Annotated in this window: 95 protein-coding genes, 5 tRNA genes and 1 other RNA gene (1 of these 101 running past the window's edge); 58 read left to right on the top strand and 43 right to left on the bottom strand. The window is 39.5% G+C overall.

The window, feature by feature from the left end:
• From H5116_RS11890 to map, 4 genes are all read right to left on the bottom strand, one after another.
• Positions 1-704: the 5' portion of a DUF2971 domain-containing protein gene (locus H5116_RS11890; RefSeq protein WP_182696047.1), read on the bottom strand. 148 nt of this gene lie to the left of the window's left edge; the window shows 704 of its 852 coding nt (coding positions 1-704); the start codon lies at positions 702-704; the stop codon falls past the left edge of the window.
• Between the two features lie 157 nt (positions 705-861).
• Positions 862-1,689, bottom strand: a complete 828-nt coding sequence (dapD, locus tag H5116_RS11885; protein WP_002958324.1) for a 2,3,4,5-tetrahydropyridine-2,6-dicarboxylate N-succinyltransferase — start codon at positions 1,687-1,689, stop codon at positions 862-864.
• 9 nt (positions 1,690-1,698) lie between these two features.
• The gene (gene glnD / locus H5116_RS11880; RefSeq protein WP_002958323.1) at positions 1,699-4,317 is read right to left on the bottom strand and encodes a [protein-PII] uridylyltransferase; all 2,619 of its coding nucleotides are present in this window, start codon (positions 4,315-4,317) and stop codon (positions 1,699-1,701) included.
• 30 nt (positions 4,318-4,347) lie between these two features.
• Positions 4,348-5,133 carry a type I methionyl aminopeptidase gene (gene map / locus H5116_RS11875; RefSeq protein WP_002958322.1) on the bottom strand — a complete coding sequence of 262 codons (786 nt, stop codon included), beginning with the start codon at positions 5,131-5,133 and terminating at the stop codon, positions 4,348-4,350.
• A 271-nt stretch (positions 5,134-5,404) separates the two neighbouring features.
• Between map and rpsB the strand changes: the two genes are divergently transcribed.
• The 14 genes from rpsB to H5116_RS11805 all read left to right on the top strand — a co-directional run bounded on the left by rpsB (position 5,405) and on the right by H5116_RS11805 (position 18,958).
• Positions 5,405-6,133, top strand: a complete 729-nt coding sequence (gene rpsB / locus H5116_RS11870) for a 30S ribosomal protein S2 (protein ID WP_024596499.1) — start codon at positions 5,405-5,407, stop codon at positions 6,131-6,133.
• Between the two features lie 104 nt (positions 6,134-6,237).
• Complete coding sequence (tsf, locus tag H5116_RS11865; protein WP_002958320.1) at positions 6,238-7,089, top strand: translation elongation factor Ts; 852 nt, start codon at positions 6,238-6,240, stop codon at positions 7,087-7,089.
• A gap of 158 nt (positions 7,090-7,247) precedes the next feature.
• On the top strand, positions 7,248-7,997 hold the full coding sequence (pyrH, locus tag H5116_RS11860; protein WP_024596498.1) for a UMP kinase: 750 nt from the start codon (positions 7,248-7,250) through the stop codon (positions 7,995-7,997).
• 49 nt (positions 7,998-8,046) lie between these two features.
• Positions 8,047-8,568: a ribosome recycling factor gene (gene frr / locus H5116_RS11855; protein WP_206013162.1), complete on the top strand. Its 522-nt coding sequence runs from the start codon at positions 8,047-8,049 to the stop codon at positions 8,566-8,568.
• Positions 8,569-8,812: 244 nt separating this feature from the next.
• On the top strand, positions 8,813-9,592 hold the full coding sequence (locus H5116_RS11850) for an isoprenyl transferase (RefSeq protein WP_024596497.1): 780 nt from the start codon (positions 8,813-8,815) through the stop codon (positions 9,590-9,592).
• Positions 9,593-9,611: 19 nt separating this feature from the next.
• Complete coding sequence (locus tag H5116_RS11845) at positions 9,612-10,478, top strand: phosphatidate cytidylyltransferase (RefSeq protein ID WP_024596496.1); 867 nt, start codon at positions 9,612-9,614, stop codon at positions 10,476-10,478.
• Positions 10,475-11,680 (top strand): 1-deoxy-D-xylulose-5-phosphate reductoisomerase, encoded by a 1,206-nt coding sequence (gene ispC / locus H5116_RS11840; protein ID WP_182716210.1) that lies wholly within the window; start codon positions 10,475-10,477, stop codon positions 11,678-11,680. Before H5116_RS11845 ends, ispC begins: the two co-directional genes overlap by 4 nt.
• Before the next feature lies 1 nt (position 11,681).
• Positions 11,682-13,034, top strand: a complete 1,353-nt coding sequence (gene rseP, locus H5116_RS11835) for a sigma E protease regulator RseP (protein ID WP_182716209.1) — start codon at positions 11,682-11,684, stop codon at positions 13,032-13,034.
• Positions 13,035-13,134: 100 nt separating this feature from the next.
• On the top strand, positions 13,135-15,606 hold the full coding sequence (gene bamA, locus H5116_RS11830; RefSeq protein ID WP_024596248.1) for an outer membrane protein assembly factor BamA: 2,472 nt from the start codon (positions 13,135-13,137) through the stop codon (positions 15,604-15,606).
• 11 nt (positions 15,607-15,617) lie between these two features.
• Entirely contained in the window at positions 15,618-16,136 is a 519-nt protein-coding gene (locus tag H5116_RS11825; RefSeq protein WP_002958312.1) for an OmpH family outer membrane protein, read from the top strand.
• A 7-nt stretch (positions 16,137-16,143) separates the two neighbouring features.
• Positions 16,144-17,166: a UDP-3-O-(3-hydroxymyristoyl)glucosamine N-acyltransferase gene (gene lpxD / locus H5116_RS11820; RefSeq protein ID WP_024596249.1), complete on the top strand. Its 1,023-nt coding sequence runs from the start codon at positions 16,144-16,146 to the stop codon at positions 17,164-17,166.
• Between the two features lie 26 nt (positions 17,167-17,192).
• Positions 17,193-17,645, top strand: coding sequence for a 3-hydroxyacyl-ACP dehydratase FabZ (gene fabZ, locus H5116_RS11815; RefSeq protein WP_002958310.1), 453 nt, complete (start codon positions 17,193-17,195; stop codon positions 17,643-17,645).
• A gap of 2 nt (positions 17,646-17,647) precedes the next feature.
• Complete coding sequence (gene lpxA, locus H5116_RS11810; RefSeq protein ID WP_024596250.1) at positions 17,648-18,418, top strand: acyl-ACP--UDP-N-acetylglucosamine O-acyltransferase; 771 nt, start codon at positions 17,648-17,650, stop codon at positions 18,416-18,418.
• 147 nt (positions 18,419-18,565) lie between these two features.
• Positions 18,566-18,958 carry a septal ring lytic transglycosylase RlpA family protein gene (locus H5116_RS11805; protein ID WP_182716208.1) on the top strand — a complete coding sequence of 131 codons (393 nt, stop codon included), beginning with the start codon at positions 18,566-18,568 and terminating at the stop codon, positions 18,956-18,958.
• Here the strand turns inward: H5116_RS11805 and cydC are convergent.
• Genes cydC through H5116_RS11780 form a run of 5 tightly spaced genes read right to left on the bottom strand, consistent with a single transcriptional unit; the run spans position 18,941 to position 25,358 of the window.
• A complete protein-coding gene (gene cydC, locus H5116_RS11800; RefSeq protein WP_182716207.1) occupies positions 18,941-20,686 on the bottom strand; it encodes a thiol reductant ABC exporter subunit CydC in 1,746 nt (581 codons plus the stop codon). The two genes, H5116_RS11805 and cydC, sit on opposite strands and share 18 nt — an antisense overlap.
• On the bottom strand, positions 20,679-22,472 hold the full coding sequence (gene cydD / locus H5116_RS11795; protein WP_182716220.1) for a thiol reductant ABC exporter subunit CydD: 1,794 nt from the start codon (positions 22,470-22,472) through the stop codon (positions 20,679-20,681). Before cydD ends, cydC begins: the two co-directional genes overlap by 8 nt.
• Positions 22,462-22,626, bottom strand: a complete 165-nt coding sequence (gene cydX, locus H5116_RS11790) for a cytochrome bd-I oxidase subunit CydX (RefSeq protein ID WP_002958303.1) — start codon at positions 22,624-22,626, stop codon at positions 22,462-22,464. Before cydX ends, cydD begins: the two co-directional genes overlap by 11 nt.
• A gap of 12 nt (positions 22,627-22,638) precedes the next feature.
• Positions 22,639-23,778: a cytochrome d ubiquinol oxidase subunit II gene (gene cydB / locus H5116_RS11785; protein WP_182716206.1), complete on the bottom strand. Its 1,140-nt coding sequence runs from the start codon at positions 23,776-23,778 to the stop codon at positions 22,639-22,641.
• Positions 23,775-25,358 carry a cytochrome ubiquinol oxidase subunit I gene (locus H5116_RS11780; RefSeq protein WP_002958301.1) on the bottom strand — a complete coding sequence of 528 codons (1,584 nt, stop codon included), beginning with the start codon at positions 25,356-25,358 and terminating at the stop codon, positions 23,775-23,777. The genes cydB and H5116_RS11780 overlap by 4 nt, the downstream gene beginning before the upstream one ends.
• Before the next feature lie 301 nt (positions 25,359-25,659).
• On the opposite strand from H5116_RS11780, the gene lpxB reads away from it, so the two are divergent.
• From lpxB to H5116_RS11750, 6 genes are all read left to right on the top strand, one after another.
• Complete coding sequence (lpxB, locus tag H5116_RS11775; protein ID WP_182716205.1) at positions 25,660-26,817, top strand: lipid-A-disaccharide synthase; 1,158 nt, start codon at positions 25,660-25,662, stop codon at positions 26,815-26,817.
• Positions 26,807-27,409 (top strand): ribonuclease HII, encoded by a 603-nt coding sequence (rnhB, locus tag H5116_RS11770; RefSeq protein WP_165723758.1) that lies wholly within the window; start codon positions 26,807-26,809, stop codon positions 27,407-27,409. Before lpxB ends, rnhB begins: the two co-directional genes overlap by 11 nt.
• A 2-nt stretch (positions 27,410-27,411) precedes the next feature.
• Positions 27,412-30,903 (top strand): DNA polymerase III subunit alpha, encoded by a 3,492-nt coding sequence (dnaE, locus tag H5116_RS11765; protein ID WP_138488763.1) that lies wholly within the window; start codon positions 27,412-27,414, stop codon positions 30,901-30,903.
• A gap of 16 nt (positions 30,904-30,919) precedes the next feature.
• Positions 30,920-31,876 (top strand): acetyl-CoA carboxylase carboxyl transferase subunit alpha, encoded by a 957-nt coding sequence (gene accA / locus H5116_RS11760; protein WP_002958297.1) that lies wholly within the window; start codon positions 30,920-30,922, stop codon positions 31,874-31,876.
• 82 nt (positions 31,877-31,958) lie between these two features.
• Positions 31,959-33,263: a tRNA lysidine(34) synthetase TilS gene (tilS, locus tag H5116_RS11755; RefSeq protein ID WP_182716204.1), complete on the top strand. Its 1,305-nt coding sequence runs from the start codon at positions 31,959-31,961 to the stop codon at positions 33,261-33,263.
• On the top strand, positions 33,264-33,617 hold the full coding sequence (locus tag H5116_RS11750) for a hypothetical protein (protein ID WP_182716203.1): 354 nt from the start codon (positions 33,264-33,266) through the stop codon (positions 33,615-33,617).
• Between the two features lie 30 nt (positions 33,618-33,647).
• Here the strand turns inward: H5116_RS11750 and H5116_RS11745 are convergent, their stop codons facing one another.
• Positions 33,648-34,544: a GGDEF domain-containing protein gene (locus tag H5116_RS11745; protein WP_182716202.1), complete on the bottom strand. Its 897-nt coding sequence runs from the start codon at positions 34,542-34,544 to the stop codon at positions 33,648-33,650.
• Between the two features lie 133 nt (positions 34,545-34,677).
• Between H5116_RS11745 and H5116_RS11740 the strand changes: the two genes are divergently transcribed.
• A complete protein-coding gene (locus H5116_RS11740; RefSeq protein WP_024596261.1) occupies positions 34,678-36,651 on the top strand; it encodes a monovalent cation:proton antiporter-2 (CPA2) family protein in 1,974 nt (657 codons plus the stop codon).
• Positions 36,652-36,666: 15 nt separating this feature from the next.
• Here the strand turns inward: H5116_RS11740 and H5116_RS11735 are convergent, their stop codons facing one another.
• Positions 36,667-37,812: a patatin-like phospholipase family protein gene (locus H5116_RS11735; protein WP_002958292.1), complete on the bottom strand. Its 1,146-nt coding sequence runs from the start codon at positions 37,810-37,812 to the stop codon at positions 36,667-36,669.
• Between the two features lie 239 nt (positions 37,813-38,051).
• Here H5116_RS11735 and H5116_RS11730 point away from each other — a divergent pair, with 239 nt between their 5' ends.
• The 3 genes from H5116_RS11730 to H5116_RS11720 all read left to right on the top strand — a co-directional run bounded on the left by H5116_RS11730 (position 38,052) and on the right by H5116_RS11720 (position 42,654).
• On the top strand, positions 38,052-38,927 hold the full coding sequence (locus H5116_RS11730) for a DUF3014 domain-containing protein (protein WP_182716201.1): 876 nt from the start codon (positions 38,052-38,054) through the stop codon (positions 38,925-38,927).
• 139 nt (positions 38,928-39,066) lie between these two features.
• Positions 39,067-39,163: signal recognition particle sRNA small type (gene ffs, locus H5116_RS11725), an RNA gene on the top strand.
• 731 nt (positions 39,164-39,894) lie between these two features.
• Positions 39,895-42,654, top strand: a complete 2,760-nt coding sequence (locus tag H5116_RS11720) for a response regulator (protein WP_182716200.1) — start codon at positions 39,895-39,897, stop codon at positions 42,652-42,654.
• A gap of 26 nt (positions 42,655-42,680) precedes the next feature.
• Here the strand turns inward: H5116_RS11720 and H5116_RS11715 are convergent, their stop codons facing one another.
• On the bottom strand, positions 42,681-43,370 hold the full coding sequence (locus tag H5116_RS11715) for a DUF1826 domain-containing protein (RefSeq protein ID WP_182716199.1): 690 nt from the start codon (positions 43,368-43,370) through the stop codon (positions 42,681-42,683).
• Positions 43,370-44,569 (bottom strand): zinc metallochaperone GTPase ZigA, encoded by a 1,200-nt coding sequence (gene zigA, locus H5116_RS11710; protein ID WP_182716198.1) that lies wholly within the window; start codon positions 44,567-44,569, stop codon positions 43,370-43,372. The genes H5116_RS11715 and zigA overlap by 1 nt, the downstream gene beginning before the upstream one ends.
• 222 nt (positions 44,570-44,791) lie before the next feature.
• On the opposite strand from zigA, the gene H5116_RS11705 reads away from it, so the two are divergent.
• Positions 44,792-46,927: a TonB-dependent siderophore receptor gene (locus H5116_RS11705; RefSeq protein WP_182716197.1), complete on the top strand. Its 2,136-nt coding sequence runs from the start codon at positions 44,792-44,794 to the stop codon at positions 46,925-46,927.
• Positions 46,928-46,960: 33 nt separating this feature from the next.
• Here H5116_RS11705 and H5116_RS11700 read toward each other — a convergent pair whose 3' ends face one another.
• The 7 genes from H5116_RS11700 to H5116_RS11670 form a co-directional block, all read right to left on the bottom strand.
• Complete coding sequence (locus H5116_RS11700) at positions 46,961-48,055, bottom strand: mechanosensitive ion channel family protein (protein ID WP_182672030.1); 1,095 nt, start codon at positions 48,053-48,055, stop codon at positions 46,961-46,963.
• Positions 48,056-48,152: 97 nt separating this feature from the next.
• Positions 48,153-48,554 (bottom strand): DUF6691 family protein, encoded by a 402-nt coding sequence (locus tag H5116_RS11695; RefSeq protein ID WP_002958285.1) that lies wholly within the window; start codon positions 48,552-48,554, stop codon positions 48,153-48,155.
• A 3-nt stretch (positions 48,555-48,557) separates the two neighbouring features.
• The gene (locus H5116_RS11690; RefSeq protein ID WP_021032090.1) at positions 48,558-48,971 is read right to left on the bottom strand and encodes a YeeE/YedE family protein; all 414 of its coding nucleotides are present in this window, start codon (positions 48,969-48,971) and stop codon (positions 48,558-48,560) included.
• A gap of 2 nt (positions 48,972-48,973) precedes the next feature.
• Positions 48,974-50,233 (bottom strand): OmpP1/FadL family transporter, encoded by a 1,260-nt coding sequence (locus tag H5116_RS11685; protein ID WP_138488771.1) that lies wholly within the window; start codon positions 50,231-50,233, stop codon positions 48,974-48,976.
• A 379-nt stretch (positions 50,234-50,612) separates the two neighbouring features.
• A complete protein-coding gene (locus H5116_RS11680; RefSeq protein ID WP_182716196.1) occupies positions 50,613-52,043 on the bottom strand; it encodes a sugar porter family MFS transporter in 1,431 nt (476 codons plus the stop codon).
• A 36-nt stretch (positions 52,044-52,079) separates the two neighbouring features.
• Positions 52,080-53,183, bottom strand: a complete 1,104-nt coding sequence (locus H5116_RS11675; RefSeq protein ID WP_182716195.1) for a FecR family protein — start codon at positions 53,181-53,183, stop codon at positions 52,080-52,082.
• On the bottom strand, positions 53,176-53,748 hold the full coding sequence (locus tag H5116_RS11670; protein ID WP_002958279.1) for an RNA polymerase sigma factor: 573 nt from the start codon (positions 53,746-53,748) through the stop codon (positions 53,176-53,178). The genes H5116_RS11675 and H5116_RS11670 overlap by 8 nt, the downstream gene beginning before the upstream one ends.
• 346 nt (positions 53,749-54,094) lie before the next feature.
• Between H5116_RS11670 and H5116_RS11665 the strand changes: the two genes are divergently transcribed.
• The 4 genes from H5116_RS11665 to H5116_RS11650 all read left to right on the top strand — a co-directional run bounded on the left by H5116_RS11665 (position 54,095) and on the right by H5116_RS11650 (position 60,507).
• Positions 54,095-57,388 (top strand): TonB-dependent receptor, encoded by a 3,294-nt coding sequence (locus H5116_RS11665; protein ID WP_182716194.1) that lies wholly within the window; start codon positions 54,095-54,097, stop codon positions 57,386-57,388.
• A 71-nt stretch (positions 57,389-57,459) separates the two neighbouring features.
• Entirely contained in the window at positions 57,460-59,016 is a 1,557-nt protein-coding gene (locus H5116_RS11660) for a tryptophan halogenase family protein (RefSeq protein WP_182716193.1), read from the top strand.
• A gap of 38 nt (positions 59,017-59,054) precedes the next feature.
• Positions 59,055-59,795, top strand: coding sequence for a SapC family protein (locus tag H5116_RS11655; RefSeq protein WP_182716192.1), 741 nt, complete (start codon positions 59,055-59,057; stop codon positions 59,793-59,795).
• Positions 59,796-59,814: 19 nt separating this feature from the next.
• Positions 59,815-60,507 (top strand): DUF6445 family protein, encoded by a 693-nt coding sequence (locus tag H5116_RS11650; RefSeq protein ID WP_259398813.1) that lies wholly within the window; start codon positions 59,815-59,817, stop codon positions 60,505-60,507.
• A gap of 8 nt (positions 60,508-60,515) precedes the next feature.
• On the opposite strand, the gene H5116_RS11645 is transcribed toward H5116_RS11650, so the two are convergent.
• Positions 60,516-61,010, bottom strand: coding sequence for a dual specificity protein phosphatase family protein (locus H5116_RS11645; protein WP_182716190.1), 495 nt, complete (start codon positions 61,008-61,010; stop codon positions 60,516-60,518).
• A gap of 89 nt (positions 61,011-61,099) precedes the next feature.
• Between H5116_RS11645 and H5116_RS11640 the strand changes: the two genes are divergently transcribed.
• The 3 genes from H5116_RS11640 (at position 61,100) to H5116_RS11630 (ending at position 65,334) form a co-directional block, all read left to right on the top strand.
• On the top strand, positions 61,100-63,301 hold the full coding sequence (locus H5116_RS11640; protein ID WP_182716189.1) for an exonuclease domain-containing protein: 2,202 nt from the start codon (positions 61,100-61,102) through the stop codon (positions 63,299-63,301).
• A gap of 135 nt (positions 63,302-63,436) precedes the next feature.
• Positions 63,437-64,318 (top strand): hypothetical protein, encoded by an 882-nt coding sequence (locus H5116_RS11635; RefSeq protein WP_182716188.1) that lies wholly within the window; start codon positions 63,437-63,439, stop codon positions 64,316-64,318.
• Between the two features lie 62 nt (positions 64,319-64,380).
• On the top strand, positions 64,381-65,334 hold the full coding sequence (locus tag H5116_RS11630; RefSeq protein ID WP_182716187.1) for a hypothetical protein: 954 nt from the start codon (positions 64,381-64,383) through the stop codon (positions 65,332-65,334).
• On the opposite strand, the gene H5116_RS11625 is transcribed toward H5116_RS11630, so the two are convergent.
• Positions 65,318-66,664, bottom strand: a complete 1,347-nt coding sequence (locus H5116_RS11625) for a S8 family serine peptidase (RefSeq protein ID WP_182716186.1) — start codon at positions 66,662-66,664, stop codon at positions 65,318-65,320. The genes H5116_RS11630 and H5116_RS11625 overlap by 17 nt on opposite strands.
• 131 nt (positions 66,665-66,795) lie before the next feature.
• Between H5116_RS11625 and H5116_RS11620 the strand changes: the two genes are divergently transcribed.
• From H5116_RS11620 to H5116_RS11610, 3 genes are read left to right on the top strand one after another with little or no spacing between them, the layout of a single operon-like run.
• Positions 66,796-67,287, top strand: coding sequence for an RNA polymerase sigma factor (locus H5116_RS11620; protein ID WP_182716185.1), 492 nt, complete (start codon positions 66,796-66,798; stop codon positions 67,285-67,287).
• Positions 67,284-68,024: an anti-sigma factor gene (locus tag H5116_RS11615; protein WP_182716184.1), complete on the top strand. Its 741-nt coding sequence runs from the start codon at positions 67,284-67,286 to the stop codon at positions 68,022-68,024. The genes H5116_RS11620 and H5116_RS11615 overlap by 4 nt, the downstream gene beginning before the upstream one ends.
• A gap of 25 nt (positions 68,025-68,049) precedes the next feature.
• A complete protein-coding gene (locus H5116_RS11610) occupies positions 68,050-68,562 on the top strand; it encodes a CC0125/CC1285 family lipoprotein (RefSeq protein WP_039038089.1) in 513 nt (170 codons plus the stop codon).
• Positions 68,563-68,579: 17 nt separating this feature from the next.
• Here H5116_RS11610 and H5116_RS11605 read toward each other — a convergent pair whose 3' ends face one another.
• Positions 68,580-69,464, bottom strand: coding sequence for a DMT family transporter (locus H5116_RS11605; protein WP_182716183.1), 885 nt, complete (start codon positions 69,462-69,464; stop codon positions 68,580-68,582).
• A 103-nt stretch (positions 69,465-69,567) separates the two neighbouring features.
• On the opposite strand from H5116_RS11605, the gene H5116_RS11600 reads away from it, so the two are divergent.
• Positions 69,568-70,092 (top strand): sel1 repeat family protein, encoded by a 525-nt coding sequence (locus H5116_RS11600; RefSeq protein WP_182716182.1) that lies wholly within the window; start codon positions 69,568-69,570, stop codon positions 70,090-70,092.
• A 2-nt stretch (positions 70,093-70,094) separates the two neighbouring features.
• Here the strand turns inward: H5116_RS11600 and H5116_RS11595 are convergent, their stop codons facing one another.
• The 7 genes from H5116_RS11595 to H5116_RS11565 form a co-directional block, all read right to left on the bottom strand.
• Positions 70,095-70,247, bottom strand: coding sequence for a DUF2496 domain-containing protein (locus H5116_RS11595; protein WP_076914928.1), 153 nt, complete (start codon positions 70,245-70,247; stop codon positions 70,095-70,097).
• Positions 70,231-70,512, bottom strand: a complete 282-nt coding sequence (locus H5116_RS11590; protein WP_002958257.1) for a late competence development ComFB family protein — start codon at positions 70,510-70,512, stop codon at positions 70,231-70,233. The genes H5116_RS11595 and H5116_RS11590 overlap by 17 nt, the downstream gene beginning before the upstream one ends.
• Positions 70,513-70,563: 51 nt before the next feature.
• The gene (locus tag H5116_RS11585) at positions 70,564-71,457 is read right to left on the bottom strand and encodes a histone deacetylase (RefSeq protein WP_182716181.1); all 894 of its coding nucleotides are present in this window, start codon (positions 71,455-71,457) and stop codon (positions 70,564-70,566) included.
• A 13-nt stretch (positions 71,458-71,470) separates the two neighbouring features.
• The gene (locus tag H5116_RS11580; protein WP_002958255.1) at positions 71,471-72,079 is read right to left on the bottom strand and encodes a primosomal replication protein; all 609 of its coding nucleotides are present in this window, start codon (positions 72,077-72,079) and stop codon (positions 71,471-71,473) included.
• 1 nt (position 72,080) lies between these two features.
• Positions 72,081-72,857, bottom strand: coding sequence for a TSUP family transporter (locus H5116_RS11575; protein ID WP_002958254.1), 777 nt, complete (start codon positions 72,855-72,857; stop codon positions 72,081-72,083).
• Positions 72,857-74,932: an ATP-dependent DNA helicase DinG gene (dinG, locus tag H5116_RS11570; RefSeq protein WP_182716180.1), complete on the bottom strand. Its 2,076-nt coding sequence runs from the start codon at positions 74,930-74,932 to the stop codon at positions 72,857-72,859. Before dinG ends, H5116_RS11575 begins: the two co-directional genes overlap by 1 nt.
• An 84-nt stretch (positions 74,933-75,016) precedes the next feature.
• Positions 75,017-76,750: a tetratricopeptide repeat-containing sulfotransferase family protein gene (locus H5116_RS11565; RefSeq protein WP_182716179.1), complete on the bottom strand. Its 1,734-nt coding sequence runs from the start codon at positions 76,748-76,750 to the stop codon at positions 75,017-75,019.
• Between the two features lie 108 nt (positions 76,751-76,858).
• On the opposite strand from H5116_RS11565, the gene H5116_RS11560 reads away from it, so the two are divergent.
• From H5116_RS11560 to H5116_RS11550, 3 genes are all read left to right on the top strand, one after another.
• Positions 76,859-79,198, top strand: a complete 2,340-nt coding sequence (locus H5116_RS11560) for a DNA polymerase II (protein ID WP_182716178.1) — start codon at positions 76,859-76,861, stop codon at positions 79,196-79,198.
• A gap of 278 nt (positions 79,199-79,476) precedes the next feature.
• Complete coding sequence (locus tag H5116_RS11555) at positions 79,477-82,341, top strand: TonB-dependent receptor domain-containing protein (protein WP_182716177.1); 2,865 nt, start codon at positions 79,477-79,479, stop codon at positions 82,339-82,341.
• 58 nt (positions 82,342-82,399) lie between these two features.
• Positions 82,400-84,052, top strand: a complete 1,653-nt coding sequence (locus tag H5116_RS11550) for a tetratricopeptide repeat-containing sulfotransferase family protein (RefSeq protein ID WP_182716176.1) — start codon at positions 82,400-82,402, stop codon at positions 84,050-84,052.
• A 46-nt stretch (positions 84,053-84,098) separates the two neighbouring features.
• Here the strand turns inward: H5116_RS11550 and H5116_RS11545 are convergent, their stop codons facing one another.
• From H5116_RS11545 to H5116_RS11535, 3 genes are all read right to left on the bottom strand, one after another.
• The gene (locus H5116_RS11545; protein ID WP_182716175.1) at positions 84,099-85,292 is read right to left on the bottom strand and encodes a DUF547 domain-containing protein; all 1,194 of its coding nucleotides are present in this window, start codon (positions 85,290-85,292) and stop codon (positions 84,099-84,101) included.
• 5 nt (positions 85,293-85,297) lie between these two features.
• Positions 85,298-87,094, bottom strand: coding sequence for a putative 2OG-Fe(II) oxygenase (locus H5116_RS11540; RefSeq protein ID WP_182716174.1), 1,797 nt, complete (start codon positions 87,092-87,094; stop codon positions 85,298-85,300).
• Positions 87,095-87,157: 63 nt separating this feature from the next.
• Positions 87,158-88,321, bottom strand: coding sequence for a DUF547 domain-containing protein (locus tag H5116_RS11535; RefSeq protein ID WP_182716173.1), 1,164 nt, complete (start codon positions 88,319-88,321; stop codon positions 87,158-87,160).
• A 314-nt stretch (positions 88,322-88,635) separates the two neighbouring features.
• Between H5116_RS11535 and H5116_RS11530 the strand changes: the two genes are divergently transcribed.
• The 3 genes from H5116_RS11530 (at position 88,636) to H5116_RS11520 (ending at position 93,811) form a co-directional block, all read left to right on the top strand.
• Positions 88,636-91,452, top strand: a complete 2,817-nt coding sequence (locus H5116_RS11530; protein ID WP_024597662.1) for a TonB-dependent siderophore receptor — start codon at positions 88,636-88,638, stop codon at positions 91,450-91,452.
• Positions 91,453-91,632: 180 nt separating this feature from the next.
• Entirely contained in the window at positions 91,633-91,935 is a 303-nt protein-coding gene (locus H5116_RS11525) for an H-NS family nucleoid-associated regulatory protein (RefSeq protein ID WP_007586043.1), read from the top strand.
• 124 nt (positions 91,936-92,059) lie between these two features.
• Positions 92,060-93,811, top strand: coding sequence for a DEAD/DEAH box helicase (locus tag H5116_RS11520; RefSeq protein ID WP_182716172.1), 1,752 nt, complete (start codon positions 92,060-92,062; stop codon positions 93,809-93,811).
• A 44-nt stretch (positions 93,812-93,855) separates the two neighbouring features.
• Here H5116_RS11520 and H5116_RS11515 read toward each other — a convergent pair whose 3' ends face one another.
• Complete coding sequence (locus H5116_RS11515; RefSeq protein WP_007378192.1) at positions 93,856-94,191, bottom strand: ribonuclease E inhibitor RraB; 336 nt, start codon at positions 94,189-94,191, stop codon at positions 93,856-93,858.
• Between the two features lie 214 nt (positions 94,192-94,405).
• On the opposite strand from H5116_RS11515, the gene H5116_RS11510 reads away from it, so the two are divergent.
• The 3 genes from H5116_RS11510 to H5116_RS11500 are packed head-to-tail and all read left to right on the top strand — an operon-like array spanning position 94,406 to position 100,760.
• Positions 94,406-96,133 (top strand): autotransporter assembly complex family protein, encoded by a 1,728-nt coding sequence (locus tag H5116_RS11510; RefSeq protein WP_182716171.1) that lies wholly within the window; start codon positions 94,406-94,408, stop codon positions 96,131-96,133.
• Positions 96,133-99,822, top strand: a complete 3,690-nt coding sequence (locus H5116_RS11505) for a translocation/assembly module TamB domain-containing protein (protein ID WP_182716170.1) — start codon at positions 96,133-96,135, stop codon at positions 99,820-99,822. The genes H5116_RS11510 and H5116_RS11505 overlap by 1 nt, the downstream gene beginning before the upstream one ends.
• Positions 99,823-99,854: 32 nt before the next feature.
• Complete coding sequence (locus H5116_RS11500; protein WP_182716169.1) at positions 99,855-100,760, top strand: peptidylprolyl isomerase; 906 nt, start codon at positions 99,855-99,857, stop codon at positions 100,758-100,760.
• Positions 100,761-100,964: 204 nt separating this feature from the next.
• On the opposite strand, the gene queF is transcribed toward H5116_RS11500, so the two are convergent.
• Complete coding sequence (queF, locus tag H5116_RS11495) at positions 100,965-101,810, bottom strand: NADPH-dependent 7-cyano-7-deazaguanine reductase QueF (RefSeq protein WP_182716168.1); 846 nt, start codon at positions 101,808-101,810, stop codon at positions 100,965-100,967.
• Positions 101,811-101,869: 59 nt separating this feature from the next.
• Between queF and syd the strand changes: the two genes are divergently transcribed.
• On the top strand, positions 101,870-102,409 hold the full coding sequence (gene syd / locus H5116_RS11490; protein WP_182716167.1) for a SecY-interacting protein: 540 nt from the start codon (positions 101,870-101,872) through the stop codon (positions 102,407-102,409).
• 66 nt (positions 102,410-102,475) lie between these two features.
• Here syd and H5116_RS11485 read toward each other — a convergent pair whose 3' ends face one another.
• From H5116_RS11485 to H5116_RS11475, 3 genes are all read right to left on the bottom strand, one after another.
• Positions 102,476-103,249 carry a Zn-ribbon-containing protein gene (locus H5116_RS11485; protein WP_002958242.1) on the bottom strand — a complete coding sequence of 258 codons (774 nt, stop codon included), beginning with the start codon at positions 103,247-103,249 and terminating at the stop codon, positions 102,476-102,478.
• Positions 103,250-103,262: 13 nt separating this feature from the next.
• Positions 103,263-103,529, bottom strand: a complete 267-nt coding sequence (locus H5116_RS11480) for a hypothetical protein (RefSeq protein ID WP_007378199.1) — start codon at positions 103,527-103,529, stop codon at positions 103,263-103,265.
• Positions 103,530-103,625: 96 nt separating this feature from the next.
• Complete coding sequence (locus tag H5116_RS11475) at positions 103,626-103,862, bottom strand: DUF2789 domain-containing protein (protein ID WP_002958240.1); 237 nt, start codon at positions 103,860-103,862, stop codon at positions 103,626-103,628.
• A gap of 153 nt (positions 103,863-104,015) precedes the next feature.
• On the opposite strand from H5116_RS11475, the gene H5116_RS11470 reads away from it, so the two are divergent.
• Positions 104,016-104,669, top strand: a complete 654-nt coding sequence (locus H5116_RS11470; RefSeq protein ID WP_154903551.1) for a GNAT family N-acetyltransferase — start codon at positions 104,016-104,018, stop codon at positions 104,667-104,669.
• Between the two features lie 817 nt (positions 104,670-105,486).
• Here the strand turns inward: H5116_RS11470 and H5116_RS11465 are convergent.
• Both H5116_RS11465 and H5116_RS11460 read right to left on the bottom strand, forming a co-directional pair.
• Positions 105,487-105,786, bottom strand: coding sequence for a DUF3301 domain-containing protein (locus H5116_RS11465; RefSeq protein ID WP_002963032.1), 300 nt, complete (start codon positions 105,784-105,786; stop codon positions 105,487-105,489).
• Entirely contained in the window at positions 105,787-106,815 is a 1,029-nt protein-coding gene (locus H5116_RS11460; RefSeq protein WP_182693624.1) for a DUF3549 family protein, read from the bottom strand. It lies immediately after the preceding gene.
• Positions 106,816-106,919: 104 nt separating this feature from the next.
• Between H5116_RS11460 and H5116_RS11455 the strand changes: the two genes are divergently transcribed.
• From H5116_RS11455 to H5116_RS11445, 3 genes are read left to right on the top strand one after another with little or no spacing between them, the layout of a single operon-like run.
• Positions 106,920-107,240, top strand: a complete 321-nt coding sequence (locus tag H5116_RS11455; RefSeq protein ID WP_182693623.1) for a YqcC family protein — start codon at positions 106,920-106,922, stop codon at positions 107,238-107,240.
• A complete protein-coding gene (gene truC, locus H5116_RS11450; RefSeq protein WP_024597672.1) occupies positions 107,233-107,997 on the top strand; it encodes a tRNA pseudouridine(65) synthase TruC in 765 nt (254 codons plus the stop codon). Before H5116_RS11455 ends, truC begins: the two co-directional genes overlap by 8 nt.
• On the top strand, positions 107,997-108,446 hold the full coding sequence (locus tag H5116_RS11445; RefSeq protein ID WP_182716166.1) for a flavodoxin: 450 nt from the start codon (positions 107,997-107,999) through the stop codon (positions 108,444-108,446). The genes truC and H5116_RS11445 overlap by 1 nt, the downstream gene beginning before the upstream one ends.
• A gap of 69 nt (positions 108,447-108,515) precedes the next feature.
• Here the strand turns inward: H5116_RS11445 and H5116_RS11440 are convergent, their stop codons facing one another.
• Complete coding sequence (locus tag H5116_RS11440) at positions 108,516-110,096, bottom strand: LysM peptidoglycan-binding domain-containing protein (RefSeq protein WP_149602939.1); 1,581 nt, start codon at positions 110,094-110,096, stop codon at positions 108,516-108,518.
• Positions 110,097-110,251: 155 nt separating this feature from the next.
• Positions 110,252-111,025, bottom strand: a complete 774-nt coding sequence (gene gloB, locus H5116_RS11435) for a hydroxyacylglutathione hydrolase (RefSeq protein WP_182716165.1) — start codon at positions 111,023-111,025, stop codon at positions 110,252-110,254.
• A 53-nt stretch (positions 111,026-111,078) separates the two neighbouring features.
• Here gloB and H5116_RS11430 point away from each other — a divergent pair, with 53 nt between their 5' ends.
• The gene (locus H5116_RS11430) at positions 111,079-111,864 is read left to right on the top strand and encodes a class I SAM-dependent methyltransferase (RefSeq protein WP_002963022.1); all 786 of its coding nucleotides are present in this window, start codon (positions 111,079-111,081) and stop codon (positions 111,862-111,864) included.
• 163 nt (positions 111,865-112,027) lie between these two features.
• Here H5116_RS11430 and rnhA read toward each other — a convergent pair whose 3' ends face one another.
• Entirely contained in the window at positions 112,028-112,492 is a 465-nt protein-coding gene (gene rnhA, locus H5116_RS11425; protein WP_002963021.1) for a ribonuclease HI, read from the bottom strand.
• Positions 112,493-112,560: 68 nt separating this feature from the next.
• Here rnhA and dnaQ point away from each other — a divergent pair, with 68 nt between their 5' ends.
• The 7 genes from dnaQ (at position 112,561) to H5116_RS11390 (ending at position 115,273) form a co-directional block, all read left to right on the top strand.
• The gene (gene dnaQ, locus H5116_RS11420) at positions 112,561-113,274 is read left to right on the top strand and encodes a DNA polymerase III subunit epsilon (protein WP_182694170.1); all 714 of its coding nucleotides are present in this window, start codon (positions 112,561-112,563) and stop codon (positions 113,272-113,274) included.
• A gap of 9 nt (positions 113,275-113,283) precedes the next feature.
• On the top strand, positions 113,284-114,654 hold the full coding sequence (locus H5116_RS11415) for a TIGR03503 family protein (RefSeq protein ID WP_182716164.1): 1,371 nt from the start codon (positions 113,284-113,286) through the stop codon (positions 114,652-114,654).
• Between the two features lie 97 nt (positions 114,655-114,751).
• Positions 114,752-114,828 (top strand) — tRNA-Asp (locus H5116_RS11410).
• A gap of 27 nt (positions 114,829-114,855) precedes the next feature.
• Positions 114,856-114,932: transfer RNA gene (locus tag H5116_RS11405), tRNA-Asp, on the top strand.
• 41 nt (positions 114,933-114,973) lie between these two features.
• Positions 114,974-115,050 (top strand) — tRNA-Asp (locus H5116_RS11400).
• A 31-nt stretch (positions 115,051-115,081) separates the two neighbouring features.
• Positions 115,082-115,158: transfer RNA gene (locus H5116_RS11395), tRNA-Asp, on the top strand.
• Between the two features lie 38 nt (positions 115,159-115,196).
• Positions 115,197-115,273: transfer RNA gene (locus H5116_RS11390), tRNA-Asp, on the top strand.
• Positions 115,274-115,343 lie beyond the last annotated feature (70 nt).

Genomic DNA, 115,343 nt, shown 5'->3' with positions numbered 1-115,343 from the left:
AGTATAATTGTGTCAATTATATTTATTCGAAAACTTACTTCAAGATAGCTTTTAATAAAGCCATTAGAGTTTATGAATTTCACATCTTGAGGTGGTGGCAGTTTTTCAATGAAAGAAACTAACCTTACTTCACCTTCGTCTATAAAAGCCTCATTTTTACCTGTTGTTATAAATGCGATAAAGTTATCAAGAAAGTTACTTCTAGCCTCAAATTCAAATTGATCACTATCAAAAGTTGAGGCTAATTTTAATAAGTTTTGTGCTTCTGTGTTTAATTCTCCTTGTTTGTAAACGCAATTCCCAGCAATGCGGTAAGTATTATTTAGACAGTGTCGTAATGCTGATAAATTGATACTAAAACATATTCCTGTACCGTTATCTGCATATCCCCGCCACTGGCTTAAAGAATCTGGGTTTTTACTAAAGCTCATTATATGTATATAGTGATTTTCAATATGCTTTTTGAAAAACTTAATATTTTTAATGCCTTTATTAAACCCTTCATTTGAAATATTTAATTTTTTCATTAACTCAGGTTTTTGTTTTTCTAAATTTAAAAGAAGATTAATATTATGATCTATCTCTGTATAGTCATTCATTGCTCTTGCATCGCCAAACCGAAAGGTTCTGCTATTCACAATAGAGATAAAAGCATCCAAAGATGTGTAGTGATAGACTAGCTCGTTACTTTCTTCAGTATCCATATGATCAACTCTCCATTTAATAATAGAAAACGTTCAGATAACAAAAAAAGCTCTAGACCCAAAGGGCTTAGAGCTTTTCTATATACAATTAAAGTTTAGCTAAAACACTTAACTTAAAAGTATCGTTGGGTTTCGTTTCCCTCAACCCAACCGACTGTTACTCATCAATTGAGCGTAGTAGGGCGTTGATGCCTACTTTTTCACGTGTTTGTTTGTCTACTTTTTTAACGATGATTGCAGCGTAAAGGCTGTGGGTGCCATCTTTTGACGGTAGTGCGCCTGGAACAACTACTGCCCCTGCTGGTACGCGGCCGTAGTGAATTTCGCCGGTTTCGCGGTCATAAATACGAGTGCTTTGGCTGATGTAAACGCCCATTGAAATTACTGCGCCTTCTTCAACAATTACGCCTTCAACAATTTCAGAACGTGCGCCAATAAAGCAGTTGTCTTCAATGATAGTTGGATTAGCTTGTAGAGGCTCTAAAACGCCGCCTATGCCTACGCCACCTGATAAATGTACGTTCTTACCAATTTGTGCACATGAGCCTACAGTCGCCCATGTATCAACCATGGTGCCGTCGTCAACGTATGCGCCAATATTTACGTACGATGGCATAAGTACGACGTTTTTACCTACAAAGCTGCCTTTACGTGCTACTGCGTTTGGTACTACGCGCATACCACCTTGCTGAAATTGCTCTGGCGTGTAGTCGCTAAATTTAAGTGGTACTTTGTCGTAAAACTGGTTTACGCCGTCGTTCATTGGTTGGTTGTCGCGAATACGAAACGACAGTAAAACGGCTTTTTTAAGCCACTGGTGTACAACCCATTCACCTGATATTTTTTCAGCAACGCGTGCTGCGCCGCTATCAAGCAAATCAAGTGCGTCGATAATAGCTTGTTTTACGTCGCTTGATACTGTGCTTGGGCTAATGCTATCGCGGTTGTCCCATGCGTTTTCGATCATCGTTTTTAAATCTGACATGTGTGTCCTCTATTCTGTTTCGGCGTTGAATTTTTTACGTAATGCCTGATGAATTTTTGCTTGCTCTTCATCAGTCAGCGCTTGGTATTCGTTATTAGATACAACAAAGAAATCCTCTGCACGTTCACCTACCGTTGTAATACGGGCAGCGTGAATGTGTAGTAAATGCGCTTGGAAAACTTCGGCTATTTTGGTTAGTAAACCTTGTATATCGACGGCTTGAATTTCTATTAAGCTACGGTCTTTGCGTGCATGTGGGCGCAACACAATTTTAGGTTTAATATTAAAATCTTTAAAGCGTTGAGAGCGGCTCTTTTTAAAGCGAATTTTTTTACGCGGATCGCTAAGTGCTTGCTCAAGCCCGCGTTTAATTGATTGCGCTCGACCACTTGCAATAGGGTCGCCACTTACTTCAAGTATTACAAAGCTAAACAGGACGTAACCATCTTTTGTGGTCAGTACTTGCGCGTGCTGTATTTGTGCTTTTTTAGAGCCAATTACACTCACTAATCTCGCAAAAAGCGCACCAGAGTAGGGGCTGTATACAAATACTTGTGTACCCCCATGCATTGCTTTGTTAGATACAATGACACTGGGTTGGCTTAAATCGGTGCTAGTTAATAAATGCTCACTTTGCCACGATATTTGCTGTTCGCTAAAGGCGGTAAAGTAGTTGGCTTTAAAGCGACTCCAAATTAAATCAATTTTATTCTCAGGGTAACCTAAGTTGAGTAGACGTTGTTTAGCTTGGTGCTTTTTATCGCGAATTTGGTCGCGCTGATCCATTGGGTTTTCAAGCCCTAAGCGTAATGCGCGCTGCGTGTGCAAGTACAATTCACGCAGTAGGGTGTTTTTCCAATCGTTCCATAAGTTGTCGTTGGTTGCACGGATGTCGGCAACGGTTAAACAATATAAATAGTCGAGTTGGCGCTCTGTTTTAATACGTGTTGCAAAGTCTTTTATTACAGCAGGGTCGTTAATATCTTTACGCTGCGCGGTAACCGACATAAGTAAATGGTTACTTACAAGCCATGCTACTAATTTTGCATCAGAGGATGAAAAACCATGTAGTTTAGCAAAGGCTATAGCATCAACAGCGCCAAGTTCAGAGTGATCTCCCCCTCGTCCCTTAGCAATGTCGTGAAATATACCGGCTAAATAAAGTAGCTCTGGTTTGTCCATTCGAGTGACTATTTCACTACAAATAGGAAACTCGCTAATGCCAGTTTTATCAAAGTATTCGTAAATATTTTTGATTAATTTGTGAGTATGCTCATCTACGGTGTAGGCGTGAAACAAATCGAACTGCATTTGTCCAAATATATTACGCCACTGCGGTAAGTAGGCGGCAAGCATGCCGTGTTTGTGCATTAACGTAAATGCGCGGCCCATACCATTAGGGTGTTTAACTAAGCGTAAAAAAGCTTCACGACAGGCTGCATAATCTTGTAAATCCCCCAATAAACGGCGGCGTACTTGGCGGATTGTACGAATAGTGCTTGGGTAAATATGCGTTATTGCAGGGTTGTCTGCTATGTGCTCAAACAATACAAAAAGTTGGTCACGTCTAAAAAATACAGATGGATCTTTTACGCGTATTTGATGGCCCACTTGCTCAAAGTTTCTGTCGAGTACTATCACCGTTTTTTCACTACTTTCGGGCATGATACTTTGCTCAAAGTATGAAAGTAGCATTTGGTTAAGTTCGCGCACGCGGCTCATTATTCTAAATAAGCGCTTCATCATACGCTCAACAGAGGCTTTACCGTCGCTACCAAAACCTAAAATTTCGGCGGCTTGTGGTTGATGATCAAACAATAAGCGGTTTTCAGCCCGACCTGCGGCTAGATGCAGTGCAAAGCGAATATTCCATAGGTTCTCTAGGCACTCTGAAAGCTCTTGAAACTCTTCATGGGTTAAGTAGCCGTGACTTATTAACTCTTGCAGGGTTTCGGTTCTAAAGTGCTTTTTTGCGACCCAAATAATGGTTTGCAAGTCGCGCAGGCCACCGGGGTTTTCTTTAATGTTTGGCTCAAGATTATACGCGGTGCCATGGCACTTTTTGTGACGTAAGTTTTGTTCTTGAACTTTGGCAGTAAAAAACTCACCGGAGCGCCATACGGGGGTTTCTAGAATATGCGTTTTGAGTTTTTCAAACTCAATATGATTACCAAAAATAAGGCGGCTTTCGAGTAAACTGGTGGCAAAAGTAACGTCTTCACGTTTTTGCTCAATGGCTTGTTCTATCGTGCGCACGCTGTGGCCAATCTCTAAGTTGAGATCCCATAGCATGGTGACAAACTGGCCTATTTTTTCGCATATTTCTTCGCTTGGTGGTTTAGTTACAAGCAATAAAAAATCGATGTCGGAGTAGGGATGTAGCTCGCCACGTCCGTATCCGCCTACTGCTATTAGTGCTAAATCAGGTTCGCGCGCTAAGTCGTAAACATGAAAAAGCTTAATTAGTAGGCGGTCAATAAACTCAGCCCGGGCATTAATTAAATTCCCAACCGGTTGTTTAGAAAATTCGTTATGTAACCATTTATAAAAATAGCTAGAACAATCGCGATAATCACTAAGTTGCTCTGCATCGCTGAGCAACTTTTTTACTTTGTTGGGTAATGCCACGTGGGCTGGCTCCTAATTTCTTATTTATTATTAGTGTTCTATGATCCTGTCGATAGTATCATCTGATCGTAGCGTTAAAATTTCAACACCATTTTCAGTCACTAATAAAGTATGTTCCCACTGTGCAGACAAGCTGCGGTCGCGAGTTACTACAGTCCAATCATCTTTAAGTAGCTTACATTGGCGTTTACCCGCATTAACCATTGGTTCAATTGTTAAGCACATGCCCGCTTTTAAAGTTTCGCCAGTACCCGCTTTACCGTAGTGCATTACTTGTGGTTCTTCATGAAATCCTGCGCCAATACCGTGGCCGCAATATTCACGAACAATAGAGTAATTAAAACTTTCTGCATATTTTTGAATAGCAGAGCCAATATCACCTAAGCGCACACCTGGTTTTACCATTTTAATAGCAAGGTATAAGCTTTCTTGTGTTACTTCTGCAAGACGCTTAGCTTGGATGTTTGGTGTACCAACGTGGAACATTTTAGAAGTATCGCCGTGGTAGCCATCTTTAATGACAGTGACGTCAATATTTACGCTGTCGCCTTCTTTTAATGCTTTGTCATTTGGAATTCCGTGACAAATAACATGATTAACTGACGTACAAACTGATTTTGGAAAGCCATGATAATTTAACGGAGCAGGGATTGCTTGTTGCACATTAACAATATAATCATGACAAAGTGTATTTAGCTCATCGGTGGTAACACCCGGCACTACATGAGGGCCGATCATTTCAAGTACATCGGCCGCTAAGCGCCCAGCTACGCGCATTTTCTCTATTTCTTCAGGGGTCTTGATAATAGCGCTCATTGAGGCTCCAAAGTTGAGTTTCTAACATTTATCGCCGAACAAATTTTGCACGCGACGTTGAGTATTTAATTTTAATATGGTATAAAGCGCGCCGTCTTTTTACAAATAAATTCTTAAATGATTTTTTGTATTTAAGGCAAACACAATTTTATTTTAACACACACACGTATCGTCACATACACTTGGGTGCATTTGAAGTTTAATTACTTCGGTGTTGGTGCTATGGGATATGTGGAGGCCTAACCCTAAACAACTATAGAGGATCTATAAAATGGCAAACGTTTCAATGCGCGATATGCTTCAAGCTGGTGTTCACTTTGGTCACCAAGCACGTTACTGGAACCCTAAGATGAAGCCTTTCATCTTCGGCACACGTAACCGTGTACATATCATCAACCTTGAGCAAACTGTACCAATGTTCAACGACGCACTTAAGTTTTTATCAAGTGCTGCAGCTAACAAAGGTAAAGTTCTTTTCGTTGGTACTAAGCGCGCAGCAAGCGACGCAGTTAAAGCAGCTGCTTTAGAAAGCGATCAGTTCTTCGTAAATCACCGTTGGTTAGGTGGTATGTTGACTAACTGGAAAACTGTACGTCAATCAATCAAGCGTCTTAAAGACCTTGAAGTACAAAGCCAAGACGGTACTTTCGAGAAATTAACTAAGAAAGAAACGTTAATGCTTAACCGCGAAATGGAAAAGCTTGAAAAGAGCCTTGGTGGTATCAAAAACATGGGCGGTCTTCCAGACGCGCTTTTCGTTATCGATGCTGACCACGAGCACATTGCTATCCGTGAAGCAAACAACCTAGGTATCCCTGTTGTTGCAATCGTTGATACTAACTCTAACCCAGACGGCGTTGATTACATCGTTCCTGGTAACGATGACGCTATCCGTGCTGTAAGCCTTTACACTAGCGCTGTTGCAGCTGCTATCACTGAAGGTCGCGAGAATAACATCGTTGCTCAAGCTGAGAAAGACGATTTCGTTGAAGCTGAGTAATTAGCTATCATCAAGTCTTCATCTTTTTAAGGTGAAGACTTGTTATTCTTGTAGAGCGGGTAACCCGCTTATCTAAACCAGATTTCAGATTTGAGGATTTACTAATGGCTGTAACTACTGCCCTAGTTAAAGAATTACGCGAGCGCACAGGCGCTGGCATGATGGATTGTAAAAAAGCGTTAACTGAGACTGATGGCGACATCGAGTTAGCGATTGAAAACATGCGTAAAAGTGGCGCTGCTAAAGCTGCTAAAAAAGCAGGTAACATTGCTGCTGAAGGTACTATCATCATCAAGCAAAACGCTGGTGTTGCAGTACTAGTAGAAGTTAACTGTCAAACAGACTTCGTTGCAAAAGACGTAAGCTTTTTAGCATTTGCTGATAAAGTTGCTGAAGCTGCAATTGCTGACACTCTTACTATCGAAGACTTACAAGCTAAGTTTGAAGAAGACCGTGTTGAGCTAGTAACTAAAATTGGCGAAAACATCAACGTACGTCGTCTGCAGTACATCGCTGGTGAAAACCTAGTTGAGTACCGTCATGGCGACCGTATCGGTGTTGTTGTTGCAGGTGTTGCTGATGAAGAAACACTTAAGCACGTTGCAATGCACGTTGCTGCTTCACGTCCAGAGTACTTAACTCCTTCTGACGTACCAGCTGACGTTGTAGAAAAAGAAAAGCAAGTACAAATCGAAATCGCGATGAATGAAGGCAAGCCTGCTGAAATCGCTGAGAAGATGGTTGTTGGTCGCATGAAAAAATTCACTGGTGAGGTTTCTCTTACTGGTCAAGCTTTCATCATGGAACCTAAAAAATCTGTTGGCGATATTCTTAAAGAGAAAAACGCAACAGTTACTGGCTTTGTACGTGTAGAAGTTGGTGAAGGTATCGAGAAGAAAGAAGAAGATTTTGCTGCTGAAGTTGCTGCTCAAATTGCAGCTGCTAAAGGTCAGTAAGATTAACTATTTGTGATGCAAAAGGAAATTAGATGCAATTAAAGTACTATTTGGTTTTGCTTCACAGCTAGAAATTCTTTAAAATAACCGCGCTTTTATGTTTAACATAAGCGCGGTTATTTTTTATCCATAATTCAATAAAAGTTGGCCCCTATACTATGACTATCAATCGCAAACCTATTTTTAGACGTGTTCTTCTCAAATTAAGTGGTGAAGCTTTAATGGGAGACGAAGGCTTCGGCATCGACCCTAAAGTTTTAGACCGTATGGCACAAGAAATTAAAGAGCTAGTAGAGCTTGACGTAGAAGTGGGTTTAGTTATTGGTGGAGGTAACTTTTTACGCGGTGGTTCACTTGCAGAAGCAGGTATGAACCGCGTAGTAGGCGACCACATGGGTATGCTTGCAACGGTTATGAATGGCCTTGCAATGCGTGATGCGCTACACCGTGCATTTGTAAACTGTCGTTTAATGTCGGCTATTCCGCTAAATGGTGTATGTGACGCTTATAACTGGGCTGAAGCAATTAGTTTATTGAAAACTGGCCGCGTTGTTATTTTTGCAGCGGGCACCGGTAACCCATTTTTTACTACCGATTCTGCAGCGTGTTTACGCGGTATCGAAATTGAAGCGGATACAGTAATTAAAGCGACTAAAGTGGATGGTGTGTACAGTGATGATCCTGTTAAAAACCCAGAAGCGACGCTTTACAGCCACTTAAGCTACAATGAAATCATTGAAAAAGAATTAAAAGTTATGGATTTAGCGGCATTTACTCTAGCCCGCGATCACAATATGCCATTGAGCGTATTTAATATGAATAAATCAGGCGCGCTAAAACGCGTAATTATGGGTGAAGAAGAAGGAACACTAATTTCTTCACAAGCCTCAGATGAAATAATCAAATAATTAGGATTAAACCGTGATTAACGATATTCAAAAAGACGCGCAAGCGCGCATGCAAAAAAGTGTAACTGCACTAGGTAGCCAATTATCTAAAATTCGTACTGGCCGTGCACATCCTGCAATCCTAGATGGCATTATGGTGTCGTACTACGGTGCACCAACGCCTTTAAACCAAGTTGCTAACGTAACAATTGAAGATTCTCGTACACTTGCTATTGGTGTATTTGATAAGTCTTTAGCGCAAGCTGTTGAAAAAGCAATTATGGCGTCTGACTTAGGTTTAAACCCTATGTCGGCAGGTACTGTTATTCGTGTACCACTTCCTCCACTTACAGAAGAGCGTCGTAAAGACCTAATCAAAATTGTACGTGGCGAAGTTGAAGGCGGTCGTGTTGCTATTCGTAACATTCGTCGTGATGCTAATGGCGATGTAAAAGGTTTATTAAAAGATAAAGAAATATCTGAAGATGAAGCGCGTCAATCAGATGATGCGATTCAAAAACTTACAGATAAGTTTATCAAAGAAATGGATACTCTATTAGCTGCTAAAGAAGCAGAGTTAATGGAAATCTAAGTAAGTCCCTGTTTATCTTTTGAGGTTAAATTTGCAGTAGTGTGTTTGGCTTTAAGGCAAGGCAGAGCCTACGTAGTGTGGTTATTTCCCATTGTTAGGTGATAGCAATGCATAAAATCTAAAAACGCGCTTCCCAAAGGGTTCTGCCTAGATTGAATAAATTACAATCCTGAAAGGTCGACAGGACCTATTAAAATTATTAGTTTTGAAACGCCGTCTAGGGTATACTAGGCGGCGTTTTTTTATGGAATACTCGATATTTATGGTTCTAGATGCTGACACAATTTCACAGCAATGTTTACCCAAACATGTTGCTATCATCATGGATGGGAACGGACGTTGGGCGCAAGCTAGAAATAGACCTCGTGTGTATGGGCATAAAAAAGGCGTAGACGCAGTTCGTCAATCTGTTCAGTTTTGTACTAAATTAGGGATACAATCGTTAACCTTATTTGCTTTTAGTAGTGAAAACTGGCGCCGCCCTGAAGACGAAGTAAACACTTTAATGGAGCTTTTCTTATTTGTTTTAACAAAGGAAGTTAAAAAGCTTCATAAAAACAATGTAAAACTGACCATTATTGGAGACTTATCACGATTTTCTGAAGGATTACGTAGCAAGGTAGACGCTGCGCATAAGCTGACTGAAAATAATACCGGATTGCGCTTAAATGTTGCAGCTAATTACGGTGGTCGTTGGGATATGGCTAACGCGGCTAAACAACTTGCTTTGCAAGTTGCGCAAGGCACACTCAACGCAGAAGATATTACAGAAGAGCGCTTAGCACAGCATATGAGCATGGCAGATCAGGCAGAACCTGATTTACTTATTCGCACTGGTGGCGATGTTCGTATTAGTAATTTTTTACTATGGCAAGTTGCTTATGCAGAACTTTACTTTACCGAAACACTTTGGCCTGATTTTAATGAAGCAGCATTTGCTGAGGCTATAGCGTGTTACGTTGCCAGAGAGCGACGTTTTGGTTGTACGGGCGAACAAATAAAACAATTACTCGCTCAAACCTAAATAGAATAAGGGTCACATTTTGTTAAAACAACGAATTTTAACCTCACTTGTGCTTGCACCATCGGCATTAGCTTTGGTTTTTTATACACCGCTTACGTTATTTAGTTACTTTGCCGGTGCAATAGTATTATTAGGCGCATGGGAATGGTCTGCGTTTATGGGTTTATGCGATAAGCTCAAACGTGGTGCTTTTGTTGTATTGATTGCAGCCTTACTAGGCCTGCTTAATTTACATTGGCCTATTGAATCACTATGGGAAAGTGGCAAGCTAGTAGGTGATGCGAATTACTTATTTACGCTTTCGTTTGCTTGGTGGATTGTTGCTAGTTATTTAATTTGGCGCTATCCAGAAATGGCTAAAGCGTGGAATGAAGGTCTAGTAATGCGTGGCATTGCAGGTTTATTAACACTTGTGCCGTTATGGCTTGCACTAAATACGCTGCGCAGTGCGCAATATGCTGAATCAACACATTTTGGCTCTGTACTTATTTTAGTCGTATTGGGTATTGTGTGGAGTGCAGACGTTGGTGCTTATTTTTCAGGTAAGAGCTTTGGTAAGCATAAACTTATGCCAAAAGTGAGCCCTAATAAAACAATTGAAGGCTTAGCAGGCGGTGTAGTCGCTTCTATCATTTTTGTTTTAGCATTTTGTCACTTTACCGATGTTGATTTAGGTGTTTGGCCTATCTACGCGATAATGACTGCATTTATTGCATTGTTCTCTGCGGTAGGTGATTTACTTGAAAGCATGTTTAAACGTGAAGCTGGTTTAAAAGATAGCGGCCGTTGTTTACCTGGGCACGGCGGTATTTTAGATCGCATTGACAGCTTAACGGCTGCAGCTCCAATGTTTGTAATGTGCTATGCGTGGACTCTTAGTTTATGAGCCAAAAGCAATTGCTGGTTATTTTAGGCGCAACAGGTTCAATTGGTTTAAGTACACTAGATGTTGTATCGCGCAATAAAGAGTTATTTGATGTTTTTGTTTTAGCTGCAGGGCAAAACGCAAAAAAAATGGCTGAGCTGTGTATTGAACACGAACCACTTTATGCGATTATGGCTACCCAGCAAGCCGCTGAGCAGTTATCTGCTTATTTAGCTAATACACCATGCCAAACGCTTGTTATGCACGGCGAGCAAGCAATGTGCGACTTATGTGCTCACCCAGATGTTGATGTCGTGATGTCGGCAATTGTAGGTGCAGCTGGTTTACTGCCAACATTAAGTGCAGTAGAAGCAGGTAAAAAAGTACTCCTTGCTAATAAAGAATCGTTAGTTATGTCAGGTCAGTTGTTTATTGATAAAGTTAAACAACATAAAGCGACCTTGCTGCCAATTGATAGCGAACATAATGCTATTTTTCAATGTCTACCTTCTTCGTTACAAAGTGCCAAAGGCGATCAAAATTTACAGCAACATGGCGTAAGTAAAATTTTGCTTACCGGTTCTGGTGGCCCGTTTTTAACGCGCGATATAAACACACTAAAAGATGTAACTGTAAGTGAAGCCGTGGCGCATCCTAACTGGTCGATGGGTCAAAAAATATCAGTAGACTCGGCCACTATGATGAATAAAGGCTTAGAGTTTATTGAAGCTAAGTGGTTATTCAATTGCGACACCAGTGATATAGACGTAGTGATTCATCCACAAAGTATTATTCACTCAATGGTGCAATATCATGACGGTTCTATTTTAGCGCAAATGGGTAACCCTGATATGCGCACGCCAATTGCCCATGCACTTGCATACCCTGAGCGAATTAATGCAGGCGTTAAACCGTTAAACTTCTCTGATATATGTGATTTCTCATTCACCAAGCCTGACTTTTCTCGCTATCCAAATTTACAATTAGCGATTGATGCGTGTAGTGCAGGGCAGGGCGCGACTACAACGGTTAATGCTGCAAATGAGATAGCAGTAAGTGCATTCTTAAACGGTAAAATTGGTTTTACTGATATATACAAAATAAATGCACAAACGCTTGAATCTGCAACGTATACCAATGTACAAAGCTTAGATGAAATTTTAGAGTGCGATAAATTAGCGCGTATTAGCGCTTCAGAATTTATAACAAAAGTGACGCATTAATATGTTTGATTTTTTTTGGAATCTTGGCTCATTTATTTTAGCGCTTGGTATTTTAGTGGCCATACATGAATATGGCCATTTTTGGGTTGCACGAAAAATGGGCGTTAAAGTGCTGCGTTTTTCAATTGGCTTTGGTAAGCCACTATTAAAATGGCACGATAAATATAATACCGAATATGTGATTGCGGCTATTCCATTAGGCGGTTATGTAAAAATGCTTGATGAGCGTGTTGATGACGTGCCGGCAAACCAACGTCATTTATCGTTTAACGCTAAATCTGTACAAGCACGTATTGCCATAGTTGCAGCGGGTCCAATGGCCAACTTTTTGTTTGCCATTTTTGCTCTTGCTGTAATGTATATGGTGGGTGTGCAGTCGGTAAAGCCTGTGGTAGGTAGTATTACCGAGGGTAGCCGGGCAGAGCAAGCGGGCATTATGCCTTCTCAACATATTATAAAAATTGGTGATGATGATATAACGACCTGGCAAGATGCCACGTTTGCACTTATGTCTAATTTAGGTGAAGAAAGCGTTGAAGTGATAGTGCGCGATAAAAACCTTCAACCACGTGTTAAAACGCTTAATTTAGAGGGGTGGAAACTAGATCAGCAAGACGTGCCACCATTAAGCTCGTTAGGTATTGTACCGTTTAGACCTCAAGCAACTTTAACAATTGCCGCCGTAACTAAAGACTCAGCTGCAGAACACGCTAATTTACAAGTTAATGACAAAATTTCGGCTGTAAACGGTGAAACAATAAGCAATTGGCAGCAATTAGTTAATCTTATTACGCAATCAGCTAACAAATCTTTACAATTTAGTGTAAAAAGACAAGATACTATAAAAGCCATTACAGTAACCCCTAAAGGGCGCATTGATAATAACGGTATTGAGCAAGGCTTTTTAGGCGTTGCTCCTGTTGTACAGCAATGGCCTGATGGTTATGTAGAGACTAGACATTACGGCCCGCTCGATAGTATCGTGCGAGGCACAAAAGAAACGTGGCGCTTAATTACACTCAGTTTTGATATGATTGGTAATTTAATTACAGGCCAGGTTTCGGTTAAGAATTTAAGTGGCCCTGTGGGCATTGCAGTAGGCGCTGGAACTAGCGTAAGCTATGGGTTAGTGGCCTTTTTAAGCTTTTTAGCCTTAATAAGCGTTAACTTGGGTGTATTTAATTTATTACCCTTACCAGTGCTTGATGGTGGACACTTAATGTATTACATAATTGAACTTTTTCGTAAAAAGCCGGTCTCTGAAAAGACACAAGAGTTTGGTTTTAAAGTGGGCGCCTTGTTGCTCATTTTTCTAACATGTTTCGCTTTGTTCAATGATGTATCGCGTTTGTAGTTTTACAGCGTGGCAAATTACTAATTAGAACACGATTGTAAAGCACCACTTTAGTAGGGTGTTATGCGGTAATACAGTTGTAAAGGATAAAGATAATAAAATGGCTATAAAAAAACATTTGGCAGTAACAAGTTTATTGGGTGCAAGTTTTGCAGCCCTAGGCCAAAACTCCTTTATTGTTGAAGACCTGAAAGTTGAAGGTTTGCAGCGTGTAGCACTTGGTGCAGCGCTAACACATATTCCTATTAACGTAGGCGATAATGTTGATGACTATACGATTTCAAAAACAATAAAGTCACTTTATCGTTCTGGGCACTTTGATAACATAAAAGCCCTTCGTGATGGCAACAACGTTATTTTTAAAGTAACGGAACGTCCAACCATCAGCTTCATTGAGTTTGAAGGCAATAAAGACATTAAAGACGAGCAGCTTAATGAGTCTCTTGATCAGCAAGATATTCGCCAAGGTGAACCACTTGATAAAACCGTTATCGATAGTATCGAAAAGGGCTTAGTTGAGTTTTTCCACAGTATTGGTAAATACAACGCTAAAGTAGATATCAGCATTACTAAATTGCCTCGTAACCGCGTTAAACTTAAATTAGAGTTTGATGAAGGTGATGCTGCTTCTATCCGACAAATTAACTTAGTGGGTAATGAACTTTTTTCTAATGAAGAGCTTCTTAAACTTGCTGAATCGCAGCAAGATTTACCTTGGTGGCAGTTTATGGGTAGCGATCGCTACCAAAAGCAAACCATTGAAGGCGACTTAGAAAAAATTCGTAGTTATTATTTAGACCGTGGTTACCTACGTTTTAATATCGATTCAACGCAAGTATCAGTGAGCCCTGAACGTGAATCAGTTTACGTTACAGCTAACTTAACTGAAGGCGTAAAATATACCGTTAAAGGCTTTGACTTTATTGGTGACTTGCTTGGCCGTGAAGACTTAATTAAAAGTGTTATCCCACTTAGAGCGGGTGAGCTTTACAATGGCTCAGTCGTTACTTCGTCAGAAGAATTTATTAAAAGCTATTTAGCACGTTTTGGTTACGCTAACGCTGAAGTACGTACAATTCCAGAAATTGACGACGAAAAGCAAGAAGTACAACTAACACTATCGGTTAATCCAGGTAAGCGTGTATACGTTCGTCGTATTATTGTTGGTGGTAACCAAAATACAGCTGATGAAGTACTTCGCCGTGAAATGACACAACTTGAAGGCGCCTGGTTATCTAATCAAAACCTTGAGCGTTCAAAACTACAAATTCAACGTTTGCCTTATATGGAAACTGTTGATTTTAACGTAGTGCCTGTACCAGGTGTGGATGACCAAGTAGATGTAGACTTTACTGTAAAAGAGCAATCAGCGGGTAGCTTTAATGCTGGTCTTGCTTATGGTTCTTACTTAGGTCTGCAGTTTAATATTGGTGTAACAGAATCTAACTTTTTAGGCACAGGTAACCAAATTGGTTTAAACCTTAACACGTCTACAGGTTCTGAAAGCTTAAGCTTATCGTACACAGACCCATACTTTACGCCAGATGGTGTATCGCAAGGCAGTAGCATTTTTTACAGAAACTACGATGCAAGTAAATTTAGCCTTGTTGAGTACAAATCAAAAAGTTATGGTTTAGGCACAAATATTGGTTTTCCAATTGATGCTGTAAATCGTGTTAACTTTGGCGCCCGTTGGATTAAAGAAGAGCTTTCGGATATTGCAGAGTACGAGCAAACGCGTGTACTTCGTGAAACATTCTTAGATCCAGACAACCCAGATGCAGGCTTTGACTTTACTAAGTATGAGCTGAGTGTTGGTTGGTCGCGTATTACAGTTAACCGTGGTTTATTCCCAACAGCGGGTTCGCGTCAAACTCTAAACTTAACAGCAACAACGCCTAACTCAGATCTTCAGTACTTTAAACTGAATTACGATTCGCGTTTTTACTGGCCTATATCAAATGACCACCGTTGGGTATTCTCAACGCGTGCAGCGCTTGGTTATGGTAATGGTTATGGTTCTACAAACGGGTATGAGCAAACACTTCCATTCCAAGAGTACTTCCGTATAACGGAAATGGAACTTCGTGGCTTTGACCGTAATACAATATTACCACGTGCTGTATCGCGTATACCGCAGTCTATTCCAGGTACGCCAGGTGCAGACGGTACTACAACCGGTAGCATTGGTGGCGCATCAGAATTTGATATTCTAGTGCCGCAAGGCCGTATTGGTGGTAATGCTAAAGCAGTGGCAGGTATGGAGCTAATTGTTCCTACGCCATTCTTAGATGAAGAAAATACCAGCTCTGTACGTACTAGCTTCTTTGTTGATGCTGCAAACGTATGGGATACTGAGTTTAACGTAGACCGCTATCAAAACTTAGGCGTTGATGAACGTGCTAAATTAGATGACTATTCAGACCCAATGCGCTTTAGGGTTTCAACCGGTCTTTCATTACAATGGATCTCTCCAATGGGTCCAATGCTGATCAGTTTTGCGTATCCATTGCAAAAAGAAGAAGATGACGATACGAAAACCATCAGCTTTAACATTAGTAACACTTTCTAAAGGAGTTTTTTGTGAAAAAATTATTTAAATCAACAGCTGTAGCAGTTTTAGCAACTTTAATGATGGGTACTTCTGTGAATGCATTTGCACACAAAGTAGGTATTGTTGATATGCAGGAAATCTACAAGCAAATTCCTCAAATGGCTAAAATTGAACAGTCTTTACAAACTGAGTTTGCTGAACGTCGTCAAGAGCTTGAAAAGTTACAAGGCGATATTCGTTTTGAAGCTGAAAAATTTAAACGCGAAAGTACAACTATGAGCCAAGCTCAAAAAGATGCACTACGTGATAAAATCCAAGGCATGCAAAAAAATCTTGCTGAACAAGGTCGTCCTTTAGAGCAAGAAATCAAAGCGCGCCAAAACCAAGAACTTGCTAAAGTTCAAGGTGTAATAATCAAAACAATTGAAGAAATTGCTAAAGACGGCGACTTCGACGAAGTTAAAGTAAAAGACACAACAATTTACTTTAATCCTAAAGAAGTAACTGATCTTTCGTCTAAAGTTGTAGCTGCAGTTAGTAAGAAATAATCACTCTATGCAAAATTATACGCTTTCGCAAATTGCGGAACTTCTAGGCGCCGAACTTCAGGGTGATGGCGCTTTAGAAATAAAAAAAATAGCGACACTTGCAAATGCCCATTCTGGGCATATTGCATTTTTAGCGAACTCAAAATATCGCTCGCAACTTGAGACTACTCAAGCTAGCGCTGTAATAGTAAGCCAAGCCGATGCTCAGTACTTTAGTGGTAGCAAAGTTATTGTTGCGAATCCGTATGTAAGTTACGCAAAATTAGCGCAATTTATGGATACAACACCACGCTCAGCCTCGACGGGTATTCATCCAAGTGCCACGGTTCATTCAACAGCGATTGTTAGTGACAGCGCCGCTATAGGGGCTAATGCAGTCATTGAAGCTGATGCGGTGATAGGTGACAATGCGCAAATTGGTCCGAACAGTTTTATCGGAGAACGTGTTAAAATAGGCTCTGGCACTAAGCTTTGGTCTAGTGTGACTATTTATCACGATGTTGAAATTGGTTCAGATTGTTTGTTTCAAGCAAATAGTGTTGTAGGTAGTGATGGGTTTGGCTATGCGAACGAACGCGGGCAATGGGTAAAAATACCTCAGCTTGGTTCAGTGATCATAGGTAACAAAGTTGAAATTGGTGCAAGCACGACAATTGATCGTGGCGCACTGGACAATACCATTATCCATAGCAATGTTATTATCGATAATCAGTGTCAAATAGCGCACAACGTTGAAGTTAATTCAGGCACCGCAATCGCGGGCTGCACCGTACTTGCAGGAAGCGTTACCATTGGCAAAAACTGTCAAATTGGTGGCATGGTTGCAATTAATGGTCACATGTCTGTATGTGATGGTGTTATAATTACCGGCATGAGTATGGTGACAAAATCAATCACCGAACCAGGTATTTACTCATCTGGTATGCCCCATACAACAAACAAAGAATGGCGTAAATCAATAGCTCACTTGCGTAACCTTTCAGACATGAAATCTCGTCTTAAAGCGCTGGAAGCATTGGCTAAGTCATAACGTTGAACACTAATAAGGATGCTATTTTGGCAAACGAATTAAATAGCCTTGATATTCAAGAAATTTTAAGTTTATTACCGCACCGTTACCCGATGCTATTAATTGATCGTGTTATTGATTTTACACCTGGCAAATCTTTACATGCTATTAAAAATGTTTCTATAAACGAACCTATATTTACTGGCCATTTCCCAAATCAGCCAATTTTTCCTGGTGTGCTAATATTAGAATCAATGGCGCAAGCCACGGGTTTATTAGGTTTTAAAACAGTAGAAAATCGTAGTGAAAACGAATTATATTTATTTGCTGCTGTTGATAACGCACGTTTTAAACAGCCAGTGATCCCAGGTGATACAATGCACCTTCATGTTGAGTTTTTAAAAGAACGTCGCAACATTTGGAAGTTTGCAGCAGAAGCTAGAGTCGACGGCAAAGTAGTGTGTAGTGCCGAAATTATGTGTGCGAGAAGAGAGTTTTAATAGTGATCCATTCTACAGCAATAATCGAACCTGGCGCTAAACTAGGTAACAATGTCTCAGTTGGTCCGTATAGTTATATTGGCAATGATGTTGTTATCGGTGATAACTGTATTATTGAGTCTCATGTTGTTGTTAAAGGGCCATCAACTATTGGCTCTGGCAATCATATTTTTCAGTTTGCGTCTGTGGGCGAAGCCTGCCAAGACAAAAAATACAACAACGAGCCAACCACATTAGTCATGGGTGATAACAATGTTATCCGTGAATGTGCCACTATTCACCGTGGTACAATTCAAGACCAAGGCGTTACTAAAATTGGTAGTAATAACTTATTTATGGCTTATACACACGTTGCACATGACGCGGTAATTGGCGATAACGTAATTTTTGCTAACAATGCAAGTGTGGCCGGCCATGTACATGTAGGCGACTGGGTTATCTTAGGTGGTAATTCGGGAGTTCATCAGTTTTGTAAAATTGGTGCACATGCCTTTATTGGTATGTATTCAGGTGTTAACAAAGATGTACCACCTTTTGTTACTACCATTGGTATGCCAGCAGGCCCTGCCGCTATCAATAAAGAAGGCATGAAACGTCGTGGTTTCGAAAGTGATGAAATTATGGCTGTACGACGTGCATACAAAGCGTTTTACCGTAAAAGCTTAGGTGCAGACGAAGCGATTGAATCGCTTAGTGAAGATGCTGAAAAGTACCCTGCTGTGAAATTGATGGTCGACTTTGTTAAAAGCTCAGAGCGCGGCATTGTAAGATAATTCGCGCGTTTTGCTCTAAGCATAAAAAACCACCCTAGATGATAAATCGAAGGTGGTTTTTTATTGCCCACGGTTTAGACCTAATTCAGTTAATACTCAGCGAGATCAAGTTAGGATGCATCTAATTTGTATAATAAAAGTCATCCTATGCGTTTACCTAAGTTAGTTGTCACTCTTTTTATTACTTCAGCGTTAGCCGCTTGTAGTAGCCAACCTATTGTTAAATCATCTACTGGAGAGGTTACTCAAGTTGGTAAAGCATCTTTTTATGCTGACAAATATCACGGGAGAACAACTGCCAACGGAGAGCGCTTTAGCCAACAAGCCGCCACAGCAGCCAATTTAGAGTTCGACTTTGGCACTAAGGTCGTTGTTACCAACCTCGCTAATAATAAATCAGTCACGGTAAGAATTAACGATAGAGGCCCGTATGTGCGAGGTCGTATTATTGATTTATCAAAGAGTATGTTTGAAAAGATAGCCGACCCTAAAGTCGGCGTTATTGATGTATCAGTAACGGTTTTAAAACCGGGTAGTTAGCGCAATATAGTCGGGATAAGTGCTACTGAGCTCTTTATGAGAGCCTTGTGCGACTACTTTACCGCCTTCTAACCATACAACATTATCCATTTGAGCAAGTAGAGCGGGATCGTGCGTAATTGTCAGCACGCTGGCGTTATTCATAACATGTATTATTGCTTGCATTACCCCTTGCTTAGATTGATTATCAAGACCTTCTGTTGGTTCATCAAGAACTAAAATAGTAGGGTTTTTAAGTAATGCTTGGGCAATGGCTATACGCCTAGATTGACCTTGCGACACGTTACGCCCGCCAGTGCCTAATCGTGTTTTTAAACCTTCTTTTAGCTCATTAAACCATGGGCTCAATTGAGCTAATGCGAGCGCTTCAATCATTTGCTCTTTAGTTGCATTTGGCGCGGCATAACGTAAGTTTTCACTTAATGTGCCATCAAAAATATGGTGCTGCTGGGCGAGTATATTTATAACATTTGCGCGTATATCATTATTTAACGAATGTAAGTCAACAACGCTATTTTGATTGTTTAGCGTTATGCTGCCTTGTTGCAAAGGCCATAAACCAGTAAGTAAATTTACAAGCGTCGTTTTACCGCTGCCGCTTCTACCTACAATCGCTACTTTTTGCTGAGGCATTAGTTCAAAACTGATATTAGTTAGCGCTGTTTGTTCACCATATTGGTAGCTAATATTGTTAAGTACTAACGTGTGATTTTGCGCGCTAAAGTTTTCATCAATGTCTACATGTTTACTTTTAATTTGCGTACTAGCTGCTTTATCTTCAAGTGTAAACAATCGCTCTGCTGCTTTTAAAACATTTGGAAGCTCTATAAACGCGTTGGGTAGTAGTAATACGCTTTCAAAGCTTGCCAGTACAAATAAACTTAACATAGCAAGTTCTACATTTACCATACTGCTTGCGTAAACCAGCGGCACAATGGTTACTATGCTAGCAAGCATGGCTAATTGAACAACCAACAAGCTTAATCCATCTGAGTTTGCCAGTGCTTTGTGGCGAATAAATAATTGCTGATTGTACTGCTCGCTTAATTCGTCGCACTTATTAAGTTGCTGCGAACGGGCTTGATAAATACTAAGCTCTCTAAGGCCTGTAAGTGTATCTGAAAGCTCAGAGCGAAGTTGTGCACTAAGTTGTGTTTCTTTATGGCTGTTTTTAGTGAGCTTTATGCTGAGTAGGGCAGGTATAACCACACCAATAAGTATAATGCCAGTAAAGCAAATAAGGGCGACGTTGCCATTATAGGCCGACATAAACAGCATGATGATTGGCACACTTAAAAGAGCGACCAGCATAGGAAGTAAAACGTTTAAATAAAATTTGTCGAGTGCGTCTACATCGTTTTGTAATCGGTTAACTAGATCAGCGCTGCGGCTCATTGCTAAATCAACATTGTTAAGCTTGCTTAACGTTGCAAATACATTGGTACGTATTTCACTTAGTAATAGAAACGTGGCGTTATGAGTAACTAGGCGTTCGCCATAGCGCGATGCTGTTCGCACAATAGCTAAAAAACGAATCGTGCCGGCAGGAGTAAAATAATTCATTTGTACGCCCGCAATACCAGCAGCGGCCATTGATGCTAAAAACCAGCCAGATATAGCCAACAGGCCCACATTAGCTAATACCGTAATCGTCGCTAAAAATGTACCCAATAGCATAGCTTTATAATGAGGAGCACAAAGCTTTAGTAAGCGAATAAAATTACGCATGCGCCACCCCTTGTTCAGCCGTTTTTAGTAAGTCAGCAAATGCACCATTTTGCGCTGCAAGTGTTTCAAAGTGACCTTGCTCAGCTATTTTTCCATCGTGCATCACAATGATATTGCTGGCATGTTTAACGGTATTTAATCTATGGGCAATAACTAATACTAAGTTGTTTTTAGCATATTCATTAATAGCATCTTGAATAAGCAGCTCTGTTTGACTATCAAGGTGCGCAGTGGGCTCATCAAGCACTAAGACTGGTGCTTGTTTTATAAATGCGCGAGCCAGTGCAATACGTTGTTTTTGACCGCCAGAAAGCCCTTCACCTTGCTCACCTATCTGGGTGTTAAAACCATCGGGTAGGGTATTAATAAATTCAAGCACACCAGCTTGTTTTGTCGCATGTTCAAGCTCTTGCTGTGTGGCAGTGGGTTTGGCCAATTTAATGTTGGCAGCAATGGTGTCGTAAAATAGCGTCGCTTGTTGTGGTATCCATGCAATATTATTTTGCAAGTAAGTAATATCGGTTGTACTTAAACTCTGATCATTAATAGATAGGTTGTTAATCACCTCAGGGTGAAACCCTAATAGACAATCAAACAACGTACTTTTACCTGAGCCACTACTGCCCACAACTGCAATTAAGCCTTTATTTGGCAATGTTAAATTTATATTTTTAATCCCTTCGTTACTACCAGAGTATATAAAATTAAGGTCGGTAATACTTATTGAATTAATTGTATTTAAAGTTAAATTGTTTTCAGGTGCGCTTGTAGTTACTGACGCATTTTCGTCACTTGGCAGTGGGGCATTTAAAATCGCAACCATATCGGCCGCCGCACTAATACCTTGTAAACGTGCATGGTAATGACTACCTAGTTGGCGCAGTGGTAAATAAAATTCAGGCGCTAAAAGTAGCACCACAAAGCCAGTGGCAAAATCAAGAGTGCCAAAAAATAGTCTAAAACCAATAATTACGGCAACGAGTGCCACGCTAATAGTGGCTAAAAACTCAAGTGCAAATGATGATAAAAACGCGATTTTTAAAACATCGAGTGTCGCGTGTCTAAAATCATCTGAAATTTTAGCTATTTGTTTAAGCTCGGTACATGTTGCATTAAATAGTTTTAGCTGAGTTAAACCTTGCACGCGGTCAAAAAAGTAATTGCCCAGTACAGCAAGTTGCTTCCAGCGTTTTTGGTTTAAAGCTTCGGCTTTAGAGCCTACTAAAATCATGAAAAAAGGAATAAGTGGGGCGGTTAATAAAAATATCAGCCCAGCTTTATAATCTGTCGGAAAAATAACTACCAATATTGCCAGCGGAATAAGCGCGCTGTAAGCAACACCTGGCAAGTATTTAGCATAATAGTCGTGAAGTGCTTCAACGCCATTATGCAGGGTATTTAATGTAGCGCCTTGGCCGTGTTGTTCTATATAACTAGGCCCAAGTAAGCTGAGCTTATGGAGAAGTGTTTGGCGCATAGCCGATTTTACTTTAAGCGCAGCAAATGCACTTAAGCGCTCACTTAACGCTAAAAACACCGCGCGTAATAAAATAATGCCTGCTAAGGGCCATAATAAATGAGTGACTTGGGCTAAATTATTACCTTCAAACATTACATTATGAATAGCTTGAGCCAGTAAATAAGCACCTGCAATCATCAGTAATGCGTTAAAAGTACCCAGTGCAATGCTTAACTTTAACCACACTGCAGCGGGTTTACTTTGACGCTTTAAAAAAGCGCGCAGTGATTGCTGCTGCGCGCGATCTGGTCGGGGGTTAGTCGTCATCTTTTGTGTTGTTAGCATCATTTAATAAATCGTGCATGGCTTGTTCATCATCAGCAATGCTGTTTTTATTTTGATGAAATTCGTACCACATTACATTTATTACACCTAAGGTACAGGCCAAAAGTACACCTAAAATCCAAGCGAAATACCACATTGTTTAGTCTCCTTAGTAGCTACCATGAGTGTTGTTTTCAATTTCTTCTACCGTTACTCTGCGCCACATTTTTACGTAACACCAAGTGGTGTAGGACAATATTAGTGGTACAAAAATACACACTGCAACAAACATTATATTGAGCGTTTTATGGCTCGATACCGCATCCCAAATTGTTAAGCTAATATTAGGGTTATTACTTGATGGCATAACAAATGGGAACAGAGAAACACCGGCCGTCATAATTACGCCAATTAACATTAAGCTTGTTGAAATAAGTCCAAGTGCAGGTTTATTTAATTTTGAAAACACAAGTGCACTTAATGCCATTGCAAAGGCTAAAATAGGGAAGGTCATTGTCCACGGACGGGTGCTGTAATTACTTAACCAAGCACCTTGCGCTGTAATGACTACTTTAGCTAGAGGGTCTGCATGACTTTGTGTATCAGCCATCGATACAACTTGGTAACCCGTTAAGTTAGCCACCCAAAAACCAGCTGCAGCAAATAACACGATAAACATAATAAGAGAATAGCGACCATATTGACCCGAACGCTCTGCGACCACACTTGCTGTTCTAAGTTGTAACCACATACCTGCATGCGCAACTAACATGGTAATACTTACTAAACCTGCAAGTAATCCAAATGGGTTAAGCAAGCCAAAAAATGATCCTTGGTAGCTAACACGCATAAGGTTATCAATATTAAACGGTACGCCTAAAAATAAATTACCAAACGCAACACCAAATACTAATGCTGGAATTGCGCTGCCTGCAAGCAAGCCCCAATCCCAGTTATTGCGCCAGCGTTTTGAGTCTACTTTACTGCGGTAATCAAATCCAAGTGGTCTAAAAAACAAAGCAAAGAGTACTAGCATCATGGCAAAGTAAAAGCCCGAAAATGCAGCTGCATAAACCATAGGCCACGCCGCAAATAACGCGCCGCCTGCAGTTATAAACCATACTTGGTTACCATCCCAATGCGGGCCAATTGTGTTTATTACTGTGCGGCGCTCTGAATCTGTTTTACCAACGAGGCGAAGCAACATAGCAACGCCCATATCCATACCATCGGTAATAGCAAAACCAATAAGCAGCACACCAATGATCAACCACCAAAGCATTTTTAATGTTTCATAATCAAAAATCATGATTGCTCTCCTTCAGTTTTATCAGCTTTGTTTGGTAATTCAAAATGATACTTACCAGTATGTAGCGAGCTTGGCCCTTGCTTAACAAAGCGGATCATCAGCCAGCCTTCCACAATGGCTAAACCAGTATAGAAAACAATAAACCCAGTTAAGCTAATTAAAATATCGTTTACTGTTAGTGACGACGTGGCTAAAAAGGTCGGCAGTATTTCAGATATAGCCCAAGGTTGACGGCCATACTCGGCAACAATCCAGCCAAATTCAATCGCTATCCAAGGTAGTGGAATACTCAATACGGCAGCCCATAACAACCAGCGTTTTTGCTCAATAACACGGTGAGCGTTGTAGTAAAATGCCAATATAAATACACCTAGCATGGCCACACCACAGGCAACCATAATCCTAAATGACCAAAACATAGGGCCTACTTTAGGAAAAGAGTCTTTAACAGCTTTTTGAATTTGTTCTTCAGTAGCATCTACAACATCTGGTGTGTAGCGCTTAAGTAGCAAGCCATAACCTAAATCATCTTTTAGAGTATTAAATTTGGCAATATTATCTGGCGTATCTTCACCGTTTCTGAGTTTTGTAAGGTATTCATAAGCAATCATACCGTTGCGAATACGTACTTCATGTTGTTTTTCTAGGTCGTTAATACCCGTTACTTGCTCATCAAGTGAGCGCGTAGCAATTAACCCAAGTGCGTAAGGTATTTTAACCGCCGCATGTGTTACTTGCTCTTCTGAATCAGGAAAACCAAATGCGGTAAACGCAGCCGGAGCTTCTTCTGTGTGCCATTCGGCTTCAATTGTGGCAAGTTTTACTTTTTGGACTTCGCCTACTTCGTAGCCTGATTCGTCACCGAGTAAAATTACACACAAAATTGACGCTAAACCAAAGCCTGATGCGACTGAAAAAGAGCGTTTAGCAAATGCTAAATCACGACCCTTCAATATGTACCAGCTACTAATACCAAGCACAAACATAGACGCTGCTACATAACCTGCCGATACAGTATGAATAAACTTAACTTGGGCTACAGGGTTAAACACAAGCTCTGCAAAACTGGTCATTTCCATGCGCATGGTTTGATAGTTAAATTCAGCGCCTACTGGGTTTTGCATCCAACCGTTGGCAATTAAAATCCACAGCGCCGACATGTTAGTACCAATGGCCATTAAAAAGGTCGCGCCTAAATGTTGGCGTTTAGAAAGCCTGTCCCAGCCTAAAAAGAACATACCCACAAAGGTCGATTCTAAAAAGAATGCCATTAAACCTTCAATAGCCAGGGGAGCCCCAAAAACATCACCTACGTAATGGGAATAATAAGACCAGTTAGTACCAAACTCAAATTCCATGGTAAGGCCTGTTGCCACACCAATTGCAAAGTTAATACCAAACAATTTTCCCCAAAACTTAGTCATATCACGATAAATTTCGCGACCGGTCATAACATAAACCGATTCCATAATAACTAAAATCCAGGTCATACCTATCGTTAACGGTACGAATAAGAAATGAAAGAGAGCGGTAACAGCAAACTGTAATCGCGATAGATCCACAAAGGTTTCATCTATCATTATTGGCTCCTTGAGAGTGACGGATTAACAGGGCAACATTTTATTGGCAAAGTTAAAATTTAATGAACTTTCAGTAATTACTGAAAGTTTGTAATAGTATTTACGTTTGTGCAATCTTTGTCAACATACATATTAGTAAAGCGTAATATATATTTCCTATGCTACATCAGTATTAAAAACAAACAACATAAAGCCTTAACTTAGGTAATAAAAAACCAGTTATTTAAAGCGTTTAACCAAACAGTAAAACACGGTAAACTAACAAGCATGAACGCCTGGTTTACTTGTGAAATAAAATCAAATGAATAAAGATAAAAAACAACTACGTATTGGTATTGTGGCAGGTGAACTGTCGGGCGATATTTTAGGTGAAGGCTTAATTAAAGCCCTTAAAAAACACTTTCCGGACGCTATTTTTGAAGGAATAGCAGGACCTAAAATGCAAGCGCAGGGCTGTAAAACACTTTACGACATGGATGAGCTTTCGGTTATGGGGCTTGTTGAGGTGCTAGGGCGTTTACCACGTTTGCTTAAAATACGTAAACAACTCGTGCAGCATTTTGTAGATAACCCACCTGATGTATTTATAGGTATTGATGCACCGGATTTTAACTTACGTGTAGAAAAGCCACTTAAAGATGCGGGTATTAAAACCGTACAGTATGTAAGTCCGTCTGTTTGGGCGTGGCGCGAAAAGCGCATTCATACAATAAGTGCAGCCACTAACTTAGTGTTAGCATTATTACCATTTGAAAAAGAGTTCTACGATAAGCACCAAGTGCCATGTACATTTGTGGGGCATACCTTGGCAGACGACATTGCACTTGAGCACGACGATACTAAAGCACGAGAAGAACTCGGCTTAAGCCTTGATGACAAAGTACTGGCGCTGCTACCTGGTAGTCGAGGCTCTGAAGTTGGTTTGCTAAGCGAGACTTACATTAAAACAGCCGCGCAGTTGCAAGCTAAAAACCCCAATCTTAAAATTGTGGTGCCGTTGGTTAACGAAAAACGCAAAGCGCAGTTTAGTGATATATTAAACGCTACCGCACCAAACCTTAATGTTAACCTGCTTGATGGGCAATCAAAATTAGCGATGCAAGCTGCTGATGCTATTTTATTAGCCTCGGGCACAGCAACACTTGAAGGTATGCTTTATAAAAAACCAATGGTTGTGGGCTATAAAATAAAGCCTTTGAGCTATTGGATTTTTAAAACTTTATTTACGTTTAATATTAAGTACTTTTCGCTGCCTAATTTATTAGCCGACGAAGAGCTTGTGCCTGAGTTTTTACAAACCGAGTGTAATGTGACTAACTTAACAAACGCACTTACCCCTATGCTCAACACAGATAACAAAGAGCTAAAAGCACGCTTTTTAGCTATTCACGAAAAAATTAGATTAAATGCCAGTGAACAAGCAGCCAATGCTGTGGCGGAGTTAATAAATGCAAATTGATAGACCCAATGTATCCTTAATTGCTGGTGTAGATGAAGTAGGGCGCGGCCCGCTTGTTGGTGATGTAGTCACTGCCGCCGTCATTTTAGATCCCACTAAACCAATTGCAGGTTTAGCAGATTCTAAAAAATTAACGGATAAAAAACGCCAAGCACTTGCAGTTGAAATAAAAGAAAAAGCATTGTGCTACGCGTATGGACGCTGCAGTCCAACAGAAATTGATGAGTTAAATATTCTACACGCAACGATGCTTGCCATGACTCGCGCAGTAGAGGCATTAAGCACACAACCTGAATTTGTATTTATAGATGGTAATCGATTGCCAAAACTCACTATGCCAGCACAAGCTGTTGTTAAAGGTGATAGCTTAGTGGCCGAAATTTCAGCAGCGTCTATTTTAGCTAAAGTAGCGCGCGATGACGAAATGCTTGAACTTGATGCACGCCACCCAGAATATGGTTTTGCAGGGCACAAAGGGTATCCCACTAAAGCGCACTTTGCAGCGCTTGAACAGTACGGTGCAATTGACGAGCATCGTAAAAGCTTTAAACCTGTGCAGCGCGTTTTGGCGCAAGCCAATGGTGAGGGCTAAGCATGGCTGCTCCTGATTTTGTTCATTTAAGAGTTCATTCAGACTTTTCGATGGTTGATGGCCTTGCTAAAACAAAGCCAATCGTCGCAAAAGCGCAAGAGCTGCAAATGCCAGCCATTGCAATTACCGATCAAATGAACTTTTGTGGTTTAGTGCGTTTTTATGGCGCCACGCATAATGCAGGTATTAAACCTATAGTGGGTGCTGACTTTTGGGTTCGTAGCCCAGAGTTTCCTGATGAGCCAAGCCGCTTAACTATATTAGCCAAAGACAACGACGGCTATAAAAATATTACCTTGCTGATATCTAAAGCTTATCAGCGTGGGCATGTATTTCATCGCCCTGTGATTGACCGCGAGTGGTTAGTTGAGCTAAAAGCAGGCTTAATTATTCTCTCAGGCGCTAAAGACGGTGACTTAGGTAAAGCATTATTAAAAAATAATCCGACTGTAATTGAATCGGTTGTTAGTTTTTATAAGCAGCATTTTAGCGATAACTACTACCTAGAGCTTGTTCGCACCAATCGACCGCTTGAAGAAGATTACTTGCACATGGCGGTAGAGCTTGCTGCTAAAGAGCAACTACCGGTTGTAGCGACCAACGAAGTGGTGTTTTTAAAGCCCGAAAACTTTGAAGCGCACGAAATTCGTGTTGCTATTTTTGACGGTTACACGCTCGATGATAAGCGCCGCCCTAAACGGTTCTCTGAAGAACAATATCTAAAAACACCTGAGCAAATGGCTGAGTTGTTTAGCGATATTCCAGAAGCCCTACAAAATACCGTAGAAATCGCTAAGCGTTGTAATGTAACTGTGCAATTAGGTACTTACTTTTTACCTGATTACCCAACCGGCTCGCTTAAAATTGAAGACTTTTTAGTTAAAGTGTCACAAGACGGCCTTGAAGAACGACTACAGTTTTTATTCCCCGACGAAGAAGATAGAAAAGTAAAACGTGTTGAATACGATGAGCGTCTTGCAATTGAGCTCGGTGTAATCAACCAAATGGGATTCCCAGGTTACTTCTTAATCGTAATGGAGTTTATTCAGTGGAGTAAAGATAATAATATTCCAGTTGGACCTGGTCGTGGTTCAGGTGCGGGTTCGTTAGTTGCGTACGCGCTTAAAATTACCGACCTTGATCCACTTGAGTTTGACTTACTCTTTGAGCGATTCTTAAACCCTGAACGTGTATCAATGCCCGATTTCGACGTCGATTTTTGTATGGATAGACGAGACGAAGTAATTGATCACGTGTCGGCTTTGTATGGTCGGGATGCGGTTTCGCAAATTATTACCTTTGGTACCATGGCTGCAAAAGCGGTAATACGTGATGTAGGGCGAGTGCTTGGCCATCCTTACGGGTTTGTTGATCGAATTTCAAAATTGATTCCGGGTGACCCCGGTATGACACTTGCCAAAGCGTTTGATGTAGAACCGCGCTTGCAAGAAGCCTACGATGGCGACAATGAGGTAAAAGACTTAATCGACATGTGTCGCATCCTTGAAGGGTGTACACGTAATGCCGGTAAACATGCGGGTGGCGTAGTAATATCGCCAACCACTATTACCGACTTCGCTGCGCTTTATTGCGATGACGAAGGTAAGTTTCCAGTAACACAGTTTGATAAAAACGATGTAGAAACAGCCGGCTTAGTTAAGTTCGATTTCTTGGGTTTACGTACACTGACTATATTGCAGTGGGCGGTCGATATGACCAATGTGCGCATGAAACGCCAAGGTAAAGACCCCGTTGATATAAACACCATTCCACTGGATGATAAAAAAAGTATTGAGTTGTTACTTCGCGCCGAAACGACCGCTGTATTCCAGCTAGAGTCGCGTGGTATGAAAGACTTAGTACGCCGCCTTAAGCCCGACTGCTTTGAAGATATGATTGCACTTGTGGCCTTGTTCCGACCAGGTCCACTGCAATCAGGCATGGTAGATAACTTTATCGACCGAAAACTGGGCCGAGAAGAAATCTCATACCCAGATGCGCAGTATCAGCACGAAAGCTTAAAACCAATACTTGATCCAACTTACGGCATTATTTTGTATCAAGAACAAGTAATGCAAATTGCGCAAGTACTAGCAGGTTACACGCTAGGTGGCGCCGACATGCTGCGTCGTGCAATGGGTAAGAAAAAACCCGAAGAAATGGCAAAGCAGCGTTCAACATTTGAAGATGGCGCAAGAAATAACGGCATTGACGGCGAGCTTGCGATAAAAATCTTCGACTTGGTAGAAAAGTTCGCAGGTTACGGTTTTAACAAATCTCACTCAGCAGCTTACGCACTCGTATCGTATCAAACATTGTGGATGAAAACGCATCATCCTGCAGAGTTTATGGCTGCTGTAATGTCGGCCGATATGGATAACACCGACAAAATAGTTATTTTGGTGGATGAATGTGAAAACATGAAGCTCACCTTATTACCACCAGACGTAAATGCAGGTGAGTTTAAGTTTACAGTAAACCTTGAAGGTGAAATTGTTTACGGCATTGGCGCGATAAAAGGCGTAGGTGAGGCTCCGGTTGAAGCAATTTTAGAAGCGCGTGCAAAAGGCGGCCCATTTAAAGATTTATTTGATTTTTGTGCCCGTGTTGATTTAAAACGCTTAAATAAACGTGTTACTGAAAAATTAATTTACGCAGGTGCTTTGGATCAATTAGGACCAGAGAAAACCCAATCTGGGCGTGCTACATTACTAGCCAGTTTAAAAGATGCTATGCGTGCGGCCGATCAACACAACAAAGCTGAGCAATTAGGACAAAGTGACTTATTTGGTTTATTAGCCACTGAGCCTGATGAAGTTGAACAAGCTTTTATTAAAGCCACAGGGCTTACTGATAACGAGTGGTTAGATGGCGAAAAAGAGACGCTAGGCCTTTATTTAACTGGGCATCCAATAAATCAGTACCGCCGTGAGCTTAGGCATTACACTAGCGGAAAAATAGTTGATTTACAGCCAACTAATCGTGATGTGTTTGCAACGGCAGCTGGTTTAGTTATTGCTTCTAGAGTATTAATTAATAAAAAAGGAAATCGTTGGGCCTTAGTAACTTTAGATGACAAGAGTGCACGGATTGATGTACGCTTGTATTCAGACGAGTTTGAAAAGTACCAAGATATGCTCCAAGTTAACAATATCTTGGTAATATCTGGACAGGTCAGCTTTGATAACTTCTCCGGTGGTATTACAATGACCGCCAGAGAAATAAACACCATTGCTCAAGCGCGTGAAAAGCGTATTAAAGCGATTAAAATGACGCTGAACATGGTGCAAATCGAGGCAGGTTTCTTCGATAAATTACAAAAAGTACTCGAACCCTATAAAATGGGAACGTGTCCGATCAAGGTTTATTACCAACGTCCAGATGCGTTGGCGCAATTAACTCTTGGGATCGAATGGTGTGTTACGCCAAGTGACGACTTAATCCATAAGTTATCACTAATGGCTGCGCAAGATGTAGAACTAGAATTTAACTAATTAGGTAGTTTAGAGCATGAGCCTCAATTATCTTGATTTTGAGCTTCCAATTGCAGAATTAGAAGCAAAAATTGAAGAATTACAAAGTATCAGCCGCGCTGGCGAATTAGACCTTGAGTTAGAAGAGGAAGTCAGCAAATTAAAAGAAAAAAGTGCCAAACAAAAACAGGAGATTTTTTCTAATTTAGGCGCTTGGCAAGTATCACAGTTAGCACGTCATCCGTTGCGTCCTTACACTCGAGATTATATCGAGCGCATTTTCACGGAATTTGACGAGTTTGCTGGCGATCGTACTTTTGCTAACGATCCAGCTATTTTAGGTGGCATTGCGCGTTTAGATGGCGAACCGGTAATGGTTATTGGCCAACAAAAAGGTCGTGATACTGCTGAAAAAATTAAACGCAACTTTGGTATGCCAAAGCCAGAAGGTTACCGTAAAGCATTACGCTTAATGGAAATGGCTGAGCGTTTTAAAATGCCAATCATGACCTTTATTGACACACCAGGTGCATACCCAGGTGTTGGCGCTGAAGAACGTGGTCAATCTGAAGCAATCGCACGTAACTTAAAAGTAATGGCGTCACTTAAAGTGCCGACAATATGTACAGTTATTGGTGAAGGCGGTTCAGGTGGTGCATTAGCGATTGGTGTTGGCGACAGAGTTAACATGTTGCAGTACAGCACTTATTCTGTAATTTCGCCTGAAGGTTGTGCGTCTATTCTTTGGAAAAGCGCTGACAAAGCACCGCTTGCAGCAGAAGCAATGGGTGTAACTGCAGAGCGCGTTAAAGAGCTAGACTTAATCAACAACTTAGTTGATGAGCCACTAGGTGGTGCACATCGTAATTACGATGCTATGGCACGTAACTTAAAAGTACGCCTTAAGCGTGACCTAGCAGACTTACAAGCACTTACGCTTGAAGAAATGCTTGATCAACGTTACAAACGTTTAATGTCGTTTGGTTATTGCTAAACACATTAATTGTTAAAAAAAGCCGCTTATGCGGCTTTTTTGCTTTAAAATGTTCAGAGTTTTTATATAAAAGTGCGGCCATATGCATACAACAGCAATTTATCAGCAATTAAAAAAATCACTAAATAGCTATATTGAGCAAGGTAACACTGTTTTTACTGTGGCGCTTTCTGGTGGTGTTGATTCTGTGGTGTTGCTGCATTTAATGCGTGCTTTAAGAGCCGATAACCCTGCAATTGATGTATCGGCTATTTATGTTCACCATGGCTTGAGCCAGTATGCCGATGACTGGCAACGCTTTTGCAAAAATGTATGTATTGAGCTTGATGTGCCTTTTAAAGTCGCAAAAGTTGTAATTGAGCAGCAGTCGCGTACGAGCCTTGAAGCCCAAGCTCGCGATGCACGTTACAAAGCACTTGATGAGCTAAGCCCACAAGGCAGCATTGTTTTATTGGGCCAACATTTAAACGACCAAGTAGAAACGTTTTTACTGCGCTTAAAGCGTGGCTCGGGTTTAAAAGGGCTTGGCGCCATGCACCAAGTGCGTTTGCTGCAAAGTGGCCGTGTATGTTTTAGGCCATTGTTAAACGTAAAGCGAAGCGATATAGAAGCGTTTGCGGCGCGCTTTAGTATTAACCACATAACTGATGACTCAAATACAGATGAAAGTTTTGACCGTAACTTTTTACGCTCAAAAATAGTACCTGTGTTAGCCGAGCGTTTTACTGGGTTTGAACAATGTACAGCACGAAGTATTGAGCTACTACAACAACAGCAAACACTACTTGATGAGTACACTCAGCTTGATTTAAATAAGTGTATTAACGAGCACCAAGCACTGTGCATTAGCCAAATAAGCGAATACAGCTTAGCGCGTATTGCAAATATAGTACGTGCGTGGCTTACATTATTTACACAGGTCATGCCATCGCAAAAGCAGCTTGAGCAAATTATTAATCAAGCAATGTGCGCAAAAAACGACGCGCAAATGCGTATTGATTTGCTCTATGGGCAAATACGTCGTCATCAAGGTTATTTGTATTTTGTAACACCAAGTGAAGTATTAACAGATATTGAGCTAAATCATTCGCAGCTAAAACTTGCAGACGGGCGCTTATTAATTAAAAGCATTGGTTTTGGAGTAAGACCTCCACACTCAAATGAGCAAGTAATAGTGCGCTTTAATTGCAATAGCGCACGTATTAAACCACTTAAAAAGCCTGGTAGTAATACAGTTAAGCATTGGTTTAAAGATGCAAAAATAGCGCCGTGGCTACGCGCCAGTGTGCCACTTATTTTTTATAATGATGAATTAGTTCAAGTGGTTGGTTGTTTTATAAGCGCTAAGCATGTTGATGAAAATGGTATTTTTTGGGAGTGTAAATAAATGAGTAAACAGCCGCATGTTGGCTTATCGTTAGTAAAAAAAGCGCCAATGGGTATGCTAATAACAGCGCTTATAGCTGTTATCGCTAATGTTTTACTTGAGTTAAATATAGTTACGTTAGGTTATGCAGTCGCTGGTGGGATTGCATCTGCAGTACTTTTATTAGCTTATTGGTTAGGTAAAGGTGGATTGTTTTTTATTTTAGGCGTGAGTCTGCCACTGCTTTTAGTATTATTTACACCGCTTGCGACTATTAACGCATTACTTAATTTAATTAGCGGATTCTTTTTTGGATTCTGTGCTGCGTTGTTTATTTATAAATTGGTAAGTGCAAAGCCTAGCGGGGGAAGCTAGGCTTTTTTATTTAATGCAGTTAAGTAAAGGCTAATATGCTTTTGCGCAGTTTCTACCTGATGCCTTTGCTTTGTATAAACCTTTATCGGCTCGAGCAAATATCTCAGTTTCGCAATCTTGGCTGTTAGCTAAAGTAAAGCCAATACTGGTTGTTACTTTATACTTAGACATTAATGGCGATTTTCTTACTAAGCACATTATACGCTCAGCAATCACTTTATTAGTTGTAAACTCAGGGTCTTCAATAAGTAAAGCAAACTCATCACCACCAAATCTAAATACCGAATCAGTGCCGCGTATACTGCTACACAGTACTTTTGAAAATTCTTTAAGTGTATCGTCACCAATTTTATGGCCGAAGTTGTCGTTAACTTGTTTAAAGTTATCTAAATCAAGCAACATTAAACTAAATGGGCGTTGATAACGGCGACAGTTTTCAAGCTTTTGAAGTAAAAAGTCATTAAATTGACTACGATTATTTAAACCGGTTAACGCATCCTTTGTGGCAAGCTTTAGTACGCGGCTATACATCATCGCATTACGAAGTGGATAAACCAGCGCACTATGTAATGTATGTAATTTTTTCTCAATTGCGTGACCAAGTGGGAATTTACTAAAATAAATTAGCTGCCCTAAGTGGTCTTTATTAATCGCTAAATCAAAAATATAGGGTGTACTATTTGTATCACTTTGTGATGTTTGAGCAGTACCTAAAGTTGATTGAAACTGCAATCCAGAAAAATTGAGCAATTGTTTTGCAAATTTAGCGTAAATAGCCAGAACATCCTCGATCACTAAGCTTGTTTGTAGCTCTGCGACGAGTTCATGCGTTTCAGTTATTTCATTTGTAGGTGATTGTTCAGCCGAAAACGGCAAAAAATCACCGCGACCAGACACACGCTGCGTCAAAATATGGACGTTTTCCATTAAATTCTCCCCCGAGGGTGTTACTTTGCAATAACCAAGCTATTTTTGTGCCATATTTTAAAATTGCATGAAAAACATATGGTTGTTATATTTACTTACAAGCTACTAGTTTAATTTAAACGCGAGGCTGCATTTGCAAAGTATTAATGCTCAAATTTTTGGCTTATTAGTCGCGGCAGTTCTTTTTGTGTGGTTTTTTAAGCGCATTGGCTTGCCGCCTATTTTAGCGTACCTAGCAACGGGGGTTTTAGCCGGTAGTCATGGTATTGGCTGGCTTGCACAATCTCACGAAATAGAGTTTGTAGCTGAACTGGGTATTGTGTTTTTGTTATTTAGTTTAGGGCTAGAATTTTCTATTTCTCGGCTAATGGCAATGCGCAACCTAGTATTTGGTTTGGGCTCATTACAAGTAGGTATAACCAGTTTACTCTTCATTATTATTCTATATTGCTTAAACTTTTCATTACTCACCAGTTTTACCATCGGCACAATTATGGCACTTTCTTCAACCGCTGTGGTTGTTAAGCTATTAAAAGAAACGGGGGAGCTCAATCAGCGCCGTGGGCAATTAGCCGTTGGTGTACTGCTTTTTCAAGATATTGCAGTTGTTCCTCTATTAATAATACTTCCTTTATTTGCATCAAGTGACTCTCAAAGTATTGGCTGGGCTTTAGCGTTTGCCCTAAGTAAAGGCGCATTTGTATGTGTGCTTCTTTGGGCAATTGGTAAATGGGTATTGCCCATTGTGTTTAAAGAAATAGCGCAAGTACGAACCGATGAGTTATTTGTACTTACCACCATATTAGTCGCGTTGTTTGCAGGCTTTTTAACGTATATGTTTGGCTTGTCTATGGCGCTAGGTGCTTTTTTAGCCGGAATGATGTTAGGTGAGAGCCATTACAGGCATCAGTTAGAGGCCGATATACGCCCATTTCGCGATATTTTAATGGGGCTATTTTTTGTTACTGTAGGTATGCAGCTGGATATTTTATTTGTACTGGGGCATATCGTAATAATTATTGGCGCCTTGCTGGGTTTACTGGTGTTAAAAATTGCAGTGGTAGCCTTTAGCGCGCGGCTAATGCATGAGCGAAACCAAGATTCACTCGCCTGTGGCATTATGCTGTGGCAAATGGGGGAGTTTGGCTTTGTACTTATTGCACTTGCTGGCCAGCATCAATTATTAAATTCAGAGCAAGCTTCATTTTTAATTGCCCTTGGTGTGCTTTCAATGGCATTTACCCCATTTTTGATTGATAAAACGCCATTTATTTTAAAGCGTTTAGGCATACTCGATCGCCCAAGTTTGGCGCTCGAGAGTGAGCCACAAAGTAGTACGCTTTATAGTGACCATGTTGTTATTTGTGGTTTTTCGCGAGTTGGGCAAACTATAGCGCGTTTTTTAAAGCCCGAAGCAATAGACTATGTTGCGATTGAAAGTAACCCAATTTTAGTACAAGAAGGCAAAGCGGCGGGTGAGCCTGTCATATTTGGCTATGTTAAACAAAAAGATATTTTAAAGTGCGCAGGAGTAGAGCGAGCTCGCTTGGTTATTATTACTTTTACAGAGTTTGATCATGCACAGGTTGTTATTGATGCCATAAAGCAAATAGCACCCAATGTTAAAATACTCATTCGTACCCGTGACGATAGCCAGCTAGATTATTTAAAAGAGCTAGGTGTAACCGAAGTAGTACCTGAGTCGTTAGAGGCAAGCTTAATGCTCGTGTCGCATGTGTTGTCTATGTCGGGCGTACCGATGACGCGTATTGTGCGAAGAGTAAGTAAAGAGCGTCGTAATCGTTATCCGTTAATGCAAAGCTTTTATGCAGGCTATTTTAAAGATAACGAAGATACATCAAGTGACCGGTTAGAGTACTTACATGTGGTTGCTCTGCCTGATAAAGCTTATGCAGTTAATAAAACAATCGAAAATCTAAATTTAGAAAAGCGTCGGGTACTGGTAAAAGCGCTGCGCAGAGAAGGAGCCGAAATAGACACGCCATCAGCACAAACAACCTTATTGGCTAATGACGTTTTAGTGTTACAAGGTAAACCAAGGCGTGTTGAGCGGGTAGAGCACTACCTGCTCGACGGAATAGAATAACGTTTCTGTTTGAGCTTAATCTAGTTCTAAAAACTTGCGTATCTCCGGTAATTTTTTCATACCGTCTTCATAACCAATTTGCATTAAATGCTGGGTGTAGCGTTTTTCAAACAATAGATAACTGGTTAAGCTCGATTGCGAATGTTTTTTAACACCTATGGTACGTAGCAATACTTTAATAGCCCAAGGCATATCGTCGTAATACTGCGCTGCAATAGCATTAAAGTTTTGCGATGGGTTAATTACAAAGGTATCTATTTGTTTAAGTTCTTGATGTTTGTCACGCGCGGGTAATAGCCCTAATGTTCGGTTAACACGAGCCAAACGCTCTAAATCCGATTGCATAGTGTCGGTAAATACACTGTCTAGTAAATGCCCCGCAACAGCAGAGAGTCCAGGATAATGTGGCGAATAACCCGGCGGGTGTAATTCTTTAGGTTGATCGACCCCAATAATAAATATTTTTTCAGCGCCTAAATGAATCGACGGACTCAGCGGAGAAAGTTGATGTATAGAGCCATCACCAAAGTAATGGTTATAAATATTTACACTTGGAAACACCATAGGAATGGCACTTGATGCCATTAAGTGCTCAACATTAATACGAGTTGCGCGGCCTTCGCGTTTAGCACGTTGCCACGATGTTTGCGTATTAGATTGAAAAAATGCAACCGAGTCACCCGTTGTATAACTTGAGGCTGTAATAGACAGCGCATCTAAATAATTACGGTGTAAATTGCGCTCAATGCGGTGTAAATCTAAAATCTCGTTTAATAAACTACGCAGAGGGCGGTTATTTAGTAAGCTCGCTGGTGGGTGGTTAATATGCTCTGACTGAAAGCTCGTTAAGATATTGCGAGCAATATGACCAAACACGCTTAAAAAGTCACTTTTATAGACCATAGAGGTTGAAAAGTTTTTCCAAACTGATTCGAGCTTTCGTACAGCCAAATGCGCACAAGAAGCGTAACATGCCAATGCAGCAGAGTTAATAGCGCCAGCGGAGGTGCCATTTATTACTCTAAATGGCAATGGAGCAGTACGAGGCATACTATGAGCTAGCGCTTTTAGCACACCGACTTGATAAGCAGCTCGTGCGCCACCACCTGTAAGTAATAAGGCAGTTTTAGGTTTTTGTGGATCAACTTGCTTGATTTTCATATTGGTGGTTAAACTGTTCTACGTCTTTACTTTATTTATTAACTGTAAGTCTTTAAGCTAGAAGAATCAAAGGATAACTGCCCTAATGCTTATTACATTATTTAATCACCCAATTTAGTAGGTAACTTACTTTGCTATAATTGCCGTATTATAAAATGTCATAGTATTTGTGTAAGAATGAATTTAATCCACTTAGCGTACTCTAAGTGATATCGCATTTTAATTTTTATGGAGTTCGTATGTCAGATAAACCAGAAGCATCAGATGTTCAAAAACGTCCACCTAATAACAATATTCTTTTCGCCGTTATTATTTTAATAGTCGTAGCATGTGCGGCCGCCTTCGTATTGCTCACACCAAGTGACGAGCAAGAAACACGCACTGAGGTAGAGCCCGCAGTTAAAGAGCAACCTATGATGGAGCTTAAACCCGAGAACGACCCAGTGGTAGACGCGCCATCTGTAATGCCAGAAAAACCAGCCGAGCTTGAAGTACCAGTACAAAGCCCGAGCGAGCCGGAGCCTGAAGTAGAGCCACTACCAACACTTAACGAAAGTGATGCAGTTGTGGTTGCTAAAATGGATGAGTACCTAAGCGACTCAGTAATGAGCCTAATGGTGACCGACGATGTAATTCGCCGTGGTGTTGTATTTGTAGATAACCTAGCTAAAGGTAAGGTAGCTAAAAAGCACACGCCTGTTGTACAGCCAGAAGAGAAATTTAGCGTTAATGAAGGGGATATCCTCACAATTAACCCTAACAGCTACGAGCGTTATACCCCGTATGTGAAAATATTTACCAGTATGAGTGCAGCGCAAGCCGTTCGCATGTACGAAGAGTACAAGCCACTTATAAATAATGCATACAGTGAAATTGGTTATGGAGATGATGAGTTTAATCAAACGCTAACCGATGCAATCGATTTATTACTTGATACGCCAGAGCCTGAAGGTGACTTGCCGTTACTTCGCGATTCAGTGACGTATCAGTATGCGTTTTCGGAGTGGGAGCAATTACCTGCTGCGCAAAAACAGCTTTTACGTATGGGTCCAGAAAACATGAAAAAAGTAAAAGCAGCACTTCGTGATATAAAAGCGCAGTTAGAGAACAATTAATACGCACTAAAACAGCTAAATACGTCGCGATTGTATATGAAGTATGCAATCGCACTTTCTTTTTAGATTATCCCTTGAATAACAGAGCAAAAGTAGAGATAATCCTTCCCGCGCCAACCAAGGCCCTCAATGGTAGTCTTATTGGTCCTCTCGCAACACTAGCAGGCGAACCTGGTCAGGCCCGGAAGGGAGCAGCCACAGTTTGTGACGTGTGTGCCGAGATGTGGCTGGTAAGACTGCCACCCAAATTCCTCATTTGGGTGTTGTTTGAAGTATAAGTTGACATATTTGTACTAAAAGATTGCATAAACCAGAAGCATAAGATGACATAATTTAGTATTAACCAAATTGTTAAATGGCTCACTCACATTTGCACTTCGGCTTTTTGCCTTTTCCAATAACTTGATAAAGGCTACCACTGACTGTTTTGATTAGCTGGTTCTGAGGTGATATTTCCACTATTCTTGATGTGCTAATATAATCGTTCGTTGCGAATCGGTACGTCATGTCATCGACATAGATATCCCATAAAATTTATCCAATCATTTTCTTCACCATCAAAAATTGAAACTTAGCAGTGTTTAAGTCTTAATGAGAAATATCTATTTCTACTAAATTAATCGGAATTTTTTAGCATTAAAAAACTGGCTTTGGTATCAGGAGCTTTTAATTTAAGAAACCAGTCACTTTATGTCATTTTATGATTCAACTCTATGTCAACTTACGCTTCACTTTTGTCGCTGTGGAGCAATAAAACCGAGTTTGGTTATGCCAACTTATACTTCAAGCAACATTGGGTGTATATCGCTAACTCCTTAATTTTTATATTTTTTCACTAAATTAATCCATAATACCTAATAGTTTCCAGCTCCTTTTCTCGCTAGACAACTTTTAACTTGTACGCAATAATGTAGCAATTATATTAATTTAACACTGCGTGTTAACAAAGTACTCTAGGGTTGAAGTAATGCCTCAAAGAAGTAAGTGGACACTCGCTGTTTTATTAGGGTTGCTAGGGGGTTTAGTTAACCTCTCGCCGTTATATTTTTTCGACAGTTCTGAGTTTTTATTTGGGCAAGTATTTGTATTATGTAGCTTAGTGTTTATTGGGCTGCGTTATGCGTGCTTAAGCCTTGCGATCGTATCTGGCTTTTTACTTTATAGGTGGGGGCATTGCTGGCCGAGTATTGTTTATTTACTCGAGCTTTTTTGGCTTTACACTTTTTGTTTACGCCGCTCTAAACCCATACTCCCTCTTGGTACTGTTTTTTGGCTGTTAGTTGGTTTACCTATAATTTGGGGAATAGGGCAGTTTCTTATTGGTCTGCCATGGTTAACGCTAGTTGTTGCAATATCAAAGTACCTCATAAATGCGTTAATTAGCTTAGCTTTAGTTGATTTATTTAGTGTATTTGTACCCCACGCCAGCCATGCCTATCAGGGCAGGCCTCTTGCTCGCATTCTTAGCTATGTTGTAAGCGTTATTATTATATTGGTTATACTGCTTACCAGTGTAATTTTAGTGAACGATCACCACTCTCGGTTAGAGTATGAGGTAGACGCCCAGCTTGAAGAAAAAGCCAAATATATAAGCACTCAATTAAGTGATTATTTAACGTTTCATAAAAATGCCATTGTAATGAGTAGCGACGCCATAAGCGCGGGCACAGATAGTGAGCAGCAGTTAAAAAGGCTAATGAATCTATTTCCAGGGTTTGCTACAAGCTTGTATGCAAACCCTAGCGGCTACGTCGAAATAACGTCGCCTAATAACCTTATAGCGGGGTTAACTAAGGCGCAGCGTAATATCAATGATCGCGAGTACTTTAATCAGGCTAAGCAATATCCTCTCGGTTATAGCGGTGGTGTGTTTCAAGGGCGAGGGCTTGGCAATGAAGCCATTGTTGCGCTGTCGGCACCTATTTATCGTGATGGTGAGTTTTTCGGCGTAGTAGAGGGGTCGTTAAAGCTTGGACGATTAGAGCAGTTTATTCCTAATTTATTTGAAAATACTGGCGAGTTAGTTGTACTGGATGATAAACAAAAAGTGGTTTTTAGTTCGCTTGAGCAGTTTAAAATATTAACCGACTTTAACGAAGATGGTTTTAATGCGCGTAATATGGGCGATAAAAATTTATTTCGCTCCAATAATAATGAGGTTTACCATAGTTCTAGATATGTTAATCCGCAGAGCAAATGGCAAGTAATCACTTTTTATAATCGTAAACATTTGAGTATGGCTGTAGCCAAAGCATGGCTGCCAAGTATCTTGCTAGGCGCTATGCTAATTATTATGGTGGTGCTGTTTGTACGCCAACTTGCAAACTTATTAGTGCAGCCAATTAGTGGTTTAACTAATTTAATGCAAAGCTTTAATAAATCAAAAAAACATACTTTTAATACAGATTCAAGTTGGCAAGAAGTATTGCAACTACAACAGCAGTTTGAAATGCTAGCCACTGCGCTGCAGCATTCAATAGAAAACCTGCAAGCTTCAAATATAAAAAACCAAGACCTAAACAAACAACTCAGTGAGTTTAACCAGCAGCTAGAAAAACAAGTTGCTGAGCAAACTAACAAGCTTAAGCAAGCAGTAGAGCGTGCTAATTTAGCTAATGTGGCTAAATCGCAGTTTTTAGCAAATATGAGTCATGAACTACGCACCCCAATGAACGGTATTTTGGGCATGGGTGAGGTATTGCTGCGTGATAGTTCGTTAACCGACGAGCAAAGAGATCTTTTAGATACGCAACAAAAAAGTGCTCAAAACTTATTGAAAATCTTAAACGATATTTTAGATTTTTCTAAAATTGAGGCTAATGCAATGCAAATTAGCCCGCGTCCTACAAATTTAGCGCCTTTTATCGAAAATATTAAATCGTTGTTTTCACCCATTGTAAGCTCTGACGACGTGCAGTTTATAGTTCAGTGCAGTAACACCTTGCCAGATTGTATTAACGTAGATGATTTACGCTTAAACCAAGTTATTATTAATTTATTATCTAACGCGTATAAGTTTACTGAGCGCGGGTTTGTACGTTTATCGTTTGATTACAGTGGCCAGCAGTTATTTGTAAGTGTGTCTGATAGCGGTATAGGCATAGCAAAAGATCAGCAATCGTTATTGTTTAGCGAGTTTACACAAGCTGATGTAGGCGTTGCACGTAAATACGGTGGTACCGGGCTTGGTTTGGCCATTAGCCAAGGGTTAATTAAAAAAATGCAGGGTGAAATATCTTTAAATAGTGAACCCGGTAAAGGCAGCATGCTTAAGTTTTACATTAATGCGCCTAAAGCTGAGTTTATAAAGCACACAGCCGCAGTACAGTCGCAATCAGTACCTAACCTTGGTAGCAAAAAATTACTCTTAGTGGAAGATAACCCCATAAACCGCCAAGTAATTGCAAAAATGTTAGAGCCAACTCATGTACAACTTACAATGGCTAACGATGGAATTGAAGCGTTAAAAGTGCTTAAGGGTAATACCTTTGACTTAATTTTAATGGATTGCCAAATGCCAAATATGGATGGTTACGAATGTACCCAAACCATACGTGCTAACGAAGTAAACACTAAGGCACATGTGCCCATTATTGCAATTACCGCTAATGCCTACGAAGATGATAAACAGCGCTGTTTAAGTGTAGGTATGGATGACTTTGTATCTAAACCTGTAAGCACACAAGGTTTGTACGAAGTAATCGCTAGGGTGATAAACGCGCATTAGCTTAGCGTTTATCACCACAACAAATTTTAGATAAAATTGAGCGTAAGTAATAAGCGTTGCTCGTTTTCAGCCACCGGGGGTGAGCGATGTACAAGCCCTGCACCTTCGTTTTCATCCCAGTACTCGCCTTTAAGCAGGGCAACATCGCCTTGCTGGAGTTGATTAATATTATTTAGGCTTTTAAATAAACCAGACTCTTCATCGGGTTTACCTAAATTACCAGTACCTAGCTTTGAGCGGTTTACATCGCTGTGATTTAACCACTGCGTAGCAACACCTTGATAGGTAGTAACTAGCCGGCACGGAATTTTGTCTACATGAAAACGCGGGCACATGGGTTTATCTAATATTTTTAGCCTTAAACCGGCGCGTTTTAAATCAAACAGGCAGCAAAACATTTCAACCAACAGTGCGATATCTTCACACAGCGCTTTAACTTCATCGCGGTTATTATCTTCTGGCTTAAGCGTTTTTATTAATTGATCAAACGCATCATCGGGCGATACCGCAAGTTCTAGTGGCTTTAAAGCATTTGCGCTAATGAGAGTATTAACTGCATTTGTTAATGTTTGCTCAAGGTCTCTTTGCCAAATAACAATGTTAGTGTCTTGGTTATAAATTTGTGGCAATACATCGGCGTCACACTCTTTAGCTGCTTTTCGGTACAGCGGTTCCGCAGGCTTTATTTGCGCAGTTATTGGGGCTAGGGCATTCATTACTCTTCCTCCCAAATAGGAAACGGGTCGTTATAGGTTCTCCAAAAGTCCTTACCCTTAAGTACCGCATCTTCTGGTAGTAGGCAGTCATCAAGCGCTTTAATCATCGCTTGTTTATTTAATGATTGACCAATAAACACAAGCTCTTGGCGCATGTCACCAAAGGGTTCTACCCATTTATTATTTATGTCAGCAAGCAGTTCAGGCTCTGTAGGCCAGTCTTTTTGGGGGATGGCTTTAAAAAACATACTAGCAAATCCGTAATGAGCTATACCGCCTGCTTGGCTCCACTGCGCGCAAAATAAAGGGCGTGTTGCTAACCAAAAATAACCTTTTGAGCGAATAAGTTTGCCAAATTGTTCGGTGCTATGAAGAAAGTTATAAAACTTTTCTGGGTCAAATGGGCGGCGCGCAGTGTAATTAAAGCTGCTAATTCCATACTCTTCAGTCTCGGGAATATGTTCACCACGCATTTCTTTAAGCCACCCCGGTGCTTGTTGGGCACGTTCAAAATTAAATAAACCCGTGTTTAGCACTTCGTTAATATTAATATGGCCGTTTGAAATAGCAATAATGTTAGCTTGAGTATTAAGCGTATTTAAAATGGCAGTGAGTTTATTTAATTCATCGTTTGTAATTAAATCAGTTTTACTAATTAAGATTACATCGGCAAATTCAACTTGGTCAACAAGTAGGTCGGCTACGCTTCGCTCGTCGTCTTTTCCTAACGATTCGCCAGTATCTTGTAAATCATTTGCTTGTTCGTAGTCGTTTAAAAAGTTAACGGCATCAACCACCGTTACCATAGTATCAAGGGTGGCAATATCACCCAGTGATACGCCATTTTCATCGGCAAATGTGAAGGTTTCGGCTACAGGTAATGGCTCAGAAATACCGGTTGATTCAATAACGAGGTAATCAAAACGCCCATCTTTGGCAAGTTTGCCCACTTCAACAAGTAAGTCTTCTCGTAGGGTGCAGCAAATACAACCGTTGCTCATTTCAACGAGCTTTTCGTTACTGTGATTGAGCGATACATCGTTTTTAATAGTGGCTGCATCGATATTTATATCGCTCATATCGTTAACTATAACAGCCACTTTTTTACCTTGTCTGTTATTAAGAATATGGCTAAGTACAGTGGTTTTACCAGCCCCCAAAAAACCTGATAACACTGTGACGGGCAGTTTATTTATCATTTAATAATCTTACTAAATTACAATTAAAGGTATGTTATATTATATCAATTTGTATTCCAGTAATGCTAATTAATTTTTTTAATGCTGAGCTGCAAATTTAGTGTGTTACTCAAAAACTCTTCATTCGAAAAATAAGGATGAATATGAAATTATTTACATTGCACATGTTAATGATAGTCGTTATCATTCGCAACGTTTTATAAACCTCTTCTTTGGATCAATATGTTTAACCAAAAATATTTGGCGCTCAGTATTGCTGCGTCTTTTTCTGCTTTTTCTAATGTGGCATTTGCCGAGCAAAATAACGATATTGAAAAAATAGAAGTAACTGGCCGTGCCCAGCAATTTTACCTAGAAACCGAAAGTAAAATTGGTACCAAAACTAATTTAGATCTTATTAAGCTTCCGCAATCGGCTCAGGTGTTAACCGAGCAACTTATTATTGACCAAGCCGCGCGCGACATTACCGATTTATACCGCTCTATTGCGGGTGTCAGTGAATACAGCTACTCAGGCGTAACTTTTCGTGGTTTTAGAGACGATGCCAATGTATTTTACGATGGCGTACGTGGCGACCCATATTCTGGCTTTGGTGTACCGCAGTTATTTAATGTTGAACGTGTTGAAGTATTAAAAGGGCCTGCCTCTGCTTTGTATGGCGGGGGCGAACCTGGTGGGATGATTAATTACGTAACCAAAAAGCCAAGCTACACACAAAAACGCGAACTAAAGCTTACTTTGGGTAACTACAACACCCGTGGTGCATCACTTGATATGACTGGTGGTTTAAGCGATACAATGGCTTATAGATTGGGTGGTTACTATGAAGAGCAAGACAGCTTTCGTAACAATGCAGACTCAAAAAACACCGAGCTGACAGGTGGATTGTTATTTGATTTAACAGATTCAACAACCCTAACCGCAAGTGTTGACTACATTAAACAAGACCTAGGCGGAAACCGCTTACGTGGCGTACCGGTAGATGACAACGGTAACTTTTTAGTTGACCCAAGTTATAACGCCAATGAGTTGTTTGATTATCAAAATATGGAAGCTTTGGTGCTTCAAGCAGAACTTAGCCATTATTTTAATGATGATTTTTCGTTAAGTACTACGTTTCGTTACATGGATAACGAGCGAGACCAAGCGTACCATGAGTCGCAAAGCTGGGTAGATGTAAACGGTGATGGCGCTGCCAATATTGACGATGAAACGATTAAGCGTGAATACCGTAAGCAATTTCGTGCCAATAAAGAGGCAAGTGTAACCACCGACTTTGTTTATAACTTTGGACAAGGACAATTAACCCATCAGTTTTTATTTGGTGGTGATTACCACACCGTTGATACCGAATATGACTACTTTCGCGCCCGATATGAGGCCGATGGCGTCGCTAATTTAAATATTTTTAATTTAAACTACGGTGAAACCGATCCAAGTACTTATAACCTTACCGACATGAACCGCGATGGCGTAGATACCGACCGATTTGGTGTATACGCGCAAGACGTAATTAGCATAGGCGAGCAGTGGACAATAATTGCAGGTTTGCGCTATGACCATTTTAAAGAGTTTAATCAAGAAACAGGTTTTAGTTACTCAGATAACGATATAACGCCGCGCGTTGCTGTTACTTATCAGCCAGTAGAAAACACATCGGTATATATTAATTACTCAGAGAGCTTTAACCCTACATCATCAGCCGACCAAGAAGATGTAGCAGGCGAAGGTAATTTAGAACCAGAAACCGGTAAGCAAACCGAGCTGGGTATGAAAAACCGATGGTTTGACGGCAAAATAATGAGTACATTTGCTGTTTATCAAATTAATAAAGAAAACGTGGTAATGAGCAATCCTGAAGATACGGGCGCGGGTGATGGTATTGCCGCACTTTTAAATATAGGTGAAGTTGAAAGCCGTGGATTTGAAACAACTTTAGTAGGCGATTTATCCGAGCATTGGACAATAACGGCTAACTACGCATACAACGATACGCAAGTAGTAGACGGCGTAACGGGTGATACGCTTTCAGATACATTTGGTGATGGCTCGCGCTTTGCTAATGCGCCGCGCCATCAGGCAGGTTTATGGTCACGCTTTGGGCTCGATTCGATTAATTCCTCTATTGCGTTTGGCGCTAATTATGTGAGTGAGCAAGTAAGCTCCGATGGTCAAAAAGTAAAACCATTTACTGTATTTGATATGAGCTGGACGAGCCGCTTTGACGACGTATTGCTGAGTGTAAATATTAATAACCTATTTGATAAAGAATACGCGGTTAGTGGATTTAGTGAACGAAACGGCCACTTTCCTGGCAGCCCTCGTGAAATTATTGGGCAAATAACCTACAAGTTTTAATACTTATTAGCGCGAGAGTCACTCGCGCTTTTTTTAAGTGTCGCCTTGCACCTTTTTATCACTATTAAATTTAGCGGCTTCTTGAGTCGTGTTAATAGCCGTAATAGGGAAGGGAATTACAATACCTTCTTTTTTATAGCGTTTATGCAGGGCTTTTATAAAAGCAGATTTAACCCAAAAGCGATTAAAGTATTCTTTAGCTCTAAGCATTACCGTAAAGTTAATGCTTGATCTATCAAAGGTATGAAAAACCACAAAGGTATTGTAATCATCAACGCCCCATTCGTGTGAAATAAGTATTTCACGAGCCACTTCGAGTGTTACTTGCTCAACAAATTCTAAATCTGAATCGTAATGCACGCTTATATCAACAGGCACGCTTAGCTCTTTTTCAGGGTAAAAGTAATTAATAATACGCGATTTAGATAATTGGCTATTAGGTATAATAATCATATTGTTAGGTAGCATTTTAACCCATGTAGATCGCCAACCTATATGATCAACAAAGCCTTGCTCCTTAGATTCAAGCTCAATAAAATCACCCACCCTTATAGGTTTATCTATTACAAGCTGCACGCCAGAAAAAAAATTTTCGAGGGTAGGTTGCAAAGCAAGAGCAACAGCTAGTGATGTAATACCTAACGAGGCAATAATAGGTGTAATAGAAATACCCAACGTGCCCATTAAAACCAGTAATCCCACTGACGATAATGTAACGCGTATCACGCCTTTAATTATGCTTTTTGAATTAAAAACCACGGCAGATTGTTTACCATAGTAATTAATAGTGCCAATAATAAAGCGGTCTAAAAACATAATAAGTGCAAGCAGCGCTAATACAATATTAATGCTATTAAAAGGGATCTGTTGAGAAATAGAAGTACTAATAATGAAGGTGTCGTGCTCTAAAATGGTGAGTAGCACAATAATTGTGCACAGTGTTAGCGGCTTAGATATTGACTCTATTAGTAAAGTATCGAATATAAATTTGGTTTTTGAAGTCCATTTTTTTAGCCAGTACATTACAAAAAAACGAATTAAAAACAGTAGTATAGCTATAAGTAATAGGGAGGACGCTGCGCCTAACCAAGGTGTGCTGTTAGAAAATTCCAGCGCTTTATTTAGCATAACTTAAACCTGTTCAATATAGTTTTATATATATTGCAGCAAGTTATGTACCTTTGTTTGGGTAAAAGTAGCTGCCGAGTTTAGTCGGCAGCAAATATTATACTTTTTTGGCTAACCACATACCGCCTAGCACGGCTGCAAAAAATAATAAAAACTCCATTTTAAGAGACACCAATTGAACCAAACCCGGGCCTGGGCATATACCACTTAAACCCCAGCCTAAACCAAAAAGTACCGAGCCGATAATTAAGCGTGCATCAATTTTTTTTAAATCACTTAAATTAAACGTTCCTGAAAGAAGTGGCTTCTCTTTTTTTGCAACCCATAACCATGTCAGCATCATTATTAGCATGGCAACAGCCATCACTATAATTAAACTTGCGTCCCATTGGTTTCCATAGGTAAGAAAGTTAATCACTTTAGCAGGGTTTGTCATCCCGCTAATAATAAGTCCTAAGCCAAATATAAAGCCTATAACAACCATCATAATTGCTTTCATTATTTATCCTACAAGGTTTGCTGTAATGAAGGCAACAAGCATAAATGTACATGTTGCAACCCAAGAGCGAGTAGAAAAGCGCGACATGCCGCACACACCATGGCCACTTGTGCACCCATTAGCTAACGTTGTACCAGCGCCAACTAAAAGCCCTGCAACAACAATAAGCCAAGGCGGTAATTGCAATTCGCCTTCTAATAAAGAAGGCGCAAATACCCTTACAGCCACTCCTGCCAACAACAACCCTAAAATAAAGTATAACTGCCAACGAGAGTCTGAATTTGCTTTAGCGAATACAGATTTAACAATGCCTGATATACCCGCAATTTTTCCGTATAAAACCAGTAATAACGTACACGCTATACCTATTAATGCCCCGCCTATTGCAGCCGATACTGGGGTGAATTCTGTTATCATTTTTAAATTTCCCAAACAATAGAAACGCCTAAACCGGTTTGTTTCATTTCGATTGATAATTGTTGATTAGGCGCTAAGTAGTTAGCACCCGTTACTTTTTTTGCTGGCGAATAAAAAGCCATAGCGTTTAATTGTACCTTGTTGGTAAAAGAATGGCTAAAGCCAGTAGTAAAATGCCACTCTTGAACGCCCGGGGCTAAAATATTAAGCAAAACGTTTGATGAAGGAATAGGTTGCTCGGTGTAAGATACCCCAAAACGAATTTTTTGTTGCGATGTACGCTGCCACTGATAGCCAAGCTTATAAATAGTCATATCGTTCCAGCCAAACCCAGCGCCGGCATCAGCCCCTAAAGGCGCTGACATCAAGTTATTGATTGGATTTGCAATACTTTTTACTTCGCTGTAATTTATTTTTTGCCAATCAAATACAACCTGATTACTTGGGGTAAGCTTATAAGCTGCACCAAGTTGAAACGAACTTGGCAGATCAAATCCGCCTTGCTCTGCAAACAAACCTTTATAGCTATCAAACTCTTGCATAGACACTGATGAGCGGTAACTCGCTCCCCAGCTTAATGACGAATTTATATCTTGGCTAATACCTAGTTGAATGCCTAAGCCTGTGCTTGTATCGGTGCCATTATTTGTAAGCGCTTGGGGTGATTGCGAAAAAGGAGCAAAGTTTCCAAGCCCTTGCGCTTCAAACTGTTGCACCACGTAAATAGGGGATACACCAAGGCGTGTTTGTTCATTCAACTCATAGCTTACTGTTGGGCTAATAAAGAGTTGTTTTAAATCAACGCCCGTTGTACCAGCGTAAAAAGTCCCCTCAGGAGAGGATTCTGCGCCGTACTCGGTATTCATACCGCCGTTGCCATACACTAATAAGCCAATATTTACTTTTTCATTTAATTGATGGCCAATAGCAAACTCTGGAATTGCAAATACAGTGTTGTCGCTTTTTTGTGTTTTTGCTTCAAGATAAAATGCGCCAGGGTAAAAAGTATCTACTTTTGATGCAGTATATTTTCGTTCAGGTGAAAAAAGCTCTAAGCCCAGAGATAGCTCTGTTCCGTTAGGTAAAAAGGTTGCTGGATTATTAGCGCCAGACATTAACTCTTCTGACAGCGCTACACCTGCGCCAGCCATGCCTTTGTGGGTCATGCCATAGCCGTGAGTAAAATAACCATTAGTAGCAAATGCACTGAACGAACCTAACGCACACGTTAAAGCTAAGCCTGAAATTAACTGTTTTTTCATTTTAGTAAATACATAAAGTTGGAATGGGCGGACAATAGCTAATTTTTGATATTCTAAAAAGGAATTTAAATAGATTAGTTATAATAAAAGGTAATACGGCAATGGTTATAAAGTTAAAATAAATGAGCGTAGATTGCTATTCAACCTTAACTTAAGTTAAAAGTTTCGCTAACGTATTGAGCTGTAGTGATATTTAAGTATGCAATCGGTAGCTATAAACTTTGGTAGTAAAAGCTTGCTGGTAAAAGGAGCGTTTACGTATTAACAGCAGTTTAAAATATATTTATTAATTAACGTTGAGCTCATCCAAACAATCACTCTTAAATAACGCCATTGTATGTAAAAGCAAAGCGGTGATTAATATCACCGCTTTTAAAAATTACATAGATTCGAGCGTTTTACCGCGTGTTTCTTTTATGTATTTAACAACAAAAAATATGCTTATAAGTGCCGATAACGCATAAAAGCCATAAGCACCGGCAAGGCCAATATTGGCCAGCATAATAGGGAAGGTCATGGTAATGGCAAAGTTAGCAATCCATTGTGCGCTAGCTGCAACAGCAAGGGCTGCACCACGAATACGATTATTAAACATTTCGCCTAATAATACCCATACAACAGGGCCCCAACTTAAGCCAAAAAATACCACAAATAAGTTAGCCATAATCAGTGCAAACGTACCCATGTTATCGCTAAGGGCAAGTTTGCCTGCTTCATCAAGGCCTGCACTACCAAATATATAAGTAAGCGCGCTTAAGCTAATAAACATACCAATACTGCCTACTAAGAGCAGTGGTTTACGGCCAATTTTGTCAACTAGGGCAATGGCAATAAAGGTTGATACAATATTAGTAGTACCTGCGAGTACATTTATAAATAGCGATTGCGACTCGTCAAACCCAGCGGCCTGCCAAAGCTCAGAGCCGTAATAAAACACCACGTTAATACCCACAAATTGCTGAAATACACTCAGCGCAACACCCACCCAAACAATTGGGTGTACTTTTTTACTGCTATCAATAAATAAATCGCGAATACTTGGCTTTGTGTCGCTATGCAATGAGCGTTTAACATCGCTTATTTGCGCATCAACGTTGTCGTTCGATATTTTACTAAATACTGCTTTAGCATCGTCTACTTTACCTTGCGCCACTAAATAACGAGGCGACTCCGGAATAAACAAAACACCCACTAAAAACAACACAGCAGGCACAAGCTCAGCCCAAAACATCCAGCGCCAAGCGGCTGTATCAAGCATTAAAATATTTTGCGCGCTACCTGCGGCATCAGCAATTAAATAGTTACTTAAAAACGCAGCAAACAAACCCAGTACAATAGCGAGTTGTTGAAGTGTAGCTAAACGACCGCGAAGTGCTGGTGGTGCAACCTCAGCAATGTAAGCTGGCGCTAATACTGATGCAGCACCAATACCTAAGCCACCAAATAAGCGATAAAAAATAAATTCAGCTGAGCTTTCGCTAATGCCCGACCCAAAGGCACTAATGGCAAAAATAATCGCGGTGATGATCATAATTGCACGGCGGCCAAATTTATCAGCCAGCGGCCCCGCAGCAAGTGCACCTAGGGCGCAGCCAAGTAACACAGACGCTACGTTAAAGCCCGTAGCTACACTGCTTGAGTTAAAAGCATTACCGAGTGCCGACACTGTGCCGTTAATAACACCTGAGTCAAAACCAAATAAAAAGCCACCAATAGCAGCCACGGCAGAGATAAAAATTACGTAAAAAAGTGAGCACGTGTTTGATGTGTGCGCCGAGCTATTATTCCTCGGCGATAAAGATGATGTCATGATTGTGTGTCCTGATTTTTATTATTGTGTACTGTACTATATTGAAGCGCTTGGATCTGCGTAATTTAAACGAATTTTATCTGGGCTAATTCTTTCATAACTAATATTAAAATTATTATTTAATACTTCTAATAAGCCCTTAACATCGCCTGTTTTAAACATACCAGCGACTTGTACCCTTGTTAAACGCTCATCATCAGAAAGCTCAAAGTCTATATTCGTATATCGACTAATCTCGGCCATGGCATCGGCAAGAGATTCGCCTCTAAAAATAAGGCTTCCTTTACGCCAAGAAAGACTAGCCGCTACGTCTATAGGGTCTACTTTTTCAACGTGCTTAGCTATTTTACCTTTGAAACTTAAATCGAGCTTTTCACCTTTAGAAACTGCTGTAGAGTTATTTGATAAAAATTTACCAAGCTTATTTGTTCCATTTTTTTGGAGGCTTGATGGTTGCGAATTACTTTGTTCGGCAACAAGCACTTTTCCATCAGTGACTATTAATTCTATTTGTTTTTCACCCACTTCAACATTAAACGCAGTGCCTACTGCCTGAATAACTTTATCACCAGCAATAACACTTAAAGGCCGTGCCTTATCATGCGCCACATTTATATGTATCTCCCCCCGCAGTAAGTTAATTACTCGAGAGTCTCGGGTATATCTTATTTGTACAAAACTATTAGTGTTTAATGTAATTTCACTTTTATCTGGCAAAATTATGTCTTTGCTTTCACCTACACCCGTTTGAAAGTTAAGTTGCTTAGCGACAACAGCTGACCGATTAACGGGATAAAAAAATGAAAAATTAAATGCTTCTTGAAAAAAGCTAAGTGCAACAGCCAATAAAACAGAAGCGGCCGTTGCACCTAACCACACAGGGAGGCGTTTTTGTCTAGATTGTGATTGCGGGAATAGATCAGATAAGCGGCTGAGTTCACCCATCTTGTCCCATAGGTGTGCAACTTCAAGTAATACTTCGACGTTTTTATATGACTGAGCTAACCAGAGCTGCAATGCGTCTTTTTCGGGTTTAGTTAAACCTCTATCGAGCTTAGCAAGCCATTCACTTGCACAATCAAGGCGTGCGTCTTCGACTGCCTTATTATTTCGTTCGTCTATATGGTGGACATTACTCATGACTACCCCCTGCACTTTTTTGTGAAGAAGAGTTAGGTTTGCCATACACACTTTTTTCAGATTGTCGCATAAACTGCGTACAACGTTTTACGCCGGTTGCTATATGTTTTTCCACGGTACTTTCACTAAGGTTTAATTGAGCAGCAATTTCTCGCTGCGAATAACCATACACTTTTTTTAATACAAACACTTTACGGCATTGAACAGGCAAAAGCCTGACAGCTTCACAAAAATTTGAAAATTCGCAATCGGTAAGCGCATTTTCGTACATTTCGTCTTTCTGATGTTCCGTTAAGAGTTGCTCTAATGCTTCCATGTTGTCGATACTATCGACTAGTCGTATATTGGCTTGCTTTTGATAATCGAGCGCTAGGTTACGCGCCGTTTTATAAATAAAAGATTTTGGTGAGCAAATGTTTTCAGTGTTTTTTATTTGACAAATTCGCACGTAAGTTTCTTGCACAATGTCTTCAATTTCATGTGGAGGCACTATGCGTGCCACTACATTTGAGAGACCTTTGCGCGAGGCCAGATAAGCCTTATAAAATAGTGTGTCTTTTGTCATTGAGTGTGTGTCTCGTGTGTGTGTGGTTTTGGCAATTGTTGTTATTGTTTTGCCATTACAGCTTAAGACGATTGGTAATAAAAAATCCGCTACTCAATTTTAAAATAAATTGTTTTTCTATTTGTAAAATTGCAGGCACTATCAATCCTTGTTGTTAAAAGCTTGTAATTTGAATACCAAGTGTACTACAGTTTTTCAAATTATTAACACGTATAGGCTAGCTCTATAATTATACGTGTTCATATAACCTATTAATTAATATAAAAATATATTTAACTTTTTTAGTTGAAACCCCACAACATTTTTTTGCACACCAAAAAATAATAAAGGTTTAGTAATAATAAGTATGGCTAGTCAAAAAAATAAATTATTTGAAAAAAATAAAAAATATTTATGGAGGAAAATAAAAAGTCACTCGTCTTCATCCTGTGTATGGCCAAAAACTATACGCATGGAATGTATACATTTGCCACTTTGTTTACCGCTATATGTGCTTGTTTTTAGCTTAGTCACCACAGAGGTGAAAGCGAGCTCGGTGGACGAAAAAGCAATGTTTAACATTCCTCGACAAAGGGCCGATTTATCGCTAATAAACTTTGCCGAGCAAGCCGATATTACTTTGCTTTTTCCGTTGGATAAAATTCAACAGTTACAAACAAATACTATTACTGGCGAGTATTCAATAATAAATGCATTACAGACTTTACTCGACAGTACCGGCTTGCAAATGCAAGTTAGCGAAGATGGGCAAATTTCTATTTTAATAGACCCTAGCTTCGAGAGAACTGACAACATGGCTAACTATAAAAAAAATGGCGTGTCCAGTGCAGTACTTGCTGTACTAAGCACAATGACAACGCTCCCTGCATTAGCAGAAACAGCAGCACAAGAACCAGAAATAATTGAAGTACGCGGAATTAGAGGCTCGCTTGGTCGAGCCATGGATGCAAAAAGAGAAGCCGGTGGCGTGGTTGACTCCATTTCAGCAGAAGATATTGGTAAATTTCCTGACACAAATTTAGCCGAGTCTTTGCAACGTATTACTGGGGTTTCAATAGACCGTTCAGGCGGCGAAGGGCAGCTTATTACGGTGCGTGGTTTTGGCCCGCAGTTTAATACTGTACTAGTAAACGGACGCCAAATGGCATCAGAGAATCAAAGCCGTGCATTTAGCTTTGATACCATTGCATCAGAATTGGTTAAAAGCTTAGATGTATTTAAAACCTCAACAGCCACTATGCAATCTGGTGGTATTGGCTCAACAGTAAACGTTAATACGGCACGTCCATTTGCGATTAGTGGCTTTAAAATAGCGGGTAGTGTTAAAGGTATTTACGATGAAAATAGTGAAGAAACCACACCTGAGATTTCTGGCTTAATTAGTAATACATTTAATGATGACACACTGGGTTTGTTGTTTGCCGTTTCTCGTCAAGAACGCGAAACACGCTTAAATCAGGCACAGGTAGACGGCTGGTTAGAAAACGTGGGCGTCCCAAATCCTCAAACTCAAAGCGGGCAAGCATACACCGGTAATATTTTCTCGCCACGTAATTACGATCATAAAGTTACTACAGAGACACGTACACGCACTAATGCAAATTTAGTTATACAGTATGCACCTTCAGATGATTTAGTTATCACTGCTGATGCGCTCTATTCAGATTTTGATGTAGAAGCAGACACAACGTCTTACGGGCACTGGTTTACAGCGCCAAACTTAGAAGGCTTTGGTGATGCTGCAGGCCCAACCGTTGATGAAAATGGCACTGTGGTTGATTTATATCAAGAGGTAGGTCTTGCCACCGATATGCACGCTAAAAAGTTTGATCGTTTAACCAACTCTAGCGCATTAGGTTTAAACTTTGATTGGCATGTAAACGATAACTTAAATATGAAGTTTGATTTGAGCCACTCAAAAGCCAAGCGTGAGGCTAATAATGGCGGTGGCGATCAGCTATCGTTGATTGGCTATGCTAACCGAGTTCGATTTGAAGTGGATGGCGGTATCTTACCTTACGCGAGTGAGTTTGCCTCTGCTAACCCTAACATTTATAGCGGCCAGCAAGAGCTGGACGGTGTTGCTTATAACCCTGCAGTTGCACCTGATGGCGTATCAAATCATTTAGATACAGCCAACAGCCGTGCACACGTAATGCTTCGCCGTGGTTGGGCTGTAGAAGATACTGTGGATCAGTTTCGTTGGGATAGCATTTGGCATAACGATGGCAGCTCAGGCCTAGTTTCGGTTAAATTTGGTACTATGTATTCAACTGAAACTAAAAACCTTGATCGTTGGGACAACGAAGGCGTAGGTATTCACTGTACCTTTTGTGGTTACCCAGATGACCCAAGTATGGATGGCTTAGCGCAATTTGTATTTGACGCAGGAGATGACTTTTTAGGTGATGTGAGCGGCAGCGGTCGTATGCCAACGTCATGGCTTGCACATGATGGAGAGGCAAACTTTGCGTACCTTGAGCAAATAGCTGCGGCGAATGGTCAGCCTATTAGTTTTGATGCAGTTAAACGTAATAAGTCGTTTGAGATAACTGAAGATACTTTCTCGTTTTATACAGAATTTGATTTTGAAGCTGAACTTGCAGGCATGCCTTTATACGCAACAGCGGGCTTTAGATATGAAAGCACCGATGTAAAAGTAAAGGGCACAGATGAGCCGGTTAGCGCGTTAACTATCTTAGATAAAACAGAAATGCTTGCTAATTTCGGCGCCGTAGAAAATATTTCAGCAAGTTCAGATTACGAAGCGATTTTACCTAACTTTAGCGTAAAGCTTGAAATAAGCGATGAGCTAATAGCACGTGCTGCTGTATCACAAACAATTACGCGACCAACACTCGATAGTATGTCGCCTGTAACAGTAATTGAAACAACGCGCCAAGGGGGCAATTTAACATCAAGCTCTGGTAACCCTGCGCTTGAGCCATTTACCTCTGATAACTTAGATTTATCATTAGAGTGGTATTACGCTGATGCCAGTTATTTATCCGCTGGTTACTTTAGAAAGAATGTTGCTAACTTCATTATCAATACCACTGAAGATTTAACCTTTGAATTGTCTGACGGCGGATTGTTGACTGACCCCTCAACAGGTAACGATGTAGATAACCCTGACGCTGCTGACTCGACGGCTGTATTTACAAACACATTACCAAATAATAGCGAATCGGCGATTGTTGATGGCTGGGAAATAGCCTTACAGCATAGTTTTGATAGTGGCTTTGGTTTTATGGTTAATGCAACATTTGTTGATAGTGATGCAGAACTAGACCCTGCAGATATAACTCAAGTATTTGCATTAACAGGCTTAAGCGACTCTTATAATGTGGTTGGCTTTTATGAGAATGGCCCATTTCAGGCGCGTTTAGCCTATAACTGGCGCGATAGCTTTGTACAGTCACTAACACAGTTAAATGGTGATGGTGTGACGATAGTTGAAGACTATGCACAATTCGATGCCAGTGGCAGCTATGATATTACCGAAAATGTATCGGTGTTCTTTGAGGGTATAAACTTAACCGAAGAATACGTACACAAACGTGGTCGCTTCTCTAATCAATTACTAATGGTTGAAGATAGCGGGCGACGTTTTGCGTTAGGTGTTCGTGGAAGTTTCTAACTTAAATAATAAAAGTGGCTTTTACATTTAGTAATAGCCACTTTTTAAATATGCCTTTATAGGTAACAAGCATGAACCAGCAAAATAAAGAAATAAAAACAGTGGTTGTCGTTGGTGGTGGTATAGCAGGCTGGCTAACAGCTGGTCGATTAGCGGCGGACCATAAAAGTAATACCCCCGATGGTCTTAATGTTGTGCTAGTTGAATCTCCAAATGTACCAATTATAGGTGTTGGTGAAGGCACTTGGCCTACCATGCGTAGTACATTAATAGCACTTGGTATTAGCGAAACCGATTTTATACGCGAGTGTGAAGCAAGCTTTAAGCAAGGAGCAAAATTCGCCAAATGGGTGGATGGCAGCGATGATGATTTTTACTATCACCCATTAGTTCTGCCGCAGGGCTTTTCAAAAACCGATATGGCAGGGCATTGGTTAAATAACACAGCAGAGTCAACGTCTTTTTCAAACGCAGTGTGTTACCAAGAAGCTATTTGTGAGCAAGGGCTTGCCCCTAAAACAATTCGTACACCAGAATATGCTGCTATAGCCAATTATGCCTACCATTTAGACTCTGCAAAATTTGCCGTTTTTTTACAAAAACATTGTACTCAGCAGCTAGGCGTTAAACATATTTTAGCTGATGTAACGCAGGTCAATAATGCTAAAAATGGCGATATTGCAAGCGTTACTACAAAGCAACAAGGTGAAATTAGCGGTGATTTATTTATCGATTGCACTGGTTTTTCATCATTGTTGTTAGGCGAGCATTATAAGATTCCTTTTCAGCCCTGCGATGATGTGCTGTTTATTGATACCGCCTTAGCAGTGCAAGTCCCTTATGAAGATGAAAATGACAGTATTGCATCTCACACAATTTCAACAGCGCAAGAAGCGGGTTGGATATGGGATATAGGATTACAGCACCGCCGTGGGGTGGGCTATGTGTACTCCAGTAAGTACAGTACCGAGTCGCAAGCAAGGGAAAAACTTAGAGAGTATGTAGGCGATAAAATAGAGTCGTTAACAATTAGAAAAATCCCTATTAAAAGTGGCCACCGCTCACATTTTTGGCAAAACAACTGTGTTGCGGTTGGGCTTTCGGCTGGTTTTTTAGAGCCACTAGAAGCTTCTGCATTGGTATTAGTAGAAATGTCAGCGCAAATGATAAGCGAACAACTTCCCCATACCCGGGATATTATGGATATTACCGCCAAACGCTTTAATGAGACGTTTACCTATAGGTGGGAAAAAATAATCGACTTTTTAAAGTTACATTATATTTTATCAACCCGTGACGATAACGCATTTTGGAGCGATAACAGAGACCCTAAAACGATTCCTCAAAGCTTACAAGATCTAATGAAACTATGGCAATACCGCGCCCCTGCTGATCACGATTTTACAAGTAACAATGAGGTGTTTCCAGCGGCGAGTTATCAATATGTTTTATATGGTATGGGCTTTAAAAGTGATTACAGCACAACTGCCTATATGCTTGAAGACACTGTTTTTGCTAAAAGTCAGTTTGATAAAAATAAGAGCATGATAAACCAAGCTGTAACTAACTTACCTAGTAACCGAGAATTGTTAAATAAAGTTAAGAATCATGGGTTTAGCACTATTTAGCTTAAAAATTTACACATAAAAACAATAAAGAGACACACATGGAAAATTTAGTCGCATTAGAACAAAATGCTCATCAGCACATAAAAATAGACACACAAAAGGCACAATCACACGCAGAAAACATTAATATGGTCCCTGTTGTTATGGCAGAACTTAATCAAATTGCTGTTCAGCAGCCTATAGTTTTTGCAAAAAACTCAGAAACAGGGGAGTTTACACTCAATGCTTTATTAGGCTTTGAGCAACATGAGAACTTGTTTTATCAGAACTCGCAGTGGCAGGGTGTGTATTTACCGCTTCAATTACAGCGTCAGCCATTTTTTGTTGGTGATACTCATGCGCAGCAAACTCAATACCCTGTGTGTATTAATTTAAATAGCCCAGCAGTCGTTAATAATCGAGCGCAAAGCCAGAATAATTTAGAACCAATTTATACCCAAAGCGCAGAAGAAAGTAGCTATTTCAAACAAATAAAGCAGTGTTTAGGGCATTTACTACAGGGCGAAATAGACAATAAAAAGTTAATTGATACCTTGTTACAGCATGATCTACTGCAGCCATTATCGCTTGAGGTCACGTTTCAGAACAGTCAAAAAACAAAGTTAAACGGCCTATACACTATTAACCAAGAAAGACTCGCACAACTTAATAGTGATCAAATTACGCTTTTACATCAAAGCGCTTTATTACCCGCTATTTATACTGTTATAACCTCACTTGGCCAAATATACCCATTGATAGAGCGTAAAAATGCAGTGCTTAATTTAGCCGATGATTGATTTTAAACTAAACGAAAATATGGCGTTACACATACATACTGTAGGGGAAGAAAAAACTCCAATTATTGTTATTGATGATTTTGTAAATAATGTAGATGCGCTTATTAATTTTGCTGCGTTTTCTCAAAGTGCTAGAGAAGCGTTTTGCGCACAAGAAAGTGATTTTTACCCAGGAGTAAGAAAAGCAGCACCGCTTAGTTATATCGAGCGGTTAAAAGCGCTTGCGCCAATTATTAATTCACACTTTGATATGGCGGATAAAAGCGAGTTCGATGTAATTCTTTCTGCTTTTTCAATTGCATGCACTGAGCCTAATAAGCTCAGGCCAATACAAATGCTCCCTCATTTTGATACACCTAATATGAATCAACTTGCTATGGTGCACTTTTTATGTGATGAAACTCATGGTGGCACTTCATTTTATAAGCATAGAGCCCTAGGGTACGAACGTATAACAAAAGAGCGGCTTATGCTTTATAGGCAAGCTATTAAGCAACAAGCCATGGCGCAAAAACTTCATAAAAATCCACAATATATAAATGGAAGTACAACTTTGTTTGAGCAAGTTTACAGTGTAGAGGCTAAGCTAAATCGGGCAGTTATATACCCAAGTAATTTATTGCATTCCGGTAATATAAACGCGTCTAATGGTTATGCCTGTGACCCAGTTAATGGGCGTTTAACTATCAGTAGCTTTGCTGTTTTACGCTAGCTTTTTTATTACCGACTAAAACTCTCAAAGTACTCTTTTTGCAATTCTATAGTAAGTGCTTTAGGGCGAATACCTTGTACTAAGCTATATACCTCATCTTTTGTGTAACCTGCCGAATTTAAAATAAGCGCAGCGACCAAACCTGTGCGGCCAGTGCCGCCTTTGCAATGTATGGCAATGGTTTGTTTGTGTTGTATGGCCTGTAATATGTCGATTTTATGGGTGTTCCAGCTTGATGTAAAAGGCTGTTTGGGTGCTTCGTCGTCATTTATTGGTAAATGAAACCAGGTTATATCGTGCTTACTGCACTCACTATTAATTGTTTGTACGTTGTTTTTTTCAAGTTCTTTTTGCGGCATAAGTGAAAGCAGCATGTGAGTGCCAGCCGCCTTTAATGTGGTGATTGAATCCGCTAGGTTTTGCGTTTTTGTGCCAGGGCAGGGCGTAAAAATAATATTTGCGCCGTTATTAAGTGATAAAACATTGTATGGGTGCGCGCTCATGGTAAGTCCTTTATTTTTAATGAATTTGCTTTTATACGCTCACTATAGCGTGTTTTAGTTACAAGTTTAAGATTGAATAATAAGCACAAATGCTAGATACTGTTTTTATATACAGTTATGGCGATATTATGAAAAAAGAATTACCAGCAAAATACTATTTAGCGCATTTTAGAGAGCTTATTGAGTTTGTAACAAGTAAATGCATGCATTTACTTGAGCCTAAACATAGTGAATTTATTAGTAAAATTAATCAGCTAGATGAGCAAAGCCAGTGCATGTTGGCGCGTGTGTACTCGCGAAAGCCTTATTTAGTGCAGGCGCAATCGCTTAATTATGAAGAAATAACCTCGCCGCATCAGGCTATTTATACGCTAAAAAAAGCCGGTATTTTATTAGAGCCAAACGAGCAGCATTATTCGCAGCTTTTAGCGCACTTAACTAAGCCTTCTTTGGTTGAGTTGCTAAGTAATTACAGTGAGCAAATAAGCTTTAAAAAAAGCGCCGCTAAAGGCGCGCTGGTGGATGTTGCGCGTGAGTTTTTTAAAGCATGCCCACAAGAGCTTGCGCCACTTTATAGCCAGTATGTAATTAACAACCGCAGTGATTACTACGAATATTTTGAGTTTTTATTTGCAGGCAAACTAAGCAGTGGCGATGTGAATCATCAAAACCGTTTTGTAATGCGAGACTTAGGCTTAACCGCTACGCGCGAAGGACACAGCGAGAGCTTGTCGCGTTTTGAAACACTTGACGAAGCGCAATCAAACTATTTATTAAACCGTTACCGGTTAGCATTTAAAAATATTACAGATGAGAGCGACTATGTTGCTTTAGCGTCGCAGGTTTTAGTGCAAGCTGCACATGGTGCAATTGCCGTTGTATTAAAAAACAAACTATTAGTTAGGCTTTATAGGCAGCTAAAAACAGTTGATAGCGAACTTGCTTTTAGTTTACTTGAAGGGTGCGTGGATGATAGCGAAGCACAAGAAATTCAAATAAGAGAGCAATACAGGCTTGGCAATAAAGAGTGGGTAAAAGCACGGTTAGAAGCCATTATCGAAAACCCACTTACTGATGATTTACTTTATTTTGCTGACGATTTTTTAATGCGTAAGTTTAATAAAAAAACACGTTCGCGTTTAAGTGCCATGCTTGCCGACACTCAGTGCGTGCTAGAAATAGATGAACTGTACCGAGGTGAAGTAGAGCAGGGCGTAAACGATTATTATACTCGCGAAGGTATGGCTGTATTTAATACCGAAAACACGCTTTGGCAAAGTTTGTTTGGTTTAGTATTTTGGCACGAGTTATTTGTGGAGTCGCCTTATCCGCCATGCAATGAGTTTGATATTTATCCGCAAGTATTAAGGCTTGGTAATTTTTATGAAGCGCAGCAAACACAGATAAACGAGCGCTTAGCTCAGTGCCAAACGTCGCAAGCATTACTTAATTTAGTATGCAAAAATGCAGCGCAATACTTTGATCAGCCCAATGGATTATTTAGATGGCGCAGCAATTTATTAGAGCCACTAGAAGCGCTTATTTTAAACAGCCCACTTGAGGCATTAATTACTCATTTAACGGCTATGAGTAAACATTATTTACAGCTAAAAGACGGCTACCCCGACTTAATGGTTATTAATAATGGCCAAGTACATTTTGAAGAAGTAAAAGCCCCAGGCGATAAGCTTAGGCGCAACCAACTTACAACTATTGATAATTTAAAAAATGTGGGCTTTACAGTACACATTGCTGCAGTTAAGTGGTTTGTAGACCCAAACCGTGTTTACAGCGTAGTTGATATAGAAACCACGGGTGGCTTAAAAGGCGGCAACCGAATTACCGAAATTGGTATTGTTAAAGTGCAGCACGGTAAAGTAATTGATACTTGGACAAGCTTAGTTAACCCCGAGCGCCATATACCTGGCTTTATTACGTCATTAACCGGTATTAGCGACAGTATGGTTTACAACGCGCCTGTATTTGCCAATATAGTTAAGCCGCTATTAGATATACTCGCAGGCAGTATTTTTGTAGCCCATAACGTTAATTTTGACTACGGCTTTATTAAAAAAGAGTGCGAGATGGCAGGGCACTTTTTTAAAATGCCAAAAATGTGCACCGTGGTTGAATCGCGCAAAGCGTTTAAAGGCTTAAAGTCGTATTCGCTTGGTAACCTTAGTGCGCATTTTGATTTAAATTTAACCAGCCATCACCGCGCATTGGCCGACGCAACCGCCACTGCCGAGCTGTTATTGCTGATACAAAATAGTGAAACGCAAACGCCGTAGGGTATTGGCTTACCTTTAAGTATTTGAAATTTAGTTAATAAGTGATTTTATTGTAATTTTTTAATTTATTTTGGAATAAAGTGTTTTTGTAAATCGTCTTCTTTATGTCAATCCGACAAACTAGAGGACAAAACAATGACTAAATTAAATAAAATTGTAAGCGTAATGATGTTAAGCGGTGTGTGTACTTTTACAGGTGCAGTGCACGCCGCTGATATTGAAATATCTCAGTCAACGTCGGCGCAGCAACAAACATCTACATCTATTGCGCTTTCACAAAATGGTTTAACAGCCAGTGGTAGCAATGACACAAACGCATCTAGCAATACACAAGTAACGGCAGATGACTCGCAAAACACAGATTCAACGGCGAATAACACGCAAACTTCAGCGCAAGAAAGCAGTGAGGCCGCAGAGCCTGCAAATTCATTAGTTGCATCTGCCAGCTCATCTTTAAATAACTCATTGAATGCATCGGCATCGTCTTTAAATGCCACAGGCAATACCACAGTCAATACAGCGCTTGATGCAACCGCGCAGTTAACCTCATCGGCGGATAATTTAACGACTGCAGTGAGCCAATCGTCATTACTTTCTGTTAGCTCTGAGCAAGGCGCTCAGCCTGATACTACTGATACACCAACAGATGCCTCTTTACTTTCAAATGTGAGTAGCGCAACCGATTCAGTAACACAAGCTGATGCAGCGAGTGCGCTTAATGCGGGTGAGCTTACAAACCAATTAGCAATTACTAATACGGCTGCAAACTCAGTGAGTTCTGCACTGCAGGTAGGTGATGCAATTAATACCAGTAATGAAATTGTAAGTAGTGTTCAGCAATCTTTAACTGCCAGTGTGCAAGATAGTACGGTTAGCAGCTTACAAAGCACGGTACAACAAAGTGTTAGCGGGCAGGTGAGTGCAGCGGTTACTGATCAAATTAGTAACGATGTAGCACTTAGCACCGCAAGTGAAGTAGTAACCAACATTACTAACGATTTAGACCTAGGCCTTTAATACGCCAAGTGCTTGCACAAATGCCGAATAGGGAAACCTATTCGGCCTGTTGGAGAATAAATATGAAAGCAGTTATAACCGCCACATTGTGTGTTTTTAGTGCTCAAGCGGTGCTTGCACAAACTAACCACATTAAAACAGCTGAGCAAAATAATCCCCTTAAAAGTAGCTTTGAGCTAAATGCAGATGCAGAAGTTGGGGTATTAAGTAACTCGGCGCTCTCTGTTCAGGAGCTTGACGATATTTCGTCGCAAAGCGACAGCGGCATAAAAACCGCAGCCGGTGTTAATGCAAAATGGCAAGTAACCAAAAACGCTAAATTAACCTCAAGCTATAAGTTTGAACAACAAGACTACGATGAATTTGATCAATACGATTTAGACCTTCATCAATATGGTTTAGATGGCAGCTACAGCTTTAATAGCCATGAAGTAGGGGTTCGTTACGATGGTGCAAAAGCAAATGTAGATGGCGATACATTTTTACATTTTAATCAAGCCAGCGCCTACTATGGCCATTTTTTAAACCCGCATACGTATTTGCGTATGAGTGTAAAAACCAAAGCTAAACGTTTTGCTACTGCAAAAGCACGTAATGCCGACGGCGTAGGCGGCGATGTAGCGCTTTATCATTTTATAAATAATGGGCAAACCATGCTAATGGCAGCGCTAAGCGCTGATAAAGAAAACGCCGACGACAACCAATACGACTTTAACGGCTACGGCTTTACTACTAAAGTTACGCACAAATTTACGGCCTTTAATGTGGCTAACAAAGTAGGGGCTGGCTGGCGTTATCAAAATAAAGATTACGATGAGCAAACAACGGATGATTTTTTTGAGCAAATACCGTCGCGAGATGAGCACCGAAATGTAGTTAATGCGTTTTATAACGTAGCTGTGTTTGAGCACGTAACGCTAATAGCCGAGGCTGAATATGGCGATTATCAATCAAAGCTTAGTAGTAATACCTATACGCAATCGGTTTTATCGGCGTCAGTTAAAGTGCACTTTTAGGTGGGTAAATGGCGCCATAACCAAAGGTGGTGTCTTTGCCTTGCTCGCCTAAATCGACGACCAGCGATGTAAGCTCGTTAAGTGCTTTGGTTTTATTATTCCCATGCTTTAACAATAAACAACTTAATGCCGCGCTTACATGCGGCGCCGCCATTGACGTACCCGACTCCCTCCCAAATTTTCCATTGCCTTGGCTTGTAACAACATTTACACCAAGGGCTGCAAAGTCTATGTAATCGCCTTTATTTGACCATCTATAAATGTGGTTTTTTGAATCAATAGCACTTACCGCTATCACGCTTTTATACGCGCCTGGGTATAACGGCTGCGACGCCGGCCCTTGGTTACCCGCAGCAGCTACAATTAATACGTTTTGTTTTAATGCTGCAGTAATACTTGCTTCTAAAATTGCGTTATTTGGCCCTGTTAGGCTCATATTTATTACGGGGATTTTATTACTAACTAGCCAGTTAAGTGCCTCTACTATGGCAAATAATGTAGCCCCTTGTGCATATTCAGATTGCCTATAAAACACCTCGGCACTGTATAGCTCTGCACTGCTTAAAAGCGGGCTGAGCATTACTCCTTTACCTGTAATTAACCCCGCTATGGCGGTGCCGTGTAAATTTGGCGAGCTTAACCCTTTAGGTAAAAAGCTTTGCGTGGTGATATTTGCGCCTTTAAAAGCGTTGTGTTTGGTATTAATTGCGCTGTCGATCATGCCAATTTTTACGCTTTGTGTGCAGTAAGGAGCAACAGGCTTATTTGGTGTTACTTTCACGCTAGGCTCGCCTGTTTGCGCTTGGTAAATGTGGTTTCGGTCAAGTATTGCAGACTCATCTAAGTTAAGTGCTTTTAATAACTCACTTTTAGAGTTAACACCTTGGGGTACATTAAAGCCCACTAAGCTCATGTTAAGTGCGTTGTAATTTTTTACCGATACAATGGTTACATTTTGCTGCTTTAGGGTATTAAGTTGTTGGCTATTTGCCATTAATAACCATTGGCGCTCTATTGCTCTAAAGCCGTTTTCAAGCTCTACTTCAACAAATGCGGTGTTTTGGCTATTTATATTAATGTTAAGCACATTGGGTAAGCTGCTAATTGGCTCACTAATTTGCGCTTTTAGTTCATCAATCGATATTTGTGGAACAGGCACCGGAAGCGGCAGGCGCTGTGCTCGCTCTATAGTTTGCTCAATACGCTGCTCTATTGGGTTTAGCTGCCCAAGCACCTGATCGACTCTTACTATATTGGCTGAACTCGTTGCGCTAAATATACAAAGCGAAGCGGCTATTATGTGTTTAACGCGTGTGTTTATAATATTCATAGTGGGTTACTTCTATTAAATTTATCATGCTGGTTAGTTAACGTTTAACACATAGAAATATTTCATTATTTAAATTATTTGGGAATAAATGCTTTTTTGAATCGTCTTCTTTATAAAAGGGGTAAAAATCAATGAACGAAACTATAAAAACCTTATTGCCCATGCTTAGGCGTTTTGCCTATTCGCTAACGGGTAGTAAAGCAGATGCAGATGATGTAGTGCAAATAACAATTGAAAAACTATTAGTAAAAGGCATTCCGGATGACGTTGAGCCTGCTAAATGGGCATTTAAAATTTGCCGTAATGTGTGGATAGACGAATACCGCTCACGCAAGGTAAGGCAAAATACGGCTCATGCCGATATTTTACCAGAGCCAATATCAAGTAATGAGCACCAAACACTCGAAAACAAACAAATGCTTAAAAATGTAAATACAGCACTTGGGCAATTACCCGAAGAGCAACGCGCCATAGTATCGCTGGTGGCAGTGCAGGGCATGGCTTATAAAGAGGTAGCACATACACTCGATATACCTATAGGCAGTGTAATGAGTAAATTATCGCGAGCACGCAGTACACTTTATAATTTAATAAAACCCGACTTTAAAAAGGAGCAAGTATGAACATTAACGACGAAACACTTAGCGCCTTTTTAGACTCAGAACTAAGCGAGCACGAAATGGAGCAAGTGCGTAAAGCCCTTGAAACCGATGATGAGCTAGTAATGCGACTTGCAGAGCTAAGCGAAGTAGACATGCGAGTAAAAGAGCACGCAGCAAGTATTGACGACGCACCACTTAGTGACTCATTAGCTAAAACGGTTGTAAAGCTTGATACAGCAACGACAAAAAACACGTTAAACAGTAATGTAGTAACCTTAACGCCTTGGCAAAAGGTTAAGCAATCGGCTAATAAAAGTTTAGCAATAGCTGCAAGCGTTGCCGTGGTATTTGGTGTTGCAATGACGAGCTATTTACAACCCAATGAGTCGCAAAATTTAGTAGCCAGTAACATAGCCACAGCACTTAATACACAGCTAAGTAGTGGTGAGTATAAGCAAAGTGATGGCTCACTATTTAGTGCACAGCTTAGTTTTAAAAATCAGCAAGGTGAGCTTTGTAGGCAGTATGCACTAAGCTCAAATAATACAATGCAAACAAGCATTGCTTGTAAAACGCAAAGCGGTTGGCAAATTAAAGCGCAAACAGCCGTGCAGCAAAGTAACAGTGGCGCGCAATATCAAACGGCGTCTAATAACAGTGAGTTAGATGCTGTTATAGATAGCATGATCAGCGGCGCACCACTAGATAGAGCGCAAGAGCAGCAAGCAATTAGTGCAAAGTGGCAGTTAAATAAATAATAATGTGTATAAAACGAGGTGAATTATGAAAACATCTATTTTAATTATCAGTATTTTACTTATGGCGGGTTGCGCATCTAAACCTGATTACCGCGCCGCGAATAATGGCTCACAAGGTTACAGCGAGCAAAAAATTAGCGACGATCAATACCGAGTAGAGTTTAAAAGTGTGTCAAACAACGTAGCAGATGCCGGTGACTATGCATTGTTACGCGCGGCTGAGCTTACCCAAGCGCAAGGCTACGACTGGTTTGTTGTAACGAATAAAGAAACCTTTGTTGAGTCTAAATCGCAAGCGCCCGCGTCAACTATTAGTGCATCACACAGCCAGCAATATGAGCGAAGCTGCGGTTTATTAACTTGCGAAACACGCGCACGCCCAACAAGCAGTGTAGGCGTGCAGGTGAGCAACAATGATAAACGCAAAGAAGTGCACACCCTGATTGATATTAAAATGGGTAAAGGCATTAAACCCAGCGACAATAGCTATAGCGCACAAGACTTAATTGAAAACTTAAGCAAAAAAGCACAAAAGTAAGCGCTTTGTAAAAGCACTTAGCGTGTTTTAGCTAGGTGCTTTTTTCGCGGTAAAAATCCAGTAACCAGCATAGTGCCCACAATAACAAATAAAGCGCCTAGTAACGTGTTTGGCCCAATTTGCTCGTCTAAAATTAAATGTCCCCAAAAAATGCCAAATAGCGGAATTAAAAACGTGACCGTTAAAGCTGAGGTTGGGCCTATATCTTCAATAAGTTTAAAAAATAAAATATAAGCAAGTGCGGTACACATTACTCCTAATACAAGTACACCTAGCATAACGTTGGTGCTTGGTATTTCTCGTATTGGCATAAATAAGATAAGCGGTAATACCATAAAGCTTGAAGCCCACATTGAGCCATGGGCGTTATCGAATGGGGGCAGTTTAGGCGCGTTTTTAGTGTAATGCGATGCAATGGCATAGCAAAGTGATGCGCTTAATGCCGCTACTATGGCCAAAATTGATTGGCTATTTAACACAAAATGATTTTGCCCAACCAAAATAACTACGCCAATTAAACCCAGCAGTAAACCAATCACCATACTTTTATTAGGCTTTGTTTTTGTCCATAAAATTCCAACAACAACACCCCATATTGGTGTTGTAGAATTTAAAATTGAGAGTGTGGATGCGCTGATAGTTTGGGCTGCGTAAGCAAAAAATAAAAACGGCAAAGCAGAATTAAACGCGCCTATAATAAAAAAGTGTTTTGTGTGCTCAGTAAACGCCAAGCGGCGTTTTAAGTACAGCGCCACAATAAAGAGGGTGAGTGCGGCAAAGCCAACTCTAAATTCTATTAACACCGCTGGGCCTAAGCTGTTAGCTGCCATTCGCATAAATAAAAATGACGCGCCCCAAATTGCAGCCAGAAAAAATAACCGAAGTAAACTTGCTAAGCTCATGATAGTATTTTAATTATACAAACAGGATTACACAATAGCAGGCTTTGCAAAGAGTGTAAGCCAGATTCGGTACTCGCATATAAAAAATAATAAAGGACTAGTTATGGCTAAATGTATATCGGTTGCAGCAATTTTGGCTGTAGGTTTATTAGGTGGGTGTGGGTCCACCCCTGTTAGCCTATACAGCGACAATACAATGAAGAAAAAAGAATACAATGGTATTAAAGCGTATAAAAAGGGGCTCTACGAGCAAGCTTTTTATGATTTAAAAGAGCCGGCAGCACTTGGCTATAAAAGTGCACAATACACGTTGGCATTCATGTTTTTAAAAGGCCAATACTTGGAGCAATCTACTAAACTCGGAATGGGCTGGCTAGGTGTTGCAAAAGAAGCGGGGGTTGAGAATTGGTCTGCGCAATACGATGCATTTTACAGTGCAGCGACTACGCAGCAAAAACAACAAATAGACGAAACAGTTGAGTTGTATATAATGCAATTTGGCGTTAAAGCACAAAATATGACCTGTCGGCGTTCAACTTCGCCTAGGCGTACATTTGGTGAAGTTAAAATTGATTGCACTAAGCACGAAGGTAGCGTTACCGAGCACGACATACAGATAATAGAATAGAGTTATGACTTTTCTAGCTTCTTTTCAAAGTCGCTTTTAACTATTTCAAGTGCTTTAAGTACTTCTTCTGGAGCAACATCGTGTTGCTCTAGTATCATAATTAAATCTACTGCAAGTTTCATATGTGTAGGGGCTTGATCAAGTGGACTTGTCATTTAACTCTTTCTTTTTTGATATTTGGCTGATGGCAACGTTTATTGCGGTTTGTACACGTTGTTCCATATGTATGCGTTCTGATTGCGGTAAATAAAACGCCATATCTACATCGTAGCGAATATATCGTGGCGGGAGCTGATTTAGTACCGTACAACAAAAGTCAGCCATTACATCTTCATCATATTTTTCATCAAGTTTAAGTTTGATAACTTCCTCGACTACAATCTTTTCGTAATAGTTGTGTATGTCTTCGTGTAATCGCATATTCCCACCGCTTTAAAATAATCAGTTTAATTGAGTCTATACTATGGCTTGCTATAAATCGATAGCGGCTTTAAATAGTTGTTTATGAACATTAATTAGTGAGCTCAAATTACGCTGATAACCTCCGCCTAGGCCGCACATTAGTGGGATTTGGTGTTGCTTACAAAAGTTGAGAGAAAAAAAGTCGCGTTTATATACGCCATCTAGTGATACTTCAAACAAGCCTAACTCGTCTTTTGTGTAAATATCAGCACCTGCATTATACAAAATAATATCGGGGCTATGAATACGCACGCAAAAATCGAGTGCTTGCTCTAATGTAGCAAGGTACTCAGCGTCGGTTGTTTTAGCGGGCAATGCAAAATCGTAGGTGGACTCTTGCTTATTACGAGGAAAATTTTGTTCACAATGAATTGAGCAGGTAATAATTTGGTCATGGTTTTGAGTGATTTGTGCTGTGCCATCGCCTTGGTGTACGTCGCAATCAAAAATTAAAACAGTGTCGGCTTGCTCTGTATTTATTAAATGTGCTGCTGCAATAGCTAGATCGTTAAAAATACAAAAACCGCTGCCGTAATCACTGTATGCATGATGATAGCCACCACTTAAATTAGCCGAAAAACCATGTTTTAGCGCGTGTTCACTACTTTGGATGCTTGCCCCAACTGATAGTAATGTGCGCTCTACCAATTCATTTGAATAAGGAAAGCCCATTTTTTTTATGGCTTTATTGCTAAGAGTCCCATTTAAAAAGTCATCTATATAACGTTGGCTATGACATAGCGAAAGTTGAGATTTGGTTGCTTTTTCAGGCTCTTGAAAGTGAATAGCCGAAACACCTAGGTTTTCTATTTCTGTTTTAAGTAACTTATACTTTTGAATAGGGAATCGATGACGTTCTGGGAGTATAAGGTCTGAATACAATGGATGATAATAAAGCTGCATAGTAAAGTGCACCTTAACGCAGCTGCTGTTTTTCTACTTGTTGAATTTTATCTTCGGTGGCAGAAATTGCTTTTCTGCAGCGGCCTAATCGAGCGTGTGTGCTTAATATTTCAAGGTTAAGCTTTTGTGCTTTAGCAGGCGAGGCTTTATCCATTTGCATTTTTCGCTCTTCAATCATGAGCACTAAACGGCGTTCAAACTCATGGTTTTGTTTTAATTCGTCGTAAAGCTCATGGGATGATTGCATTATTTTTTGCACAGCTTGCTTATAAACGGTTTGCTTAGGGCGTGGTTTATAATGGCTTTTGTTTTCTTTAACCCAAATAGGCGTTGATTTAATAACGTTGAATACAGCTTGTATTTGAGCTGCAATACGTTCAAGCGCGTAGGTATAAGCATGGCGATGCTCGCTTGGCGGTAACCTTGAAACTTCGTCTTCTATTTCTATTACGTAATCGACTAGGTTCATGCTTTTGGTACTAAAAACTGCGCGGTCAAACAAGCTAGGTTGTGCTTGCATGTAACGATTTTTAGAAAAAAGTTTAGCTTTATCAAATTGCTCAGCTTGTTGTTTTAGCGTTGCAACTTGTTGGCGTAGTTTATCTAAAGCCATTGAATGCATATTAAAAGTAAGCCTCGTAAATTAGTTTTAATGCTAAAAGTATAACCATAGTATTAAATACTGGGCGAATAAATTTGCTACCAAAACGTATTGCTGAATGCGCCCCAAACCATGCGCCTAGCATAATAAAAAAGCCCATTGTTATGCCAAGTAAAAAGTTTACATGGCCGAGTGCAACAAAGGTAATTAAAGATATAAAGTTAGACACAAAATTCATTGAACGCGCTAAACCACAGTTGAGTAGCAGGTTCATTTTGTAAAGCATGCCATTAGAAGCAGTCCAAAATGTACCCGTACCTGGGCCTGCTAAACCATCAAAAAAGCCTAATGCTAAACCTTGTAGCCATTGTTTTATTTTCATCGCTTTGTTTAGTTTAGGAAGTTCATCGCCTTCGGTGGTGCTTAAATTACCAAATAAGCTATAGCCAGCAACTAAAATAATAATAATGGGGAGTAGTTTGTTTAAAAAATCGATACTTAAATGATCAACAATAACAGTACCTATCAATGCACCTATTGCGGTAGCAATAATGGAGGCTGCCCAAAACTTAGGACTAAATAAGTTCTTTTTATAGTATGTATAGCTTGCCGTTAACGAGCCAAAGCTAGCCGCTAATTTATTGGTGCCTAATGTTAAATGTGGAGGTAAGCCAGCAGTTAATAAAGCGGGTACAGTTAACATGCCACCGCCACCGGCGATAGCGTCTATAAAACCTGCGGCAAGTGCAACAGCACATAAAACAGCCCAGGTTGTTGGATCGAGTGCGAGTTCAAACATTAATAATCTATTTGTCTTTTAAAAGGTGGTAGGGTGTCGAGCATGGCTTTACCGTATCGCTTAGTAACTAAGCGTCTATCGAGAATAGTAATACAGCCTTCATCACTCTCTTTTCGCAGCAGTCTACCACAGCTTTGTACCAATTTCTTTGCGGCATCTGGCACGGTAATCGTTAAAAACGGGTTACCACCTTTGCTTTGTACAAATTCTGCTTGCGCTTCTTCTATTGGCGAAGTAGGTACAGCAAACGGAATTTTAGTAATTATTAGGTTCTCTAAATATTTACCTGGTAAATCAAGACCTTCCGAAAGGCTCTGGGTTCCAAATAAAATACTGCCTTTGCCTTCGTCTACATTTTTAGTGTGTAATTTAAGCAATGCTTCTCGCGACATCTCACCTTGTACTAATAAGTTAAAACCTTTTGTTCTAAGAAACTTTGTTACGTGGTCCATTTGCCAGTAAGAAGCGAATAGTACAAGGTTCGCTTTTTTATCATTTAGGTACTCTGGTAAAGTTTTAGCTAGGTGATCACTAAAGTCTTTATCGGTAGGTTCTACTTTAGATACCGGAATACGTAAAGTGGCTTGTTTTGGGTAATCAAAAGGAGAAGGTACTTTAATAAATTTAACGCCTTCTTCTTTAGCAAGTCCTGTTTCGTAAGCAAAGTGATCAAACGAGCCCAGTGCACTTAATGTCGCAGAGCACAAAACAGCGCCCGCGCATTCTCGCCACAATTTATCTTTTAAGTAATAACCGACCTCGATAGGGCAGTCGCTTAATAAGTGGTCGTGATGGCTTTTATATTCAAGACGTTTTATCCACCGTGCATGGGGAGCACCTTCGCCTTTTTTTGCGTAACTAAACCATAGTTTGTTTAGTTGCTCTAAGCGGTTTATGTATTGACCGCTTTCGCCTAGTATTGGGTCGGCAACGTAAGGTTTTATGTCGCCGTCGCTTACATCTTGGGTAAGGGTGTCGTGCATTTTGTTTAAACAGCGCAGCGCATCTTGCGTGGCTTCGCTTATGTCTTTTGCTTTACTGTGCAGCGATTGTGGAATTTCACCGTGCTCAAAGCGATAAGTATCGTCTTTCGAATATTCAAAGTCAGCATTATCGAGAATATCGCGAACTACTTTTAAATCTTTATTCGCGTCATTAATACTGTCGCAAAGTTTAAAGTTTTGGCCAATGGCTCTTTGCCCCACTAAAACCTTTGCCATTTTTCCGCTAAACTTGGTGAGCTTATCAAGCCATTCTATTGTACCTTTAATTGTTGCTGCGGCCGATGAAAAGTCGCGTGTTATATGTGCTAAATGATGCGCTTCATCAATTACATAAATGGTGTTGTCGGGCTCGGGTAAAATTTTACCGCCGCCTAAGTCTAAATCAGCTAGTAATAAAGAGTGATTAATTACCAGCACATCCATTTGCATTAATTGATTACGAGCAAGCTGAAACGGACACGTTTGATGGGCCTTCATTTGGCGTTGGCATGAATGTTTATCGCACGCTATTAAGTTCCATACTCTGTCGGCTACGGTATCGGCCCAGCTGTCTCTATCGCCTTGCCATTTTTTATTCACATATGCGTTATATAGCTCATTCAAACACTTGGTTTCCATTGCGCTCAATGGTGAAGTAAGCGTTGGCATAAAGTCCATTTGTGTTTGACTATCGCCGTTTACAGCATTATGTAATTTGTGAGCGCAAATATAACGATGGCGACCTTTTACCAAATCAAATTTAAAGTCGAGGCCTGAATGCTTTTTAAAAAATGGGAGCTCTTTTGCTATTAATTGTTCTTGCAGTGCAACGGTTGCGGTAGAAATAACTAGCTTCTTTTTTTGCGCTAAGGCAAGAGGCAACGCGCCTAAACAATAGGCAAGAGACTTACCGGTACCGGTGCCTGCTTCAATTACGCAAATGCGCTGCTTTTTATGGTATTCGCCAGCAAGTGTTTTTGCTATTTCGGCTACAAGATAATTTTGACTGCTACGAGGGCGATAATCTTTTAGGTTACTAGCCACATGCTGGTGTACTTGCCTAATTGTTTTTTTTAGTGAGTCAGAAAGCATGGGATGATTTACCTAAAGTATGTATATAATTACAGTGCTATGGATTTTAGAGTTATAAGAGTGTAACTACAAGCAGCTTGTTTACTAATTTAGCCTATTAAGCAGTGGCGTTAGATGATTTGCATATTTTTTCCAGTCAGTCAGCGCTTCTTTGTAAATTGGCTTACGTACTTGTTCTGAACTGGGAGTTAAAACAGGGCGTTGGTTATTATAAAACTCATAACACGCTTGCTCTACTACTAAATTGCAATGTTCAAATAAATCATTAACCGTTTCAGTGAAGTTGTTTATTAAGCTTTCATAATTAATTGTATATATTTCGTCAGGATATACGCTATGCCAATGTGTCATCAGCTTATAATATTCATTCATGTAGTGAGCTAAATCTTCCTGATCGTAGCTATAACTATGGCCTTGTGAAAATGAGTGCTTATAAAGGCTCCATGCAGTCGCTTTTTTATCTCGTTGTACATCGATTATTTTTGCATTAGGGAATAAAGTTTTGATAAGAGCAATATGTTGAAAGTTGACTGGTTGTTTATCAATAAAGTAAGGCTTGTTATTGCGAAAAGGTTCAATGAATTTTAAGTAGCGTTTGGCTAATGTTGCCAAGTGCTCTTGAGTCAAACTATTTAGCTTATAAGGTACGTTGCTTTTTATCTGAAGGTTTTCTAACTCTACTGCAATAGAATTGATTTCTGATAATTCATAGCTAGCGTCAACATGGCTATGCGATGCCAGTATTTGCTCAATAAGTGTAGAGCCACTTCTAGGTAAGCTTACAATAAATATCAGCTGGACTTCATTTTCGGTTGAGGAATGTACTGTATTGGCTACTTTTTTGGTTAGGTATTTTTTACAGCGCTCATTAAAGTCATTAGTAATGTAAGGGCTAAGTGACTTTTGTAAATCGTTACTTATTCTTAGCTGCAAAAAGGCATCTTCGTATCTGCTAAGTTGTTCATATGCTTTAGCTAAAGCAAAGTGAAGTTGTGCTCTATTTAATTTATTTGAGTCTATTGTTATCTGCTGTTCTAAATTAGCTATATTGAGCTGAGTGAAAGTATATGTTTTTAAGTTTGCTAAGTTCCAATAGGCTTCACCTATATGAGGAGCTAGTTTTATTGCTTTGCAATAAAATGCAATCGCACTTTGATTATTTCCAACTATCTTTTCTATGTTCCCAAGTCTTAAATTGCAATATGCGGGGTGATAATTTTTATTTAGCAAAGATTGGTAATTTAGAGATGCATTTTTGAAGTCCATCATTTTTACATAGGCAGCAGCGAGTAAACTTTGGGATTTTGGTAGTAAAGTAACTAATGTGGTCGACCTATTATAAAAGGAGATTAGTTCTAAATATTGCTTTGTATTAAATAATGCTTCAATGTGCGCATCATAAGCGGCTGATTTTGTATTGTTTATATTTATATTATGAGAAGTAATAGCCAAATACGTTTTTAAGTCGCTTGCTTGAAAAGCTATTTTACTTAATAACACTAAAACACGGTATTCATTCGTAACAAGATTGAGCAACTCATGGGCAATGGTTTCTGCTGGCTTTAATTCTTTGTTTAATAGATGCTGATTCGCTTTATCTAAACGCTGGTTAAACCAAGCAATCATCTCATATTGCTTTGTGGCTTGTTGGTATTGCTCTTGCTCTTTTAACTGTCGATGTACTTGGGCTAATATTTGCCAAGCTTGATGGTGTTCTGGTGCACTTTGAATTAGAGGTAATATTAACTTTTTAGCTTGTTGAAGCTTGTTTTGTTGAAGGAGATTATTAGCGTGTTGGATAATTTCAGAAGGGCTCATTGAATGCTCATATTATTTTTTCTTAAGACTAACTTAGAAAGAAATAAAATATAACCTGCTTTACAAATTTTATTTTTGTCGTTTTTTATTACAAGGCTTATTTCATTAATGCGCTTAGACTCGGGGTTTATTCTCTCTACAGAAACAGTTGATTCACCTTTGGGCGTAAGTTTTGTTATTTGGCTTTTAACTGAAAAAGGGCCATTAAAAGCAATTAGCTTACCAGAGTCAGTTGTTTTTTTTATCAAGTTAAAGGATAAAGCGACGGTAGAAAAAGTACTGCGGCTCTCAGATGTTTCTTTTGAAATTGTCCCTGTAGAATTAAAAGATTTTCAGCAGGGGACTGTGGCTGGTTGCTACTTTAAATCACTTAAACATTACTACAATGCGTTAAAAGCTCTAAGCGCAGAGGGCATTGTGACATACGAAGATGACATACGCCCTATAGATCGCTTTTTAATGGAGCGATTTATTAAAGGCTCCACATGGGTGAGAGGAGATATTACACAAAAAGACGGATATAGGCTGTTAACCAATTGCCAATTTAAAAATAACCCAGATGTAAATCCTAAGTTTAAAACAGTTTCTTTAGACATCGAGTGCAATGGAGAAGGGGTATTATTTTCCATTGGTTTGGTCGGTCATGGCATTGATTGTGTATTAATGATTGGCAGTCCTATTAAATATAGTGATGCAATTGAAATAATATGGTGTGTTGATGAAATCGATCTTTTACAAAAATTACAGCACTTTATAGCAAAAACAGATCCAGATCTTATTATTGGTTGGAACGTCATTGAGTTTGATTTTTCTGTTCTTCACTCCAGAGCTGAAACTCTAGGTATAGAATTGCGTCTTGGACGTAATAGCGAAAAAATAAAATTACGAGTAGGCCATTATACTCGATTAACTATACCAGGAAGAGTTGTTATAGACGGTATAGACACGTTAAAAAATGCGACCTACCACTATGATAGCTTTAGCCTGTCAAATGTAGCTGCTAAGGAGCTTGGTGAGAAAAAGTTCATCAGTTCAAGTGACCAGCTAGCAGAAATTGAACGCCAATTTAATGATAATAAGTTATCCCTTGCGAAATACAATAGACAAGATTGCGTACTGGTTCTACGTATTTTTAACAAATTAAATTTACTTGATTTTGCTGTTGTTAGGAGTCAATTAACGGGGCTTGAACTTCATAGAATGGGCGGTTCAGTCGCTTCATTTGTTAACCTTTATCTGCCCTTACTTCACCGAAGTGGTTATGTTGCACCTAATTTAGGAGATCATGGCTTAAGTTTTGATAGTCCTGGAGGGTATGTAATGTCTTCAAAACCGGGGTTTTATAAAAATGTACTTGTACTCGACTTTAAAAGCTTATATCCATCAATTATGCGTACTTTTTGTATAGACCCTCTTGGTTTAATTGAGGGGTTGCTCAATCCAAAAGATGCAATTCCAGGATATAATAATGCACTTTTTTCAAGACATAAAAATCATTTACCAGCCCTTATAAAAACTCTATCAATAACAAGACAAGAAGCAAAAGATAGCCAAAAACCTATGTTATCGCAGGCTATAAAAATTATTATGAATAGCTTATATGGAGTGCTTGGTTCTCGGGGGTGTCGCTTTTACGATCCACGTCTTTCAAGTTCAATCACACTACGTGGGCACGATATAATGCAAACCACAAAAAAATGGATAGAGGAGTGTGGGTACAATGTAATTTATGGCGATACAGATTCAATATTCATTACTTTGGATGACGGTTTGAATACGCTTCAATGCGATGAAATTGGTAAACAATTAGCTATTAATATCAATCAGCAGTGGGTACAAGAAATTAGTCAGAAGCACGACTTAGAGAGCTTTTTGGAGATTGAATTTGAAACCTTATACAGTCCTTTTTTTATGCCTACAATTAGGGGGAAAACGATGGGCTCTAAAAAACGATATGTAGGTCAAAAAATTAATAAAAATCACAATGAGCTAGTATTTAAAGGTGTTGAAGCAGTTCGAAGTGATTGGACTGAGTTCGCTCAAGAGTTTCAAGTAGAGTTGTTTGAAGCTTTGTTCAGTAGTGACTATAAAATAAGCCTTTTAGAGGAGTTAGTTAATTCTTACTCTAGGCGTTTACAAAATGGAGAATTTGACGATAAATTAATTTATAGAAAAAGGTTAGGACAAAATTTAACTGAATATAAAAAGAATATTCCACCACATGTCCAAGCAGTTAAAAAATATAAAGCCCAGAACCCAAACTTTGAGGTGAAACGAGGGCAAATTATAGAGTATGTTTACACATTTGATGGACCAGAGCTCAGTGATACAAATAAAAGACTGAATTATCCTTTGTATATAAAAAAACAATTAGACCCAATAGCCGAAATGATTTTTAGTGCTATGGAAGTGACGCTATCAAAGAGCTCTCAAACCTCTCTCTTTTAAGTTACCGTGAGCTAAAAGTTAACCTTTGTGAATTCAATCCCCCCTTTTTTATAATTCCCCTTAATGCAGTAATGGCGCTATTTAATAATACCAATGTAAATTTTTTGATTTTAAAATTGTAATGCTTTAGCTTTGAAAGTGTTGGTAATTAACAATAAGTTAATTTTATGTTGACCACGTTGTGTTGCTGGTATTATCATAACGTATGATTACCATTTATTAACAAATGGTAATCAAGCAAAAAATATAAAAAATATAAAGTATTCTGGGAGAATCAAATGTTAAATAATAAAGTTTCAAAAGCAGTTCGCTTAGCGATAGCTTTCGGTACAGCTTCAACAGCTGCTTTTTCAGCAAGTTCGTTTGCTGCTGATGAAGAAAAAGTTGATAAGGTTGAACGAATTGAAGTTACTGGTTCACGTATCAAACGTACAGATATGGAAACAGCTAGCCCAGTGCAAGTAACAACTGCTGAAGAAATTGCTGTTGCAGGTTTTACTCGTGTTGAAGACATGATGAATAGCTTACCGCAACTAGAAGCGTCTAATACTTCTTTCCAATCAAATGGTGCTTCGGGAACTGCAACCCTTGATTTACGTGGTATGGGTTCTCAGCGTACTCTTGTTCTTGTAAACGGTCGTCGTATGCAAGCTGGTGGTATCTACACACAATCAGCTGATATTAACCAAATTCCCGCTGCGCTAATTAAACGCGTAGATGTAATGACTGGTGGTGGTTCATCTACTTACGGTGCAGACGCTGTTGCTGGTGTTGTAAACTTTGTAATGAACGATCAGTTTGAGGGTTTTGAAGTTAATGTAGGTACAACTGCTTACCAACATAATAACGATAATGAATACATGCAAGGCCTAATGGATGATGCTGGCTTTGAATATGAAGAAGGTAATACGGGTCTTGATGGCGCGTCATTTGATTTTGCAGCGACCCTAGGTGGTGCATTTGATAGTGGTAGGGGTCATGCAGTAGCTTACTTTACTTACAACAGACAAAATGAATTACGCCAAGGTGCACGTGACTACTCATCTTGTGCTCTAAATGCTGCTGGTACAGCTTGTGGTGGTTCAGGTAATGCTGTTAACCCTAACTTTTATATCTCAGCTCCTAACGCTGACGGTGTTGTAGACTTTGGTGAAGGCCAGTACGAATACTGGACTCTAGGTCAAGATAGCAGCTTTATTCCTTCAGTTGGTAATACATATAACTACGCGCCAATTAACCACTTTATGCGTCCTGATGAACGTCATACATTAGGTATGTTTGCTAACTACGAAATAAATGATAGCTTCCGTCCGTTCATGGAAGCAATGTTTATGCGTAACCGCACTACAGCGCAGATTGCTGAGTCTGGTACGTTCTTTAATGATAATTACTCAATTGATTTTGATAGCCCATTATTAAATGATACACAACGTGCACAACTAACTGAGCGCTTTGGATTGACTTCTGGTGATCAGTTTGCAACTTATATTGGTAAGCGTAACGTTGAAGGTGGCCCTCGTGCAGACAGCCTTGAACATAACTCTTTCCGTTTAGTGTTAGGTAGTAAAGGCGAAATTAACGACCTTTGGTCTTACGAAGCATTTGCTCAATACGGTTCAACTTCATCTTCTTCAGCATATGAAAATGATTTCTTTGGTCCGCGTATAATCACCGCTTTATCAGCAAATGGTGAAGATTGTAGCGCGACTTCTGGTTGTATTCCGTACGATGTTTTTCAGTTTGATGGTGTAACTGAAGAAGCTGCAGGGTCACTTACTGGTACGGCAATCTTGAACGGTGTTACTGAGCAATTGATTGTAAGTGGTTTTGTTACTGGCGAATTCGATTTCTCACTTCCATCTTCAGAGTACCCAGTTGCTGCAGTATTTGGTGCAGAGTATCGTGAAGAAACATTCAGTAGAACAGCTGATGAAGTATTTGCACAAGGTCTATTACTAGGCCAAGGTGGTACTACTAAGAGTTTAAATGGTGGTTATCAAGTACGTGAAGTGTTTGGTGAGCTTAGCCTACCAATCGTTGAAGATTTACCGTTAGTTGAAAGTTTACTTGTTGAATTAGGCTACCGTTGGTCAGACTATAGCACTTCAGGTGCTGAGCCGACTTATAAAGTGGCAATGAACTGGGATGTAACAGGCGATTGGAAAATTCGTTCAAGCTACAACCGTGCAGTTCGTGCAGCAAACAATGGTGAGCTATTCGCTCAACAAAGCACTGGTTTATGGGCCGGTACTGATCCATGTGCTGGTACACCAAGCCTAACAGCTGCTGAGTGTGCAAATACAGGTGTTTCTGCAAGTCAGTATGGCAATGTAGGTAAGAGCCCTGCGGATCAATATAATGCTCTGTTTGGTGGTAATCCAGATTTATCTCCAGAAATTGCTGATACTATTACTTTAGGTGTTGTTGGTAACCCATTTGAAAACTTCAACTTCTCAATCGATTACTGGGATATTGAACTTGAAGACGCGATTGGTAATATTGACCCAGAAATTCTAGTTACACAATGTGGTAAAAGCGGCGCGGCTGTATTTTGTGATAACGTAGACCGTACACCTGGTAGTGGTAGCCTTTGGATAGGTTCTGGCCAAGTTGTTGCTACAAATACTAACTTAGGTAATATCCATTACGAAGGTATCGATTTAAGCGCAAACTACGATATGGAAATTGCTGAAGGTACATTAAAAACTAGTATCATTGGTACCTACATGTTAACTAAGGAATTTGATAATATTCCTGGTGTAAGTGAAGTATATGACTGTGTTGACTCATTAGATAACGGTTGTTTCCCTCAACCAGAATGGCGTCATGTTGTATCTGCTAGCTACGACACGGGCAGCTGGTGGAGAGCTACTGCTAAATGGCGTTTCTTCAGCGGTGTAAACGATTACACTGGTGCTGATACATTAGTACAAGACGACGGTATTAGCTCACAAAGCTATATTGACCTTAAAGGTACATTTACTATTAATGATTACACGTCTTTATTAGTAGGTGTTAACAACGTTATGGATAAAGAGGCACCTCTAGTTGGTGGTTCATTATCAACAAACGCAAATGCTATTGCTGGTTACTACGATTCGTTAGGTCGTTACTTCCATGCGAGCCTTTCATTAAAATTCTAATTTGAATTAATTAATGTATATTAAGCGAGCTTAGGCTCGCTTTTTTTATGGGGAAAAAATGAAATCGGTAAAAGAAAGTTTACTGTTTGCAATACAGCAATTGAATAGTGGAAAGATTGTGGCAGGAAAAGCAACCCTAGAAGGTTTATGCGACAACCCTGAAGTTAATGAGCAAGCTTTAGCTGTATTGTTTAAAGTAGCTATGAATGAAGGAGATTTACTAAAAAGTAAGGAAGTTTGTAGAAGACTCATTTCAATAGCCCCCAAAAAATTCGATTATGTAAATACTCTTTGTCAGTTATATGCCGCCAGTAATGAATTCTCTTTAGCAATAGACTTACTTAAAAAATACACTGAAATAGTACCGGATAGCGCAATGTCATATTTTCAATTGGGTGAAATGGCAAAAAAAGATGGCAAAGGTACTCTTGCAAGTACATCTTTCTTAGCAGCTATCGAGCTTGGTTACCACGACATATATACCGCTTATGTGGAGTTAGCATCCGTCTACTCTGAGCTTTTAATTGATTATGGGACTGCGACTAATTATTTACAGCAGGCAATTACAGTTGAACCAAATAAAATTAATGCCTATTTTAATCTTGCTAATATATATGAGCAGCTTGGTGATAAGCAAAACTGTTTAAAGAGCTTTAATCAGGTATTAAAGATAAATCCTTTATATGGTCTGGCGCATGCGAGAATTGCTGATATACAAACATTTAATAAAAAAGAAGCGTTAGAATACGAACTAAAAAGCCTATCTATTTTAGAAGCTATAGAAGATGATGTGTTAAAAGCTGATATGTATTATGCGCTTGGGAAAGCTTATGACGATAGCAAAGATTATGAAAAATCATGGTCTTATTATACTAAAGCCAATAGCTTTAATCGAAAATATATCCCGCAATACAACAGGGTTGATATCGAACATCAAGTAAGTAACACACTAGCAAGAGAGCTTAGTAACGTAAAAAGTAAGACTGGCGATATTGTTCCAATTATTATTTGTGGCATGTTTAGGTCTGGTTCAACCTTAATAGAACAAATAATTTGCACTTCTGAGGTGATTAGCAATGGAGGAGAGATTGATTACTTGCATAAGCAACTATTCAATCTAATTGATAAGCCTAAAGTGCTGTCAAGCACGGTTAACTCAACATTATTTCAGCAAGGTTATGAGAAAGAATTAAAGTTAAGAGCGGGAAAAAGTAGTCTTGTTACTGATAAACGGCCTGAGAACTACTTATACATTGATATAATTAAAATGATGTACCCTGAAGCAAAAGTTATTTGGACACAGCGCGATATTAGAGATAACAGTTTATCAGCTTACTTTCAACATTTAGGCCCAAGTTTGAATTATGCGACCGCACTGAATGATACAGTGCACTACCATAAAGCGCAGCAGCGTGTTAAAGCACATTGGCTAAAAAAGTATCCTAATGATATTTTTACAGTCAATTATGATGAACTTGTTTCAAAGCCCGAGGGGGTATTATTGCCTCTGTTCGAATTTTTAGGCGTAAAATATCAAGGTGAAAGCGGTTTATTTCATCAACAAAAAAATATTGTAAGTACTGCTAGTGTTTGGCAGGTGAGAAAGCCTCTTTATACATCTTCATCGGGAAGATATAAAAATTTCAGTAGGTATATTAAAGAAAGCTTATCTATTTCTGATTTTGAAGAGTTTAATAATGTATTAGATTAATCACTGAGAGTATTCAGCACTCAATAGAGCGCTGAATACAATTTAATTATTTAGTGGGTAAGTCTTTTATTTTAACACTACTACTATTGATTTTTTTCTTGAGACGAAGCTTATTAATTTTGTCTAATACTGCAGGTGAAAAGCGAGATTGAGAGCTAACTTTAGAGGATAACATATCGCTTAGGAAGCTAAGGTTCATAGCGCCTGCACCAGGCACGTTACTATTGGCTGCTACGGCATTGAGCAAGGCCGCTTTGTTGGTGGCATTACCCTCACCAAATGAGCGCTCAGTGCCGTATATGTCGGTTACATTCCAGTCCTCAATAGCTAGAATTAATTCTTCCGAATCTTCTACTTGTGAGTTAATAGAAGAATCAGAATAGTTTAAAATATGCTTTAGTAGATCGTTCTCAAAGTCAGGAAATAAAATTTTTGCTTGATCATAAAAAATAGAAACGTTTAGACGATTTCTTTTAACTTGAACGCCTCGGTTGGAGTTTACAAACTCTTCAGCATTACCTGAAAGTTGTTTATATACCTTATCAGCTGTGTAAGCTTCGTTACGTAAATTCGGACTTCCGATTATCCCTTGATAGAAGCCATACATTACTATTTTCTTATTCCCAAATTTCTTAAAAACGATATCATGTTGAATATTATTAAGTGACAAGGTATGACCTGAAACATTTATAAATTTATCGTTTAGTATTGAGTTTTCCCCTTCGAGTAATTTTTTTGCATTTCGAACTGGGTAATGTTCAATTAACTTTTCAATAATGGCTGTATTATATAAGTTTAGCCAATAAGCTAATTGCTCATCTAAGGTTAATGCGTTTAAAGGGACTTCTTCAGGTACTTTTTCTAGGCTTTGGCGAATTACTTTAAAACCTAGCTTAATATCCGATTTTACAACTTCTTCGAAATAAAAGCGGTTAGCCTCTAAAGCCGTATCTCTGTCTCTATTAGACCGTAACCTTGTGCCATTACCTACTATTGGTTTTAGAATAGTCCTATCAGATAAACCCATGTCAATAACGGTTAACTCTAGAAGTTGGTCTAGGTCTTCATAAGATATGCTTATATCCCTATTTAAGCCAAAATCTGAAAACTCTTCGGGTAAAGAGAATTCTTCAGCTTTCACTGGAATAAAAATAATAGCGATTATAAGTAGCAAGCATTTTATCATGATCAATCCTTTGTTTTTGTTTATTTTTATAGCACTAGTTTGAATTTCAATCAACTAGATTAACCAATTGGCATAATATCGCTAGGTATTGTTAAGCGAGGTCTATCGCTTTTAAGCTCATTTGTGCCATGCCAAATATAGCTAGGAAAAATGATAATTTGTCCACTTTCAGGGCATATCTCGCGATCTATTAATTCTCTTTTTCCTAGATCAAGACATGTTTCTCCTAACTTTAACCAGCCATTTTTAAGTGGATCATTTTTACTCATTTCATCAGGTATAGAAATATAGCTGGGTGCTGACAACCAACCGTGAGGATGAATATGATTGGCATGATATCCTCCATTTTCTAGTTTTACTGACCAGCTGCCTTTGGCAGTAAAGTTTAGGCTATTTCTTGCCGTTAATGGGTGCATACTATCTGCTGGTAAATCATTTAAGTAAGTAGATATACATGACTCCATTGACTGCTTAAATAATGAGAGTAACGTATTTGAGCGATAGAGTAAGTGTCCTTCAGTTTGACTTCCTCTTCGAACACTTTGATCAAGCGGGTCTTGTTCTTTAGTGTGTAAAGTAAGTAATAGTTCCTTGAGTTCCTTCCCAAAAGAGTCAAACGACTTGTAGCCTTTAGGCGTAGGTAGAGCCATTGTTTTAACAAACATATCGTAATTAGTTAACCAATGATATTTATCGTCTTTAGCTAAGCGCCAAGCTGTGGATAAATAAGCCCAGATTTCTTGATTAAAAGGGTTGTGTTTAACTGCAGTGTTTAAGTGCAGTATTGCTTTTTTATATTCAAAATTTTCAATACAGTAGTTTGCCAAATCTACACTATATCTTGCTGATTGGGGAGCCTGTGATACAAGCTCATCTAATATAATGAATGCTTTATCACTTTGCCCATGCTTACCTAAAATGATGCCATGGGCATGTTTTATGTCTAAGTTATCAGGGAAGAGCCTAATTGCTTGTGAAGATACATCAAGGGCTTGATTAAAATCTTTAAAATGTAAAAGCTGAGCTAGTTGTGATTGAACTAGTTGTGGGTTTTTAGCATGATTTAAGAATGTACTATTGTAGGAGCTCATAAGGGCTGATTTGTTTGCACGATCCCAGTATAATTTATTTAAACACTCATGCGCAGGTATATAGTTAGGAGCCTGTTCAAGACATCGTTTTAAATACTGCTCACAGAGCTCAAACTTTAGTAAATCATAGTAAGTACAGCCAATCAAAAAGTTAACCTCGGGGCTATACTTGTTCTGCTTATCGCTTAGCATTAAAAATATATCTAAAGCATTGTCGAATTTACCCATATTGCGAAAATTACAAGCACGTTTATATTTAAATAAAAATTGATTTTTTAAATCGACAGGTAAAGAGAGGTAATAGCTTTCAACTAATTCTAAGTCACCCAAACGTTCTAGTAATTCAAGCTTTAACCAGTGATATCTCTCTTTTAAGGTTTCATCAGATACGGTTTTAGAAAGTTCCTTTTTTGCTTGTAACAACTGGTTGGTTTTGATCAAGCTTTCTATAAAATTCAGAGATACCTTTTTGCTTAATGGCAAATACCTTGTGTTTTTTAAAAAGTTTAAACATAACGAATGTTTAGCAGTTCTGCACAGCAAGTTTGTATAGTTTTCAATTAGAGGGAGGGATGAAGGAAACTTATTTACTGCGTAAGAATATGTTTGTTCGGCATTTTCATTTTGGTTAAGTGCGCTATATGTAGCGGCAAGTAAAATATACCAATCAACAGTTTTAATATCACATTTGTTTAAAAAAAGAATAGCTTGGTTATATTGGCGTGAATTATAAGCAGCGAGCGCAGAGTTAAGAAAGTTAGACATAAAACACCCTATTTTTCGTACCATGTTAACAGGGTGTTTTTTAAAGTTAAATAATAAAATTTATTAAAGGTCTTTTATTTTTACAGAGCCACTATTATCAGTTTCTTTTAGCTTGAGAGCTCTAATTTTTTCGAGCATTTCTGGAGAAAAGCGGCCAAAGTCCATCGTTTTCTCCGAAATAGAATTAGATAAAAAGCTTATGTTAACAGCACCTAGTCCTGAACCTGCGCCATCAGCTCCTATTGGTTTTGATGAGTTATTTGCAACAGCATTGAGCATGGCGGCAGGATTTGTTGACGCTGCGCCACCAAACTTTCGCTCTGTGCCATAAATATCAGTGATTCTCCAATCTTCAATACCTATTTTAAAGCTCTTAGCATATTTTATATCAGAGCTCATTGGCGGGTTTGCATAGTCTTTTAGGTGCTCTCGTAAATCTTTCTCGAAGTTTTCGAATAATGGTTTAACTTGCTCATAGTACTTAGAGGCATAAAGGCGATTTTTTCGCTTGATACTAGTTCCTCTATTTGAATTGACGAATTCTTCAGCGTTTTCAACTAATTGATGATAAACCTTGTTTCCTTTATATGCTTCGGCACGAATGTTAGGACTTCCTATATTTCCTTGATAAAACCCATACATAACTATTGGTTTTTTTATACCAAACTTTTTAAAAACAATATTTTGTTGTATGTCGTTTAAAGAAAGTTTATGGCCAGCAACATTTAAAAACTCATCCTCTAAAATTGAATTGCTGCCAAAGAGTAAATCTTCTGTATCGCGAATAGGATAGTGTGTGATTAGTTTTTCTAACATGGCTGTATTGTAAAGGTTTAACCAATAAGCAAGTTGCTCATCAAGGCTGAGTTCGTTAAGTGAGATTTCATTTGGCAGACTTTCTAGGCTAACTCTGATCTTATAAAAACCGTCTTTAATCTCTGATTTTGTTATTTCTTCAAAGAAGAAACGATTTGCTTCTAATGCTGTGTCGTTATTTTTATGCGACTTCATTCTTGTACCGATGGAGGCTTGAGAATTTAGTTTGGAACGATCTGATGCTCCAGTATCAATTACAGTAAAACTTAGAAGAGTATCTAAGTCATCATATGAGACAGTAATATCTCTATTTAAACTAAAATCTGAAAATTCTTCCGGAAGCTCTTTTAAGTCAGCGAAAGCCGAGAATGAGATAGTGAGTATTAAAATACATACGAGGTGAGTTTTCATAGCAATTCCTTTGTTTGTTAGGAACACCATAATCTACAAATGTTAATTCACTTTCAAGTTTTGCTTACATTTAATTTCATTTTATTAGCATAGCACCAAAAAGTGGAATATTGCTCTTTGGTTAATGGTGATGATATCGCAATGTGTTAGCTTTTTGTTTCTTTAAGTTGTTGTAAATTAATGTGTTTTTTCGTTGTCAAAGTGTTGACCTTTTGCTTGAGTTGGGCCTACTATTCAAACCGAAATAGGTACTGTGATGAATTGCAGACCGTTTTGAAAACAAAATAATTAAAAAATATTCTAGGGAGAATCCAATGTTAAATAATCAAGTTTCAAAAGCTGTTCGCTTAGCGATAGCTTTTGGTGCAGCATCTACAGCTGTATTTTCTGCAAACTCGATAGCTGCTGACGAAGGTGTAGAAAAAGTAGAGCGTATTCAAGTTACTGGTTCACGCATAAAGCGAACTGATATTGAAACAACTGTACCAATTACATCAATTGGCCGAAGCGATATTATTCAAATGGGCGCATTGAATGTAGCCGATGTTTTGAATCAATCTCCGGTCACTATCGCTGGTTCAAATCAATCAAATAGTGCATTCGGTACTACAGGTGTTGGTCTTAACACTACGTCTTTACGCAACTTAGGTTCCTCAAGAACTTTAGTGTTAGTGAATGGTCGTCGCTTTGTATCAGGTGTTTCTCCTTCAAGCGGTTATGCGGTTGACTTAAATGCAATACCAGCATCAATGATTGAACGTATTGATATTCTTAAAAGTGCTTCTTCAGCAGTTTATGGTTCAGATGCTGTTGCTGGTGTTGTGAACATAATTACGCGAAGCGATTTTGAAGGTGTTGAAGTTAACGCTCAAACAGGTGTTTCAGATGAATCTGATCGCGAAAAATATTCTTTAAACCTTACTGCTGGTAATAGCTGGGATTCAGGTAGTGTAACAATTGCTGCTGGATATGATGATGATAAGGGTTTGAAGTCATCCGATCGAGACTTCTCAAGGTATGATGAAGCTATATTTTTGAATGATGAAGGTGGTGAATATGTAGGTGTTCAAAACTCTTCATACCCACCTCAAGGCCGTGTTGGCGGATATAATGCAGATGGTACACCATATGTAGGTGATGAGAATTCATTCAATCGTGCATCTTACAGACAGTTAGTGACTCCGCTTGAGCGTAAATACGCAGCAGTTAACTTTAAACAAGATATTTCAGATAGTGTTCACTCTTTCACGGAAGTAAACTGGAATTCATCTAAAACATACAACTCGACTATTGAACCGACTCCTTTCACTACGGATGATGTATATCTACCTTCACGTGGTGGCGTTGGTGGTATTAAGCTGGGAAGCCCTTTAGTTCCAGATCTTTTACGCCAAAATTTAATGTCTGATAATCCTGATTTGACAATGGATGATAATATCCCAACGCTAGTTCGCCGTATGGTTGAGTTTGGTGCTCGCTCAACAGATTTAGAGCGTGATACTATTCGTATTGCGACAGGTATAGATTGGGAAATTAATGACAACTGGCTTTTAAACTCTTATATCTCATGGGGTAAAACTGACCAGCGCCAAGAAAATGGTGGTCAAATAAATGTTGAACGTGCTGCAAATGCATTAGATGTATATACTAATGCAGAAGGTAACGTTCAATGTTCTAATGATTTAGCAGTACTTCAAGGGTGTGTGCCTTTAGATTTGTTCGGTGCAGGAACTTTGTCTGATGAAGCCGTTGCATATGTAAGATCACCTGCAAAATCTCAAGGTCAAGTTGAGCAGTTTATATTTTCAACAACCCTTTCTGGTGAATTACCAATTGAGTTAGAAGGTGGTATGGTTGGGCTAGCTGTTGGTGCAGAACATCGTCTTGAAAAAGGTTCATACTCTCCAGGTGATTTAGCGCAAACTGGTGCTTCAAGTACAAATAAATCTGAGCCTACAAATGGTAGCTTCTACACTAACGACGTTTTTGTTGAAACTGTTTTACCAGTTCTAGAAAATGTTGAACTAGATTTAGCCGCTCGCTATTCGGACCATGAAATTGTTGGCGGACAAACAACATGGAATGCAGGTGTACAATACTCTCCTACAGATACAGTAAAATTAAGAGCATCAGCAGCACGAGCTATTAGAACTCCAAATATTGCTGACTTATTCGGTGGTAGAGGCGAAACTTTTTCAGGTGTTGCAGATCCTTGTGATGCAATTACTGCATCATCTACAGGAAATGTAGCTGCTAATTGTCTTTCTATCGCTGAAGTGGCTAATAGAGTTGCTGCTGAAGGCGCATTCAATTTGACAACTATTGAACGTCAGAGCACTGGTGGTTATATTGGTGGTAATGAAGATGTAAAAGAAGAAACATCTGATTCATTTAGCGTTGGCGCTATTTGGCAAGTAACAGATGAATTTTCATTAACGCTTGACTACTACGATATTGCTGTAGATGACGCTATTGCTACTACTGCTAGAACAACTGTATTGAACCGATGCTATGGTGTTGATCCATCTGACTTTGATGCTACATGTGGTGGGGCAATACGTGATACAAGAGGTGCCTTGACAGAAGTTAGCTCAGGGACTAGCAATGAAAATGATTTAAGCACAAAAGGTTTAGATATAGAATTAAGTTATAAGCAAGAATTTGCTTTCGGGCAATTATCAGCGGACTTGATATGGAATCATTTGTATGAGTATGTTGAAACATCAATTGAATCTGGTGAAGAGATTGATTACAGAGGTGAGGTATTAACTCCTACTAATCGTGCAAATTTAAATTTAGGCTATACAGTTGATGACTTTGCAGTATCATGGCGCATGAAGTATTGGGCAAGCTCAAATGATAGTAATATTGAAGGGAATCAAAATTTTTCAACGGGAGCCCCTTTAGACAAGTTTAATCGCTTCCCGACTGTTATTTATCACGATCTATCAGGTACTTATAACATCACTGCTGGAACAGACGTTACTTTGTCAGTTCGGAATGTTTTCGATAAGCAACCTCCTGTAGCAAACCAAAGTTCAGTAAGTGGAGCATCAGGTATAAACACTGTTGGTGAAGCTTATGACGTAACTGGTCGTTACTTCCAATTGAGTTTTACTACTAAATTCTAATTGTTATTTATATAAGAACGATAAAAACCGCGATTTTAATCGCGGTTTTAATCGCGGTTTTTTTATGGATAAATTTTATATACATTAATAAATTATGTGCCGTAGTTATTTTTGAAAAATAGCCTTATACTAAAAAAGAATATTTAAATAATTCCAATCACACAATTTAGCGAGATATAGATGAAAGAAGTCCGATCTTTTATTAAAACAGCATCATTAACGGATCTTGAAAAAGCTCAACAGCTTATCAATGATGCAATTTCAAAATATACCCAGCAGCAAAAAGCGAAACAGGAAGTTTTGGATCTTTTAAAAGAAAAAGGACTTACGCTAGAAGATTTACAAGATGGAGCATCAGACAAGCGCACCAAAGTTAAGCCTAAGTACCGTATGGAACTTAATGGTGAGACTATTGAATGGACTGGCCGTGGCCGTCGTCCTAAAGCGTTTGAAGGTGTTGAGCTTGAAAAGTTTTTAGCTTAAAGCTAAATATAAGAGAAGCTTCGGCTTCTCTTTTTTGTTTACCCCTCAATAAAATATAATTAAAGTTTAAAACTCCCAGCTATTATTTGCTAAAATCTCTTCACTCGAACCTATTTGTTTTCCCATGAGCTATAAACTAAGACCTTACCAACAAGAAGCCGTAGAACGCACCGTTTTACACTTTAGAAAGAGTAATGATCCTGCCGTTATTGTACTACCAACCGGCGCAGGTAAGAGTTTGGTTATTGCTGAACTTGCGCGTATAGCTAAGCAAAAAATATTAGTGCTTGCTCATGTAAAAGAGCTGGTAGAGCAAAATTCACAAAAATATAAAAGTTTTGGTTTAGAGGCGAGTATATTTTCAGCAGGCTTAAAAGAAAAATCATTAAACCATCAAGTAACCTTTGCCAGTGTGCAATCACTTTCTCGTAATTTAAACAAATTAAATGAGCATTATTCATTACTTATTATTGATGAATGCCACAGGGTAAATGGGGATAAAAAAAGTCAGTACGGTAAAGTAATAAACAGTTTAAAAGAGTATAACCCTCAGTTAAAAGTATTGGGTTTAACAGCAACACCTTATCGGTTAGGAATGGGGTGGATATACCACCACCATTATCATGGTTTTGTTAAGGGTACTCAAGAAAGCCCGTTTAAAAGTTGTATTTTTGAATTGCCGCTCAGGTATATGATCAAACATAATTACTTAACGCCACCTAACGAAGTTGATGCAGCAATTAGCCATTATGATTTTTCGTCCTTAGATAGCAATGCATTTGGTCAATATACGACTGATGACATGAATGCGCTTTTAAAAAACAGTGAGCGCGCAACGCAAGCTATATTACAGCAAGTAATTCAATACAGTGAAGAGCGCGAAGGGGTTATGGTTTTTGCCGCCACGGTAATGCATGCCCAGGAAATATTAAGCTACTTGCCAGCTCATCAAAGTGCACTAATCACAGGTGATACGCCAAACACTGAGCGCGATAAAATCATTAAGCAATTTAAAGCTAAGCAATTAAAGTATTTAGTTAATATTTCGGTATTAACTACAGGATTTGATGCGCCACATGTCGACTTTATAGCTATTTTAAGACCTACAGAATCAGTTAGTTTATATCAACAAATTGTGGGGCGAGGTTTAAGGTTATCTGAATCAAAAACGGATTGCTTAGTAATAGATTATGCTGGCAATGGTTTTAATTTATTTCACCCAGAAGTAGGTGATAAAAAAGGCGATAGTGATAATGAACCTGTGCAGGTACTTTGCCCAGGTTGTGGGTTTGCGAATATATTTTGGGGTAAAACAGACTCCACTGGCAAAGTAATAGAGCACTTTGGCAGGCGTTGCCAAGGCCTGTTAGAAGATGATGATGGGCATAAAGAGCAGTGCGATTATCGTTTTAGGTTTAAAGAATGTGAGCAGTGCGGTGCCCAAAATGATATTGCGGCACGTAAATGCCATGATTGCGGCGCGGTAATGGCCGACCCTGATGATAAGTTACGTAATGCATTAAACTTAAAAGATGCACTTGTGCTTCGATGTAGTGGGTTATCGGTTACTCAAATTAAAGATGAACTTATTAAAGTAACGTATTTTGATGAAGATGGCGCAAGTTGCGATGAGGTATATAACCTCGCAAATAAGGGCGGGCAATTTATATTTAATAAGCAATTTGGTCTACGAGTAGGACTTGGACAAACACCTATTAATTTTAAAACTGCAGCGCAAGTAGTAAGCGCACAATTTGAATTAGTACCACCAGATTTTGTTATTGCACGAAAAAGCAAAAAGTATGGTTGGAAAGTGGCTGATAAGCTATTTGACTATAAAGGCAATTTTAGGAAGGCAAATCAGTTAAGCCGTTAAGCTTAACTGATAGAGTACATTGAACTAATACAATTAAAAGGCAACTAAGCCTCGTCACCGTCCATTAATCCCCAGCCGTCACCATATCCATTAAAGCTATTAGCAATGCTTTCAATGTATTGCTCAGCTTGGCCTAAAAGGGTGTGCTCTGGCACCATTTGTACTTGAGTGATTACTTCCCAAACGCCAGTGTCTTTACATTTTTCAAGCTCAGCATTTTGAACTAATGCATCAGAGACTATTTCTTTAGCAAATTTTTCAGCATCGGCTTCTTGTTCAAATAAAATAAAAAAATCGACTTGGTGCATTTTATTTAAATCAATGCCAGCAGCGGCTATTTCGGCTAAAAGTTGGCCGTTATCATCATCAGGGAATTGCATTAAAAACTCATTTAAAATTAATTTTTTATTCGTAGGCACTATTGTAACTAAAATATTGTCTTAACGCGTACTAATTTTAATTATGCTGATACTTATTCAAAGTTAAATTTACGCGTTAGATTGTCATTAAGTTAATGTGTTGCTCATTATGGCTATGCTAATATGCGCGTAATCAGCCAGTTTTATGTAAGATATTAAAAGTAAGGATATTTACTTGTTTATTAAGTTTTTACGTTGCATATGTGTTGTGATCGCTTTAATTGCGACAAATAGCTATGCTGCAGAAAAAGTCATAGAAGATTACGAAATTAAAGGGTTAAGTGGCGATTTAGAAAATAACGTAGCCCTTTATCTCAAGCAATTAATTGGTGAAAAACCAACCCGTACACTTCGTCGTTATGCCCAAAAGCAAGTACAAAATAGCATTAAAGCACTTGGTTATTATAGCCCGACCGTCGAGGTTATTTATGATAAAGACGACAGCGAGTTAATTGTTAAAGTTGAGCGAGGTCCTGCAACTCGCATAGAAGCAATTAATATTACGCTAAACGGCGATGGCCAGAATGATCCACAATTACAGGCATTAATTAAAAATACCAACTTAAAACAAGGTGATGTTTTAAATCATGGTAGATATGACTCTGCTCATAAAAAAATAGAATCTATGCTATTGGAGCTTGGCTATTTTGATGCAAAGTGGCCAGCGCGCAAATTAGAAGTGTCACTTAAGAAAAATAGTGCTGTTATTACTTTTGTAATTGATACTGGGGTTAGATACCAGTTTGGTGATATAAAAATAGCTAGTAATACGCCTGCTGAAAAATACATACGCTCGCTTGCGCCTTTTACTCAGGGTCAACCTTATAAATCAACACATATTGCTGACTATAATTTGGATTTATCAAGCACCCCTTATTTTGCAAGCGTGCGCGTTTACGCCGATATTGCTGCGCGTAAAAATAGCCAAGTACCTATTAAGGTAGATGTGTTGCACAAGCCTGCAAATAGCTATGAAATTGGCGGCGGTTTTAGTACTGACTTAGGGCCCAAAGTGCGTTTTAAATGGAGTAAACCGTGGATCACAGAAGACGGCCATTATCTCGAAACTAATTTAAATGTGGCGCAAAAGCAGCAAGATATTTCCATGGCTTATACCATTCCAGTTGATGATCCGAATGATGATTTATGGCGTTTTTCTGCTGGATATAAATTAGAGGATGAACTAACAAACGATACCTACAGTGAAATACTCACGGGGCAAATTCAGCGCCAATGGTTAACCGAAAATAAGTGGGTGCGTACTGCATTTTTACGCCGCGACCAAGAAACCTACCGCATCGGTGATGAAGAGGAAGAAAGTACCGAAATGTTAATGCCGGGCATTAGCTACGCCCGCAAAAAATCAAAAGGCGGCACGACTCCATACTGGGGAGAGCAGTGGCTTATATCTGCTGAGTTTGGTTTAGATGATGTGCTTTCGAGTACTAATCTGATTAGGGTGCAAATGCAACATGCGTGGTTACGTACATACTTAGATAAGCATTTAGTGTTTTTAAAAGCAAATGTTGGTGCAATGCTTGTTGATGATATTGAAAACGTACCTTACTCACTGCGTTTTTACGCAGGTGGCGATCAAAGTGTTCGTGGTTTTGCGTACCAATCAATATCGCCAGAAAATGATGATGGCGACCTCATCGGTGGTAAATACTTACTAACCAGTACAATAGAGTACAACTATCAGTTTGCTCAAAACTGGCGCGCAGCTTTATTTGTTGACGGTGGTACAGCAACGAATGATTTTTCTGATGACTTTGAAGTAGGCGCTGGTTTTGGTTTTCGTTATTTGACACCCGTTGGCCCAGTGCGTATAGACCACGCTTGGGGATTAACAAAAGAAAGTAAAAGCACACGTTTAAGTATTACCATAGGGCCAGAAATTTAATGTCAGTATTAAAAAAGATAACAGCCGCCGTAAGTGCTATTTTTGTCACGTTAGTTGTCGCACTATTTTGTTTGTTATTTACCGCACCCGGTAATCAATTTATTGCTTATAGTGCAAACAAAGCGGTAGATGGACTACATATCGTAATTAAAGATGGCCGTTTTATTTATAATGATGCCTTTAATGTGCGCTTTACTAGCAACGGATTGGACTTTAATGCACAACAATTGAAAATTGATTTGTTTTGGTGGCAGTGCGATGGAATTTGTATAGATAACTTAAGTGCTAAATCTATAAATTTAACATTACCAAAAACTGCAGAGTCACAAGAAGAAGCCGCGGCAGAGCCGCTTGAAAAAATCAGCTTACCTTTTAATATTGCTGTAAAAAACATTGCGATCAATAAATTTACGCTAGAGCATTCAAGTGCAAACGTAAGCGTTAATAACTTTAAACTCTCAGCAAAAGCAGAGGGTTCAAAGCTGACGGTTAAAAGCCTGAATATTCCCACCATACTTGTTGCTTTAAAAGAGCAAGAACAAGATGCGAAAACACAAACGGCGCAAAATACTCAAGCGCCTTTAACGCACCTACCCGCATTACCTAATATAGAATTTACTTCGCCACTTGACTTAGTTGTTGAAGACTTTGAAATAGCTAACATTACGATTGAGCAAAACGAAGCCCAGCATGTTATTGAAAACATCTCGCTGCAATTAAGTGTGGAAGATGCGGTTATTAATTTAGAGTCATTCTCAGCAAAGTATGAGCAGTGGCAGCTTAATACGCACCTTAATGCTGAGCTTGCAGGGAACTTGCCCGTAAAAGGGGATGTTGTTTTACAAAGTGATGAGCACCAAGCCAATTTGCAGTTGAATGGCGACTTATCAAACCTAAACTTAAATTTAGAAACGCAGGGACAATATCCGCTTAGTTTAACGGCAATGGCAAATTTAAAGCAAAAAAACTATCCGTTTGAGTTAAATGGCAAAATTAAACAGTGGCTTATTGATGCACAAAGTAATGAGCTTAAAGTGCGAAATGTAAGCCTCAATGCACAAGGTAATGCCGACGATTACCAGCTTAGCCTGCAGGGGAATAGCCAATTAGGCGCGTACCCAGCTGTTGACTTAAATACCCAATTAAAAGGCAGTCTCACCAAAGCAACTTTACAAGCGCTAAGCATTAAAGCAAACGAAAGCAGTGCAACTATAAAAGCCAATGTTGATTGGCAAAAAGGCATACAGGCTAACTTTAATGGCACGCTTGCTAACTTAAAAGCGCAGTACTTAACTGATGCCGCTACCAGTGATATTTCAGGACAGTTTAAAGGCTCGTTTAATGCAGCTGACGACAAGTGGCAGCTACAAATGAATAATACAAAGTTAAACGGATTACTTAACGACGTGCCACTAGAATTTGCTTCAAACTTTAAGCTCGACAACACGTTAAAAGCTAATATTGATAGTTTTTATTTAAGTAGTGGCACCAATAAATTAGCACTAAGCGGGCAAGTTGATGATACTTGGCAGGTTGATGGCAAAGTAACGCTTAAAAGTGATGAAAAAGCTAATATTCCATTTACTGCCGATGGCAACGCAAATTTAAAAGTAAGGGGGGAAAGGTTAACGCCCTCTGTTGATTTAGCGCTAATACTCGATCGCTTTATTTTTGATGAAATAAACATTAATAAATTATCAGTAAGAGGGCAGTTAGATACCGCAGCCGATTGGCAAACCGATGTTTCGGTAAGTGTTGGTTCGGCGCTTGTAGCCGAACAGCAAATTAATAGCGTTAAAATTGATATTAGCGGCGACAAAACAGATCACCAACTTACGGCATCTGTAGATGCTGAGCAAGGCAGTGTAGAGTTTGAAGTTAATGGCAAAATTAATAATACCACTTGGAATGGCGAGCTTAGTAATGTAACGCTCAGCGATAAAAAGCTTAGTTTTAGTAATACTAAAAATATTGCCATTATGGTTAATACGCAAAGTGGCGACTTTGATGTAAGTGCACATTGTTGGGCATCTGAGCAAAGTAAATTGTGCATAGACACCTTAGCCCAATCAAAAAACCTCGGTCAGCTAAATGCTAAACTAAGCAATTTAGCTCTTGAGGAGCTTAAGCACTTTTTACCTAATAGCATTCGTACTCGCGGTAATATAACTGGCGATGTAGCGCTTAATTGGCAAAGTGGTGCGCTTAAAACATTACGCGCAAATATCGATTCTAGCGACTTAGAAGCGGTGCTTACCTCGGAAGAAGATCGTTTTAAATTACCAATCGAAACTCTAACTGTTAGTGCATTTTCGGACTCTCAAGTTGGCAAGCTTGAAGCTAATTTAGAATCAAGTGTGCTTGGTAAAATAAACACACAAATTGATATTGACGACATACAAAATACGCAAGCGCTTAACGGCACTATTAATATTGATAAAATACTCCTTTCAGACTTACAACCATTTCTTGAAACCCTTGAGCAGTTAAAAGGTGATATTAGTGGAAAAGTCGCATTAGCAGGTACGTTAAAAGATCCATTATTAAATGGCGAGCTTAATGTGAGCGATATTAGTTTAGAGGGCGAGCAATTGCCTATAGCGCTGCAAAAATCAAATATAAACGTATTGTTTGATAAAACAACAGCCACAATAAAAGGCAACTTAAACGACAACCAGGGCGGTAAAATAAACCTCACCGGTGACGTTGATTGGCAAGGTGCGCAACCTGCTGTAAATGTGGCGGTAGTTGGCGATCAGTTTTATGTACGCGCGCAGCAAGGGGTTACTTTTAAAGTATCGCCAGACTTAAAAATAGGCTTGGCAAATAATGCACTCAAGCTTGCTGGTGAGGTAGTTGTGCCTTACGGTCGTATAATGATTGAAGAGCTTCCTGAGGGCGCAGTGCAAGTTAGCGATGATGAAATTATTGTTGATCAAAAAACCGAGGCCACCGAAACAGTTCCGTTTGATTACGACATAGATTTAAAAGTGATTGTTAAAAACGATGTAAAAGTAGAATCGTTTGGCTTGGAATCAAAAGTTGCGGGTGATTTAGCGATAAAAATGAGTCAAGGTGCACCAATTATAGCCACAGGTGAGCTTAACTTAATTGAAGGTACTTACTTAGCCTTTGGGCAAGATTTAATAATCAGCACCGGGCAAGTAGGTTTTAGCGGTTCAATTGAACAACCATTTTTAAATATTAAAGCAATACGTAACCCCGATACGACTGCAAATGGTGTCATTGCAGGGGTTACGCTTACGGGTAATGTTGAACAACCAACGCTTAAAATATTTTCTGAGCCTGCGATGGATCAAGCACAAGCACTCGCATATTTACTTAATGGCCAACCTTTAGGCGATGGAGAAAGTTCGTCAAGCGATGCTATGCTCACACAGTTATTACTTTCTCAAGGGGTTAGCCGCAGCGAAGGGGTTGTTTCTAAGGTAGGTGAAACCTTTGGGTTGTCAGATGTAAGTTTAAGCTCATCAGGTAGTGGTGATAGTACCAAAGTAGAAATATCAGGATACGTAGCACCCAGTTTGCAAGTTAAATATAGTGTGGGTGTATTTGATTCGCTCAGTGAAGTGGCTGTGCGTTATCAGTTACTTTCTCAGTTATACATAGAAATAACGAGCGGCCTATATCAAAATGTTGATGTGCTATATAAGTTTGATTGGGAATAACCAAAACTATAATAATTATAAGGATATAAGCGATGAGGAAAATTATATTGCCAGCTCTGCTTAGTGTTTTCTTGAGCGGTTGTGCTCAACAACTTGGTAATGGTGTTGCTAAACAAGAGCTACCTTTATATAGCGCGAGTGAGGTAATTGCTAGTGCAACAGATAATGACTGGCGAGTAGTGAACGCCCAAAATATTTTAAAGATAACGCTGCCAACGGGCGATGCGTATATTGAGCTTAATGAACAACTTGCCCCAAAGCACGTTCAAAATATTAAAAAGTTAGCACGAGAAGGGTTTTATAAAAATACCAGCGTTTATCGGTTTGTTGAGGGTTTTGTAGCGCAAGGTGGCGACAGCTTGGGTAAAAAGTTAATTAAAACGGCAGATAAAACAGTCCCTGCTGAGTTTTATTTAACAACAAACAAACCACTTTTAATTACTGAGCTAAATGGCGACGGATATGCACCAGTTACCGGCTTTTTAAACGGCTTTGCAGTAGCTCAAAACTCAGCACATACGCAAACATGGCAAGTGCATTGTAGTGGCGTGTTTGCCATGGCGCGCGACAACGATATAAACAGTGCGAGTACGGAGTTTTTTGTAACAATAGGGCAAGGCCCGCGCTACCTTGATAAAAATATTACGGTGTTTGGTCGATTGCTCGAAGGTATAGAGCATTTTAACCGTTTAGCGCGCACACCAAGTGAAGGTAAAGCATTTAACCCAATTACCAATATACAAGTACTTGGTGATGTACAAAGCGATAAAAGTATATTTAAAGTGATGAAAACAAACTCACCGGTGTTTAAAAACTTAATAAATGCTCGTAAAAACCGTGTTGAACCATGGTTTGTTAAAGCACATAACTACGTTGACGTGTGTGGTATGCCCATACCCACTAAGCGCGAAGTTATACCAATTCCAATAAATAGCTGATCTATTTTACTTGCTAAAACAACCCATTTCTTTGTTGTAAATTTCGCAAAGGGGACAACCATTTACATCAATTTACGCCTAGAACTGAATTGTTTTTTCGGCGTAAAATTTAGATCACATACTTAATGGAATTGGTATTAATTAAAAAATGTAAAAAGGAGCCTAGGCTCCTTTTTTAATACTCATATTCCAGTTTAAAATAACCTACTGACGATTAATTTTAACTGCAAATGGCGTATCGTTATAATGCGTAGAGCGATACGGGTTTATATCAAGCCCACCGCGACGAGTATAACGCGCGTAAACCTCTAACTCTTTAATATTAAGTTGTGTTGTTAAATCGCTATAAATACGCTCAACACACTGCTCATGAAATTCGTTATGTGTTCTGAACGAAATTAAGTAACGCAATAACGACTCACGACATATTTGCTCGCCTGTGTATCGTATAATGACACTTGCCCAGTCAGGCTGGGAGGTAATTAAACAGTTCGATTTAAGTAAGTGGCTATAGAGCGTTTCTGTAACTACGTTATCACTTTTTGCTTTAAGTGAATTAGCATCAATGTCGTAATTATTAATCTCAATATCTAAATCATCAATACATTCACCTGGCAGCGCCGTACACGGTAAGCAATTGTAATCGTCAGGATTGTATAAAGTCACTTTGACAGGGCTGTTAACCGCGTTTGATAAGTCATCAATTAAATGCTGTTTTACTATATCAATGCTTTCAAATCGGGTTTGGTTAAAGCTATTCAAGTAAAGCTTAAACGACTTTGACTCAATAATATGGCTGCTTTGGCATTCAAAGGTAAATAAGGCCACGGCAACTTGCGGTTTACCTTTAGTATTTAGCCATGAAAGCTCGTAACCTGTCCAAATATCTTGGCCTTTAAATGGAAGCTCTGCTTCGTCAATATTTAAAGCATCACGATTTAGTTTGCGCGCAATAGGGAAAAGCAAGCTTGGCGTGTACACATCTACATACTCAGTAGATTGGCCTAATACGCTACCTTTAAGGTCTGGAGAATTGCTGTAATCTGTCATGTTTGCTCTTAAATAGTTACAATAGGGACATTATATCTAATTTAAATGAGTTTCACAGTATGTCTGTTGCATTGCTTATAGAACAACTTCATCAAACATTTAGCGAAAATACCCTTAAAAGCACTACAAAGTACCCACTTATTGCGCACGACGAGCAATGGCCAAGCCCATGTGAAGTTGGTGAGGTTGACGAGCAAGGAAACATTCAATGGCAGGGCGCGCGTCAGCAACCTGCAGGTTCGCTTAATGATTTAGCCAGTGCACTAGAACTTGAGTTTCCAAAAGCGCTTAGCGAGCTATACGGACATATGTACGGTGGAAGTATTTTAGCAAGTATTGATGGGCATCAGGTTGAATTACTACAAGCATGGAACGAAGAAGACTTTAATTTGCTACAGCAAAATATAACGGGCCACGTTTTAATGAAACGCAAGCTTAAGCAGCCAGAAACTGTATTTATTGGTTTAACAGATCAAGATGATTTACTAGTAAGTGTATTGGTACACACTGGTGAAGTATGTTTAGAGCATGTAGGCAAAAAAACACACCATGTACTTGCACCTAACATTAATGCTTTTTTAAAGGCATTAGAGGTTTAGAGTCTATTCAACAATCAGCTTGGTGCAGTTAGCACCAAGCTGTTGTTATTCATTGATTTAGTGTGATCACTGAAAATCCCACGATATATTAGACACTAAGCCACATGGCTCACACCTAAAGTCGAATAACCCAAACCACGATTCAGGTAATTTCCAGTCGCCATTACAACTAGGGCATTTTCGTTCAAGTTCAGACGCTTTATCTACGCCGCCTACACGGTATAAATAATAGTAGGTTGGCTTTTTGGTTAAAAAACTAATTCGCTTTGTTATGTCTTTTCCGCGTCTGTATAAGTCACTTTGAATACTCGATATTTCTTCAAGCGCCGGAAACTCACAACGGGTTGCGCCATTAATTTGAATTTGATCGCAGGCTTGCCAATCTTCTTGCCATTTTATAAGCGTTTTATAGTCACCATTAGCAATTGCCGGAATACGAAATAGCGGCACAGGCAAAAAGTCATCACCACAATAAAGCGGGCTGCACGTATGCACATAGGTTGTATATAAAATATAACTTGATGGTTCTTTGCAGCAATCAGCGCCGTTGGAGTGAATATCTTGTCCGATCACTTTTACTTTTGGCGCAAGTAGCCCAGCACTATGTAACTTTTCGATACTGTGCTTAACAAACGGGCTGTTATTTAGCGGGTGCATTGCATCTTCAGTAGGGCACATAACGCGGGTAATAAAAAATCCATCTTTTAAAACGGTTGGAAATTCTTCCCCCATTATTTGACCATTAAAACGCAGTGCATTTACTAAGCGATTTATTGCTTGTTCGGCTTGTTCTAGGGTGGTGTCTTGGTAGCAATCAAAAGTTAAATCAACAACGAACATTTATAGTCTCAAATTATTTTTGTTCTAGCAGCGCAAGAAGTTTATCGAGTTTTTGCTCAATTCTATCTAATTGACTTGTTTTAAGCTCAGTATTATCTGACTGCTGTGGGTTTCTCATGAAGTTATTAATTGAATCAGGATTGTTTTTATATTGGCTTACTGCTGCAATAATCATAGGCATTGGAACCGGTTGCGCCAAACGGCTTTTAGTTAGTGCTACAGTAGGGGTTTTGCCTTCATCGAGAAGGGCTTTGATTGCATCAAATACAACTGAATTCATTAGATATATAACTCTTTAATAAAATAAATACGCAGCATATAAATGCTGCGCAGATGCTATGTTAGCAATAAATAAGGGAGGGTACATTAAATAAAATTACTTACTTTGACGAATGCGTACATCTAACTCGTCAATTACTTCACTCCAATCTCCGTCTTGTGCAAGGGATTCAGCTAAAAAGTGCTGTTGTGCCTCATCCCAAAAAGAAGCTTCTTGGAGTAATGTTGTGTCTTCTAATTCATGTGAGGCAATAAATGCATCTATTTGCTCATCACTATTTGGTAATCCAAGCTGTGCAAAAAGTGTGTTAATGTCGTGTTTTGTCGTATCCATGATATTGCTCCTTTAAATGAATGAAAATTCATACTAGTACCTAACTGTACCTCCTGCTAGTTAAACTCTCGCTGAATTTACGGTTAATAATTTTAGGTATATAGTTAGGTTTAAAGTTAAACAGCCTATAGCTAAAATAATAAAGGAAATACAATGAGTGTAACCACACCAGCTGATACGTTCAGCGTACAGTATTTAGCTGCAGAAGATATTAGTACTGCAGCGAGCCTAATTTATCAGGCTTATCATGACGATCCTGTATTACTAAACATGCTTAGCTACAATGACGAAAATAAATCAGTTTACGAAAAAAAATTACGATCATTAATTCGCGAAGAACTCAGTAGTTTTTGGCAAGAAAAACAGCCATTAATTGGTTTATACCGCAACGATAAATTAAAAGCAGTAGCGTGTGTATTTGAATCTAATAGCCAATTACAAGCGCAGCGTTATTGGCACTGGCGTTTAAAATTAATGCTGAGTGCGGGCTACTTACAAACAAATCAATTAATAGATAAAGAACAAACAATTAGAGACGCCCTTAAACAAAAAGGCAATTACTATTTTTTAGCTTTTATTGCCGTAGATCCGCATTTTCATGGACAAGGCTTTGGTCGTTACTTACTACGCGGGCTTGACGACTTAGTTAAATGCAACGCTGAGTCAACAGGGATGGCTGTATTTGTAACACGTAAGGAGCACATTGAATTTTTTAAAACTGAAAAGTTTGAAGCATTTAAACACCTTACTTTTAACCAAGTAGAGGGCGAGTTACTGTTTAAACCAATAATTGAGCCAACTATTTAAAATTATAATGTAAGCCAATGCGCCCAAACGGACATAAGACCGTGAGATATATCTCACATCATCGTAAGCATTGTCACTTAAAGGCTGCTAATAAGTAGCCTTTTTTGTTCTAAGTTATTGTTCTGCAGTGTTTATTTTGTTTTTTCATTTTTGTGACGTTTATTTATTTAATGTTAAGTCCTATTTCTCCCCCCTGATTGCTTTAAACTTCTCTTCGTCAAGACGACATAGCTCAATGATTGAGTTACTGCCAAGGATACGGAATAGGCAACATAGCAGACGCTAGCAGGAAGAATAAGGAAGTGCATGAAGCACTTAGTAGCTAGGAGTTACTTTAGGATAATCACGGATGACGCTACAGGAAGTAGCAGGAGCGTTAGTTTACGCAGGACAGCCAAGATGGCAAGTGGACATTGCAGGATGCAAAAAGTGGCAGGAGCTACTTTAAAGGATTACCAGGGATGATGCTACGGGACGTAGCCAAACGATAGATTTCGTGGGTTTGCCAAGATGGCTATGGATATTGCAGGATGCAAAAGTGGCAGGAGCTACTTTAAAGGATTACCAAGGATGATGCTGCGGATGTAGCCAAACGATAGATTTCGTGGGTTTGCCAAGGTGGCCATGGATATTGCAGGATGCAGTGTGAGGGTAAACAAGGTTGTTTACTCGTTCAGGGGATGATAATACGGATTTAAGATAATGGATATCTAGCAGGATGCAGTCCAATTGGGGCGTAACTTTAGTTACGCCTTAGTTTTTTGTGTTGAATTAAATTTATTAATTTAAGACACATACTCCTTAAGTATATTAAGTTTTATATTTTATGGGGTGGAACAACCACACTTTTCAAAAACTCATTTTCCATAATTAACACACCTTGATAAGCATTTTCACCATCGCTTGAAAATTCAAATATAAATTCACTTTTAATGCCTGGCTTGCCGTTCTTTAAAAAACCAAAGCGGCGTTTTGTGCATGCAACACTCATCAACTGCACCTGCAGTTGCTCACTTTGACGTTTAGCATGAACGTTCGCCGCTTCAGCAACCTTTCGGTTAAGCCAAAATAAGTAAATTACACTACCAATAAGTATGAACGTCCATAAACTTGCCATTTAAGAGAATAACCTTCCAATTGCACGCGCGAGGGTTTCGCTACGATTTTCTTTACGTAATAAGCCTAATAAATGCGGGCGAATAGTTGGTATTGCAACTAAGTCAGCAAAAATACTTGGAAACAATTCTTCAATTTTTTGATGATGCGCGCAATTATCCATAAATACATGTAAGCGTTCAGGGTTTTCTAATTGTTTAAAACACCGCCCAGCGATTGTTAGTAACACGTCAGAGTCGTGCTTCACTGGTGAGCTGAGTACAGTATCAACTAATTGAGCGCATAACCCTTGAGCTTGACCTTTTGAAGCTGATCTTAGTGCTGCGGTTATAGCTAATGTATCGTTATTGCTAATTGCGGTCTGTGTGTAATCAACAAGTAACTCACTCATTGATGTTGGTATTTCAACGTGTTCAAGCATGGCACTGAGTGGTTGTAGTACTTCAATAGGTAAATGCGCCCATGCTTTTTGCAGATTACTTAAGTTTGTATCGCTGTCTAAGCGTAGTGCAAAATCGGCAATACCCTGTAGTGCAACACTTTGCCAATTATCAAAACCAATTTTACCGCTAAAGTACAATTGTGCATGCTCGTAATACTGCGATGCAGGCTGTTTTAATAGTACTTTTACTTGGGCGTTAAATGCCGCTAATTTATTTGCGTTTGGTGTAAAAACATAAGGGTTATTATCAAGCTTTCCATCGGCTTGCTCGCCTGTAATTTCAGTGCCTAGCGCTTGAATAACCATATCAGCAAAGTGATCGCGACTAGCACTTACCAGCATACTTTGCTCATCAAGGGGGAATTTTAAAAACCATACATACGGTTCTTTACTGGCTTTAGTATCCCAAAATTGAATAGCGAGCCATGCATGACCAGCAAGTGGATAAGGGTAAGGCACTTGAGCTTGTTCAATAGCTAAAAATTGTTTTTTATCAAGCTTAGTAATGTGCCTGCCAATATCAAAAGCACGCCACTGAGTACCCGCACCATCTAAAAGCTGACCTAATGTAGCTATTTGATCACTCATTGTTTTCTCAACTGTTTTTACTGCAAAATTACATTAATTATACGTCATAGCCGCTTGTGAGGGAACAGGGTATAATTGCATTACATATATAAAAGAGGGTGGTTATGTACCAGCAAACCCAAACTTATTTAGTGCAGCTAACGGCACTTTTACAAAAACACGCGCTTTGGCAAAGTGAGCCAATAGACGCTGAGGCACTGCTTTCAAATACTCCTTTTTGTCACGATACAATGGCATTTGAGCAGTGGTTACAGTTTGTATTTATTGACAAAATACAGCAATTAATAACACATAGGCAACCACTGCCGCGTAACTTTGCTATTGCCCCTATGGCGCAAATGACACTTGTGAATAAAGCCGGAAGCGATGAAATTATTGAATTACTAACAGCCCTTGATACCTTTTTAGGAGAACCAAATGAGTGAGCGTCCAGCGCCTATTGAATATGGCGAGCTGACTATTTTGTATCAAGATGAAAACTATGTGGCTATAAATAAGCCTTCAGGTTTATTAGTGCATCGCTCGTTTTTAGATAAACACGAAACCCAGTTTGCTATGCAAATGTTGCGCGACCAGCTAGGGCAACATGTATTTCCAGTACATAGGCTCGATAGACCTACGTCGGGCGTATTGCTGTTTGCATTGAACTCGGAAGCTGCTCGCGATATGAACCAGCTATTTATTGAAGGTACTATTGCTAAGCGCTATTTGGCCTTAGTGCGCGGCTTTGCGCCAGAGTCAGTATTTTTAGATAAACCGCTTAAAGAAGAACTTGATAAAATAGCCGATAAGTTTGCAGATCAAGATAAAGCACCGCAAGAAGCGCAAACCCAGTTTAATTGCTTGCACCAAGCTGCATTGCCTATTCCTATAGGTAAGTATCCAACAGTGCGTTACTCGTTAGTTGAGTGTTTTCCAAAAACCGGGCGAAAGCATCAAATTCGCAGACACTTAAAGCACTTATCACTGCCTATCATTGGTGATGTAAATCATGGTGATAACCAGCATAATCAATTTTTTAGAGAGCATTTTGAGCTAAGACGCTTAATGTTATTTGCAACAGAGCTTAGTTTTGTGCACCCTTATAGTAATGAATCAATAACAATTAAAGCGCCACTAGGTGAAGACATGCTTGAAATATGTAAGCAGCTAGGTTGGCCAGAGCAAGAAAAGGATTATTAATGGCACATATTAGTATTTTTGTAGGCAGCGTTAATGGCGGTGCAGAGCGTTTAAGCGATGAAGTTGCAGCCACAATAGAGCAAGCGGGTCATACTGCTACAGTAATTACAGAAGCATCGCTTGATGATATAAAAAATGCATCGCATATTTTAATTGTTACCTCCACAACAGGCCAAGGTGATGTACCGAGTAATTTGGCCGGATTGTACTTTGCAATGAATAGCACTTTCCCAATGCTTACCGATAAACCGTTTGGTGTAATTGCAATGGGTGACAGATGTTACGGCGATACATTTTGTGGCGCAGGGCGAAGCTTTGACGAGCTACTTCGTGATTTACAAGCAAAGCCTGTGGGCAACCGCCTAGAAATAGATGCATGTGAAGATTTTGAACCGTGGCCGATAACCGAGCCTTGGTTAAAAGTATGGCTAGAAAAACTACCTGCTTAATCCTTTAATTTTAAAGTATTAAAAAAGGAGCGCATGCGCTCCTTTTTACTTTTAATATAGTTTTATAAATTAACTACTTCTGACATCTACTTTAAGTTTTAGCTTTTGGCCAGGTTGTAAGTATTTTTGACCGGCTAAATTATTCCACTTAATAATTTCGTTAACGCTTAGATTAAACTTAGACGCAATACGTGCAAGTGAGTCACCACGGCGTACTTTGTATGTAATAGTACGGTTGGTACTTGCCGTTGCTTGTGGTTTATTAGCTGACTTATACACAGTAAGTTTTTGATTTAGGCGCAGTACAGAGTTTTTCTTTAGCTTATTCCATTTAGCCAACTCATCCATAGTTACGTCATATTCGCGGCTAATGTCCCATAACGTGTCGCCACTTTTAACTGTGTGCGAAAGCTTTGTGCGAGTTGCTTTATTAGCAGCTAAGCGCATCTGCTTTGGTAAATGTTCGCTATTTATAGCGCCATCAGTAAGCGGGACTAATAATTCTTGGCCTACTTTAATCGTATTTGATTTGAGTTTATTAAGCGATCGGATTGCACTTGAGCTCGTTGTAAACTTTTTGGCAATTACTGATAAGCTGTCGCCTCGAGCCACAATATAACGTTGCCAGCGTAATCTGTTTTTAACATCAGTGTTTGCTAGTTTTTGACTAAATTGCTCTGCTTTATCAACAGGCAATAATAAAGAATGTGGGCCATTAGGATCAGTTGCCCAGCGGTTAAAACCAGGGTTTAATCTGTATAGCTCAGTAAGCGTCATATCAGCCATATCAGCAGCAAGCGCTAAATCTATTTGCGAGCCAACATCAACCACTTCAACCACTTGTGCATTAATTACTGGTTGCCATGTAACATTAAAATCATCTGAGCGTTTTAATAAATCGGCAAGTGCTAATAACTTTGGTACGTAGGCTGTTGTTTCGCTAGGTAAATCAAGAGACCAAAAATCGGTAGGTAAATGCTTTTTACGATTCTTTTTAATCGCGCGCATTAAACGCCCTTCACCTGAGTTATAAGCAGCAATCGCATTTAGCCAATCGCCTTCAAGTGTTTTATGTAAATACGATAAGTAGTCAAGTGCTGCGCGAGTCGATTGCACTATGTCGCGACGACCGTCGTACCACCAGTTTTGTTTTAAATCGAATCGCTCACCGGTTGCAGGCATAAACTGCCAAATGCCCGATGCGCTGCGATTAGAATAACCAAATGGGTCAAATGCGCTTTCTACAATAGGCAGTAGTGCAATTTCGATTGGCATTTCGCGCTTTTCTACTTCTTCAACAATAAAGTGTAAGTAAGGTTCTGCACGTTTAGAAATACGATCTAAATAGGCTTGGTGGCGAGCGTAATAGTTACGTTCAGTAACAACAGGGCGGTTTTGCGGTATTTCGATAGAAAGTTGGTAGCGAATTCGCTCCCACACATCATCAAACACGGGCGCTTCTTGCTCATCAGAGTCAACTTGCTGATATTGTGCGTTTACCATCAATGCATTGTTAATGTCGTTAGGACTTGCGCCTTCGAGTTGTTGGTTTGCTTGCGTGGCAACTTGAGAGTCTGACTCTAATGTTGTCACAGTTTGACAACCACTTAGCGCTAACGCCAAGGCTACTAATAGGGGAGATTTATTCATAAATACCAATACATCGGGTAAAAAACTCGGCGAATACTACCTGTTATGAGTTAACATTGCCACTTAATGACTTTTTAAAACGCAGAAATAGAATCATCACTATATCTTAAGTTGATGATTCTAATGAAATAAATATTAAAGTATTAGTTTTTGCATTAAAAATTGTCTTTGAACTGTCTCAGACTCGCAAAGTTTCCCCAAGGTTCATTGTTTTTTGTAACCGAGATAAATTTCTCTGGCACTAACTCTATAATGGTTGGCAAATCGCTACGCATAAATGGATTTATTTTTAGCTCCTGTCCAATAGAGGTCGGTAGAGAAATTTGATTATTACTGCGTAATTCATCTACTTTTTTACTGTACGCAAGGAGTTCTGGGTTGCGTGGTTCAACTGCTTCGGCAAAGGCAAGATTAGCTTGCGTGTATTCGTGCGTGCAATAAACAACACAGCTTGCAGGCAGCTCTCTTAGTTTATTAAAAGATTTCCACATTTGCTCTGGCGTGCCTTCAAATAAGCGCCCACATCCGCCGCTAAATAATGTATCGCCTGTAAAAGCAAGTTCATCATTTGTGTAACAAATATGATCAAGCGTGTGCCCAGGGGTTGCTAAAATAGTAAAGTTAATATTAAGCACACTGATGCTTTGTCCATCAGTGAGTGCGTGAGTGACGCCTTTAAATGGACTATTTGCAGGGCCATAAACCGATATATCTGGATAGGCGTCAACTAATTCAGCTACGCCATCAGTGTGGTCGTAGTGATGATGCGTAATTAAAATGCCACCAAGCGTTAGTTTGTGCTCAGCTAAGTACGTTAATACGGGATGTGCTTGGCCTGGATCGACTACCCATGCTTGGTTACTGTTATCGGTAGTTAAACACCAAATGTAATTATCAGAAAAGGCTTTAATTGCTTTGACTTGCACCATGGTAAATTGCTCTATAAAGTGACACTTATCGCATAGTATAACGAGCTCAAAAAATGAAACCAGCCCTTAGTTTTCAAGAAGGACCCAAACCACTGTCGTGGCAGCAGTTTCCTCATGGGGATTATTTACGCACAGATATTGAACGTAAAATGGAGCAATGGCTTCCGCGTATGTTTGGCTATCATATGCTTAAGTTGGGTAATTTAAGTGGCGAATTAAACACAAGTATAAGTACGATTAAACACCAAGTGTGTGTTGCAGAGCCTGGGCCTTACACTGGGGTAGTTGCTGACATAGATGAATTGCCATTTTACGAGCACAGTATTGATGCTTGTATACTAAGCCACTGCTTAGAGTATCATTCAGACCCACATCACATTTTACGAGAAGCACATCGCACGCTTATTCCGGGCGGTTATATACTAGTGACTGGTTTTAATCCGTTTAGTTTGTGTGGGCTTGCACAAATGCTGCCTTTTAGTGGTCAGAAGTTACCATGGACGGGGCGCTTTTTTACCCCTGCGAGGGTTAAAGATTGGCTAAATTTATTGGGTTTTGAAATTGTAAGTGACGAACGTTTTATTTATTCATCACTGGCAAGAGGTAACAGGTTATCAAGATTTGAGTTTTGGCGGACTTTTGCAAAACAGTATTTAAAACCAATGGGCAGTGTTTATATGCTGGTGGCACGAAAGAGAGTTGCGCCACTTACGCCGATAAAACCTAAGTGGCATGCTAGGCCGCAGTTTGCACCAGTAAAAGGGGCAGGGCTTAGACAAACGTCAAAGCAACACTTTAAATCGTGCGAGCAAAAAAATAATACCAATTGCATTAAATAAGTGATCTATCATAGCGCTAAGAAAATAGCACATTAACAAGGCGAAAATTGTGACATATAGTTGTTCTATATGAATAATTTTTAACGCAGTTAGTGAGTTATTTAATGCGATAGAATGAACATGTTTTTAATAAAATTGGTATAATAACTAGCTTAGAATAAATTTAAGGCTGGTAGCCTACATCTTCTAGTAAATCTTTACTGCCAGCGGCATCGCGCGCTAAATCGTCAACTATTTCGTTGTATTTATTGCCGCTATGCCCTTTAACCCACTTCCAAGTTACATTGTGCTCGCTACAGGCTTTATCTAAGCGTTTCCATAAATCGACGTTTTTAACCGGCTTTTTAGCTGATGTTAACCAGCCACGTTTTTTCCAGTTAGTGATCCACGATTCAATGCCTTGCTTAACATATTGGCTATCGGTTGTTAGGTTTACATCGCATTCTCGAGTGAGTGATTCTAGGGCAACAATAGCCGCGAGCATTTCCATTCGGTTATTTGTTGTGAGTTTATAACCTTGGCTCATTTCTTTTTCGTGGCCGTTATAAATCATAAAAATACCATAACCGCCGGGGCCTGGATTACCTAAACATGAGCCGTCGGTGTAAATCTCTACGGTTTTTTGCACTGTTTTACCTTGATCTTATGTACAATAAAGTGATTATAGAAAGATACCAGAATCAGGCTAAATTCGATATGGCACGTAGACAAATAGTTTTAGATACAGAAACCACCGGCATCGACCCTAAACAAGGGCACCGTATTATAGAAATTGGGTGTGTGGAGTTAGTAAATCGCCGTTTAACAGGCAATAACTTTCACGTTTATATAAACCCACAACGCCCAAGCGAAGAAGAAGCAATCGACGTTCACGGTATCACTAACGAATTTTTACGTGATAAACCGTTATTTCATCAAATTGCCCAAGAGTTTTTCGACTATATTGAAGGGGCAGAGTTAGTTATTCATAACGCGCCGTTCGATATTGGCCATATGGATAATGAATTTGCACTACTTAATCAGGGCTATCCTAAAACAGAGACTTTTTGTCAAGTTCTCGACACGCTTAAAATGGCGCGTGACTTGCATCCAGGTCAAAAGAACAATCTTGATGCATTGTGTCGTCGTTACGATGTAGATAACGCAAAGCGAACACTTCACGGCGCGCTACTGGATTCTGAAATTTTAGCCGATGTTTACCTTGCCATGACGGGTGGTCAAACAAAGCTGAATTTGAATCAAAACAAAGATGACGGCAGCGAGCAACAGAAAGGCGGTATAAAGCGTTTAAATAGCGATAGAGCCCCATTAGTTGTATTGCGAGCAAGCGACGCTGAGCAAAGCGCACACGAAGCACGATTAGATCTTGTAAACAAAGAAGGCGGCCAATGTATATGGCGCGCAGAATAAGGCGATTTAATGAAAACGATGTATTTTGTAACAGCGTTATGTGCCGCTAGTTTATTTACTGGCAATGCATATGGCGTAAAACAAGTAGAAGTGCTCAAGCGCGATGGGCATCAAAATGAGATCCCTTTACTTGATAATCGTTTTCGCATAGATAGCAAAATAGATGAAATAACACTGCTGTTTTTTAGAAAATCAGGTGCACCTGCTGTTATTTTAGTGCGGCCCGATGGCAGTAAGTACTTTGCTACTGACTCAGTTAAAAACCCTAACTTAGATTGGTTTGACGAACTCAGCTACGATTTAGTTACCATAAAAAAACCTATGGCGGGTCCTTGGCAAGTAATAGGCAGTATTTTACCCGACAGCAGAATAGTTGTATTAGGCGAAATATCTCTTGAGGCAGAGCCTCTTCCTTCAATGTTGTTTAGAGGGGAGACAATAAAAATCACTGGCAAAATACTAAACGACGGTGAGCCAATTAATACAAACCTATTTAGAGATGTTGTGAGCCTTAATGTTGACTTTGTAAGTACCAACAATGAAAACTTTGCTAACTTTGGCGCAGGCATTCAAGAAGTCGCTGAATTTAAAGACGATGGACGTGGATTTGATGAGCGCCCTAAAGATGGTGTGTTTACTGGCGAGTTTACTTTAGATTTCCCAGCGGGTGAATGGACACCAGAGCTTTACGTGGCAACACCTCTGCTGCAGCGTCGCATTGTGCAAAATACAATAGAAGTGCACGAGCCGCCTTTTATAACCGAAGTCGCGTTAGCTGAACAAGACACAGACGAGCATCTGTTAACTATAAATATAGACCCAAGTATTGTTAAGCCAGAGACAGTCATCATCCAGGGAAAAATCTACTATCCCAATAACGAAGAGCAAATGTTTACCATAGATGCTGCAGCTAAAGACTCACGTCAGCTTAGTGTTAAAAATTATGATTGGGGTAGATATAGTGTTGAACTGTCTGTTTTTGGCACTAATATTAATGGCCGTGAATTTATGGCAACGCTACCAACGTATAAATTTGAGATAGAACGACCCATAGAAGCGGTGCCCGAAATTGATTCGGCAACAATTATTACGCCAGATAAAATGATTGAGAGTGAGCCTGTTGAAGAAAAAATGGCCACATCGGCAATTATTAGTTTAATTGTAGGCTGCAATACGCTCATTTTATTACTCGGTTGGTTGTTAATTCGTATATTTGTTCAGAAAAAACCGATTAAATTTAAAGTGAAGCTGCCTTTTTTAAAGAAAAAGAAAACAAGTGAAGGTGGTGTTGCCGACACAGAAAAAAATCAAGTCGGTAAAAATGGCTCAAAAAATGACAGAACAGGTGAAATTTTAAACCTTTCGATGACAGATGACTAAAAAACCTATAAAAAAACAAAAAAGCCCTTGACGAAATAGGGGTTGGTTCGTATTATTCACGCCGCTGTCAGGGAGACCTAAACAGCAACGAAAATATGGAGTGGTAGTTCAGTTGGTTAGAATACCGGCCTGTCACGCCGGGGGTCGCGGGTTCGAGTCCCGTCCACTCCGCCATTTTCGTAAAACTTGTAAGTAAAAGCTGGAGTGGTAGTTCAGTTGGTTAGAATACCGGCCTGTCACGCCGGGGGTCGCGGGTTCGAGTCCCGTCCACTCCGCCAACACTTACACAACGTATGGTTGTAAAACATATTCTTATTATGGAGTGGTAGTTCAGTTGGTTAGAATACCGGCCTGTCACGCCGGGGGTCGCGGGTTCGAGTCCCGTCCACTCCGCCAATAAGAAAAAATAACAGTTTAAATATGCGCTGGAGTGGTAGTTCAGTTGGTTAGAATACCGGCCTGTCACGCCGGGGGTCGCGGGTTCGAGTCCCGTCCACTCCGCCAACTATTTAAACAATGTTATATTACAAAATTTGTATGCTGGAGTGGTAGTTCAGTTGGTTAGAATACCGGCCTGTCACGCCGGGGGTCGCGGGTTCGAGTCCCGTCCACTCCGCCAACAAATTAAGTAATAACAAGTATAATGATATCTCTGCGGAGTGGTAGTTCAGTTGGTTAGAATACCGGCC

The sequence above is a fragment of the Pseudoalteromonas sp. SG45-2 genome, assembly GCF_014164115.1.
GTDB lineage: Bacteria > Pseudomonadota > Gammaproteobacteria > Enterobacterales > Alteromonadaceae > Pseudoalteromonas > Pseudoalteromonas distincta.
The sequence above is the reverse complement of the archived record's forward strand: the minus strand, read 5'-3'. Positions and strand labels throughout refer to the sequence as shown.

Bases quoted from the DNA above. Each gene is read 5' to 3' on its own strand.
- H5116_RS11705 (WP_182716197.1), top strand. From the start codon at position 44,792: ATGTTTAACCAAAAATATTTGGCGCTCAGTATTGCTGCGTCTTTTTCT.
- H5116_RS11620 (WP_182716185.1), top strand. From the start codon at position 66,796: ATGAACGAAACTATAAAAACCTTATTGCCCATGCTTAGGCGTTTTGCC.
- queF (WP_182716168.1), bottom strand. From the start codon at position 101,810: ATGACAGATTACAGCAATTCTCCAGACCTTAAAGGTAGCGTATTAGGC.
- H5116_RS11465 (WP_002963032.1), bottom strand. From the start codon at position 105,786: ATGGCAAGTTTATGGACGTTCATACTTATTGGTAGTGTAATTTACTTA.
- H5116_RS11525 (WP_007586043.1), top strand. From the start codon at position 91,633: ATGAAAGAAGTCCGATCTTTTATTAAAACAGCATCATTAACGGATCTT.
- H5116_RS11475 (WP_002958240.1), bottom strand. From the start codon at position 103,862: ATGGATACGACAAAACACGACATTAACACACTTTTTGCACAGCTTGGA.
- H5116_RS11745 (WP_182716202.1), bottom strand. From the start codon at position 34,544: ATGGAAAACGTCCATATTTTGACGCAGCGTGTGTCTGGTCGCGGTGAT.
- H5116_RS11660 (WP_182716193.1), top strand. From the start codon at position 57,460: ATGAACCAGCAAAATAAAGAAATAAAAACAGTGGTTGTCGTTGGTGGT.
- accA (WP_002958297.1), top strand. From the start codon at position 30,920: ATGAGCCTCAATTATCTTGATTTTGAGCTTCCAATTGCAGAATTAGAA.
- H5116_RS11460 (WP_182693624.1), bottom strand. From the start codon at position 106,815: ATGAGTGATCAAATAGCTACATTAGGTCAGCTTTTAGATGGTGCGGGT.
- cydC (WP_182716207.1), bottom strand. From the start codon at position 20,686: ATGCGTAATTTTATTCGCTTACTAAAGCTTTGTGCTCCTCATTATAAA.
- rseP (WP_182716209.1), top strand. From the start codon at position 11,682: ATGTTTGATTTTTTTTGGAATCTTGGCTCATTTATTTTAGCGCTTGGT.
- H5116_RS11635 (WP_182716188.1), top strand. From the start codon at position 63,437: ATGACTAAATTAAATAAAATTGTAAGCGTAATGATGTTAAGCGGTGTG.
- dinG (WP_182716180.1), bottom strand. From the start codon at position 74,932: ATGCTTTCTGACTCACTAAAAAAAACAATTAGGCAAGTACACCAGCAT.
- rpsB (WP_024596499.1), top strand. From the start codon at position 5,405: ATGGCAAACGTTTCAATGCGCGATATGCTTCAAGCTGGTGTTCACTTT.
- H5116_RS11515 (WP_007378192.1), bottom strand. From the start codon at position 94,191: ATGCAATTCCCTGATGATGATAACGGCCAACTTTTAGCCGAAATAGCC.
- rnhB (WP_165723758.1), top strand. From the start codon at position 26,807: ATGCAAATTGATAGACCCAATGTATCCTTAATTGCTGGTGTAGATGAA.
- H5116_RS11595 (WP_076914928.1), bottom strand. From the start codon at position 70,247: ATGACAAGTCCACTTGATCAAGCCCCTACACATATGAAACTTGCAGTA.
- H5116_RS11645 (WP_182716190.1), bottom strand. From the start codon at position 61,010: ATGAGCGCGCACCCATACAATGTTTTATCACTTAATAACGGCGCAAAT.
- tsf (WP_002958320.1), top strand. From the start codon at position 6,238: ATGGCTGTAACTACTGCCCTAGTTAAAGAATTACGCGAGCGCACAGGC.
- H5116_RS11540 (WP_182716174.1), bottom strand. From the start codon at position 87,094: ATGTCTAACTTTCTTAACTCTGCGCTCGCTGCTTATAATTCACGCCAA.
- syd (WP_182716167.1), top strand. From the start codon at position 101,870: ATGTCTGTTGCATTGCTTATAGAACAACTTCATCAAACATTTAGCGAA.
- cydX (WP_002958303.1), bottom strand. From the start codon at position 22,626: ATGTGGTATTTCGCTTGGATTTTAGGTGTACTTTTGGCCTGTACCTTA.
- H5116_RS11750 (WP_182716203.1), top strand. From the start codon at position 33,264: ATGAGTAAACAGCCGCATGTTGGCTTATCGTTAGTAAAAAAAGCGCCA.
- zigA (WP_182716198.1), bottom strand. From the start codon at position 44,569: ATGATAAATAAACTGCCCGTCACAGTGTTATCAGGTTTTTTGGGGGCT.
- H5116_RS11700 (WP_182672030.1), bottom strand. From the start codon at position 48,055: ATGCTAAATAAAGCGCTGGAATTTTCTAACAGCACACCTTGGTTAGGC.
- H5116_RS11680 (WP_182716196.1), bottom strand. From the start codon at position 52,043: ATGACATCATCTTTATCGCCGAGGAATAATAGCTCGGCGCACACATCA.
- H5116_RS11715 (WP_182716199.1), bottom strand. From the start codon at position 43,370: ATGAATGCCCTAGCCCCAATAACTGCGCAAATAAAGCCTGCGGAACCG.
- H5116_RS11430 (WP_002963022.1), top strand. From the start codon at position 111,079: ATGAAACCAGCCCTTAGTTTTCAAGAAGGACCCAAACCACTGTCGTGG.
- H5116_RS11600 (WP_182716182.1), top strand. From the start codon at position 69,568: ATGGCTAAATGTATATCGGTTGCAGCAATTTTGGCTGTAGGTTTATTA.
- H5116_RS11735 (WP_002958292.1), bottom strand. From the start codon at position 37,812: ATGAAAATCAAGCAAGTTGATCCACAAAAACCTAAAACTGCCTTATTA.
- H5116_RS11485 (WP_002958242.1), bottom strand. From the start codon at position 103,249: ATGTTCGTTGTTGATTTAACTTTTGATTGCTACCAAGACACCACCCTA.
- H5116_RS11580 (WP_002958255.1), bottom strand. From the start codon at position 72,079: ATGCATTCAATGGCTTTAGATAAACTACGCCAACAAGTTGCAACGCTA.
- H5116_RS11445 (WP_182716166.1), top strand. From the start codon at position 107,997: ATGGCACATATTAGTATTTTTGTAGGCAGCGTTAATGGCGGTGCAGAG.
- H5116_RS11690 (WP_021032090.1), bottom strand. From the start codon at position 48,971: ATGATAACAGAATTCACCCCAGTATCGGCTGCAATAGGCGGGGCATTA.
- H5116_RS11520 (WP_182716172.1), top strand. From the start codon at position 92,060: ATGAGCTATAAACTAAGACCTTACCAACAAGAAGCCGTAGAACGCACC.
- H5116_RS11650 (WP_259398813.1), top strand. From the start codon at position 59,815: ATGGCGTTACACATACATACTGTAGGGGAAGAAAAAACTCCAATTATT.
- cydD (WP_182716220.1), bottom strand. From the start codon at position 22,472: ATGACGACTAACCCCCGACCAGATCGCGCGCAGCAGCAATCACTGCGC.
- H5116_RS11500 (WP_182716169.1), top strand. From the start codon at position 99,855: ATGAGGAAAATTATATTGCCAGCTCTGCTTAGTGTTTTCTTGAGCGGT.
- map (WP_002958322.1), bottom strand. From the start codon at position 5,133: ATGAGCGCTATTATCAAGACCCCTGAAGAAATAGAGAAAATGCGCGTA.
- H5116_RS11610 (WP_039038089.1), top strand. From the start codon at position 68,050: ATGAAAACATCTATTTTAATTATCAGTATTTTACTTATGGCGGGTTGC.
- H5116_RS11550 (WP_182716176.1), top strand. From the start codon at position 82,400: ATGAAATCGGTAAAAGAAAGTTTACTGTTTGCAATACAGCAATTGAAT.
- tilS (WP_182716204.1), top strand. From the start codon at position 31,959: ATGCATACAACAGCAATTTATCAGCAATTAAAAAAATCACTAAATAGC.
- H5116_RS11730 (WP_182716201.1), top strand. From the start codon at position 38,052: ATGTCAGATAAACCAGAAGCATCAGATGTTCAAAAACGTCCACCTAAT.
- H5116_RS11630 (WP_182716187.1), top strand. From the start codon at position 64,381: ATGAAAGCAGTTATAACCGCCACATTGTGTGTTTTTAGTGCTCAAGCG.
- H5116_RS11805 (WP_182716208.1), top strand. From the start codon at position 18,566: ATGCGTTTACCTAAGTTAGTTGTCACTCTTTTTATTACTTCAGCGTTA.
- H5116_RS11575 (WP_002958254.1), bottom strand. From the start codon at position 72,857: ATGTTTGAACTCGCACTCGATCCAACAACCTGGGCTGTTTTATGTGCT.
- H5116_RS11455 (WP_182693623.1), top strand. From the start codon at position 106,920: ATGTACCAGCAAACCCAAACTTATTTAGTGCAGCTAACGGCACTTTTA.
- H5116_RS11585 (WP_182716181.1), bottom strand. From the start codon at position 71,457: ATGCAGCTTTATTATCATCCATTGTATTCAGACCTTATACTCCCAGAA.
- H5116_RS11480 (WP_007378199.1), bottom strand. From the start codon at position 103,529: ATGAATTCAGTTGTATTTGATGCAATCAAAGCCCTTCTCGATGAAGGC.
- dnaQ (WP_182694170.1), top strand. From the start codon at position 112,561: ATGGCACGTAGACAAATAGTTTTAGATACAGAAACCACCGGCATCGAC.
- frr (WP_206013162.1), top strand. From the start codon at position 8,047: ATGCAAAAAAGTGTAACTGCACTAGGTAGCCAATTATCTAAAATTCGT.
- H5116_RS11850 (WP_024596497.1), top strand. From the start codon at position 8,813: ATGGAATACTCGATATTTATGGTTCTAGATGCTGACACAATTTCACAG.
- H5116_RS11535 (WP_182716173.1), bottom strand. From the start codon at position 88,321: ATGAAAACTCACCTCGTATGTATTTTAATACTCACTATCTCATTCTCG.
- H5116_RS11625 (WP_182716186.1), bottom strand. From the start codon at position 66,664: ATGAATATTATAAACACACGCGTTAAACACATAATAGCCGCTTCGCTT.
- dapD (WP_002958324.1), bottom strand. From the start codon at position 1,689: ATGTCAGATTTAAAAACGATGATCGAAAACGCATGGGACAACCGCGAT.
- H5116_RS11565 (WP_182716179.1), bottom strand. From the start codon at position 76,750: ATGAGCCCTTCTGAAATTATCCAACACGCTAATAATCTCCTTCAACAA.
- H5116_RS11665 (WP_182716194.1), top strand. From the start codon at position 54,095: ATGGCTAGTCAAAAAAATAAATTATTTGAAAAAAATAAAAAATATTTA.
- H5116_RS11720 (WP_182716200.1), top strand. From the start codon at position 39,895: ATGCCTCAAAGAAGTAAGTGGACACTCGCTGTTTTATTAGGGTTGCTA.
- H5116_RS11780 (WP_002958301.1), bottom strand. From the start codon at position 25,358: ATGATAGATGAAACCTTTGTGGATCTATCGCGATTACAGTTTGCTGTT.
- H5116_RS11675 (WP_182716195.1), bottom strand. From the start codon at position 53,183: ATGAGTAATGTCCACCATATAGACGAACGAAATAATAAGGCAGTCGAA.
- H5116_RS11695 (WP_002958285.1), bottom strand. From the start codon at position 48,554: ATGAAAGCAATTATGATGGTTGTTATAGGCTTTATATTTGGCTTAGGA.
- H5116_RS11530 (WP_024597662.1), top strand. From the start codon at position 88,636: ATGTTAAATAATCAAGTTTCAAAAGCTGTTCGCTTAGCGATAGCTTTT.
- H5116_RS11670 (WP_002958279.1), bottom strand. From the start codon at position 53,748: ATGACAAAAGACACACTATTTTATAAGGCTTATCTGGCCTCGCGCAAA.
- H5116_RS11555 (WP_182716177.1), top strand. From the start codon at position 79,477: ATGTTAAATAATAAAGTTTCAAAAGCAGTTCGCTTAGCGATAGCTTTC.
- ispC (WP_182716210.1), top strand. From the start codon at position 10,475: ATGAGCCAAAAGCAATTGCTGGTTATTTTAGGCGCAACAGGTTCAATT.
- H5116_RS11640 (WP_182716189.1), top strand. From the start codon at position 61,100: ATGCTAGATACTGTTTTTATATACAGTTATGGCGATATTATGAAAAAA.
- H5116_RS11685 (WP_138488771.1), bottom strand. From the start codon at position 50,233: ATGAAAAAACAGTTAATTTCAGGCTTAGCTTTAACGTGTGCGTTAGGT.
- gloB (WP_182716165.1), bottom strand. From the start codon at position 111,025: ATGGTGCAAGTCAAAGCAATTAAAGCCTTTTCTGATAATTACATTTGG.
- pyrH (WP_024596498.1), top strand. From the start codon at position 7,248: ATGACTATCAATCGCAAACCTATTTTTAGACGTGTTCTTCTCAAATTA.
- H5116_RS11655 (WP_182716192.1), top strand. From the start codon at position 59,055: ATGGAAAATTTAGTCGCATTAGAACAAAATGCTCATCAGCACATAAAA.
- lpxB (WP_182716205.1), top strand. From the start codon at position 25,660: ATGAATAAAGATAAAAAACAACTACGTATTGGTATTGTGGCAGGTGAA.
- H5116_RS11505 (WP_182716170.1), top strand. From the start codon at position 96,133: ATGTCAGTATTAAAAAAGATAACAGCCGCCGTAAGTGCTATTTTTGTC.
- H5116_RS11590 (WP_002958257.1), bottom strand. From the start codon at position 70,512: ATGCGATTACACGAAGACATACACAACTATTACGAAAAGATTGTAGTC.
- H5116_RS11560 (WP_182716178.1), top strand. From the start codon at position 76,859: ATGCGCTTAGACTCGGGGTTTATTCTCTCTACAGAAACAGTTGATTCA.
- H5116_RS11615 (WP_182716184.1), top strand. From the start codon at position 67,284: ATGAACATTAACGACGAAACACTTAGCGCCTTTTTAGACTCAGAACTA.
- H5116_RS11440 (WP_149602939.1), bottom strand. From the start codon at position 110,096: ATGAATAAATCTCCCCTATTAGTAGCCTTGGCGTTAGCGCTAAGTGGT.
- bamA (WP_024596248.1), top strand. From the start codon at position 13,135: ATGGCTATAAAAAAACATTTGGCAGTAACAAGTTTATTGGGTGCAAGT.
- H5116_RS11415 (WP_182716164.1), top strand. From the start codon at position 113,284: ATGAAAACGATGTATTTTGTAACAGCGTTATGTGCCGCTAGTTTATTT.
- dnaE (WP_138488763.1), top strand. From the start codon at position 27,412: ATGGCTGCTCCTGATTTTGTTCATTTAAGAGTTCATTCAGACTTTTCG.
- H5116_RS11605 (WP_182716183.1), bottom strand. From the start codon at position 69,464: ATGAGCTTAGCAAGTTTACTTCGGTTATTTTTTCTGGCTGCAATTTGG.
- lpxD (WP_024596249.1), top strand. From the start codon at position 16,144: ATGCAAAATTATACGCTTTCGCAAATTGCGGAACTTCTAGGCGCCGAA.
- truC (WP_024597672.1), top strand. From the start codon at position 107,233: ATGAGTGAGCGTCCAGCGCCTATTGAATATGGCGAGCTGACTATTTTG.
- cydB (WP_182716206.1), bottom strand. From the start codon at position 23,778: ATGATTTTTGATTATGAAACATTAAAAATGCTTTGGTGGTTGATCATT.
- H5116_RS11470 (WP_154903551.1), top strand. From the start codon at position 104,016: ATGAGTGTAACCACACCAGCTGATACGTTCAGCGTACAGTATTTAGCT.